Raw genomic sequence first — 112949 nt, forward strand, 5'->3', positions numbered from 1 at the left:
AGTCGGCGAGCGCCGCGTTGACCGCGCCCTGCTCGTTCTCCGCTTTCAACCCCAATCCCGGCCGCCCCTGCGTCCCGACCGCGACCGCGTTCCAGCCTGCCGTCGCATCGGCAAGCTTGCGCACCACATCGCCCCGCTCGCCCGGCGCGATCACCGAACTGTCCGCGGCCTTGAAGAAGCCGGCGACGCGCAACGTGGCCGGGATCGGCACCACGAAGACGTCGTCGACCGCGACGATCGTGCAGGGCACGCCCGCGACCGCGCCGCAGGCCTGCAGGTTGCGCCGCGCCGATTCCTCGAGCGAATCGATCCCCGCGTTGAAGAAGTAGTGACCGCCCGGACCGAGCGCGATGGTGCGCGTCTTGCGCCCCGGCACGAACAGGCTTTCAAGCCGTGCCCTGGCCGCCTCGCGCAGCAGCGGGACGTCCCTGGTGGCGTACGGCTTCTCGACCAGCACGTCGCGCTTGACCCACGGCAAGGGCGGCACCGGAGGCAGGCCATGGGCATACACGACGGCGTTGCCGACGGCGTAAAGTTCGCACTTGCGCGGCGAGCCGGCATTGTCGGCGCGCTTCTGGCACAGATCGAGTGCGGCGGTCTTCGCCGCGTCCTCACTCGGCTGCGCCACGCTCCATCCGACGAAGCCGTTGATGTTGAGGGCCACCGCCTTGGAATCGCCCGCGGGCAGATATTCGGTCGCGAGCACGCTGCGGGTGCGGTCGCTGACGAACGGAACGATATCGGCGGCAAGCCTGTCGCCTGGAGCGATCGACGGCGGCGACGGAGCTGCCGGCGTGGCCAGCTGCGGCGGCGGCACGGGCTTGGCTGCCGGCGCAGTCACCGCTGATGGCGACGGTGCGACCAATGGCGCCGGTGAAGCCGATACCAGCGGCGTGGATGCCGGAGCGGAGCTTGCCACGGCAGTGGGCTTCGTCGCCGAGGTTTCCAGCTTGGTGTAATAGAGGAAGCCGCCGACGCCGATCGCGGCCAGCAGCACCAAAGTGATGGCCGCGGGCCACATCCAGGCCGGCGCAGCCGCGACCTTTACCGGCTTCTTGAGCTGCGGCGTCGCGTAGCTGCCGTCCTCGCGCCGCATCGCCACCATGTAGGCGTGCACCGGGGTCGGGATGTTCTTCACTTCCTGCGCGCCGATGTCGGCGAACTGCACCGACAGCTTGTTGGCGACCTGTTCATGCACCGCGCGCGACACGCAGATGCCGCCGACCTCGGCGAGGCCTTCGAGCCTTGCTGCGATATTGACGCCGTCGCCGAGCAGATCGCCGTCGCGCTCGACCACGTCGCCGATGGTGATGCCGATGCGGAACGCCATCTGCCGGCTCGGCGGATAGGCCATGTTGCGGGTACGCAGGCTTTCCTGGATGTCGATCGCGCAACGCACCGCTTCGACGGCGCTGGGAAATTCCGCAAGCACCGCGTCACCCGCGGTGTTGAAGATGCGGCCCCCGCACTTTGCAATGAAATCGTCGGTGACCTGCCGGTAGGAAGCGAGCCGCCGCAGCGTCTCCTCCTCGTCCTCGGCAACCAATCGACTATAGCCTGCAATATCGGCCGCAAAGATCGCTGCGATCTTGCGCTTCATGAGCACCAGCCCCGGAACCCAAATATGCCGGGGAGAATGCCGCCAGACGGTTCCGGGCGCAACAAGCATTCAACGCCCGCCGCGGTCCGGCGAGCGTTGAATTGTTCAAGTCCTGGTAGCTGAAGCAGAGAGTGTGAGCGATTTCACAAAGCCGCGCCCGACTTGAGCGCCGTGGCGCGATCGCTGGTCGCAACCGCGCCTTAGTGCATGGCGGTCGCGTTGAGCTCGTGCTGGATGCCCTTGAAGTGGTCGAGCCGCTCGATCGCGTGGTCGAGCTCGGAGCCCTCCTTCTCGGCGAGCTTCTCCTGCATCTCGTTGATCGTCTCGGCGAACTTCGCACGATCGAGATCCGCAATCGCAGTCGCGACGTCGGCGAGCACGGTGAGGCCCTTGTCCGACACTTCGGCGAGACCGCCGAGCACGATCACCTTCTCGCGCTTGCCGGCGGCCGTGATGGTCAGGATGCCCGGACGAACCGTGGCGACGACCGGCGCGTGGCCGGCGAGCACACCGAAGTCACCCTCCACGCCGGGGACGTCGACCTGATCGACCTCGCCGGAGAAGGCGAGCTTTTCGGGAGAGACGAGATCGAAGTGGAAGGTGGCCATGGAAAACCTGCGACGACTAGTGAGTAGCGAATAGCTGATGGCGATGGAGGGAGGAGTGCGCGAATATCTATTCGCTACTCCCTATCGCCATTCGCTTGCTTAGGCCGCTTCGGCGGCGAGCTTCTTGCCCTTCTCGACGGCTTCTTCGATGGTGCCGACCATGTAGAACGCCGCTTCCGGCAGATGGTCGTACTTGCCCTGGCACAGATCGCGGAAGCCCTTCACGGTGTCGGCCAAGTCGACGAACTTGCCCGGCGAGCCGGTGAAGATTTCGGCCACGTGGAACGGCTGCGACAGGAACTTCTCGACCTTGCGGGCGCGAGCCACCGTCAGCTTGTCCTCTTCCGACAGTTCGTCCATGCCGAGAATGGCGATGATGTCCTGCAGCGACTTGTAGCGCTGGAGGATCTGCTGGACCATACGCGCGGTGTTGTAGTGCTCTTCACCGACCACCAGCGCGGACAGCATGCGCGAGGTCGAGTCGAGCGGGTCCACCGCCGGGTAGATGCCCTTTTCCGAGATCGCGCGCGACAGCACCGTGGTGGCGTCCAAGTGCGCGAACGAGGTGGCGGGCGCCGGGTCGGTCAAGTCGTCGGCCGGCACGTAGATCGCCTGCACCGAGGTGATCGAACCCTTCTGGGTGGTGGTGATGCGCTCCTGCAGCGCGCCCATGTCGGTCGCGAGCGTCGGCTGATAACCCACGGCCGAAGGAATACGGCCGAGCAGCGCCGACACTTCAGAACCCGCCTGGGTGAAGCGGAAGATGTTGTCGACGAAGAACAGCACGTCCTGGCCCTGGTCGCGGAAGTGCTCGGCAACCGTCAGACCGGTCAGACCGACGCGGGCGCGGGCGCCCGGCGGCTCGTTCATCTGGCCGAACACCAGCGCGCACTTCGACTTCACGCTCGGATCCGGATTGTGCGGATCGGCGTTGACCTTGGATTCGATGAACTCGTGATAGAGGTCGTTACCCTCGCGGGTGCGCTCGCCGACGCCTGCGAACACCGAGTAACCGCCATGCGCCTTCGCGACGTTGTTGATCAGCTCCTGGATCAGCACGGTCTTGCCGACGCCGGCGCCGCCGAACAGGCCGATCTTGCCGCCCTTCGCATACGGAGCGAGCAGGTCGACGACCTTGATGCCGGTGACGAGAATTTCCGCTTCCGTCGACTGGTCGGTATAGCTCGGCGCTTCCTGATGGATGGCGCGCAGGCCTTCGGACTTGATCGGGCCGGCTTCGTCGATCGGCTCGCCGATGACGTTGATGATGCGGCCGAGCGTGCCTTCGCCGACCGGCACCCGGATCGGTTCGCCGGTGTCGGTGACTTCCTGGCCGCGCACCAGGCCTTCGGTGATGTCCATCGCGATGGTACGGACGGTCGATTCACCGAGATGCTGGGCGACTTCGAGCACCAGGCGGTTGCCGCCGTTCTTGGTCTCGAGCGCGTTCAGAATCGCCGGAAGGTGGCCTTCGAACTGCACGTCGACCACGGCGCCCGTGACCTGGGTAACGCGACCGATCTGGTTGGCTGCTGTAGCCATGGACTGTTCTCCTTCGAAATCTGCCTTAGACCGCCTCAGCGCCGGAGATGATCTCGATCAGCTCCTTCGTGATCTGGGCCTGACGGGTTCTGTTGTAAATCAGGGTTTGCTTGCGAATCATCTCGCCGGCATTGCGGGTCGCGCTGTCCATCGCGCTCATCTGCGCGCCATAGAACGAGGCGTTGTTCTCGAGCAGCGCGCGGAAGATCTGCACCGCGAGGTTGCGCGGCAGCAGGCTGCCGAGGATCTGGTCCTCTTCCGGCTCGTATTCGTAGGAGGTCGCGGGCGCCGCGCTGGCGGCGGGCGCAGCCACTTCGAGTGGAATGATCTGCTGCGCGGTCGGGATCTGCGCGATCACCGACTGGAAGCGCGAATAGAACAGCGTGCAGACATCGAATTCGCCGGCCTCGAACCGCGCCAGCACCTTGTTGGCGATGTCCTCGGCATTGACGAAGCCGATCTGCCGCACCGAACGCAGGTCGAGGTGCTCGACGATCCGCTTCTCGAACGTCCGCCGCAGCTGCTCGTAGCCCTTGCGGCCGACGCAGAAGAACTTGACTTCCTTGCCCTGCGCCAGCAGCGCGGTCGCCCGCTCGCGCGCCAGGCGCACGATGGCGGAGTTGAAAGCGCCGGACAGGCCGCGCTCGCCGGTGCAGACCAGCAGCAGGTGCACCTGGTCGTTGCCGGTGCCCGCGAGCAGCGCCGGCGCGCCGGGCGTGCCATTGGCCGCGGCGGCGATGTTGGAAATCACCGCATCCATCTTGGTGGCATAGGGCCGCGCCGCTTCGGCGGCGTTCTGCGCACGGCGCAGCTTGGAAGCTGCGACCATCTGCATGGCCTTGGTGATCTTCTGCGTCGCCTTGGTCGAGGCGATGCGGACCCGCATGTCTTTTAGTGACGCCATTCTTCGTTCACCCCGGCGATCCGACCACAATGGTCAGATCGCAAGCCTCAGTTCGTCACGCCCGGCGGCGAGCCGGGCGGCGCCCCATTCGTTATGCAAACGTCTTGGCGAAGCCTTCGACCGCCGCCTTCAGCTTGGCGGCACTGTCGTCGGACAGGTCGCGGCTGTCGCGGATCGCGTTGAGGATGTCGACGTGCTTGCCGCGCAGCAGCGAGAGCAGACCGTCCTCGAACGCCTTCACCTTGTTGAGCGGCAGCGGATCGAGGTAGCCGTTGGTGCCGGCCCAGATCACGCAAACCTGCTCTTCCATCTTCAGCGGCGAGAACTGCGGCTGCTTCAGGAGCTCGGTCAGGCGCGAACCGCGGTTGAGCAGGCGCTGCGTCGACGCGTCGAGGTCGGAGCCGAACTGCGCGAACGCCGCCATTTCGCGGTACTGCGCCAGCTCGCCCTTGATCTTGCCCGCGACCTTCTTGGTGGCCTTGGTCTGCGCCGACGAACCGACGCGCGACACCGACAGACCGACGTTCACCGCCGGGCGGATGCCCTGGAAGAACAGATCGGTTTCCAGGAAGATCTGACCGTCGGTGATCGAAATCACGTTGGTCGGGATGTAGGCCGACACGTCGTTGGCCTGGGTTTCGATCACCGGCAGCGCCGTCAGCGAGCCCAATCCGTGGTCCTTGCCGAGCTTGGCGGCGCGCTCGAGCAGGCGGGAGTGCAGATAGAACACGTCGCCCGGATAGGCTTCGCGGCCCGGCGGGCGGCGCAGCAGCAGCGACATCTGGCGGTAGGCGACGGCCTGCTTGGACAGATCGTCATAGATGATCACGGCGTGCATGCCGTTGTCGCGGAAGTATTCGCCCATCGTGCAACCGGTGAACGGCGCGATGTACTGCATCGGAGCCGGGTCGGACGCGGTCGCCGCAACGACGATCGAGTATTCCAGCGCGCCCTGCTCTTCGAGCACCTTGACGAACTGCGCGACGGTGGAGCGCTTCTGGCCGACCGCGACGTAGACGCAGTACAGCTTCTGGCTCTCGTCCGGCTGGGCGTTGAGCGGCTTCTGGTTCAGGATGGTGTCGAGCGCGATCGCGGTCTTGCCGGTCTGACGGTCACCGATGATCAGCTCGCGCTGGCCGCGGCCGATCGGAATCAGCGCATCGATCGCCTTGAGGCCGGTGGCCATCGGCTCGTTGACCGACTTGCGCGGAATGATGCCGGGCGCCTTGACGTCGACGCGCTTGCGTTCGGTGGCCTGGATCGGGCCCTTGCCGTCGATCGGGTTGCCGAGCGCGTCGACGACGCGACCGAGCAGGCCCTTGCCGACCGGCGCGTCCACGATGGCGCGGGTACGCTTGACGGTCTGGCCTTCCTTGATCTCACGGTCGGCGCCGAAAATGACGATACCGACGTTGTCGGTTTCGAGGTTGAGCGCCATGCCGCGCGTGCCGTTCTCGAACTCGACCATTTCACCGGCCTGGACGTTGTCGAGACCGTAGACGCGGGCGATACCGTCACCGACCGACAGCACCTGGCCAACTTCGGTGACTTCGGCTTCCTGGCCGAAATTCTTGATCTGGTCCTTGAGGATCGCAGAAATTTCTGCGGCGCGGATGTCCATCAGCCTGCCTCTTTCATCGCGTTCTTGATCGAATTGAGTTTGGTGCGAAGCGAACTATCCACCATGCGGCTACCTAGCTTGACCACCAGGCCACCAATAATGGAGGGATCGACCTTCACGTTGAGCGCGACGTCCTTGCCCGTCACTGATTTCAGTGCGGCCTTCAGCGCGTCGAGATTCTTGTCATTGAGCTGCTCGGCGACGGTGACTTCCGCGGTCGCCTCGCCCTTGAACTTCGCCACCAGCGCGCGATAGGCGCGAATCACATCGGCGACCGCGAACAGCCGGCGATTGGCGGTGAGCACCTTGAGGAATTTGGCCGAGGTACCGGCGATGCCGGCCTTGTCGAGCACCGCGGTCAGCGCCTTGAGCTGGGCGTCGGCAGCAAACACCGGGCTGCGGACCAGCCGCTTGAGGTCGGCGCTGTCGTTGAGCATGGCATCGAACTTGTCGAGGTCGGCCTTCACTTGATCGACGGATTGCTCGTCGCGCGCCAACTCGAACAGGGCCGTTGCGTAACGACCGGACACTCCCGAAACGGACGGATCTTCAGCAGCCACGAGCTCGCTCTTTTTTGCTGTCAAATTCGCAAGGGAAAAACCGTCGCCACCAAAGCAGCGCCTAGCGATCCAAGCCCTTGGAATTCAAGCGGGACTTCGATTTTCGACCGGCACAGGACGTGCCGGGACCGTTAAAATCGCGGCTTTGCTAACATAGCAATCGCGCAGGTGCAACATGACGGCATCGTGAGAGCCGCCTTGTCGCATGCGGTTTTTTGCGACCGCAGCCGACGGTCGAATCGGGAAAATTCGGAGTGCGGAAATCCGGCGCGCCGGCGCCGATTCACACCGCCTCGGATTTGTTCCAATCGAAATTTGCATGGGCCTATGGCCGAGCGCGCAGGGAACCCGGAACGCGCCGCGGTTTCATTTGGCGATTACTTACTGAAAACTTACTGCAGGCCATTTAATCAGTATTCGTAAGTATATTGATCGTTAAAAATCAGTTAACGCACAAGATTACGGAACCTCGATTGATTACCCCAAGGCGGTAACAAGATATTTCAACGCGAGACAATCGGGATTTACTGCCCAATTCGTGCCTCATTGGGAAACCAAACGGCCTTGGTCAACGAAGGGACGGGGGTTCCACTTGCCGCGTTAGCGGCAATACTGTCTGAGGGTCTTATCAATGCTGAATATCAAGAAGGCGGCGGGCAATGTAACCCGCTCGCGTACGGCGCTTGCGTTTGTCGCCGCAACTATCCTGGTCGGGGGCAGCGTGACCGAGGCGTCCGCGAAGTCCAGGCACCACCATCAGCGCCACCACCATCATCACCACGCCCGCGCCGAAGGCTCGTCCTGGCGCGACGCCAATGCATCGATCCAGCCGTCCGGCGGCCACTCGTTCTCCGGGATGGCCTCGTTCTACGGCAACGAATCGGGCAGCCGCACCGCTTCCGGCCAGCGCTTCAACCAGAACGCCATGACCGCAGCCCACCGCTCGCTGCCGTTCGGCACCAAGCTCCGCGTCACCCATGGCGGCCGCAGCGTCGTCGTCACCATCAACGATCGTGGTCCGTTCATCCGCGGCCGCGTGCTCGACCTCTCCACGGGCGCTGCCCGCGCCATCGGCCTGACCGGTGCCGGCGTCGGCCGCGTCACCGCCGAGGTCATCTAAACGCGTTCAGTAAGCGTTGCGTTGCGTACCGGCCGCGAGGCCCGCTTCGCGCCAAGAATGGCCTGCCGTCGCAAATGACGGCAGGCTTTTTTCTTTTGCCTTTCGTCATTCCCCGATGCGCAATTGCGCATCTGAGGGCGGCGCCATCCAAGTCGGCGGTTGCCGACTTGGACACTTGAAATCTGGTGAACTCGGGTAGACCCGAGTTCGGGTGGCGCGTCCCGAAATGACGAGAGTGGAAATTACAGGAAGCTCTGCGGATCGACGTCGATCTCGAGCTTCAGATTGCCCGTGGTCTTCGGCGCCGCCGCCAGCCAGTCGCGCAGATATTGCGACAGATCGACATTGCGCAGCGACTTCACCAGCAGGCGGAAGCGGTAGCGGCCCTTGATGACCGCAAGCGGCGCCTCGGCGGGGCCGAGCACCTGGATCCGTTCGTCGAGCGGCGCCAGCGCCGCGAGCTTGCGGGCAAATCCTTCCGCCGTCGGACGGTCGCCGGCGGAGATGATCAGGCTCGCCAGCCGGCCGAACGGCGGATAGCCGGTGCGCTCTCGGATGTCGATCTCGCTGGCGTAGAATGCCTCGCGGTCATTGGCGATCAGGGCCTTGATGACCGGATGTTCCGGCTGATGGGTCTGCAGGTAGCCGACGCCACGGCCCTGCTCGCGGCCGGCGCGGCCGACCACCTGGTTCAGCAACTGGAACGTCCGCTCGGCGGCGCGCGGGTCGCCATTGCTCAGGCCGAGATCGGCATCGATGACGCCGACCAGATTGAGCCGCGGGAAATTATGCCCCTTGGCCACCAGCTGGGTGCCGATGATGATGTCGACGCGGCCCTCGGCGATTTCGTTGAGCTCGCTGCGCATGGTCTCGATCGAGGTGATGAGATCGCTCGACAGCACCATGGTGCGGGCCTCGGGAAAGATCTGAGCCGCCTCCTCCTGCAGGCGCTCGACGCCGGGGCCTATCGCAGCCAGCGATTCCTCGGCCGCGCAATGCGGACAAATGTTCGGGCGCGGCATCGAGAAGCCGCAGTGATGACAGACCAGCCGTTGGCGGAATCTGTGATCGACCAGCCATGCGTCGCAGATCGTGCAGGCGAAGCGGTGGCCGCAGGCGCGGCACAGCGTCAGCGGCGCATAGCCGCGGCGATTGAGGAACAACAGCGCCTGCTCGCGACGCTCGATGGCGTGGCGAATCTGTTCGGCCAGCACCGGCGAGATGAAGCGACCGCGCGGCGGCGGGGCGCGGCGCATGTCGATCGCCTCGATATGCGGCATGTGCTGGCCGCCGAACCGCGACGGCAGCACGACGCGCTGGTAGCGCCCCTTGCGCGCATTGACCTCGCTCTCGACCGAGGGCGTCGCCGACGCCAGCACGATCGGAATCTTGGCGATATGGGCGCGGACCACCGCCATGTCGCGGGCGTGATAATGCGCGCCGTCATCCTGCTTGTAGGCCTGGTCGTGCTCCTCATCGACGATGATGAGCCCGAGATCGGCATAGGGCAGGAACAGCGCCGAGCGGGCGCCGACCACGACCGGCGCCTTGCCCTCGGAAATCGCGGCCCAGTTGCGCGCCCGCGTGCGCGGCGTGAGCTCCGAATGCCATTCCAGCGGCCGTACGCCGAAGCGCTGCGCGAAACGGTCGAGGAACTGGCCGGTCAGCGCGATCTCCGGCATCAGGATCAGGGTCTGCTTGCCGCGCCGGATATTCTCGGCAATCGCCTCGAAATAGACCTCGGTCTTGCCGGAACCGGTGACGCCGTCGAGCAGCGCGACGTGAAAGCTGCCGCTCGCCGCCAGCGTCCGCATCACGTCGACCGCACTGCGCTGCTCGCGCGAGAAATCCGGCCGCGCATAGGAGGGATCGGGAATCGGTGGCGGTGCGGGCGGCGGCATCGCCTCGACCGTCAGCGTGCCCTCGTCGACCAGGCCGTCGACCACGCCGGAGCTGACGCCGGCCTCCCGCGCCGCCTCCGACTTGCCGTGCAGCAAGCCATCCGACAGCACCTCGATCAGCCGCCGGCGCGCCGGCGTCAGGCGCCGCGGCGGCTCCCCGACCAGGCGGACGCCGAGGCGGGTCCGCTCCGGCCCGAGGTTCTCGCCCATCCGCAGCGTCATCCGCAGCACCATGCCGCGCGCCGACAGCGTGTAAGTGGAGACCCAGTCGACGAGCTGGCGCAGCTCCGGCCGCAGCGGCGGAACATCGAGCTTCTCGCTGACGTCCTTGAGCCGGTTGTGCAGCCGCGGATCGGGCCTGGCATTCTCGGCCCACACCACCGCGACGACTTCGCGCGGCCCCAGCGGAACAGCGATCACGTCGCCGGGCGCAAGCTCCATGCCGCGCGGCACGCGATAGGAATAGGTCTGGTTCAGCGCGACGGGCACCAGCACATCGACTACGCGTGTCGTCGATGCGGGGGCCGGGCCGGGGCGCGTGGTGTGGTCCATTGAATCAGAAACCTTGAACCCGTTTGGGCTAGCACCGCCGCGCGGTCTTAGCGAACGGTAAACGAAGGCAATGCGATATAATCAGGAGAATCGCAGCGCCAATAGCCCTTAACAGATGGCCCGGACCGATCAGCCCAACCCACCGCTCGAACTCGACTGCGCCGACACTTCAGTCACGCAGGAGATGACGCGCTGGCTGTCGCATCTGCGCGCGGAACGGCGGCTGTCGCCGAAGACGCTCGAGGCCTATGCGCGTGATGTCCGCCAATGCCTGGCCTTCCTGGCCGAGCACTGGGGCGCGCGCGTCACGCTCAAGGCATTTTCCGCGCTAGAGGCGAGCGATGTCCGCGCCTTCATGGCGATGCGCCGCGCGGACGAGATCGGCGGCCGATCGCTGATGCGGGCCCTGGCGGGGCTGCGCTCGTTCGGGCGCTTCCTGGAACGCGAAGGCAAGGGCAAGGTCGGCGCGCTTTCGGCGATCCGTGCGCCCAAGGTGGCAAAGAGCCTGCCGAAGCCGATCCATATGGAAGCGGCGAAGCGCCTTGCCGACGCCGACGAGCGTGCCGATGAAAGCCGCGAAACCTGGATCCTGGTGCGTGACGCGGCCGTGATGGCGCTGCTCTATGGTTCGGGCCTGCGCATCTCCGAGGCGCTCGGGCTGAAGCGGCGCGACGTGCCGAAGCCGGGCGAAGGCGACGTCCTCGTCGTGACCGGCAAGGGCAACAAGACCCGCATGGTGCCGGTGCTGCACAACGTGCTGCAATTGATCGCGGACTATGCCGCGATCTGCCCGCATCAGCTCAGCCCGACCGGGCCGATGTTCGTCGGGGCGCGCGGCGGCCCGTTGAGCCCGCGGATCATCCAGCTCACCATGGAGCGGCTGCGCGGCGCGCTCGGCCTGCCCGACAGCGCCACGCCGCATGCGCTGCGGCACTCCTTTGCCACGCATCTCTTGAGCCGCGGCGGCGACTTGCGCGCGATCCAGGAATTGCTCGGCCACGCCTCGCTGTCGACGACGCAGATCTACACCGGCATCGACAGCGAGCGGCTGCTCGAAGTCTATCGCTCGGCGCATCCGCGCGGTTGAACGCTCGGCTCTGAAATAAGGCGCGGGCTTGGCCCCGCCGTCATGCTCCGTTCATCTTCATAGCGCTACTCCAAACTGCCCGCCCCTTGCCTTGCGCGCCGCATTCGGCAATCGTGGCGCGGTCTCGTCCGGAGGGGGAATCATGAGCGCACATGAAAGTATGGAGCACGCGGAGCATGCCGAGCATGCGTCGGGCGAGAACAAGAAGATCGCGCTCCTGATCGCCGTGATCGCGCTCTGCCTGGCGCTGTCGGAAACGCTCGGCAAGGGCGCGCAGACCGAATCGATCAGCAAGAACGTCGAGGCCTCCAACCTCTGGGCCTTCTTCCAGGCCAAGAGCATCCGCCGCACCGCGGTGCAGACCGCCGCCGAACAGGGCAAGCTGAACCTCGCAACCACCACCGACGAGGCGGCCAAGGCCGCCCTGCAGAAGCAGATCGACGACTGGCTGAAGACCGCGGCCCGCTACCGCTCGGAGCCGGAGACCGGCGAAGGTTCAGAGCAACTCGCCGAACGCGCCAAGCACGCCGAGCATGAACGCGACGAGGCGACCGCGAAATATCATCACTTCGAGCTCGCCTCCGCCGCCTTCCAGATCGCCATCGTGCTGGCGTCCGCGACCATCATCACCGGCATCGCCGCGCTGGTTTGGGTCTCCGGCCTGGTCACGCTCGCCGGCGTCGTGATGACGCTGCTCGGCCTGTTCCAGCCGCATCTGCTGCATCTGCATTGAGGCGAACGGCGACCGTCATTCTGAGGGCCGCGTAGCGCGTCTCGAAGGATGAACGGCCCGGCTGGTGGCCGTCGACCCTTCGAGACGCGCGCAAGAGCGCGCGCCTCAGGGTGACGGAGCCGGGGAGTCTTGCTTAGAGAACCTTGCTGGTCTGGTGCACGCTCTTGCGGAAGCGTGCGATCAGGCGCAGGGTGCGCGCGGTCCAGCCGTCGCCGTCGCCGCTGATCATCTCGAGGATGCGCCGCTTGACCGGCTCGACCAGCGCGGTCGCCTTGGCGCGCAGCGCCATCACGAAATTATAGAGCGCCTCGAACCAGGGCATCTCCAGCAATTTCGACCGCGTCACGTCGAACAGGAAGGCGGTGACGCCGACGCCGACGATCTTGGCGAACAGGATCAGCGAGACCGCGCTGAACCAGTATTGGTTCGCGAGCAGCCAGAGCCCGACCAGCTTGAGCGGAAACAGCGGGATCAGCGGCACGACGAAGACGATCAGCGTCATCGCCGGCGACAGCGAATCGACCCGGTCGGCCAGCCATTGCTTGAGCGCGCGCAGCGGGATCCAGGCGACCACCCGGGCCACGATCGGCTCGACGTGATCCCATAACCAGGCTTCGATCAGGAAAATGATCGCAAGCAGGACCCAGATCGGCTGAAGCAGGCGGCGCAACATCGCTATGATCTCATCCCCGCTCGCGCGGGACGTTCGATCACATATGGATGGCGCGCTTGCCGACCGCAAGCGCGGCTTCCTTGATGGCCTCGGAGCGGGTCGGATGGGCGTGGCAGGTGCGCGCGAGATCCTCGGCCGAGCCGCCGAATTCCATCAGGACGCAGGCTTCGTGGATCATTTCGCCGGCCTCAATGCCGACGATATGCACGCCGAGCACCCGATCCGTCTTCGCATCTGCGAGAACTTTCACGAAGCCGTCGGTGGTCTGGTTGACCTTGGAGCGGCCGTTCGCGGTGAAGGGGAATTTGCCGACGGTATAGGCGACGCCGGCCTGCTTGAGGTCTTCCTCGGTCTTGCCGACCGACGACACTTCCGGCGTGGTATACACAACACCTGGAATGACGTCGTAGTTCACATGGCCGGCCTGGCCCGCGATGATCTCCGCGCAGGCGACGCCCTCGTCTTCCGCCTTGTGCGCCAGCATCGGCCCGGCCACGACGTCGCCGATCGCGTAGATGCCCTTCACATTGGTCGAGAAGTGCGCATCGATCTCGACGCGGCCGCGATTGTCGAGCGCGACCCCGGCTTCCTTCAGCCCGAGCCCTTCGGTGTAGGGCACGCGGCCGATGCAGACGAGCACGACATCGGCTTCGATGGTCTCGGCGGCGCCGCCGGCGGCCGGCTCGACCTTGGCCTGCAGCGTCATGCCGGAGGTGTCGACCGAGGTGACCTTGGCGCCGAGCTTGAACGTAAAGCCCTGCTTTTCGAGGATGCGCTGGAATTGCTTGGCCACCTCGCCGTCCATGCCGGGCAGGATGCGGTCGAGGAACTCCACCACGGTGACCTTGGCACCGAGGCGATGCCAAACCGAGCCGAGCTCGAGCCCGATCACGCCGGCGCCGACGATCAGCAGGCTCCCGGGCACCTTGTCCAGCGACAGCGCACCGGTCGACGACACGATGCGCTTCTCGTCGATCTCGATGCCCTTCAACCGCGCGATGTCGGAGCCGGAGGCGATCACGATGTTCTTGGTCTCGACGACCTCGGACTTGCCGTCGCCGGAGACCTCGACCTTGCCGGCGCCGAGGATCTTGCCGGTGCCCTTGAGCACGTCGATCTTGTTCTTCTTCATCAGGAACTCGACGCCCTTGACGTTGCCGTCGATGCCCTGCTGCTTGAAGTTCATCATCGCCGGCAGATCGAGCTTCGGCGCCGGGACGCTGACGCCCATCTTGGCAAAGGAGTGCCCGGCTTCCTCGAACATCTCGGAGGCGTGCAGCAGCGCCTTCGACGGCATGCAGCCGACATTGAGGCAGGTGCCGCCCAGCGTCGCGTTCTTCTCGACGACGGCAACCTTCATGCCGAGCTGCGCCGCGCGGATCGCGCAGACGTAACCGCCGGGGCCAGTGCCGATGACGACGAGATCGTAAGAAGCCATGATTGAGGTCCTGTAGCTAAACTCTGTGACAATTGGGCGAGCGCAATCTGTCCGAAGACCGCTGCCCGCTTCGCGTATTTCTAGCGACCGCCCGACACGTCGAGGATCGCGCTGGTGACGTAAGACGCCTCGTCCGAGATCAGCCAGACGATGGCGTTGGCGATTTCATCGGCAGTGCCGACCCGCTTCATCGGCACCATGTGGGCGAGCCGGTGCGCGCGGTCGGGCTCACCGCCGGCGGCATGAATGTCGGTGTCGATCAGGCCGGGGCGGATGCCGGCGACGCGAATGCCTTCGTTCGCGACCTCGTAGCCGAGGCCGATCGTGAAGGAATCGATCGCGCCCTTGGAGGCCGCATAGTCGACATAGGTGTTGGGCGCGCCGAGCTTCGCCGCGACCGAGGACAGGTTGACGATGACGCCGCCCTGGCCGCCATGCCTGGTCGACATCCGCTTCACCGCCTCGCGCGCGCACAGGATGCTGCCGGTGACGTTGACGGCCATCATCTGCTGGATGCGCTCGGCCGACATCTCGTCGACCCGCACGCCACTCTTGCCGACGATGCCGGCGTTGTTGACCAGCGCGCCGAGCGTGCCGAAGCCGTCCGCCGCCTTGAACAGCGCCAGGATATCCTGCTCGCTGCCGACGTCGCATTTCACCGCGATCGCCTTGCCGTTCCTGGCTTCGATCGCGGCGACGACCTCCTTCGCGGCAGCCTGGTTGGACGCATAGCCGACCACGACGCGGTAGCCGCGCGCGGCGGCGGCAAGCGCGGTGGCGCGGCCGATGCCGCGGCTGCCGCCGGTAATGACAACGACCTTATCCGTCACATCGATCCCCAAACATGAGCACCCAACGAATCGCGACGCCCGAACAGACCCGGACGTCGCGTGCGAATGACCTCAGAGGTCCAGCACCAGGCGGGCCGGATCTTCCAGGCTCTCCTTGACGCGCACCAGGAAGGTGACCGCTTCCTTGCCGTCGATGACGCGGTGATCGTAGGACAGCGCCAGATACATCATCGGGCGGACCTCGATCTTGCCGCCGACCACCATCGGCCGCTCCTGGATCTTGTGCATGCCGAGGATGCCGGACTGCGGCGCGTTGAGGATCGGCGTCGACATCAGCGAGCCGTAGATGCCGCCATTGGTGATGGTGAAGGTGCCGCCCTGCATCTCGTCGATCTTGAGCTGGCCGTCGCGGGCGCGGCGGCCGTAATCGGCGATTCCCTTCTCGATCTCGGCGATCGACTTGTGGTCGCAGTCGCGCACCACGGGCACCACCAGGCCGCGGTCGGTGCCGACCGCAACGCCGATGTGGTAGTAGTTCTTGTAGATCAGGTCCGAGCCGTCGATCTCGGCGTTGACCGCCGGGATGTCCTTCAGTCCCTGCACCACCGCCTTGGTGAAGAAGCCCATGAAGCCGAGCTTCGAGCCGTGCTTCTTCTCGAACGTATCCTTGTAGAGCGCGCGCAGCTTCATCACCTCGGTCATGTCGACCTCGTTGAAGGTCGTCAGCATCGCGGCGGTGTTCTGCACGTCCTTGAGGCGGCGCGCGATGGTCTGGCGCAGCCGGGTCATCTTGACGCGTTCCTCGCGCGCGGCGTCGTCGGCCGGCGAGGGCGCACGGACCTGCACGGCGGCGGCCGGCTGATTGACCGGGGTCGGCGCCGAGGCCGCCTTCTCGATCGCGGCCAGCATGTCGCCCTTGGTCACCCGGCCGTCCTTGCCGGAGCCCGGAACGGTCGAGGCATCGACGCCGCTTTCGGCCGACAGCTTGCGCACCGACGGCGCCAGCGGCGCATCCGCCGGCGGCACTTTTGGCGCGGCAGGTGCGGGAGCGGCGGCAGGAGCCGCAGCGGCCGGGGCGGCAGCCTTGGCGGGCGCGGCGGCAGCAGCGGGCTTGGCCGCCGGGGCCGCGCCGTCATTGATCTGGCCGAGCAGCGCGCCGACGGCGACGGTCTCGCCGTCCTTGGCGATGATCTCGCCGAGCGTGCCGGCGACCGGCGCCGGCACCTCGATGGTGACCTTGTCGGTCTCCAGCTCCACCAACGGCTCGTCCACCGCGACGGCCTCACCGGCCTTCTTGAACCAGCGGCCGATCGTCGCCTCGGTGACGGATTCGCCGAGCGTTGGAACGCGAATTTCAGTCATGGTCTTTTCCTCGATAACCTTGCGGTCGCAAAATTGATCCGGTCACCGCCCGCCAAAGCGGACGACCCGGTACTCCGTGACGACAGCATCTGTGCTGGATGACGCGGGATACCGGATGCCCCGCACAAGGCGGGGCATGACTTCAGTGAAGGCCGTTAGTTCAGTGCGTCGTCGAGCAGCGCCTTGAGCTGCGCGAGATGTTTCGACATCAGGCCGGTGGCGGTCGCCGCCGACGCCGGACGGCCGGCGTAGCGCGGACGCTTGTTGGCGGCGTTGATCTGGTTCAGCACCCATTCGAGATAGGGCTCGATGAAGTGCCACGAACCCATGTTGCGCGGCTCCTCCTGGCACCAGACCACTTCGGCGTTCTTGAATCGGCCGAGCTCCTGCACCAGCGCCTTCAGCGGCACCGGATAGAGCTGCTCGACGCGCATCAGGTAGATGTCGTCGATGCCGCGCTTCTCGCGCTCCTCATACAGGTCGTAATAGACCTTGCCGGAGCACAGCACGACGCGGCGGATCTTGTCGTCCGGCACCAGCTTGATCTGCTCGTCCGGCAGCATCTGGGCGTCATCGTACAGGATGCGGTGGAACGTGGCGTTCTTGCCGAGCTCGTCGAGCCGCGACACCGCCCGCTTGTGACGCAGCAGCGATTTCGGCGTCATCAGGATCAGCGGCTTGCGGATTTCGCGATGCAGCTGGCGCCGCAGCACGTGGAAGTAGTTCGCCGGGGTGGTCGGATTGACCACCTGCATGTTGTCCTCGGCGCACATCTGCAGATAACGCTCGAGGCGCGCGGAGGAGTGCTCCGGCCCCTGCCCTTCATAGCCGTGCGGCAGCAGGCAGACGAGGCCCGACATGCGCAGCCATTTGCGTTCGCCCGACGAGATGAACTGGTCGAACACCACCTGCGCGCCGTTGGCGAAGTCGCCGAACTGCGCTTCCCAGAGCGCCAGCGCATTCGGCTCGGCCAGCGAGTAGCCGTATTCGAAGCCGAGCACCGCCTCTTCCGACAGCAGCGAGTTGATGACCTCGTAATGGCCGGTGTCTTCGCCGCCGAGATGGTTGAACGGCGTGTAGCGGCTCTCGTCCTCCTGATCGATCAAGACCGAATGGCGCTGCGAGAAGGTGCCGCGCTCGGAATCTTGGCCGGACAGGCGCACATGATGGCCCTCCTGCAGCAATGTGCAGAACGCCAAGGCCTCGCCGGTCGCCCAGTCGATCCCGATCCCGGTATCGATCGCCTTGGCGCGATTGTCGAGGAAACGCTGGATGGTGCGGTGGACGCGGAAGCCGTCCGGCACCTTGGTGATCTTGCGGCCGATGTCCTTGAGCACGGCGACATCGACGCCGGTGACGCCGCGGCGGGCGTCCTCTTCCTGGTCGGCCGACTTGAACCCGGCCCATTTGCCGTCGAGCCAGTCGGCCTTGTTCGGCTTGTAGCCAGAGCCGGCTTCGAGTTCGGCGTCGAGCCGCGCGCGCCAGTCGGCCTTGGCCTTCTCGACCTCGCCGTCGGTCAACACACCGTCGGCGACCAGCCGCTTGGCGTAGATCTCCAGCGTGGTCGGTTGCGAGGCGATGCGCTTGTACATCACCGGCTGGGTGAACGCCGGCTCGTCGCCCTCGTTATGGCCGTGGCGCCGGTAGCAGAACATGTCGATGACGACCGGCTTGTGGAATTTCTGCCGGAACTCGATCGCGACCTTGGCCGCGAACACCACGGCTTCAGGATCGTCGCCGTTGACGTGGAAGATCGGCGCATCGATCATCTTCGCGACGTCTGACGGATAGGGCGACGAGCGCGAGTAGCGCGGATAGGTGGTGAAGCCGATCTGGTTGTTGACGATGAAGTGCAGCGAGCCGCCGGTGCGGTAGCCCTTCAGGTCGGACAGGCTGAAGCATTCCGCCACCACGCCCTGGCCCGCGAACGCCGCGTCGCCATGCATCAGCAGCGGCAGCACCGAGATGCGCATATCCGGCGGATCGCCGTGCTGATCCTGCTTGGCGCGCACCTTGCCCATCACGACCGGATCGACGATCTCGAGATGCGACGGGTTGGCGGTCAGCGACAGATGGATGTTGTTGCCGTCGAACTCGCGGTCCGAGGAGGCGCCGAGGTGATACTTGACGTCGCCGGAGCCTTCGACCGAGTCCGGATTGGCCGAACCACCCTTGAATTCATGGAACAGCGCGCGGTGTGGCTTGCCCATCACCTGGGTCAGCACGTTGAGGCGGCCGCGATGCGGCATGCCGACGACGATCTCCTTCACGCCGAGATTGCCGCCGCGCTTGATGATCTGCTCGAGCGCCGGGATCAGCGATTCGCCGCCGTCGAGGCCGAAGCGCTTGGTGCCGGTGAACTTGGTGTCGCAGAACTTCTCGAAGCCATCGGCCTCGATCAGCTTGTTGAGGATCGCGCGGCGACCCTCGGGCGTGAAGCTGATCTCCTTGTCCGGACCTTCGATGCGTTCCTGGATCCATGCCTTCTGCGCGGCGTTCGAGATGTGCATGAACTCGACGCCGAGGGTCTGGCAGTAGGTGCGTTCGCAGATCTGCACGATCTCGCGCAGCGTGCCGTATTCGAGGCCGAGCACGTGGTCGAGGAAGATCTTGCGGTCGAAGTCGGCCTCGGTGAAGCCGTAGGAGCGCGGGTCGAGCTCCTCGCGATCGCGCGGCGCCTCGATGCCGAGCGGATCGAGTTTGGCATGGAAATGGCCGCGCATGCGGTAGGCGCGGATCAGCATCAGCGCGCGAACCGAATCGCGGGTGGCCTGATGCACGTCGGCGTCGGACAGCTCGGCGCCCTTGGCCTGGGCCTTGGCCGCGAGCTTGGTGCCGACCGCCTTCTCGACCTGGGCCCAGTTGCCGTCGAGCGCCGAGGTCAGCTCGTCGCGCGGCGTCACCGGCCAGTTGGCGCGGCCCCAGGAGGCGCCCTCGGCGTTCTTCTGGACGTCGGCGGGAGCGTCCTTCAGGCTCTTGAAGAAATCCTGCCATTCGGCGTCGACCGACGACGGATCCTGCTCGTAGCGGGCGTAGAGATCGTCGATATAGGCGGCGTTGGTGCCCTGCAGGAATGATGAGAGTGCAAAAGCGGCGTTCGCGTCTTGGCGAGACATGGGGCAGTCCTGGTGATTTTTTTCGGTTCGCGCGTAGGAGACGGCGCTGATGCCGGTCTGGAAGTGCGCCGGCTGGATGGATACCCTTTACCCTATCTAGGTCGGATATTCCTGCCTAAAAGAACTAAGAAATGAACTTATTTTCATATTTTATTGAACGGCATTCCGGCCGCAAAACGCAATAAAAGAGCGGGTTCCCCAAAGAGAACCCGCCCCAAATACGCCAAAACCTCGAAAGGGAACTTCGCCCGACGGGCGGTTACTTCAGCATCTCGGCGAGCGTGTGCCCGAGCCGCGCCGGCGACGGCGACACCCTGATGCCGGCGGCTTCCATCGCCGCGGTCTTGGAACCGGCGTCGCCCTTGCCGCCGGAGATGATGGCGCCGGCATGGCCCATGCGGCGGCCGGGAGGTGCGGTGACACCGGCGATGAAGCCGACCATCGGCTTCTTGCGGCCGCGCTTGGCCTCGTCCTTGAGGAACTGGGCGGCGTCTTCCTCGGCGGAGCCGCCGATCTCGCCGATCATGACGATCGACTTGGTCTTCTCGTCGGCCAGGAACATCTCCAGCACGTCGATGAACTCGGTGCCCTTGACCGGGTCGCCGCCGATGCCGACCGCGGTGGTCTGGCCGAGGCCTTCCTGGGTGGTCTGGAACACCGCTTCATAGGTCAGGGTGCCTGAGCGGGAGACGATGCCGACCGAGCCGGGCTTGAAGATGTTGGCCGGCATGATGCCGATCTTGCACTCGCCGGCAGTCATCACGCCGGGGCAGTTCGGTCCGATCAGGCGCGATTTCGAGCCGGACAGCGAGCGCTTCACGCGCACCATGTCGAGCACCGGGATGCCCTCGGTGATGCAGACGATCAGCGGGATCTCCGCATCGATCGCCTCGCAGATCGCGTCCGCCGCACCCGGCGGCGGGACGTAGACCACGCTGGCGTCGGCGCCGGTCTTGGCACGCGCGTCCGCGACGGTGTCGAACACCGGCAGATTGAGATGCGTCTGGCCGCCTTTGCCCGGCGCCACGCCGCCGACCATCTTGGTGCCGTAAGCGATCGCCGCTTCCGAGTGGAACGTACCGTTCTTGCCGGTGAAGCCCTGACAGATGACCTTGGTGTTCTTGTCGATCAGAATGGACATGGGATGCTTTCGCGAGACGGGAAGGGTTTAGTGGATACGCCGGTACACGCCGGTGAGCACATCGGCCCACCCTTCCGCGTCAGGCGAGAACTGGATTTTCATGTTGTAGGTATTGTCGTCGACGACCTCGTAGACGTGACGGGCATTGCCGCGCAGCGAGCCGCGCACCAGGATCAGCGACTTGCCTGCCCAGCCACCGGAGGCCGGCGACGGCGGGTAGTAGCCGAGCGAATCGTGCCAGAACAATCGGTAGGCCCGATCGTCGCGGTCGTAGGTGAAGACGCCGTGGGTGGCGAAGCTCTCCTTGCCGTCGCGCCTCTGCACGCTGTCCTGGATCAAATAGAAGCCGTTGAGCGCGATGCGCGCCGTGACGTGCGAGGTCGCCGGACCGCCGGCGGTCCAGCGCGACGGATAGACCGTCTCGTCGCCGTTCCACTCGCCCGCGAAAACCGCGAGCTTGCGGTGTTCCTCCAGCGGTGTCGGGGCGTCGAGATGATCGGCCATCGTTAGCCTCCCTTGACGGCTTTCACGATCTTCTGTGCGGCGTCATCGAGATTGTCGGCGGGCAGCACGTTGAGACCGCTCTCGCGGATGATCTTCTTGCCCAGTTCGACATTGGTGCCTTCGAGGCGCACCACCAGCGGCACCTTGAGACCGACCTGCTTCACCGCGGCGACCACGCCCTCGGCGATCACGTCGCACTTCATGATGCCGCCGAAGATGTTGACCAGGATGCCCTTCACGTTCGGATCGGCGGTGATGATCTTGAACGCGGCCGCGACTTTCTCCGCGCTGGCGCCGCCGCCGACGTCGAGGAAGTTCGCCGGCTCCATGCCGTAGAGCTTGATGATGTCCATGGTCGCCATGGCAAGGCCGGCGCCGTTGACCATGCAGCCGATCGTGCCGTCGAGCGCGACGTAGTTGAGGTCGTATTTCGACGCCTCGATCTCCTTGGCGTCTTCCTCGGTCTCGTCGCGCAGCACGACGACGTCGGGGTGCCGATAGAGCGCATTGCTGTCGAACGACACCTTGGCGTCGAGCACGCGGAGCTGGGCCTGCTTGGTGACGACAAGCGGATTGATCTCGAGCATCGCCATGTCCTTGGCGACGAAGGCGGCATAGAGCTGACCGGTCAGCTTCTCGGCCTGCTTGGCGAGATCGCCCTTCAGCTTCAGCGCCTCGGTGACGGTGCGGCCGTGGTGCGGCATGATGCCGGTGGCGGGATCGACCGAGAACGAGACGATCTTCTCCGGGGTCGAATGCGCGACTTCCTCGATGTTGACGCCGCCTTCGGTCGACACCACGAAGGACACTTCGGAGGTCTCGCGGTTGACCAGGATCGAGAGGTAGAACTCCTTGTCGATGTCGGAGCCTTCCTCGATGTAGAGGCGGTTGACCTGCTTGCCGTGCGGGCCGGTCTGCACCGTGACCAGCGTGGCGCCGAGCATCTGCTTGGCGAATTCGTCGACCTCGGCGACCGACTTGGCGATGCGGACGCCGCCCTTGTCGCCGGCTGATGCTTCCTTGAACTTGCCCTTGCCGCGGCCGCCAGCATGGATCTGGCTCTTCACCACCCAGATCGGGCCGGGCAGCTGCTTGGCCGCCGCGTCGGCCTCTTCCGGCTTCAGCACCGGAACGCCGCGCGAGATCGGCACGCCGAATTCATGCAGCAGAGCCTTGGCCTGGTATTCGTGGATATTCATGGAAAGACGCTCCCAAACCCTCGTGCGGCGAACTTCACGTCAGCCTTGACGTGGCATACCATATACCAGAGCCCGCGCAACTACAAAATCTGCTCGAATTTCATCATCTTGCACCCGACAGGCGATTGAAATCGCCTATCGGGTCATTGCCGAATGAGATTACTTGCCGAGCAGATCGGGCGCGATCTTCTTGCAGGCATCGACCAGGCCCTGCACCGCGCCGACCGACTTGTCGAAGGCCTCACGGTCCTTGCCGGCGAGCTCGATCTCGACGACGCGCTCGACGCCCTTGGAGCCGATCACGGTGGGCACGCCGACATACATGTCCTTCACACCGTACTCGCCGTTGAGATAGGCGGCGCAGGGCAGCACGCGCTTCTTGTCCTTCAGATAGCTCTCGGCCATCTGGATCGCCGAAGCCGCCGGCGCGTAGAAGGCCGAGCCGGTCTTCAGCAGGTTGACGATCTCGGCGCCGCCATTGCGGGTACGATCGACGATCTCGTCGATGCGCGCCTGCGAGGTCCAGCCCATCTTGACGAGGTCGGGCAGCGGAATGCCGGCAACGGTCGAGTAGCGGGTCAGCGGCACCATCGTGTCACCGTGGCCGCCGAGCACGAAGGCGGTGACGTCTTCGACCGAGACGTTGAATTCGTCGGCCAGGAAATAGCGGAAGCGCGCGGAGTCGAGCACGCCGGCCATGCCGACCACCTTCTTGTGCGGCAGGCCGGAGGCCTTCTGCAGCGCCCACACCATCGCATCCAGCGGGTTGGTGATGCAGATGACGAAGGCGTCGGGCGCGTACTTCTTGATGCCGGCGCCGACCTGCTCCATCACCTTGAGGTTGATCGACAGCAGATCGTCGCGGCTCATGCCGGGCTTGCGCGGCACGCCGGCGGTGACGATGCAGACCTTGGCGCCGTCGAGCGCTTCATAGGAGTTGGCGCCGACCAGGTTGGAGTCGAAGCCGTCGACCGGCGACGACTGCGCGATGTCGAGCGCCTTGCCCTGCGGCACGCCCTCGGCGATATCGAACAGCACGACGTCTCCGAGTTCCTTGAGGCCGACGAGGTGCGCCAGCGTTCCGCCGATCTGTCCGGAGCCAATCAGTGCAATCTTGTCGCGTGCCATGGGAAATCAGTCCTTTGAACTGGTGCAGGAGGGAGGGAAGTCGGTTGCAAGGGTGGTTATCCCTTTCGAATGATCCATTCAAGTCGCGGCCTGCCCGATCGCGGGCCCTGCCTGCAATTCGATCAGGCATGCCAGCGGCATCCGTCCCGGAGACACGAAAAGTTGCTCCGATCCGGATCGCGCGCAAGACCGAATTTCGAGACCGAATTTCACGGCTGGATTTCAGGTCTCGACCAGGCCGGTCGACGACCCGCTCGCCGACGAGTCCTTCCGGCCGTGCGGCAGAGCGAGGTAGGATTCCGAGCTCATCTCGATCAGGCGCGACGATGTGCGCTTGAACTCCATCGCCTCGACGCCGTCGTCCGCAAGGTACAGCGACACCGGATCGGCTTCGGCCGAAGCCATCAGCTTCACGGCATTGTCATAGAGCGTGTCGATCAGCGAGATGAAGCGCTTGGCGGCGTTACGCTCGGCGTAATCCATCACCGGAATGTGGTCGATCAGGATCGTGTGGTAGTCGTGCGCGAGCCTGAGGTAGTCGGACGCGGCAAGCGGCTTCTCGCAGATCTCGGCAAAGCTGAAGCGCGCGACGCCGTGCGCCGAGCACGGCACGTGCAGCACGCGCCCCTTGATCGCGATGTCGCGCGACTTGCACGGCGCGTTGCCGGTCATCTTGCGCCAGGCCGCATCGAGCTCGGCATCGGCGGCTGCATCCGCCGGCACCAGCCACATTTTGACACCAAACAGTTTTTCCAGCCGGAAGTCGGTGCGCGCATCGAGACGCAGCACGTCCATGTGGTCGGAGATCTGCGCGATGAACGGCAGGAACAGCGCGCGATTGAGGCCGCCCTTGTAGAGATCCTCAGGCGCGACGTTCGAGGTCGCGACCACCACGGTGCCGAGCTCGAACAGCTTTGCGAACAGCCGCCCGAGGATCATCGCGTCCGCGATATCGGTGACGTGGAATTCGTCGAAGCAGAGCAGCCAGGCTTCGTCGAAGATCGCCTGCGCGGTGAGCGCGATCACGTCGCCGTCTGATATCTCGCCGCGCGCGATCTGCTGGCGATAGCCGTAGATCCGCTCATGCGCCTCGGCCATGAATTCGTGGAAATGCGCGCGGCGCTTGTGCTCGACCGGGCTCTGCTGGAAGAACAGATCCATCAGCATGGTCTTGCCGCGGCCGACCTCGCCATGGACGTAGAGCCCGCGCGGCGGCTTGTCGTCCCCGTTGCCGCCGAACAGCCGGCCGAACAGGCCCTGCTTGCGCTGCGGCTTGTAGCTTGCGAGCCGCTCCTCCAGCGCGCCGAACGCCTCGGCGGCGTACGCCTGCGCAGGATCAGCCTCGATCGCGCCGGAGGCGACCAGGGACTTGTAGTGTTCGAGGAACGAATTGGCGGGCGAGGTGGACAACATGAGCCCACCTTACGGCCCTACTGCGCGGCAAATTGCAAGCCGTGAATTGTGCCAACGGGGTATGCAAGCGCGAACCCTTGCATACCACGGCCGGCCACACGGCCTTGCCAGGTGCCTAGCACTGCGATCTGCGATCCCTTACGCGCAGAGCGCGTAGGAATCCTCGACCACATAAGGGCCGCCGCCTGTCGACGCGCGCGACGAGAACAGCACGAAGCGGTCCGCCATGAAGCTGCGGCTCGGGAAGTAGCCGCGCACGGACAGATAATCCGCAACATCCTGGCTCGACGCGTCATGCAGACGCGCGAGCGTCACGTGTGGCGTGAATTTCCTGCCCTCCGGATTGAGCCCCATCCGCTGCATCATCCGTTCGAGCTCAGCCTGCAGCTCGATCAGCGGCCGGCTCGGCTCGACGGCGGCAACCACCGCGCGCGGCTTGCGTCCGCCGAAGCTCGACAGGCCCTGCAATTTGACCTCGAACGGCTTGCGGTTCACCCGAAACAACATCGTCGCGATCTCGTTGGCCCAGAGACCATCGATGTCGCCGATGAAGCGCAGGGTGACGTGATAATTTTCGGGATCGATCCAGCGTGCGCCTGGAAGGCCACCACGCAAATTGGAAAGTGTCTGGCCGATCTCGGCCGGAATTTCCAGTCCAGTGAACAGACGCGGCATCGCTATAGTCCTCGATGCTTGGCGCGGGTTTTGGGAGCCCGCACCCCTGTAACAGCCCGGCGACGAATCACCGATGCTTATTTGTACCCGAGATATGTGACTCTGCGAAGCATGACCGGTTAACAGCTCGTAAACCTACGGACACAACGCCGATCGCTGCCTGCGTTTCAACTGCGTTGCCCTGATAATGCGCCGAGAAATGCCTCCACCGTGGGCAGGATATTCTTCACAACGATGTCCACACCTTCTGCTGTCGGATGCATGCCGTCGGCCTGGTTGATCTTCGGATTAGCAGCAACACCGTCGAGAAAGAACGGGTACAGCGGCACGCCGAGGGACTTCGAGAGATCCGGATAGATCGCGTTGAACTTCGCTGCATACTCACTGCCGTAGTTCGGTGGCGCGAGCATGCCGCACAAGAGCACGGCGATCTTGCGCGCCTGCAACTTTGTGATGATGTCGGACAGCGCGGCACGCGTCACCGCGGGATCGATGCCGCGCAGGGCATCATTGGCGCCGAGCTCGACGATCACGGCATCGGTTCCCTCGGCCACCGACCAGTCGAGCCGCTCGCGGCCGCCCGAGGCGGTGTCGCCGGACACCCCGGCATTGGTCATCTCGACCTTTATCCCTTTGGCTTCCAAGGCTTTTTGCAGCCGAACCGGAAATGCCGCGTCGGCCGGAAGGCCGTAGCCGGCGCTCAGGGAATCGCCGAGAACCACCATCTTGATCGTCCTCGCCGGACCTTTTTGCGGTGCTGGCGTCTGCGCATTTGCCGCCGTCATCAAGCCCATAAGCAACACGAGTATGTGCACGAAGATTCTCAACCGGCCCTCGACCGCAGCCGCGGAAGTGCCATATGACCGAACCATGGACAGTCTCATCGCATCCTCTTCACTGACCGACGTCGAGCCGGACACCATTGCCGTCAGGAACGTCAATCTCTCGCTCGGCGCCGGCGCGGCACGGGTTCATATCCTCAAGGATATCAGCCTTCGTGTGGCAGCGGGTGAGGCCATCGGCCTGATCGGCCCGTCGGGCTCGGGCAAGTCGACCTTGCTGATGGTGATGGCGGGGCTCGAACGTCCTGACAGCGGAGAGGTGGTCGTCGACGGCACCTCGTTCAATGCCCTCGATGAAGATGCGCTGGCGCGCTTCCGCGGCCGTCAGGTCGGCATCGTCTTCCAGTCGTTCCATCTGATCCCGACCATGACGGCGCTGGAGAATGTCGCCGTGCCGCTCGAGCTCGCCGGCAATCCTGATGCGGCGGCGCGCGCCGCGCAGGAGCTGCAATCGGTCGGTCTCGGCGAACGCCTGCATCACTATCCGACGCAACTCTCCGGCGGCGAGCAGCAGCGCGTCGCGATCGCGCGTGCGCTGGCGCCCGATCCCGCGATTCTCGTCGCCGACGAGCCGACCGGAAATCTCGACGAGACCACCGGCAAGCAGATCGTCGACCTGCTGTTCACCAAGCACGCCGAGCGCGGCATGACGCTGGTGCTGGTGACGCACGACTTCGCGCTCGCGCAGCGCTGCGATCGTGTGGTGCGGCTGCGCTCCGGCCGCATCGACGGACAATCAACGACATGAGCTTTGCCACCCCATGAGCATTGCGTCTGAAGTCGCGCTGCAGAGCCGCGCGTCGTCGCTTGCCTTCCGTTACGCGCTGCGCGAACTGCGCGGCGGCCTCCGCGGTTTCTACGTGTTCATCGCCTGCATCGCGCTCGGCGTGATGGCGATCGCGGGCGTCGGCTCGGTCGCCGCGAGCCTCGGCGACGGCCTGTCGCGCGAAGGCCGCACGCTGCTCGGCGGCGACGTCGCCTTCTCGCTGATCTCGCGCGAGGCCAAGCCCGAGGAGGTCGCCTATCTGCGCACCCGCGGCGAGGTCTCGGTCGCGGCCACGCTGCGCGCGATGGCGCGCAGCGCTGACGGCAAGCTGGCGCTGGTCGAGCTCAAGGCGGTCGACGGCCAATATCCGATGCTCGGCGAGCTGACGCTCGAGCCGAACATGCCGATCGGCGACCTGCTCACTGAGCGCGACGGCGTTTTTGGCGCGGCTGCCGATTCCACGCTGCTGGCGCGGCTCGACCTCAAGCTCGGCGACCGCGTCACCATCGGCAGCGCGACCTACCAGATCCGCAGCGTGGTGGCGGCCGAGCCCGACAAGCTCGCCGGCGGCGTCGGCCTCGGTCCGCGCTTCCTGGTCAGCGAAGCCAGTTTGCGCGCCACCGACCTGCTGCAGCCCGGCAGCCTGGTGCGCTGGATCTACCGGGTGAAGCTGCCCGACGGCGCCAACGACGATCGCGCCACCACAGCCTTGATCGACGGCGCGCGCAGCGCCGCGCCGGAGGCCGGCTGGGAGGTCCGCAGCCGCAGCAACGCCTCGCCGCAGCTCGAGCGCACCATCAGCCGCTTCACCCAGTTCCTGACCCTGGTCGGCCTCGCCGCCCTGCTGGTCGGCGGCGTCGGCGTCGCCAATGCGGTGAAGAGCCATATCGACCGCCGCCGCGACGTCATCGCCTCGTTCAAGGCGCTCGGCGCCACCGGCCGCGACGTCTTCACGATCTACTGCACCCAGGTGGTGGTGCTGGCGGGGATCGGCTCGGTGATCGGGCTGGTGCTCGGCGCCGCGTTGCCCTTCGTCATCGTCGGGCTGTTCGGCAAGCTGCTGCCGCTGCCGGTGGTGCCGGCCCTGCATCCCGACGAGCTCGCGCTGTCCTTCCTCTACGGCCAGCTCACCGCGCTGACGTTCGGGCTGTGGCCGCTCGGCCGGGTCCATGACGTGCCGGTCGCCGCGCTGTTCCGCGAAACCGTTACCAGCGAGTGGCACCGCCCGCGCTGGAGCTATCTCGCGCTGATGACCGTGGTGATCGCGCTGCTGATCGGGGTTGCGATCGGGCTGGCCTATGACAAGCGGGTCGCCACCGTGTTCGTCGCCGCGTCGATCGCGGTGTTCCTGCTGCTGCGCGGGATCGCCGAAATCCTGATGGCGGTGGCGCGGCGGCTGCCGCGCAGCCGCCTGACCATGCTGCGGCTGGCGATCGCCAACATCCACCGGCCGGGCGCGCTGACGCCGTCGGTGGTGCTGTCGCTGGGGCTCGGGCTCGCGGTGCTCGTCACCATCACCCAGATCGACGGCAATCTGCGCCGGCAGTTTCTGGCGGCGCTGCCCGAGCGGGCGCCGTCGTTCTTCTTCATCGACATCCCCTCCCCCGAAGCCGACCGCTTCGCCGGCTTCCTGGCGCAGATCGCGCCCGGCTCGACCGTCGAGGACGTGCCGATGCTGCGCGGACGCATCGTCGCCGCGCGCGGCGTCAAGGCCGACCAGCTCAAGCCATCGGTCGATTCGGAATGGGTCCTGCAGAGCGACCGCGGCCTGACCTATACCGGCGAGATCCCCAAGGGATCGAAGATCGTCGAGGGCGAATGGTGGGGACCGGATTACAGCGGACCACCCCTGGTCTCGATGGAGAAGAAGATCGCCGACGGCCTGTCCTTGAAGATCGGCGACGAGATCGTGGTCAACGTGCTCGGCCGCGACGTGCCGGCCAAGATCGCCAATCTGCGCAGCATCGACTGGCAGGGTCTCGGCATCAATTTCGTGCTGGTGTTCTCGCCGAATGCCTTCAGGGGCGCGCCGCACAGCCATGTCGCGACGCTGACGGAACCGCATGCCGACAACACCGGCGACGCGCACATCATCAAGCAGGTCGCCGATGCGTTCCCGATGGTGACCAGCGTGCGGGTCCGCGAGGCGCTGGAGACGGTCGGCACCGTGGTCAGCAATCTGGTGCTGGCGATCCGCGGCGCCAGCGCCGTGACGCTGATCTCGGCGATCCTGGTGCTGGGCGGCGCGCTCGCCGCCGGGCACCGCCACCGCGTCTACGACGCCGTGATCCTGAAGACGCTCGGTGCCACCCGGGTGCGATTGCTCGGCGCCTACGCGCTGGAGTATCTGATGATCGGTTTTGCAACCGCCATATTCGGGGTGATCGCCGGTTCGATCGCGGCCTGGCTGATCGTGACGCGGCTGATGACGCTGAGTTTCATCTGGCAGGCCGGCAGCGCCGCGCTGGTCGTGGTCGCCGCGCTGGTCGTCACCGTCGGATTGGGGCTGGCGGGAACGCTGCTGGCGCTGAACCAGAAGCCGGCCTCGGTGCTGCGGAATTTGTGACAATTTGTAGCGGCGGCAGCGCCGTTTTGCCTATAAATGCTAGGCCAGAGCGACATTCGGCCGCGCGTGGAAGCTTGCGTCGGATGTGTTAATTTCCCACATACCACTCGGGTCGGATAGTCGGTTTGAATGACACTGAATTAATGTTCCGCAAACCGAGCCATCTGAGATAGATTTAGAACCGGCGCCGCAAATCCCTTGCGCTCCACCGGGACCAACCACGGGAATTCGACCATGTCGGACCTAGACCGCAACTACGCTTCTCCTTTCGGCCGGGCCGCCGGGCGCATTGACGCTGCGGCCGTCGACGCCGGTCTGCGCGCCTACATGCTGCGCATCTACAACTACATGAGCATCGGCCTGGCCATCACCGGCTTGGCCGCGCTCGGCGTCTACATGGGCGCGGTGACCACCGACCAGTCGGCCGCCGTCGCCAAGTTCGGCAATGCCTATCTGACGCAGTTTGGCTACGCGATGTTCGTGAGCCCGCTGAAGTGGCTGTTCATCCTCGCGCCCTTAGCGATGGTGTTCGTCATCTCGGCCGGCATCAACCGCCTGCAGCCTGCGACCGCCCAGCTGCTGTTCTGGGTGTTCTCGGCGCTGATGGGCCTGTCGCTGTCGTCGATCTTCCTGGTGTACACGCACACCTCGATCGTGCGCGTGTTCTTCATCACCGCGGCGACGTTCGGTGCGCTGAGCCTCTACGGCTACACCACCAAGCGTGACATGAGCGGCATGGGCTCGTTCCTGTTCATGGGCCTGATCGGCATCATCATCGCGAGCCTGGTCAACCTGTTCCTGGCGAGCTCGGCGCTGCAGTTCATCGTCTCGGTGGTCGGCGTGCTGGTGTTCGCGGGCCTCACCGCCTGGGACACCCAGCGGCTGAAGAACGACTACATCTACGGCTACGCCTCGCAGGGTGGCGTGGCGGCAGAGCGTGCGGCAATCACCGGTGCGCTGTCGCTCTACCTGAACTTCATCAACCTGTTCACGCTGCTGCTGCAGCTGCTCGGCCAGCGCGACTAAGCGCCTCGAGCGAACCGATCGATCCAAGCCCCGGCCCGAGCGGCCGGGGCTTTTCTTTGCGCGGAGCATAATGTGACGTAGCCCGGATGAAGCGCAGCGTAATCCGGGACAGGTTCATCCGCGGCTTCGATGGCCCCGGATTTAGCTTCGCTCCATCCGGGCTACGAGGCCGCGGCCACCGCCGCTACACCAGCGACAGCTTGCGGTCGATCACGAGCAGCACGCGCTCGAGTTCATGGCCGCGGCGCAGGATCAGGCCGGTCGGCGAAATCACGCTGTACATGCCCTGCTTGCGCGCCAGCCGGGGATCCTTCTCGATCCGGTAGATCGGCATTTCGGAGGCGCGGCGGAACACCGAGAACACGGCGCGGTCCTTCAGGAAGTCGATCGCATAGTCGCGCCATTCGCCGTCGGCGACCATGCGGCCATAGAGATTGAGAATGCGGTTGAGTTCGAGTCGATTGAACGTCACGCGGTTGGGCTGAGGGGTCGCAGCGGCGGCGGGTCGCGCCGCGGCGCGACTCCCGCTCGGATCAGTGTCCTCCGAGATCAAACTCATCGAGCGCCTCCTGTCATCTCCGCGACGATCGGATTCCGAAGGCCGGTGCCCCACTTCGGGATCGTCACGAGAGTGACATGATTGCGCTAAGCGACCGGGCCTGCAAGGGGCCATTCGCAACGCAACCAGCCCTTAACCACGCCCAGGCGCGACGGATTGTCCGGAAAACCGAAGAGTCACGGGAACGTTAGAGGAATCATATTGCTGCCCCACTTCCGCCCAGCGCCCGCCCCGCTGCCCTGCGAAAAGAAAATCCTGCGTTGGCCCGGTCCTTTCGGTTCCGGATTCCTCAGCCCCCAGCCCCCCGGGGCCGTCGGGATCGGGCCTGTTCGCAGGGGAGTTAAATCCCAACACTGGGCCAACGAAAGTTGGTCCTTTTTGTTTTTGGGGACCCGCTTCCTCACGCGCCGTCGAGATGCGCGCCACGACGCGCACCAGGGCTGGTCGGTCTTGTTTCAGCAAATGTCCGGATGCGAATGCGCGTCTCTCGCCTGAGCGCGCAGACGACGCGGCGCGAGCTCTACGACTCGATCGGCCGAAGCTCGCGCAGCCGCGCGCTAGTGAAGCGAGGTGAAGGCGGCGCCCAGCATCGGGCCCGGCTTGTCGCGATTGCCGTCCTGGACGTACACCGCCGCGGCATCGACGCCATCGCGCGTGATGTTCTCCAGCGGCACGGTCCAGCTCCCGGACGAGCCGTTCCAGTCGCCGACCTTGAGCAGATTGCGCACCACGTTGTGATACGTGATCTCATGGCCGCGATTCTCGCCGCGCGCGATCGAGATCGGCACCGACTTCGAGATCGAGCAGATCCAGACTTCGCCGCGCGACACCGCGGGCGACTTGGATGCCGCGACCGACACGTTGATCTGCTTGCCGGTCAGCGTCATCGTCACCGGCACCGACATCACGGTGCCGCTCTTCTCGGTGTCCTTGATCGCGCTCTCGATGCTGGCGCGGTCGCTGCCGATCACATGCGCGGAGCCGTTGATCACCGCCTGCGGCGTGTAGACGTCGCGATCGCCGCGCATATGCGAGTACGCTTTCTGGCGCGCGCTGAAACGGGAATCGGCCAGCGTATCCTTCCAGCCGAGATAGTCCCAATAGTCGATCGGCATGCTCAGCGCGATGACGTTGGGGTCCTTCGCGAGTTCACCGATGATCTTGTCCGCGGGCGGACAAGACGAGCATCCCTGCGAAGTGAAGAGTTCGACGACAGCACGCGGATCGGCGTGAGCGGGGCGGATGATCGCGACGATTGCGCAGATACCGAGGGCGCTGGACCATCGCGAGATAGAATTATAGGCCATCATCGCTGTCATACTGCGAACCAGTCGTGATGATTTCTATCCGTAATTGTACGGAGCATGAAGTCTGTCCCTGAACTTGCGTGCCCCAAAACGCGAGAAAGCGGCCTTTTCATAGGCCGCCTTCATTTTAGCCGCTACTCACTAAGCAGTGAGGCACCGATCACAAATCCGCGTGAGAGCATGGTCCTTCGCGACAAATGCAGGGCGTTTGCGCGGTGACCATGCTCAAACAAAGGCCTAGGCCGCGAGTTTGCGCAGCACGTAGTGCAGGATGCCGCCGTTGCGGTAGTAATCGAGCTCGTCCAGCGTGTCGATGCGGCAGAGCAGCGGGACATCCCGCTTGCCGCCGTCGGCGGAGACGATCTCGGCGGTCAGCGTCTGGCGCGGCTTCAGATCGCCCTGCAGGCCGCGGATCGTGACCTTCTCGTCGCCCTTGAGGCCGAGCGAGGACCACGACGTGCCGTCCTGGAAGGTGAGCGGAAGCACGCCCATGCCGACCAGGTTGGAGCGATGGATGCGCTCGAAGCTCTGGCAGATCACCGCGCGCACGCCGAGCAGGCGGGTGCCCTTTGCGGCCCAGTCGCGCGACGAGCCGTTGCCGTATTCGGCGCCGGCGAACACCACCAGCGGCACGCCTTCGGCCTGGTACTTCATCGCGGCGTCGTAGATCGACATCTGCGCGCCGTCGGGCCAGTGCTTGGTCAGACCGCCTTCCGGAATATTGCCGTCGGCGCCCTTCAGCATGAAGTTCTTGATGCGGATGTTGGCGAAGGTGCCGCGCATCATGACTTCATGGTTGCCGCGCCGCGTGCCGTACTGGTTGAAGTCGGCGGGGCGCACCTGGTGCTCGCTGAGGAACTTGCCGGCGGGCGAGGTCAGCTTGATCGAACCGGCCGGCGAGATGTGGTCGGTGGTGATCTTGTCGCCGAACATCGCGAGGATGCGGGCGTCGACCACGTCGACAACCGGGTCCGGCTGCTTCTTCATGCCTTCGAAATAGGGCGGGTTCTGCACATAGGTCGAGCTCATGTTCCAGCGATAGGTCTCGCTTTCCGTGGTCTTGATCTTGCGCCAGTTGGTGTCGCCCTTGAACACGTCGGCGTACTTCTTCTTGAAGATCGTCGCGGTGACGAACTTCTTCATGAAGGCGTTGATCTCCTTGGTGGTCGGCCAGATGTCCTTGAGGAACACCGGCTTGCCGTCCTTGCCGATGCCGATCGGCTCGACCGCGAGATCCTTGGTCACGGTGCCGGCGAGCGCATGGGCGACCACCAGCGGCGGCGAGGCGAGGTAGTTCGCCTGCACGTCGGGCGAGACGCGGCCTTCGAAGTTGCGGTTACCCGACAGCACCGCGGCGGCGACGATGCCGTTGTCGTTGATCGACTTCGAGATGTCTTCCGGCAGCGGGCCGGAATTGCCGATGCAGGTGGTGCAGCCGAAGCCGACCAGGTTGAAGCCGACCTTGTCGAGATCGGCCTGCAGGCCGGAATTGGCGAGATACTCCGCCACCACCTGGCTGCCCGGCGCGAGCGAGGTCTTCACCCACGGCTTGGCCTTCAGCCCCTTGGCGACCGCCTTGCGCGCCAGCAGGCCGGCGCCGATCAGCACGCTCGGGTTCGAGGTGTTGGTGCAGGAGGTGATCGCCGCGATCACGACGTCGCCATGGCCGAGATCGAAGTTGCGGCCCTCGACCGCGAAGCGCTTGGTCTCACCCTCGGGCTTCTTGTATTCGCCGACCAGGGCGGTCGCGAAACCGGTCGACACCGCCGGCAGCGCGATGCGGCCTTCGGGGCGCTTCGGTCCGGCCATCGACGGCACCACGTCGGCGAGGTCGAGCGTCAGCGTGGTGGTGAACACCGGGTCAGCCGACTTGGCGGTGCGGAACAGGCCCTGCGCCTTGGCGTAGGCCTGAACCAGCTTGACCCGATCGGCCTTGCGGCCCGAGGTCTTCAGATAATCGATGGTCGCGGCATCGACCGGGAAGAAACCGCAGGTTGCACCATATTCGGGCGCCATGTTGCCGATGGTCGCCTTGTCCGCGACCGACAGGAAATCGAGGCCGGGGCCGAAGAACTCGACGAACTTGCCGACCACGCCGAGCTTGCGCAGCATCTGGGTCACGGTCAGCACGAGGTCGGTCGCGGTGACGCCTTCCTTGAGCTGGCCCTTGAGCTTGAAGCCGACCACTTCCGGCAGCAGCATCGACAGCGGCTGGCCGAGCATGCAGGCTTCCGCCTCGATGCCGCCGACGCCCCAGCCGAGCACGGCGAGGCCGTTGACCATCGTGGTGTGCGAGTCGGTGCCGACCAGCGAGTCCGGATAGGCGACCTCGAAGGTGCCGGTCTTCTTGCCGACCGTCATCTTCTCCTTCTTGGTCCACACCGTCTGCGCGAGATATTCGAGATTGACCTGGTGGCAGATGCCGGTGCCGGGCGGCACCACCGAGAAGTTCGAGAACGCCTTCTGGCCCCACTTCAGGAACTCGTAGCGCTCCTGGTTCTGCTTGTATTCCTCGGTGACGTTCTTCGCGAATGCCTTGTTGTCACCGAAGAAGTTGACGATCACCGAGTGGTCGATGACGAGATCGACCGGCACCAGCGGGTTGATCTTCTCGGCATCGCCGCCGAGGTTCTGCATCGCGTTGCGCATCGCCGCGAGATCGACCACGGCCGGAACGCCGGTGAAATCCTGCATCAGCACGCGCGCCGGGCGGAATGCGATTTCGTGCTCGAGCTGGCGCTTCTTCAGCCACTTCGACACCGCAACGATGTCTTCCTTCTTGACGGTGCGGCCGTCCTCGTTGCGCAGCAGGTTCTCGAGCAGAACCTTCATCGAATACGGCAGCTTCGAAATACCCTTCAGTCCGTTCTTCTCTGCCTGGGGGAGGCTGTAATAGACGTAGGACTTGCCGCCGACCTTCATGGTCTTGCGGCATTTGAAGCTGTCGAGCGAGGTCATGCGAGGAATCCCAATTTTCAGTTATACCCGGCAAGGGTAACTAAACACCGGCGACCGACACTGGCCGAGGGATGGCCTGGGTGGGTTGCGGCCGCCGATTGTGTGTGCTGCATCAAGTTCCGGGCTTATAGAACCTTTCTAGAAGCACCGCCACACCGACAAGCGTGCGGCAGCGCTGCGCGACCCAAAAATTCTCACGCGGTAGCGAAAGATTTCAGAGGGCTGTGACACAACGAACCATGCGGCTCTCGGGACGAAATCTGAAATGCGTGCGCGGCGGACGCGAGGTGTTTTCCGGCCTCGATCTGTCGGCTGTGGCCGGCGAGGCGCTCGCGATCACCGGCCCCAATGGGTCGGGCAAGACCTCGCTGCTGCGCGTCCTCGCCGGGCTGCTGGTTCCGGCCGAGGGGTCGATCGCGCTCGAGGGCGGCGACGCCGAGCTCAGCCTGCCCGAACAGGCGCACTATCTCGGCCATCGCGACGCCCTGAAGCCGGCACTGAGTGTCGCGGAAAATCTTTCCTTCTGGCGGGATTTCCTCGGCGGCGAGACCCGCGACGCCGGCCAATGCCTCGTCGCCGTGGCGCTCGACCACGCCGCGCACCTGCCGGCGGCCTACCTCTCCGCCGGCCAGCGCCGCCGGCTGTCGATCGCCCGCCTGCTCTCGGTGCGGCGGCCGGTCTGGCTGCTGGACGAGCCGACATCGGCGCTCGATGCGGCCGGACAGGCGCTGTTCGTCGGCCTGATGCGCGACCATCTCGCCAGCGGCGGCCTGATCGTCGCCGCGACGCACCTGCCGCTCGGCATCGATGCGCGCGATTTGCGGATGGGAGGCGCGGCATGAGCGCGCTGGCTGCATTGATCCGCCGCGACATCCGGATCGCGTTGCGCGTCGGCGGCGGCGCGCTGATCGGGGTGCTGTTCTTCCTCACCGTCACGGTGCTGATGCCGTTCGCGGTCGGGCCGGATCTGGCGCTGCTGTCGCGGCTCGGCCCGGCGATCCTCTGGCTCGGCGCGTTGCTGGCGAGTTTGCTGACCCTCGATCGGCTGTTCACGGCCGATCACGAGGACGGCTCGCTCGATCTCATCGTGATGAGCCGGACACCGCTGGAACTCGCCTGCGCGGCCAAGGCGCTGGCGCACTGGATCGCCGCCGGCCTGCCGCTGATCATCGCCACACCCATCCTCGGCCTGCTGCTCAACCTCGACGGCACGGCGACGCTTGCGGTGGCCGCGACCTTGCTGGCCGGAACTCCGGCGCTGACCTTTACCGGCATGATCGGCGCGGCACTGGCGGTGACACTGCATCGCGGCGGGCTATTGCTGGCGGTGCTGGTGCTGCCGCTGTCGATCCCGGTGCTGATCTTCGGCGTTGCGGCCTCGCAGGCGGCGATATCGGGTCCACTGCCGTTTGGAACACCGTTCTCGATCCTCTGCGCGCTGTCGCTTGCCAGCCTCGTGATCGGCCCATTTGCCGCCGCCGCGAGCCTGCGGCACGGACTGGACTGAGATGGACCCGATCAAATCTCGCCGAGGGGGATTCGGCCAATTGCGTGCGACACATTGGACGACTATCAGGGTGCCATGACGCTGACCGCGACGCTGACCGACCTCGCCAATCCGACCAGGTTTCTGGCGCTGACCGCGCGCATCCTGCCGTGGCTCGCCGGCGTGACCGCGATCCTGCTTGCGATCGGGCTGTACCAGTCGGCGATGGCGCCCGACGATTATCAGCAGGGCGCCACGGTCAAGATCATGTTCATCCACGTCCCGAATGCGTGGCTTTCGATGTTCGTCTGGGGCGTCATGAGCGTCGCCGCGCTCGGCACGCTGGTATGGCGGCACCCGCTCGCCGACGTCGCGGCGAAAGCCGCCGCCCCGATCGGCGCCGCCTTCACCTTCCTTGCGCTCGTCACCGGCTCGCTGTGGGGCCGGCCGATGTGGGGCACCTATTGGGAGTGGGATGCGCGGCTGACCTCGGTCTTGATCCTGTTCCTGATGTATCTCGGCCTGATGGCGCTGTGGCGCGCGGTGGAGGATCCGTCGCGCGCGGCGCGGGCGGCAGCGGTGCTGACTCTCGTTGGCGCGATCAACATCCCGATCATCAAGTTCTCGGTCGACTGGTGGAACACGCTGCATCAGCCGGCCTCGGTGCTCCGGATGGGCGGATCGACGCTCGACAAGGCGTTCCTGTGGCCGCTGCTGGTGATGGCGATCGCGTTCTCGCTGCTGTTCGTCACGCTGCACCTGGCGGCGATGCGCAACGAGATCCTGCGCCGGCGCGTGCGCAGCCTGCAGATGATGCAGGCCAGCCGCGTCGCGTTCGCGAGCGAAGCGGGCGCCGGTGCAAAAGAAATCGGAGCGGCCTGACACGATGTCGCTCGGTCCCTACGCCTCCTTCATCGTGACGTCCTATGCCCTGGTCGCAGCCGTCGTGCTGCTGTTGATCGTGTGGATCGTCGCCGACTATCGCCGGCAGCAGGCGCGCCTCAAGGAGATCGAGGCCAGCGGCATTACGCGCCGCTCCGGCCGCAGCGCGGCGGATATCAGATGAGCGAGCAGGCGACCAACAGCCCGCCGCAAGCGCGCCGCCTGCTGGTGCTGCTGCCGCTGGTGGTTTTCCTCGCCCTCGCCGGGCTGTTCCTGCTGCGGCTCTATGGCGGCGATCCGTCGAAAATCCCGTCAGCGCTGATCGGCCGGCCGGCGCCACAGACCGCCCTGCCCGCGCTCGACGGCCTGGTGAAGGACGGCACGCCCGTCCCCGGCCTCGATCCTGCGGCCTTCAAGGGCAAGGTCTCAATCGTCAACGTCTGGGCATCCTGGTGCGTGCCCTGCCATGACGAAGCGCCGCTGCTGACCGAACTCGGTAAGGACAAGCGCTTCCAGATCATCGGCATCAACTACAAGGACTCGCCCGAGAACGCGCGGCGCTTCCTCGGCCGCTACGGCAATCCGTTCGGCATCGTCGGCGTCGACGGCAACGGCCGCGCCTCGATCGAATGGGGCGTCTACGGCGTGCCCGAGACCTTCCTGGTCGGGCGCGAGGGCACGATCGTCTACAAGCTGGTCGGCCCGGTGACGCCCGAGAACGTCAACACCGTGCTGAAGGCCGAGATCGAGAAGGCGCTGCGCGCGGGACAGTAAACCGCATCGGCGTGCCGTGACTCGCGAACCTGAATCGCGCATGAATGACGCGAGAAAACACCTGCGGCATAATACTTCGACAGGTTTATCTCAGGTTCATTTCGCGGCCACGGCAACGCCATGAACCCAACCCCAACTGAGCAGCGTTGACATCAACGTTCCTCTGGAGGGGACATATGCGCAAGACCACGCTCGCTTCACTTCTCGCCACCACGCTCGCACTCGGCATGATCACGGCGTCGCCGTCGATGGCCCAGACTCCGCAGCCGGCTGCACCCGCTGCGAAGTCCGAGAGCAAGATGGCTCCCGCCCCGAAGGCCGTCACACCTGAGTTGAAGACGACGGGAATGGCGAAGGACGACCTGCTCGACATCAACAGCGCCAGCACCGACCAGCTCGACGCGCTGCCGGGTGTCGGCAAGGCCTATTCGGCCGCGATCATCAAGGGCCGCCCCTACAAGGGCAAGGATGAACTGGTACAGAAGAACATCCTGCCGCAGGCGACCTACGACAAGATCAAGGACAAGATCGTCGCCAAGCAGAAGAGCTAGGCTCTGAAGACTTGATCTCTGAAGCCTCGAACGCAGCGCGGCGCAATCGCCCGCGCTGCGTTCCGAGCTACTTCCGCAGGTCGCCGGCTTCCGCTTCGCTGGTTTCCAGCGAGACCGGCTCCAGATGATAGCGCTTGGTCAGCGGCATCTGGGCGATGGCGAAGATCATGGTCAGCGGGGTGACCCCGAACACCTTGAAGTTCACCCAGAAATCGGTGGTCTGGGTGCGCCAGACGATCTCGTTGAGGATAGCCATACCGGCAAAGAACAGCGCCCAGCGCATGGTGAGGATGCGCCAACCCTGCGGCGTCAGGTTGAACATCTGGTCGAACATCACCGCGATGAAGGAGCGGCCGAACAACAGCCCGCCGCCGAGCACGGCCGCGAACAGGCCGTAGATGATGGTCGGCTTGACCTTGATGAAGGTCTCGTCGTGCAGCACCAGCGTCAGGGTGCCGAACACCAGCACGATCGCGCCGGTCACCAGCGCCATGATCGGCACGTGCCTGGTCACCACATAGGATGCGATCATGGCAGCTACGATCGCCACCATGAACGCAGCCGTGGCGACGAACAGATGGTACTTGGCATTGGCGACGAAGAACACGAGCAGCGGCCCGAGTTCGGTTGCGAGCTTGAACAGCGGATGCGGCTGGGTCTTGTCCATCAATTCAATCCATCGAACTCTTATCTTGGCCATCCTTCCAGACGGCGCCTCGCGCCTCCTCGGGATGACGACCTTCGTATCCAACCGTCATCCTGAGAAGCGCGCATTTGCGCGCGTCTCGAAGGATGAATTACTCGATCCCGGCAATCGCCTTGGCAAAGTCCTTCGCGGTGAAGGGCGCGAGATCCTCGACGCCTTCGCCGACGCCGATGAAATGCACCGGCAGCCGATGCTTCTCCGACAGCGCGACCAGGATGCCGCCGCGCGCGGTGCCGTCAAGCTTGGTCATCACCAGGCCGGTGACGCCTGCCGTACGATGAAACGCCTCGACCTGCGACAGCGCATTTTGTCCCACCGTGGCGTCGAGCACGAGCAGCACCGCATGCGGCGCCGTCGCATCGACCTTCTTGATCACGCGCACGACTTTTTCGAGCTCGTTCATCAGCTCGGACTTGTTCTGCAGCCGGCCGGCGGTGTCGATCAACAGCACGTCTCGCGCCTGCTCCCTGGCCGCGGTCAGCGCGCTGAAGGCGAGGCTTGCCGAATCCGAGCCCTGCGCGCCCGCGATCACCGGCGACTTGGTGCGCTCGCCCCAGATCTTGAGCTGCTCGATGGCCGCGGCGCGGAAGGTGTCCCCGGCGGCCAGCATGACCTTGCGGCCTTCGGCGGAGAACTTCGCGGCCAGCTTGCCGATCGTCGTGGTCTTGCCGGAGCCGTTGACGCCGACAACCAGGATCACGAACGGCTTCAGCGTCGCATCGATCTCGAGCGGCTTCGCCACCGGCGCCAGCACCTTCTCGACCTCGGTCGCAACGACGTCCTTGACCTCGTCGGCCGAGATCGCCTTGTCATAGCGGCCCTTGCCGACCGCCTCCGCGATGCGGACCGCCACGTCGGTACCGAGGTCGGCGCGCAGCAGCACATCCTCGATATCGTCGAGCATGGCCGAATCGAGCTTGCGCTTGGTGACGAGGTCGGCGACCGCGGTCCCGATCGAACTCGAGGTCCGCTTCAGGCCGCCTTTCAGCCGCTGCCACCAGCTCTGTTTGGGAGTTCCCGCAGTGGTATCGTTCATGGCGCGGCTGTGTTAGCCGTTTCGCCTCACAAACGAAAGTCTCGACGAATTGATCGATGTTCCCCAATTGACCGCGGAAGAAATCCTGGGCCGGGTGCTCCACCGCGACGGGCTGATGCTGGTCATAGACAAGCCGGCCGGCCTGCCGGTGCATCGCGGCCCCAAGGGCGGGCCCAATCTGGAGGCCTCGTTCGACGCGCTGCGATTCGGCCTGCCGCGACCGCCGGTGCTGGCGCATCGGCTCGACAAGGACACCTCCGGCTGCCTCGTCCTGGGACGCCACCGCAAGGCAACCGCCTCGCTCGGGCTGCTGTTCAAGCACAGCAAGATCGCAAAGACCTATTGGACCGTGGTCGAGGGCGGCCCCACGGAGGACGAAGGCACCATCGACATGCCGCTCGGCCGGCTCAACGCCGAGCGCGGCTGGTGGCAGAAGCCGGATCCGGACGGGCAGAAGGCGATCACCAACTGGAAGGTGCTGGGACGCGGCGACGGTCTCGCCTGGCTGGCGATGGAGCCGATCACCGGCCGCACCCATCAGCTGCGGGTGCATTCCTCGGCGATGGGCTGGCCGATCGTCGGCGACAACATCTATGGCAACGGCCCGCGCTTCGGCGAGCCGACCCTGCATCTGCATTCCCGCGCAATCGGCATCCCGATCTCCCGCAACAAGGACCCGGTGCATGTCGTAGCACCTGCGCCCGAGCACATGCAGGCGCGGCTCAAGGCCTGCGGCTGGAATGGCGAGTAACCTCCGTGATTTTACGGACAATTATCCTTTACGGAACATTCAGCCCGATCCGGTAGTCCTGCAGGCGGCTTAGAAAAGCGCGCCGCGACGGGCTCAGGACGAGCAATGCTGAATGATGGGCAAGCAATTGTCGACGAGGTCGAGGCTGCGATACGCGCCGGCTCCGCCGAGAAATGCATCACCACGGCAAAGCGCGTCACCAGCCTTTTCCTCGCATCGGCCGGCAGCTTCAACAACGAGCAGGTCGAGCTGTTCGACAACGTGCTCGAGCGTCTGGTGAAGACCATCGAGCTGCGCGCGCTTGCCGACATCAGCGCCCGGATGGCGCTCAGCGACATCAGCGAGCAGCTCGCGCCGGTCGCCCAGGCGCCGCCCGCGATCATTCGCCGTCTCGCCGGCAATGACGAGATCAGGATCGCGCGGCCGATCCTGCAGGAATCCTCGCGGCTCAGCGCGGACGATTTGGTCGAGCTCGCGCAAACCAAAAGCGAGCAGCACCTGCTCGCCGTCGCCGGCCGCTGGTGGCTGAAGGAAGTCGTCACCGACGCGCTGCTGGCTCGCCGCTTTGCCAGCGTCAGTCACCGTCTGGTCACCAATCCCGGCGCCAAGCTGTCGCCGGACGGCTTTGCCATCATCCTCGCGCAGGCCGAGCACGATCCGGTACTCGCGGTGCAGACCGGCATCCGCGCCGATCTGCCCTCGGAGCTGCGCCTTCAGCTGCTGCGCGATGCAACTGATGAGGTTCGCGGCCGCTTGCTGGAACGCGCCCCGCCCTATCTGTTCGAGGAGATCAGGAGCGCGATTGCCGCGGTCGCCGCCGGCGTCGAGCGCGACATGTCGCAGGTGCGCGATTTCACCGCGGCGCGGCGCCTCGTCGCCAAGCTGAAAGACAGCGGCGAGCTCAACGAGGCCGCCCTGCTCGGCTTCGCCAGGCAGCGAAAATATGAAGAGACCATCGTTGCGCTGGCGGACCTTGCGCAGTCGAGCATCGAGGTGATCCGCTCCCTGATGCAGAGCCTGCGCAGCGAGGGCCTGCTGGTGCCGTGCCGCGCCGCGGGCCTGAGCTGGGAGACCACCGCCGCGGTGATGGAATGCCGCTACACCACCGGCTCGATGGGACCGGTGGAGCTCGGCCAGGCGAAGAACCAGTTCACGAAATTGACCCGCGAAAACGCCGATCGCCTGCTGCGATTCTGGCAGGTGCGCGCTGCGCAGCCGGCAAGGCCGGGCGGACGCACGCACTGAGAGCGTCATGCGCGATGGCGCGACTGATCGCGATTTCAACCACCCGGCTCGGTGCCATCATCCGCGCATGCGGGTGATTTGACGCTTGCAAGCAGACAAGCAGAGGAAACGCCCCTCCACATCCTTTCGGGGTACGCATTTTTCTCTCGTGGCATTCCCCGGTGCGCCAACAATCTCGATGTCGTCCCTGCGAAGATGGAGACCCATAGCCACGAACGGTTGTTGATGGGCGAATGAAGCGACGCACCTTCATCGCAAGCTCAGTCGCACTGCTGGCCGCACCGGACATCGCGTGGGCGCAGGCCTATCCGGCACGACCGGTGCGCGTGATCGTTCCGTTCGGGCCAGGCGGGAACGCCGATGTTTTCGGCCGCATCATCGCGCAAGAATTATCGGAGCAGCTTGGAGAGCAGTTCTATGTCGAGAACGTGAGCGGCGCCGGCGGCAACATTGGCGTTGGCCGAGCGGCCACGACGGCGCCCGACGGTTACACTGTCCTCGTCACTCCGCCCAATTTCACGATCAATCCCGCATTGCACGACAAGGTGCCCTATGACGCCCGCACATCCTTTGATGCGGTAACACTCGCCGTCAGCACGAGTGTCGCGCTCGCGTTAAATCCCTCGGTGCCGGCGCAGACGCTCAAGGAGCTGGCTGCCCTGATTAAAAGCAATCCCGGCAAATTCAACTACGCAACAGCCGGGGCGGGGTCGCCCGGACATATCGTAGGCGAGATGCTGCGCCAGTCGCTTGGCGTCGACCTCGTGCATATCCCCTACAACAGCGCTGCCTTGGCAATCGGCTCGACGGTAGCGGGCCATACGACGATGTGCCTTGCCGCACCAGCGCCAGTTGTGCCGCAGCTCGAGGACGGCAAGCTGCGCGCGTTGGCGGTGGCGTACAGGAGACGGCTGCAGGCGCTCGCCGACGTGCCAACGACGGCGGAAGCGGGCTATCCGGACATCGAGTTCGACAATTGGTTCGGAGTCTTTGTCCCGGCCGGCACGCATCGGGATATCATTGCGCTCCTCAACCGAGAAATCGTCAAGAGCATGTCGCATCCGGACGTGAAGGCGCGGTTGCTAACGCTCGGCTTCGAGCCGGTTGGGAGCACCCCGGCGGAGTTCGGCGAACAAGTCGCGATCGAACTTGAAAAATGGGCCAGGGTGATCCAGGCAACCAACATCCGGACTGAGTGAGGGCGCAATCCGCGTCCGGCTCATGCTTTGCATGACCCGGAATGACGAGAGGGGAACGGGCGGAGAGCGTCGTCTCAACGAACGTCGCCGACCGATGCGGCAAGACGCGCACCGCCATGGCCGGTCACGACGAGCCGCCGCACCATGCCCGGCTCATCGCCCTCGATCGCAACCGGCAGGAAATGCTCGGTGCGGCCTTGCCGCTCGCTTTCGATCAGCACCTCGCGCGTGGCGCCGACTTCCGCCGCGAGTCGCCGCAGCAGCGCAGCCTCACCCGCCGACCGCAATCGCTTCGCGCGCTCCCTGATCGTTGCGCCTGCGACCTGCGGCATCCGTGCGGCCGGCGTGCCGGGACGCGGCGAATAGGGGAATACATGCAGGAAGGTGAGGTCGCATGCCTCGATCAGGTCGAGCGAGCGCGAAAACATCTCGTCAGTCTCGGTCGGGAAACCTGCGATGATGTCGGCGCCGAACGCGATGTCCGGCCGCAGCCGGCGGACCTGCGCGCAGAAGTCGATCGCGTGCTGGCGTGAATGCCGGCGCTTCATCCGCTTCAGGATCATGTCGTCGCCTGATTGCAGCGACAGATGCAGATGCGGCATCAAACGCGCGTCGTCGGCGATCACATCGAGCAAATCACGGTCGGCCTCGATCGAATCGATCGAGGAGATGCGCAGCCGCTTCAGCTCGGGCACGTGACGCAGGATCTGGCGGGTCAATTGTCCGAGCTTCGGCGCGCCGGGCAGGTCGGCGCCATAGCTCGTGAGATCGACGCCGGTCAGCACGATCTCGGCATGGCCGCGCTCGACCAGAGTACGGATCTGATCGACCACCGCGCCCATCGGCACCGAGCGCGAATTGCCGCGGCCATAGGGGATGATGCAGAAGGTGCAGCGATGGTCGCAGCCATTCTGCACCTGCACGAACACCCGCGGCAGGCCGCGCGCGTAGCCGTCGAGCAGATGCGGCGCCATCTCCGTCACCGCCATGATGTCGGCGACTGCGACCTTCTCGCTTGCAGCGGTGCCGAACGGCGCATCGAAGGCTGCACGTGCCGCCTGCCAGGCGGCACCGCGCATCTTCTCGTCATTGCCGACGACGCGATCGACCTCGGCCATCTCAGCGAACATCTGGCTTTGCGTCTGCGCCGCGCAGCCGGTGACGACGATGCGTGCGGCCGGGCGCTCGCGCTTCAGCTTGCGGATCGACTGCCGGGCCTGCGCCACCGCCTCGTTGGTGACGGCGCAGCTGTTGATGACGACGGTATCGGTGAGCCCAGCCTGCTCGGCCTCGCGCCTGATCACCTCGGATTCGAAGGCGTTGAGGCGGCAGCCAAAGGTGACGACATCGACGGCCATGACGGATTCCAAGCCTGATCAGGCGACGCTGGCGAACAGCGCCGGATCGAAGCGGCCCTCATATTCGAAATCGGCGGTGCCGGTCATCAGCACATGATCGTCGCGCTCGCGCCACTCGATGCCGAGCTTGCCGCCGGGCAGCGTGATCTCGACGCTGCGGTTGGCGCGCTTCAGCCGCGCCGCCGCCACCGCCGTCGCGCAGGCCGCCGAGCCGCAGGCCCTGGTGAGGCCGGCGCCGCGCTCCCAGGTGCGGATCGTGATGTGGTCGCGATCGACGATATGGGCGAGCGTGATGTTGGCGCGCTCCGGGAAGATCGGATGGTTTTCCAGCAGCGGCCCAAACCGCTCGAGGTCGTAGGCATTGACGTCATCGACCCAGAAGATCGCATGCGGATTGCCCATCGAGACCACCGAGGGCGAATGCAGCACCGGATTGTCGATCGGGCCGACCTGCAACTCGATGTAGCGGGTGTCGCGAAATTCCTCAGCCAGCGGAATGTCCTGCCAGCCGAACTTCGGCGCGCCCATGTCGACCGTGTAGAGGTCGGGCGCCGGCCCCTGCCAGCAATTGAGCAGCCCGGCCCGGGTCTGGAACGTCGCCGTGGTCTGGCCGGTCTTCTCGAAGATCCGCCGCACCACGCAACGCATGCCGTTGCCGCAGGCGCCGGCCTCCGAGCCGTCATTATTGTAGATCGTGATGTACGCTTCGGTGCCGTCGAGCCGCGGCGGCTGCAGCACCATCAGCTGGTCATAGGGCGCCCCAGCCGGCGACGCCACCGCGCGCGCCTCTTCGGCCGAAACCTGTGCCCGACCTGGTGCCGCAGAATCGCGCAGGTCGACGACGACGATCTCGTTGCCGATGCCGTTCATCTTGGCGAATGCGTGATTGGCGAGCGCGCTCATCGATTTTCCTAAATTCTGCCCGGTTATATGGCGAGTGGTGGCCCCTTAGCCAGTCTGAATAGCCCTATGACACATCTGTCATGGGACGAATGCAGAACTCGCGTGTTAGGAATATCGCACCTCGCGGACCGCACACCGGGACAGAGCGGCCGTCTGGGGAAGGGGATGGAGAATAACAAATGAACCGTATCAACACGCTCCGCGCCGCCCTGGTCGCGCTGCTCCCTTTGGCCGCGATCACACTGGCAGGCCCGGCACCTGCCCAGTCGCCATCCGCCTCGCCCGCTCCAGCGGCAAGCCCGAGCCCAATGCCCGCGCCGGCGCCATCGGCAACGCCGGTGCCCCCGCCGGCCGAGACCAAGTCGCCGGCCGACAGCCCGGCCGCGTCGCAGAGCCCGGCGCCGCCGCCGGCCGCCCCCGTGCAGACCGCCGACCCGTTCGGCGAGCCGTTCACGCTGGAGCCGAAAAAGGTCGTGATGCTGAAGGGCACGGCGAACTGGGATTCGGCGTTCGACGCGCTGATCGAGGCGTTCAAGCAGCTCACCGCCCTGCTCGACAAGGACGGCGTCAAGGCCGCGGGCAATCCGATGATCGTCTACACCTCGACCGACGACACCGGCTTCACCTTCATCGCCGAGATCCCGGTCGATCAGGACCTGAAGAATCTCGGCAAGAGCATCAGCATGGGCAATTCGCCCGACGGCAAGGCGCTGAAGTTCGTCCATCGCGGGTCCTACGACAACATGGACAACACCTATGAGGCGATCACCAATCACCTCGACGACAAGAAGCTCGAAGCCAAGGACACCTTCATCGAGGAATACATCACCGATCCCTTGAAGACCGCCGAAGACAAGCTTGTGATCAACGTCTACGTACCCCTGAAGTGAGCCAAATGACCAATCGCCTCCCCTTCGCCGCCACCCTGATCGCGACCACGCTGCTGGCTGCGCCCGCATTCGCCGACAGCGACTTTCCGCCGGCGATCTCGGTCACCGGCGAGGCCACCGTATCGGCAGCGCCCGACGAAGCGCAGCTCGACGCCGGCGTCACGACCGACGGCAAGACCGCGCGCGAGGCCACCGACGCCAACAATGTGACCATGGGCAAGGTGCTGGCCGCGCTGAAGGGCGCCGGCATCGCGGAGAAGGACTATCAGACCTCGCGGCTGTCGCTGCAGCCGCAATTCGCCAACCGTGGGCCGTCGTCGCCGAACGCCCCGCCCAGCATCGTCGGCTACCACGCCAGCAATCGGGTCACGATCAAGCTGCACGATGTGAGCAAGGTCGCCGGCGTGATCGACGTGCTGGTCGGCGCCGGCGCCAATGACATCGGCGGGCTGAATTTCTCGGTGTCGCAGGCCTCGAAGCTGCTCGACGAAGCGCGCGAAAAGGCTGTTGCCGATGCCCGCCGCAAGGCCGAGATCTACGCCAAGGCCGCCGGCGTCACGCTCGGCGCGCCTTTGAATATCGCGGAGGTCGGCTCGGCGCCGGTCCCGATGTTCCGCGCCAAGATGGCCACCGCAGCTTTCGCCGCGCCGACCCCGGTGGCGCAGGGCGAGGAAACGCTGACGGTCAATGTCAGCGTCTCCTGGGCGATCAAGGAGAAGTAGAGCCACAGGCGTAGCCCGGATGGAGCGCAGCGAAATCCGGGTCGGCTTCTCCGCGGATGGACTTCCCCGGATTTCGCTGCGCTCCATCCGGGCTACCCTTCCTTCTAAATCTCAAACACCTGTCCCGGCTTCAATGCCACAAACTTCTCGCGCGGCACTTTTGCCGCGTCGAGCGCTTCACCCAGCGCGATCGCGGGCGCGTCGATCGCTTCATCGGTCAATTGGAATGTGCCGTGGTGATGCGCCAGCGCCTGGCCCGCGCCGCAATCGGCCAGCGCCTTCACTGCGTCCTCCGGGTTCATGTGCTGGTCGCGCATGAACCAGCGCGGCTCGTAGGCGCCGATCGGCAGGATCGCGAGCCGCAATGGGCCGTGCACCTCGGCCACCCGGCGGAAATGCCGACCGTCGCCGTAACCGGAATCGCAGACGATGTAGAGCTTGCCGGCCGGCGTCTCCAGCACGAAGCTCGCCCACAGCGCCTTGTTGCGATCGAACAGGCCGCGCGCCGACCAGTGCCGCGTCGGCACCAGGGTCACGGCAACGCCGCCGCCGAGCTCGACGCGCTGATGCCAGTCGAATGCCTCGGCCTTGATCGCGGCGTCGGAGGCCCGCATCGTGACGTCGTTGCCGAGCGGCGTGATCACGCGGGGCGCGAACGTGGCGTTGAGCCTCGACAGCGTCGCTGTGTCGAGATGATCGTAATGGCCGTGCGACACCAGCACGACGTCGATCCTGGGCAACTTGTCAAAGGCGATGCCGGGATCGTTGTGCCGTTTCGGACCCGCGAAGCTGAACGGCGAGGCGCGCATCGACCACACCGGATCGACCAGGATGTTGAGGCCTGCGGTCTGGATCAGCCAGCTGGCATGGCCGACGAAACAGAGCCGCACCCTGTCGCCGTCGACGCGCGGCGGCGGCGTATCGGCATAGGGGCTCGGCACCCAGTCCGGCCAGACCGCGCGCTGGCGGCCGCCGCCGAACTGCCAGCGCAACACCTCGCCGAGCGATTTCGGCGGCGCGCCATCCGGATCGAAGAAGTGCAGGCCGTCGAAGTGATCCGAGACGGGGCCGTCATAGGTTTTCATGTAAGTCATCCAGATCGAGGGCACGCCGAGCGCTGCGGCGGCTCCGGTCAAGGTTGCAAGAACGCGGCGGCGGGTGATGGGCAAGCGGGTTCCCAAACAGGAGGCAGGCTCCGGTTATATGGGTGGCAGCGGCGAATCCGGAACCAGCACGCCAAATTGGCGTAATTTCAATGTCTTAGGCTTTGAATCGCGCGAGTTGTGGCGAAACTTTCCTTGACTTTGCCGCCCCGGCAGCGTTTAACGCGGCCACTTTCTCGGAAAGATCCGTCTTTTCGACCCGCCGACTGGTCCTGGAGGCCAGAGGCCAACGCCCGACAGCGCGATGCGCCCTCGGGCGCGAAAGTGTTTGGACCATCGTCTTGGCGACCCGTCTTGGCACGGTGCCGAGGCGAACTATCTGGTCATCACCCGCGAAGGCAGGTGATCCAGTATTCCAGAGGCAGCTCGGATCGAACCGGGAGGCCGCGGCGGACTGGATACCCCGCTTTTCGCGGGGCATGACGGGAAACGGGTGAAGCGCGCTCACGGGCGCAACGAAGGACAACGGCATTGTTCGACAATCTGTCGGAACGGCTTGGTGGCATTCTCGATCGTCTGACGGGGCGCGGTGCGCTGACCGAAAAGGACGTCGATGCCGCGATGCGCGAGGTGCGCCGCGCGCTGCTCGAAGCCGACGTCGCGCTCGAGGTGGTCCGCAGCTTCATCGACCGGGTCCGCGAGCAGGCGATCGGCGCCACCGTCGTCAAGTCGGTGACGCCGGGCCAGATGGTGGTGAAGATCGTCCATGACGAGCTGGTCGCCACGCTCGGCTCCGACGGCCAGACCATCGATATCAATTCCGTGCCGCCGGTGCCGATCATGATGGTCGGTCTGCAGGGCTCCGGCAAGACCACCACCACCGCAAAGCTCGCGCGCCGCATGGTCCAGCGCGACAAGCGCAAGGTGCTGATGGCTTCGCTCGACGTCTACCGCCCGGCGGCGATGGAGCAGCTCGCGGTGCTCGGCCGCGACCTCGACATTCCGACCTTGCCGATCGTCGCCGGCCAGATGCCGCCGCAGATCGCCAAGCGCGCGCTGGAAGCCGGCAAGCTCGGCGGCTACGACGTGGTGCTGCTCGACACCGCCGGCCGCACCACGCTCGACGAAGACATGATGAAGGAGGCGGCCGAGATCAAGGCCGCCGCCAACCCGCATGAAGTGCTGCTGGTCGCGGATAGCCTCACCGGCCAGGACGCGGTCAATCTCGCACGCTCGTTCGACGAGCGCGTCGGCCTCACCGGCATCGTGCTGACGCGCGTCGACGGCGATGGCCGCGGCGGCGCGGCGCTGTCGATGCGCGCGGTCACCGGCAAGCCGATCAAGCTGATCGGCACCGGCGAAAAGACCGACGCGCTGGAAGACTTCCACCCCAACCGCATCGCCGGCCGCATCCTCGGCATGGGCGACGTCGTCTCGCTGGTCGAGAAGGCGGCCGCGAACATCGACGCCGAGAAGGCCGCGCGCACCGCCGAGCGCATGCGCAAGGGTCAGTTCGACCTCAACGACATGCGCGAACAGCTGCAGCAGATGGCCAATATGGGCGGCATCGGCGGGTTGATGGGCATGATGCCCGGCATCGCCAAGATGAAGAACCAGATCGCGGCGGCCGGCATCGACGACAAGATCATCAAGCGCCAGGTCGCGGTGATCGATTCGATGACGCGGGCCGAGCGCAAGAGTCCGGACATCCTGAAGGCGAGCCGCAAGAAGCGGATCGCGGCCGGCGCCGGCCAGAGCGTCGAGCAGGTCAACAAGCTCCTGAAGATGCACCGGAACATGGCCGACATGATGAAGGCCATGGGAAGCGGCAAGCGCGGCCCGCTCGCCGGCATCGCGCAGGCGATGGGCTTTGGCGGCGGCATGAAACCGCCTTCGGCCGAAGAGATGAAGGCGATGGCCGAGAAGATGCAGGGCGGCGCCGGCGGCGGCCTGCCCAACCTGCCGAAGGATTTGCCGGCCGGGCTGCGCGGCGGCCTGCCGAACGTGCCGGGCCTGACCGGCCTTTCCGGCAAGCCGATGCTGCCGGGCCTCGGCGGCTTCCCGGGCAAGAAGAAATGAGGAATTCGTCGCGCCGGCTCACATGCAGCCGGCGCGACGCGGAATACCAATCAATCGAACACATCGACCTTTGAAGGAGAATTGAATGTCCGTTGTTATCCGCCTCGCTCGCGCAGGCACCAAGAAGCGTCCGGTCTATCACGTCGTCGTCGCCGACTCGCGCTTCCCGCGCGATGGCCGCTTCATCGAGCGTCTCGGCCACTTCAACCCGCTGCTGCCGAAGGACAACGAGGCCCGCCTGAAGCTCGACATGGACAAGGTGAAGGCCTGGCTCGCCAAGGGCGCGCAGCCGTCGGATCGCGTGACCCGCTTCCTCGACGCCGCCGGCGTCAAGAAGCGCGCGCCGCGCAACAACCCCGAGAAGGCCGTGCCGCGCAAGGAGCGCAAGGCGCAGGCCGAAGCCGCCGCCAAGGCGTAAGCTGAACGGCTGCTACGGTGACTGCACCGGTCTGTGTCGCCCGTATCGGCGCTGCGCATGGTGTGCGCGGCGCCGTCCGGCTGTGGACCTTCACCGAAGATCCGCTGGCCGTGAGGGACTACGGTCCGCTGATGACCAAGGATGGCACGCGCCAGTTCGAGGTCACGCATGCGCGTGAGGCCAAAGACCATCTGGTGGTGACGCTGAAGGGCGTCGCCAGCCGCGATGACGCCGAACGGCTCAACGGGCTCGAGCTTTACGTTCCGCGCGACCGGCTGCCGGACACCGACGACGGCGAATACTACCACACCGACCTGATCGGGCTCGCCGCGGTGACGACGGCGGAGCAGCCGCTCGGCAAGGTGATCGCGATCCATAATTTCGGCGCCGGCGATATCATCGAGATCGCCCCGCCGCAGGGCGCGACCATGCTGCTGCCCTTTACCAACGCCGTGGTGCCGACGGTCGATCTCGACGCCGGCCGCGTCGTGATCGAGCTGCCGCAGGAAATCGACGGCGACGATCCGTCAACCGCCTGATCGAGAAAATCTTCAACCCGTCATGCGGCCTTGCTGCTCGAGCCAGTCGCAGAACACCGCGCTGTGCGGATCGTTGCTGCGGCCTGCCGGGAAATAGGCGAAGTAGCTTCGCGCCGGCAGGCTGATGTCCGGAAACGGCGTCACCAGGCGCCCGGCCGCGAGATCGTCTGCGATCAGCGCCGTCGGGCCCATCGCGACGCCGAGCCCATCGAGCGCGGCCTGGATCGTCAGATAGAAATGATCGAAGGTCAGCGCGGCCTTGGGCTCCAGTGCGGAGTGCCCGGCCTCGGTCAGCCAGTCGCGCCAAAGCCGCGGCATTGAGGTGACATGCAGCAGCGTATGCCTTGAGAGATCCGCGATCCCATCGAGCGGCAATTGCGCGGATAGCGATGGACTGCACACCGGCAACCGCCGCTCGGACACCAGGAAGCGCGACGAGAAGCCGTGAAACGTATCCGGACCACCGCGGATCACGACGTCGAATGATTCAGGCAACGCATCCACCGGATCGTTCGACGTACTCAGGCGCACCTCGATATCAGGATGCTCGGCGCGAAACCGGCTCATCCGCGGCAACAGCCAGCGCAGGCTGAAGGTTGCGAGCGCATTGACGTGCAGCACGGCGACGGCGGCATCGTCGCGCCTCGCGCGATGCTGCTGCACGGCCGCCGAAATCCGGTCGAGCGCCGGCGCGAATTCGGCGAGCAGCGCCGCGCCGGCCGGCGTCAGCACGACGCGGCGCACCGAGCGCCGGAACAGCGCCGGCGCGCCCAGCCATTGCTCGAGCAGGCGAATCTGCTGGCTGACGGCGCCATGGGTCACGCTGAGCTCGGCGGCGGCTTCCTTGAAGCTGCCGAGCCGCGCGGCCGCCTCGAAGGCGCGTACCGCATTGAGCGGCGGCAGGCTGCGGCGTGGGACGAACATGATCCCCTCATACCAGATTTTCTAACACATCGTCCGATTATTACTGATTTGTGACAGCGGCCGATCAAGCGCATATTGCGCGGCAAGCCACTCACTTATCGTCTCTTTTCGAAGATCGCCTCCGATGCAGCATCAACCAATCTTTAGATTTTCTTGCCTGGGACGGCCGAGATGAGCGTATCCGTCGAAGCCGGCACATCCCGCCCCGACCAGGCCCGGGCAACCCGCACGCTGACGGTGACCGGGCTCAACCACGCCCTCCACGACGGCTACACCGACCTGATCTACGTGCTGCTGCCGGTCTGGCAGGCCGAATTCGCGCTGAGCTACGGGCTGCTGGCGCTGCTGCGCGGGCTCTATGCCGGCGCCATGGCGGGCTTGCAGATTCCGGTCGGACGCCTCGCTGAGCGGATCGACGGCAAGATCATCCTGATCGCGGGCACCGCGCTGTCGGCGTTGGGCTATGTGCTCGCCGGCTTCTCCGGCGGCGTCATCGGACTTGGCCTCGCGCTCGCGCTGTCCGGCGCGGGGTCGAGCACGCAGCATCCGATCGCCTCATCCGCGGTGTCGCGCGCCTATGGCGCGGCCGCGCGCGGGCCGCTCGGCATCTACAATTTCTCCGGCGATCTCGGCAAGGCCGCGATCCCGGCAGCGACCTCGATCCTGCTCGTGATCATGTCGTGGCGGCATACGCTGCTCGTGCTCGCGCTTGCAGGCCTGCTCGTCGCGGTCCGCATCGCGCTCTGGATGCCGTCGGTCGGCAAGGGCGCCGAGCGCAAGACGGCCGCCGCATCACACCACGCAAGCGCAGGCCGCGGCTTCTCCTGGCTGCTCGCGATCGGCATCCTCGACACTGCGGTCAGGATGGGCTTTCTCACCTTCCTGCCGTTCCTGTTGCGCGACAAGGGGGCCGCGCTACCGACCAACGGCCTCGCGCTGGCGATGGTGTTCATCGGCGGCGCCGCCGGGAAATTCACCTGCGGCTGGCTCGGCGCGCGCGTCGGCACGCTGCGCACCGTGCTGATCACCGAAGGCGGCACGGCGGTGCTGATTCTGGCGGTGCTGATGCTGCCGCTGGCGCCCGCCATCGTGCTGCTGCCGCTGCTCGGCCTGATGCTCAACGGCACCTCCTCGGTGCTCTATGGCACGGTGCCCGAACTCACGCCGGCGCATCAGACCGAACGCGCCTTCGCGCTGTTCTATACCGGGACGATCGGATCGGGCGCGATCGCGCCTGTCATCTACGGCCTGCTTGGCGACGCGCTCGGCCCGACGCTTGCGACCGCGGCGACCGCGCTCACGGCGCTGGCGATCTGCCCGCTTGCGGTGGCGCTCGCGCGGCATCTCGGCGACGACCGAGCAACGACGTGACGCATCGTTAGCCCAGGTCTGTAGCCAGGTCTGTAGCCCAGGTCCGTAGCCCGGATGGAGCGCAGCGCAATCCGGGGCCGCTCCTTGTTGCTTGCATGATTCCCGGATTGCGCTTCGCTCCATCCGGGCTACTTAAGCGATAGTGTCACGGAGCATCCCAATGACAAGCACGCACAAGGCCTGGCGGCTGCACGCCCATAATGATCTGCGCTTCGAGGAGGTCGCAACGCCGAGGCCAGCGCCCGACGGCGTCATCGTCAAGGTCGAGGCCGGCATGGTGCTGTCCTACACCAACAAGCTCCTGTCGGGCGCGCTGCCCTACAGCCTGCCGCCGATGCCGTTCGTGCCGGGCACCAACGCGATCGCCCGCGTCGTCGCCACCGGCGACAACGTCACGCATGTCAGGAGCGGCGACCGCGTATTCCTGAGCCCACATCTGCGCGGCGACGTGCCGGATCGCGATCCGCCGCAGATCCTGATCGGCCTCACCGCCACCGTGACGACGCCAGAAGCGTTCGCGTTACAGGCGCGCTGGCGCGACGGCGTGTTCGCCGAGATCGCGCACTGGCCGGCCGCCTGCGTCACGCCGCTTGCCAATCTCGACGACAGGCCGGCAACCGAGCTGATCGGGCTTGCCAAACTGATCGTGCCGTTCGGCGGCTTGCAGCGCACCGGCCTGCGCGGCGGGCAGACCATCATCGTCAACGGCGCGACCGGCTATTTCGGTTCGGGCGGCGTGATGCTCGCGGTCGCGATGGGCGCCGGTCGTGTCGTCGCCGTCGGGCGCAAAGAGGCCGCGCTCGAGCAGCTGCGCGATGCATTCGGCCCGCGCGTCATTCCCGCTGCCGTGACCGGCGATGCCGCCGCCGATCTTCAGATCATCCGCCGCGCTGCCGGCGGCAGCGCCGATGTCGCGCTCGATCTGCTCGGCGCCGCCAAGAGCACGTCAACGACACTGTCATGCCTGCGCGCGCTGCGGCGCGGCGGACGGATGGTGCTGATGGGCAGCGCCGAGGTGCCGCTCGAGCTCTCGTTCCGCGAGATGCTGGCCAACGACTGGGAAGTGGTCGGGCAGTTCATGTACGACCGCACCGCGCCCGGCCAACTCGCCGGCCTCGCCGCCGAAGGCCTGCTGGACCTGCGCAAGATCAATGTCGCGACCTTCACCCTCGCCGACTTCCGCCGCGCGGTGGACGCGGCTGCGATGATGCAGAGCCTCGACCTCACGGCCGTGGTGCCGTAACCAGAGGCCATGACATCGCAAGAGACCCCATCGCAAGCGGCTCCCTGGCGCGCCACCGTGCTGACGCTGTTCCCGGACATGTTTCCGGGGCCGCTTGGCGTCAGCCTGGCCGGCAAGGCGCTGGCCACCGGGCTCTGGGCGCTGGAGGCGCGCGACATCAGGGCATCGGCGACCGACAAGCACCGCAGCGTCGACGACACCCCGGCCGGCGGCGGCCCGGGCATGGTGCTGCGGGCCGACGTGCTGGCCGCGGCGATCGACGCCGCTTCGATTGCAGCTGACCGCCCACGCCTCCTGATGAGCCCGCGGGGTCGGCCATTGAGCCAGCCCCAAGTCGCCGAGCTCGCGGCCGGGGCCGGTCCCTTGGTCGTCTGCGGCCGCTTCGAGGGCATCGACCAGCGGGTGATCGAGGCCAGGGGCCTCGAGGAGGTCTCGATCGGCGATTATGTGCTGTCCGGGGGCGAAATCGCCGCGATGGCGCTGATCGACGCCTGCGTCCGGCTGTTGCCGGGGGTGATGGGGAAGCTGGCCTCGGGAACCGAAGAGAGTTTTTCGGAAGGACTACTGGAATACCCCCAGTACACCCGCCCGCAGGAGTTCGAGGGCCGCCAAATCCCGGAAATCCTGATTTCCGGCGACCACGCTAAGGTCGCGGCCTGGCGGCTGGCCCAGTCCGAAGCCCTGACGGCGGCCCGGCGGCCCGATCTCTGGGCCCGCAAGGCCGGCCAAAAAGCCGCCCGGCGAGGGACAAAAAACACGACAGACGGGTGACAAACCCTGCGCTTTGCCTTATAGGCACGGCCTAATCCGCACACGCGCAGGATAGATGGACGTTTGCGCAGCCCGCGAAAGGCTGGGCGCGCCGCCGATGGAGATTTCGATGAACCTGATTCAGCAGCTCGAAAAAGAGCAGTTCGACAAGCTCGCCGCCACCAAGGATATCCCGGAATTCGGACCCGGCGATACCGTCATCGTCAACGTGAAGGTGGTCGAAGGCGAGCGTACCCGCGTGCAGGCCTATGAAGGCGTCTGCATCGGCCGTTCCGGCCACGGCCTCAACGAGAGCTTCACCGTGCGCAAGATTTCGTACGGCGAGGGCGTCGAGCGCGTGTTCCCGGTGATGTCGCCGATGATCGACTCGATCAAGGTCGTGCGTCGCGGCAAGGTGCGTCGCGCCAAGCTCTATTACCTGCGCAGCCTGCGCGGCAAGTCGGCCCGCATCGTCGAGAAGCAGGACCGCCAGACCGCCGTCGGCGAGTAATCCATCCCGCAAGGGTTTTGACGAAAAGCGCGGGGCTGGCCCCGCGCTTTTTTGTTGCGGCATACCTATCTGATGGACAGGCCCGCGCATCGATCGATTGTCGCGGGCGCAAGCCCTGTGTTAGAAATTTAGAATGGTTCCGGATCAAGCAAGTCAGACCTGCCAGCGCGTCGTGATCGACGATCGCTCGCGGCTGCCCGGCCGCTTCTTCGGACGCTTTGCGACGTCGGCGACATCAGAGCTTAGGCGCGCAGCGTAACGCTGCCTGGACGCTCTCGCCTGCCGGCGCGGCCTGCCCGCGCTCACGCCATTCACCACCGAATTTCTTCTGGAGCTGAAGCTCATGTCCAAACCGACCACGCTGTACGACAAGATCTGGAACGACCATCTGGTCCACGAGGCCGAGGACGGCACCTGCCTGCTCTATATCGACCGCCATCTGGTGCACGAGGTGACCTCGCCGCAGGCGTTCGAAGGCCTGCGCGCTTCGGGGCGCAAGGTGCACGCGCCGGAGAAGACGCTCGCCGTCGTCGACCACAACATCCCGACCACCGACCGCTCGAAGCCGAACCCCGATCCCGAGAGCATCGAGCAGATGCGGGTGATGGCGGAGAACGCCAAGGAATTCGGCATCGAATATTACAACGAATTCGACAAGCGCCAGGGCATCGTCCACGTCATCGGCCCGGAGCAGGGTTTCACGCTGCCCGGCACCACCATCGTCTGCGGTGACAGCCACACCTCGACGCATGGCGCGTTCGGCGCGCTCGCGCACGGCATCGGCACTTCCGAGGTCGAGCACGTGCTGGCGACGCAGACGCTGATCCAGAAGAAGGCCAAGAACATGCGCGCGATCGTCGACGGCACATTGCCCGAAGGCGTGACCGGCAAGGACATCATCCTGGCGATCATCGGCGAGATCGGCACCGCCGGCGGCACCGGCTATGTGCTGGAATATGCCGGCGAGGCGATCCGTGCGCTCAGCATGGAAGGCCGCATGACGGTCTGCAACATGTCGATCGAAGGCGGCGCGCGCGCCGGCCTGGTTGCGCCCGACCAGAAGGCGTTCGACTTCCTGCGCGACCGCCCGAAAGCGCCGAAGGGCGCCGCCTGGGATGCCGCGATGCGCTACTGGGAGACGCTGCGCTCCGACGAGGGCGCGCATTTCGATCACGAGCTGCGGCTGGACGCGGCAAAACTGCCGCCGATCGTCACCTGGGGCACGAGCCCCGAGGACGTGATCTCGATCACCGGCTTCGTGCCGGATCCCGACAAGATCGCGGACGAGGCCAAGCGGCTCTCCAAGCACCGCGCGCTGAAATATATGGGCCTGACCGCCGGTACGAAAATCACCGACATCAAGCTCGACCGCGTCTTCATCGGCTCCTGCACCAACGGCCGTATCGAGGATCTGCGCGCCGCGGCGAAGATCGCCGAGGGCAAGACCGTCAACGCCAACGTCAACGCGATGATCGTGCCGGGCTCGGGCATCGTGAAGGAGCAGGCGGAAGCCGAAGGCCTCGACAAGATCTTCATCAAGGCCGGCTTCGAATGGCGTGAGCCGGGCTGCTCGATGTGCCTTGCGATGAACCCGGACAAGCTGAAGCCGGAAGAGCGCTGCGCTTCCACCTCGAACCGCAACTTCGAGGGCCGTCAGGGCTTCAAGGGCCGCACCCATCTGGTGTCGCCCGCGATGGCCGCGGCGGCCGCGATCGCCGGCCACTTCGTCGACGTCCGCGACTGGCGGTAACACGCAGTTTCGCATCAAGCTCGAGCCGTTGTGGAAACGGCTCGTTAACGGGGCGCACGCACACTGCCTCCTTGCGAAAACAAGTCTTCGCAAGGAGCGCGTGCCGTGGCGGATAAACCTGAATTCGTCGACATGATCAGCGAGGCGACGCGGCAGAAGCGCCGCCGCGCCGCGCCGCGCATCATCGATCCGCTTCCCGAGGTGAAGGAAACCTCGCGCCTCAGCCACTGGCCGCCGGAGCGCTGGACGCAATGGCGGATGGAAAACCTGACGCCGTGGAAGATCAAGTCCTGGAAGCTGAAGAACTGGGACTAGCGCTCTCGCGCGCAAGCAACCCAACAATCCCAGCAAAACGGGCGCCGTGAGCGCCCGCTATCGTTTCAGCAGTTACCAATAGACCCGGTACGGCCGCCAGTGATGCCGGTGGTGCCACCACGGCCGGCAGATCCGGCGCGGTCCGTCATAGGTCCAGACCACCCGGCAGCGGCGGTGGTGATAATAGGTCGGGTAATAGTAGGACGATCCGTAGAAGTAGCGCCGGTGATGGAAGTGCCGGCGGTAATAGGGCCGATAGCCATAGCGGTAACCGCCGCCATAGAAGCGATGGTGGTAACCGCCGTAGTGGCGATGGAAGCCGCCATGGAACGCCGGCGCGGCACGGAAACCGCCACCATGGAAGCCGCGGAAACCGCCGCCGTGGAAGCCGCCGCCGTGGAAGCCACCACCATGGAAACCACCGCCGTGGAAGCCGCCGCCATGAAAACCCCCGCCGTGGCCGCCACCGCCGCCGTGGCCACCGCCGCCATGCCGAACCTGGGTCGTCATTGCATCGGCCGCAGACTTTGCCGCGGGCGCAGTACCCGGGCTCGCCAGCGTCAGCGCTTCGGCGCGTTGCTGCGCAGCGATCGACAACGCGAAGACCGCGGCCGCCGCAACGCCGAGACGGCGCATCAGGCCGCGCCGCAAAGTGCTCTGCCTCATTTCCAGACCTCCCTGACAACAGCGTTGAGAACCGCGTGCTGATGGCAGGCGGTCTCATTGCGTTGATTGCAGTCGCTCCCGGCGTGACGCTAGAAATCCCCGAGTGAATGCGCCATGAACGCGCAAAAGGTGCGACGAAAAGTCCGGGAGGGAACGTCGGTGACCGTCTATGTGATCGTGCAACTCAAGATGACCGATCGCGCCGCCTATGATCGCTATCAGGCGCGCTTCTTCGACGTGTTCAGGAAATTCAACGGGCGGCTGCTGTCGGCCGACGAACAGCCCAAGGTGCTCGAAGGCAATTGGGATCGCGACAAGCTGGTGCTGATGTCGTTCCCCGACGAAGCCGCGTTCCGCGCCTGGTCGGAATCGCCGGAATACGTCGAGATCTCCCGAGATCGCAAAGCGGGTGCGCAAGGCGTCGTGCTGCTGGCGAAGGGCTTTGCGCCTTGAGGCCGTCCCCCGGTACCGGCGTGAACCCTTTGCTAAGGGTTGGTCCCTAGGGTTAACCGGCAATCAACCAGAAAATTCAGGACTATTTCGGTTTCCATGGCGCGGCCAGCCGGCCAAGCCGTGGCATCGCGTCCTCACGCATGGCTCGTCGGCCGGCTAGGCCGGTGAAATCAGCAGCATTATCGTGGGGCCAGAATGACCTTCAAGTTTCAGAATTTGCCCATCATCGCCAAGATCGCGGTACCCGCAGCCATCATCGCGCTGGTCGCGATCGGAATCGTCGTCGAGGCCTCGCTGGCCCTGAGCCATTTGTCGGCGACCGCGTCCGACCTCGTCGACGGCAACGCCCGCCGCGTGCAGTACAGCCTGGAGGCCGAGAGCAATTTCAACAGCGCCGCGGTCAGCGAGAAGAATGTCATCCTGAGCGCGTCCGACACCAAGGCGATCGCCTCCAACATCGAAGCCTACACCAAGGCGACCGATGCCACGCTTGCCGCCGTCGACCGCCTGGCCTCGGTCACGTCGGACGCCGGACAGCACCAACTGATCGACAAGCTGCGCGGCGCGGTCAAGGATCGCCGCGAGGCCAGCGCGAAGGTGTTCGAGCTGGTGACCGCGGGCCGACTGGAGGACGCGTTCGCCCATTCACGCAACGTCGCGGCCAAGCATCGCCAGACCGCGATGGAGGCGGTCGCCAGCTTGATATCAGCCAATGTGAGGGACATGCAGGCTGCCCGCGACCAGGGCATTGCGGCCGCCGACCAGACCCGGCTCCTGCTGCTGTTCGGCGCCGCCGCCGGGCTGCTCAGTGCATTCGCGATCCTGGCCTGGATTGCGTTCAGCCAGATCGCGCGACCGCTGTCGCGCATGACCGGAGAGATGGCGAGGCTCGCCGAGGGCCATCTCGACATCGCCGTTGTCGGCGACGACAGGAGCGACGAGGTCGGCGGCCTCGCCAAATCGCTGCGCGTGTTCAAGGAGAATGCGATCACGGCGCGCCGCCTCGAGGCCGAACAGCGCGAGGAGCAGCTGCACAAGGAGGCCCGGCAGCGCGCTGTCGAAGGCCACATCGCGACCTTCGACAATCAGATCTCGGAGGCACTGAACGCCCTGACCGCTGCCTCGACCGAGATGCACGCGACCGCCGGCAGCATGTCGGCAACCGCAGAGGAAACCAGCCGGCAGGCAACCTTCGTCGCCACCGCCTCCAACGAGGCGTCGGCGAATGTCCAGACCGTCGCGGTCGCGACCGAGGAACTGCACGCCTCGATCAGCGAGATTACCCGCCAGGTGACGCAGGCGGCACAGACGGCGAAAGCGGCGGTGGACGAGACCGATCGCACCAACGCGACCATCGAGAGCCTTGCCGGGGCTGCGCAGCGGATCGGCGAAGTCGTCTCACTGATCCAGAACATCGCGTCGCAGACCAATCTGCTGGCGCTGAACGCAACCATCGAAGCCGCCCGCGCCGGCGAGTCCGGCAAGGGTTTTGCCGTCGTCGCCAATGAAGTGAAGGCGCTCGCCACCCAGACCGCCAAGGCGACCGAGGATATCTCCTCGCAGATCGCGGCGATCCAGCAGGAGACCGGTCAAGCCGTCGACGCGATCAGGACGATCGGCGGCACCATCGGGCGCATGAGCGAAATCGCGGCGGCGATCTCCGCCGCCGTCGAGCAGCAGAGCGCCGCAACCCGCGATATCGCGAAGAACATCCAGGAAGTTTCGCGCGGCACCAGCGAGGTGTCGGCGAATGTCGGCAGCGTCAACGAGGCCGCCACGGAAACCGGATCGGCCGCCACGCAGGTGCTGACGGCCGCCGACGATCTCAGCCATCAGTCGGCGACGCTGCGCAGCAACGTCAACGCGTTCCTGGACAAGATCCGCGCGGCCTGACCGGATCAGGCCGCACCTGCTTGCGAAGGGCGGCAACCGCGGCCGCCTTTCTCGTTACTCTCGCGGCCGCGCGCACTACCAGTACGGGCCGAACCCGAAGCCGAAGGTGAACGGCGCCGGTGCGACATACGGATACGGCCGATAATAGTAAGGCCGCCCGTAATAATAGGAGCCGTACGGCCGATCATAGGAATGGGGCCGGTAGTACGGTCGGTAATAGGGCCGATAGCCGTGGTGATAGTGGTGACGATGGTAATGGTGATGATGGCGCTGCGCGCTGAAATCCGTCGCCTTGCCCACCTGCCGCTGCGGTGTCGCGGCCTGCGGCCTGGTTGAAGCCGCGGCGGTTGCCGATGCCGGCGCCGTCAATGCGAATGCGCAAGCGACAGCGGCAACACCGATCCATCTCATCATGATCAACTCCTGCAGATTGCGATCGATATCATTTCGCGCGCGCGAATCTGCCGGTTTGATGGCTGAGAACGACGACAGGCCCGCTGCTCACGGGCCTGTGTCTCAACTGCGCTGATACGCCGCGCGATCAGCGGCGCCAGTGGCGACGATGGCCCCAGCCACGGTGATGTCCGCGACCCCAGCCACGATGATGTCCACGGCCCCAGCCTACTTGCGTGGTCGCCTGGTTCGCGTTGTCCTGAACCGTTGCGGCGCTGCCTGGCGTCGCAAGCGACATCGCGCTCGCACGCTCGGCCGGTGCCGCCAAAACCAATACGGCACCGACGGCCGCAAGCCCCAGAACCTTCATCACCTTCATAAGTTGTCTCCTTGATCGCTGGATGTCACGCCTGGCAACGACGATTCGAGCCTCTTGCTTTGATGCGTTGTCTTCACGCGAAGCGGCATCCGCCTCGCTCGACAACGCTCTGGCATTCGAATCGACCCCCGTTGCCGCGACGCAGATCGCAAGCAGAATGCAGGCGACGTGAATGGGAAGTGAAAATCTGCGCCACGATCATGAATGCCGCTGGCGCGATCAGGTTCCGATTCAGCCGCGTGAATTTTCGTGTCTGCGTGTAAAACCGGCATAGACAATGGTCGTATGTTTTAGGGTGGCTCTCGCAGGAGATCGCCGATGACACGACAAGGCTCGCGCAAATGGTTCACGCCTGGCGCGGCTGCGCTCGCTGGTTCCATGATTTCAGTTGATGTCGCGCTCGCCTCGCAAGGCCCGGGCGGCGGCATGGGAACGGCAAGCCATCTCACGCAAATGCTGATGGCGCTCGCGGTCTATGGAACAACGTGCGTGATCGCAGCTGTTGCATTGATCAGCGCGACGCGCCGATCCGGGCGCAACTAGCCCGGCCGCCAGAAGCAGTTCATGCGCGGCGTGATCACGGTGCCGCTCGGCCGGTGCTCCTGGACATAGGTCGCGGTGCAGTCGCGCACCGCGTTCGGTCCGGGATTGTAGCGCGGGATGACATCCGGTTCCCAATGATCGGGCCGCGACCGGTAGATCGGCACCCGCCTCAAACGGCGGCGCTCGGCGATCCGCTGGCGCACGACCGGCGCCGGCTCACCGACGCGCGCTTCAACCGCCGCGCTCTGCGCCCGCGCCTCTCCCACCGGGAGCGAAAGCCCGACTGCTACCGCCAACAGCGTTGCCGCCACGATCCGCTTCATCACGCCACCCAAGCCCCATTCTTGAGCCGCACGGTCTCCCATTGTGCTGCCAAGGTCAACTGCGCTGGCGCCGTCAGTGGCACTCGCGCTAAAGGAGTGTCATGTGGACCACAGAAAAAGCTCCCTCGCTCGCCGAGATGGAGACCATGGCGCACGAGATCTTCGAGCGCCTGCCCGAGACGTTCCGGGCCCTCTGCGAGGGCCTGATCATCCGTGTCGACGACTTCCCGACCGACGAAGTGCTCGACGACATGCAGGCCGAAAGCGAGTTCGACCTGCTCGGCCTGTTCCACGGCATCGGCCTGCCGCAGCAGAGCCATGGCGACGTGGCCCGGCTGCCCAACCTGGTCTGGCTGTACCGGCGGCCGATCCTGGACTATTGGGCCGAGCACGACGAGACGCTCGGCCACATCGTCCGCCACGTGCTGATTCACGAAATTGGCCACCATTTCGGCCTTTCGGACGCCGATATGGAGGCGATTGAGGCCGATGCGGGCTAGCCCTGCAGAAATCGCCCTTTTACCGCTGTCACATTCGCGATAGATATCCGGCCCCTATCCCCTATTTGTATTGGCCCGGGAAGAGCACCGATGGACAAGTTCACCACGCTGGAAGGCGTCGCGGCACCGCTGAAGATCATCAATGTCGACACCGACATGATCATTCCGAAGCAGTACCTCAAGACCATCAAGCGCACCGGCCTTGGCAAGGGGCTGTTCTCCGAGCAGCGCTACAAGGATGACGGTAGCGAGAACCCGGATTTCGTGCTCAACCAGCCGGCCTATCGCAGCGCGAAGGTGCTGGTCGCCGGCGACAATTTCGGCTGCGGCTCGAGCCGCGAGCACGCGCCCTGGGCGCTGCTCGACTTCGGCATCCGCTGCGTGATCTCGACCTCGTTCGGCGACATCTTCTACAACAACTGCTTCAAGAACGGCATCCTGCCGATCCGCGTGTCGCAAGAGGACCTCGACAAGCTGTTCGACGACGCCGAGCGCGGCGCCAATGCGACGCTGACCATCGACCTCCTCAACCAGGAGATCCGCGGTCCCGACGGCGGCAAGCTGAAGTTCGAGATCGATCCGTTCCGCAAGCACTGCCTGATCAACGGCCTCGACGACATCGGCCTGACGATGGAGAAGAAGTCGTCGATCGACACCTATGAGGCCAAGCTCAAGGAACGTGCCTGGGCTTGAGGCCCGGCGTATCATCGCGCCCCGGTGCCCTTATTAGGCGCCGGGGCTTTTCTTTGCCTCCTCGCAAACCCAGTGACCGCTGACGCGCATGCTGCCTGACATCGTCACCTTCTGGCATGGCTCGATCGACGCGCTGCGCCAGACCTGCCTGCGCTCGCAGCTGGCGGCCGGGCACAAGGTCACCGTCTACAGCTTCGATCCGATTCCCGGGCTGCCCGATGGCGTCGGCAATGCCGAGGCCGAAGCGGTGCTGCCGCATTCGTTCTCCGAGAAACTGCGTCCGGCCGAGCGCGACGGTTCATGGCGCGACTGGACCATCCTGCAATTCAGCGACTTCTTCCGCATGCGGCTGATGACGCAGCGCGCCGGGCTGTGGCTCGACGCCGATGTGCTGCTGCTAAAGAGCGTCGAGATCGATCCGGCAAAACCCTATTTCGCCTGGGAGCGGCCGCGTCAGCTCGGCAACTCCGTGCTGTATCTGCCGCCAGACGATCCGATCGTGCGCGCCTTCGAGGCGCTGATGAAACAGGAAGAGCTCACGCCGGACTGGCTGGCGCTGCGTCATCGCCTGACCTTCGCGATGCGCAAGCTGCGCGGCAAGTCCAAACGCCTGTCCGACATCCGGATCGCGATCTATGGCCCCGCCGCGCTCACCGCGCTGGCGCGCCGCGAAGGCGAGTTGCAGCACGCGCTGCCGAAACGTTCGTTCTACGCGGTGCATGCAGAGCCGAGGCTGTTCTTCGAGCCGTCGGATTTTTCGACGTACCTGAACGATCCCGCCATCATCGGCCTGCACATCTCGCCGAAGGGACGCGGCAAGGACGCGCCGATCCCGGGCAGCCTGTATGCGTGGGCGGCGGAGAGGTTCGGGGCGTAGTCCCCCTCCCCGGAGGGCACACCGCCAAAATATCGAAAACAACCCCATGCAAAGTAGCCGGCGGCTGCCGGCGTGCGGCATGGCAGCTTGACTCGTCGGGCAACTCAGCGGTATTCTTCTATTATTCCGAAATCATGCGGGCGCCTGCGGCTGGGCGTCGGAGAGGTTTGGGGCGCGATAATCACCCTCCCCTGGAGGGGGAGGGTCGACGCGAATGAAATGAGCGGCGGGGTGGGGTGACGGTCTCTCCACGCATCCTCTGCCCGTGTTGAGAGATCACCCCACCCCGTCTCACATTTCGCTACGCTCAATGTTATCCGACCCTCCCCCTCCAGGGGAGGGTAAGATCAATGCCCCATCGCGGCGATGGCATCGGCGATCGCGATGGTGCGCTTGGCCATCTCGGCGTGCAGGCGCTCGACCATGCGGCCGTCGAGCTGGATCGCGCCGCGCGAGGCGTTCTCCGGCTGTTCGAACGCGGCGATGATCTTGCGCGCCTCGGCGACCTCTTCCGCGGGCGGCGTGAAGATCGCGTTGCAGGCATCGATGTGGCTCGGATGGATCAGCGTCTTGCCGTCGAAGCCGAGATCGCGCCCCTGCGCGCATTCCTCGGCAAAACCGTCGACGTTGCTGATGTCGCCATAGGGGCCATCGAGGATCTCGAGCCCGTGCGCGCGGGTCGCCAGGATGCAATGCGTGATCATCGGGATCATCGCGGCACGGCCGGGCTTCATCCGGATCCGGGTCTCGCGCGCAATGTCGTTCGGACCGAACACGAAGCCGGCGAGCCGGGTCTCGGAGTCCTTCGATGCCGCGGCAAGCTTGTCGGCGTCGAGCACCGCGCGCGCGGTCTCGATCATGGCCCAGACCCGGATCGAGGCCGGAGCATTGATGTCGCTGAGCCGATCGGCGACCGCATTGAGATCGTCGACGGTGGAGATCTTGGGAACCAGGATGCCGTCCGGATGCGCCTTGCCGGCCATGCCGATGTCGTCGACCCACCACGGCGTGTCGAGCGCGTTAATGCGGATCAGGACCTCGCGCTTGCCAAAGCCCTTGGCGGCGACCGCCTTGGCGATCTGGTCGCGGGCCACCGCCTTGGCGTCGGGAGCCACGGAATCCTCGAGGTCGAGGATAATGCCGTCCGCCGGCAAGGTGCGGGCCTTCTCCAGCGCCCGTGCATTCGATCCCGGCATGAACAGCAGGCTGCGGCGCGGACGGGTCATCGGCATTCTCCTGGGGGCCTGGTCGGGGGCTGGGCTCCACCGCTGTCCATTGTTTGGGCATTGCGGCAGGAACCATCCTTCAACGCTGCCGTATCATCTCAGGCTGCACGCCGAAAGTCTTGTTCCGGACATGCGCATGTGGTTAGCCAGAGGCCATGAAATTCTTTCCGAAGCAGTTGATCGACGGCTACCGGACGTTCGCGACCCAGCGGCTGCCGACCGAGCAGTCGCGCTACCGCGACCTGTCCGAGCGCGGCCAGTTTCCCGAGACCATGGTGATCGGCTGCTGCGATTCCCGCGTCTCGCCCGAGGTGATCTTCGATGCCGGCCCGGGCGAATTGTTCGTGGTCCGCAACATCGCCAATCTGGTTCCGGTCTATCAGCCCGACAGCAACGCCCACGGCGTCTCGGCGGCGCTGGAATATGCCGTGACCGTGCTGAAGGTGAAGAACATCGTGGTGCTGGGCCATGCCCAGTGCGGCGGCATCCGCGCCTTCGTCGACAAGATCAAGCCGCTGACGCCTGGCGACTTCATCGGCAAATGGATGCAGATGTTCATCAAGCCGGGCGAGGTGGTCGAGCAGCGCGAGCATGAGAGCATGCAGGACTTCGTCACCCGGATCGAGAAGGCCGCAGTGTTCCGCTCGCTGGAAAACCTGATGACCTTCCCGTTCGTGCGCGAGCGCGTCGAGAGCGGAGAGATGCAGCTGCACGGCGCCTATTTCGGCGTCGCCGAAGGCTCGCTGTTCGTGCTCGACCGGGCCGCGAAGGAATTCATCAGCGTCCGCGACGAACTGAAATCGGGCGAGTAGAGCGTTTTCGAGCGAAAGCCTGTCCCGGACTTGATCCGGGATGGACACCGGTTCGCGTGAAGAAAACGCGTCAAAGCAAGAATCCAGAGCTTCTGATTCTGATTCAATCAGAACCGAAAACGTTCCAGAAGCTACTCCCCGCCGTGATGGCCCCCGCTCCAGCGATCGGAGATCGCGAGCATGAAGGCCGAGACCACGAACACCAGGTGCACACCGACCAGCCAGGCGAGCTTGCTGGGATCGAAGACGGTATCGATGTTCATGAACGCCTTCAGCACCTGAATCGCCGAGATCGCGACGATCGACGCCAGCAGCTTTTGCTTCAGGCCGCCGAAATCGACCTTGGTCATCCAGTCCGGCCAATCCGGATGCCCTTCCGGATCGATCTTCGAGACGAAGTTCTCGTAGCCCGAGAACACCACGATCAGGATCAGGTTGCCGGTCAGCGAGATGTCGATCAGCGACAGCACGCCGAGGATGATGTCGGATTCCTTCGCGTCCGGCACATGCAGGATGAAATGCCACAGCTCCATGCAGAACTTGAGCAGCAACGCCGCGAGGCTGATGACGAGGCCGAAATAGAACGGCGCCATCAGCCAGCGGCTGTTGAACAGCAGGTTCTCGAAACGACGTTCAACGCGCTTCAGCGTCGGATTGGGCCGATAGGTCCCCGGTTGTTCCGCTTCCGCCATGCCACGCGCTTCCTGACGCTGCGAACCGCGCTCGCTGCTAAGCCGCCTTTTGCTTCGCGGTGATCAGCTTGCGGTTGATCAGGACCTCGGCGATCTGCACGGCATTGAGCGCTGCGCCCTTGCGCAGATTGTCCGACACGCACCAGAACGACAGGCCGTTCTCCACCGTCGCGTCCTCGCGGATACGGCTGATATAGGTGGCGTCCTCGCCGGCAGCCTCATAGGGCGTGACGTAGCCGCCCGGCTCGTGCTTGTCGATCACGAGGCAGCCCGGCGCATTGCGCAGGATGTTACGCGCCTCGTCCGCCGTGATCGGGTTCGCGAATTCGACGTTCACGGCTTCGGAGTGGCTGACGAACACCGGCACGCGCACGCAGGTCGCGGTCAGCTTGATCTTGGGATCAAGGATCTTCTTGGTCTCCGCCATCATCTTCCACTCTTCCTTGGTGAAGCCGTCTTCCATGAAGACGTCGATCTGCGGAATGATGTTGAAGGCGATGCGCTTCGGAAACTTCTTATTGACCAGCTCGTCATTGGTGTAGACGGCCTTGGTCTGCGAGAACAATTCGTCCATCGCGTCCTTGCCGGCGCCGGACACCGATTGATAGGTCGAGACCACGACGCGGGTGATCGTCGCCTTGTCGTGCAGCGGCTTCAGCGCGACCACGAGCTGCGCCGTCGAGCAGTTCGGGTTGGCGATGATGTTCTTCTTGGTGAAGCCGGCGACCGCGTCCGCGTTCACCTCCGGCACGATCAGCGGCACGTCCGGGTCCATGCGCCAGGCCGACGAATTGTCGATCACGACCGCGCCGGCCGCGCCGATCCTGGGCGACCATTCCTTGGAGACCGAGCCGCCGGCCGACATCAGGCAGATGTCGATGTCGGAGAAGTCATAGTGCTCCAGTGCCTTCACCTTCAGGGTGCGGTCGCCATAGGAGACCTCGATGCCGACGCTGCGGCGCGAGGCCAGCACGACGACCTCGTCTGCGGGGAATTTACGCTCGTCGAGAATGTTGAGCATTTCGCGCCCGACATTGCCGGTCGCTCCGACCACCGCGACTTTGTAACCCATCGTTCACTCTCCGACGAAAAATGCCCGTTCCCCCGCCACGTGCGGAAAGGGAAGAGGCAGCGCTTCTATGCGAGAAACCCCGTCAAGACAACGTTGCGTAGCTTTTGAGCGTTTTGATGCGTTTATTTCCGGCCGATCCGGCCGCGCCCCATCATACGAGAATTCCGTCAGCGCTGACGAGCTTCGTCGACGAGGTGTACGCCACGCTCTCCGGGCTGTTCGCCTATGCCGCGACGCTCGCGCTGTTCGTCGTCCTCGGCACTTATCTATGGAAGCAACTGCCGGATACAACGGCGATGGCCGCGCCCGCCGCCCCAGCAGGCTGGAGCACAGCTGCCCGCTCGGCGCCGGCCTTCGCCATCAGCAAGCCGGAACCACGAGATAAAACAGAGACTTACGAAGTCATCCGACATCCCGAAGGCGGCCGCAAGGACGTCTTCCGCTGGACCGATGCCAGCGGCGCGCCGGCCGCCGAGCTGGAAATCTACCGCCCCGGCGGCGAGGCCATGGGCCCCGCGGTCACCGAGATCGCCGGGCGGCTCGACCCCAGCGGCATCCGCGAGCTCGAGGCAGCCGGCATCGTCGACAGCAAGTTCGGCAGCGTCACCTTGCTGCGCCCGGCGCGACAGCAGGGCAGCCGTGCCTGCCTCGGCTTCCTCAAGCAGGCCGATGCGCCCGATCTCAGGATTTCCGGCTGGACCTGCCAGGGCACCAACCTGCCGGCCCAGCGCGCCGCGATCGTGTGCATGCTGAACCGCCTGACCCTGCTGGCGGCCGGCAACGACCCGAGGCTGGCGGCGCTGTTCGCGCATGCCGAGCTGCGGCGCACCGACTGCGTTACCTCCGGGCCGCCCGCTTTGTCGGCCGACTGGGTGATGGGCAGCGAGAACCCGCTTCTGCGCGGCGCCCTTTGATGGCGAGACCATGGCAACGTACTGGTTTTCATGAAACTTTTGCGCTCGGACACGCATTATCTCAGCCGGTGTGGCGCAATTGACCTAGTGACGACCCTGCCACCATGGCTACAATGTGTTCCGAGTGATTTTGGCTGATACGCCAGCCCCCGACGGGGCCGTAATGACGAGGATGCGATGACCTTGAAATTCCCTGCCGCGAACAAGCTCGTGGTGTTGCTTGCCGCGGCTGCCGTCACCGCAACCGCATTCGGCATGACCGCGGCCAGCGCGCAGCAGCCCCCGAGCAAGCGCAAGCAGCAAGAGCAGTATGACCGCGACGGCCGCCGCTATTACGGCTCGCAGGGTCCGAACCGGGTTTACCAGCAGGGTCCGCGCACCCGCGTTTACGTCACCACCCGCTCGTGGCTCGACGCCGGCACCGAAGTGCTGCCGGGCGACCGCAAGTTCAACGACTACGCCTATCCGCCGGATATCGGCTATCCCTCGTTCGCACGCGAGAACAACAACCGCCCGATCGATCGCCAGCCGCTCAGCCCGCCGGCCGATCTCGGCGGCTATCCGCGGAGCTTCCCGCTGTACTGAGAATTCCGGCCAACAGCCGATACGAAAATGCCCGGCTCCGGCCGGGCATTTTTTGTTTTGGGTTTCGTCATTCCGGGGCGATACGACGCATCCAGCCCCGGAATGACGGCTACGCCGTCACGCGTGCAGCTTCTGCAATTCCTGCAGGATCGCCTCGCCCATCTGCGCGGTGCTGACGGACGTGGTGCCGGCGGACTTGATGTCGGCGGTGCGCAGGCCACCGGCGAGCACGGCCGCGATCGCGGCATCGACCTTGTCGGCGAGTTCGCCCATGCCGAAGGAATAGCGCAGCGCCATGCCGAACGAGGCGATCATCGCGATCGGATTGGCAAGGCCCTTGCCCGCGATATCGGGCGCCGAGCCGTGCACCGGCTCGTACAATGCCTTGCGCTCCTTGGTCTTGGCGTCCTCCTTGCCGAGCGAAGCCGACGGCAGCAGGCCGAGCGAGCCGGTGAGCATCGCCGCGATGTCGGACAGCATGTCGCCGAACAGATTGTCGGTGACGATGACGTCGAACTGCTTCGGGGTCTTGACCAGGTTCATGCCGCCGGAATCGGCGAGCTGATGCTCCAGCGTGACGTCCTTGTATTCGCGCGCGTGAACCTGGGTCATGACCTCGTTCCAGAGCACGCCCGACTTCATGACGTTGCGCTTCTCCATCGAGGTCACCTTGTTCTTGCGCTTGCGCGCCAGCTCGAAGGCGACGCGGCCGATGCGCTCGATCTCGAAGGTGTCGTAGACCTGGGTGTCGATCGCGCGCTTCTGGCCGTTGCCGAGATCGGTGATGGTCTTCGGCTCGCCGAAATAGACGCCGCCGGTGAGCTCGCGCACGATCATGATGTCGAGACCCTCGACCACCTCGCGCTTGAGGCTCGAGGCGTCCGCCAGCGCCGGATAGCACACTGCGGGGCGGAGGTTGGCGAACAGGGCGAGGTCCTTGCGCAGCCGCAGCAGGCCGGCCTCGGGGCGCACCTCATAGGGCACGCTGTCCCACTTCGGGCCGCCGACCGCGCCGAAGATCACGGCATCGGCCGCGTTGGCCTTGGCCATGTCGGCCTCGGAGATCGACACCTTGTGGGCGTCATAGGCGGAGCCGCCGACCAGGCCGTGCTCGGTCTCGAACCTGGCGATGCCCTGAGCATTCAGCCAGTCGATCACGCGCTGCACCTCGGCCATCACCTCGGGGCCGATACCATCGCCGGGGAGAAGCAGCAGTTTATGGGTCGCCATGGTCGTTACCTCATTCAATCGGGCATGCCCGCCATCATTCGGCGGGAGTGCTAAAACGCCCCGGGCGGATTGGCAAGGCACCCCGAGCAAGGCCAAAATGGCCCGGAAAGAGCCCAACCGCGCCGCAAGAAGCCAACAAGACGGACCTCATGACCGCAGCCATCGTCTACGCCTTCGCCTCGGCGATTTTCCTCGGCGCCGGGGTGGTGCTGGCGCAACTTGGCCTGCGCACCGTCGAACCGCTGTCGGGCGCCGCGATCAGCGTGCCCTGCTTCACCCTGCTGTTCCTGGTGCTGTCGCCGCTGATCCTGCATGGCGAGCCGGTGGTCTGGCGCGCTCTGCCGATCTTCATGGCGATCGGGCTGTTCTTCCCGGCCTCGCTGACGCTGCTGACCTTCGCCTCGAACCGGGCGCTCGGGCCGGTCATCACCTCGACGCTCGGCAATCTGGCGCCGCTGTTCGCGGTCACCGCCGCCGTGGTGCTGCTGCACGAGCCCTTGTTGCCGCAGCAGCTGCTGGGCCTCGTCGTCGCGGTCGCCGGCGCCGCCGTCATCACGGTGACCCGGCCGCGCGACCTCGGTCACTGGCGCAGCTGGGCGCTGCTGCTGCCGCTTGCGAGTGCGCTGGTGCGCGGCATCGTGCCGCCGATCGCCAAGCTCGGGCTGGCGATCTGGCCGAGCCCGCTATGGGCCTGCCTGGTCGGCTATGTGATGTCCTCGCTGGTGGTGCTGACCGTGCAGCGGATCCGCAAGGGCAGCTTCGTGGTGCAGGCGCCGCGCGAGGGCCGGTTCTGGTTTGCTCTGACCGGGATCAGCAACGGGCTCAGCGCGCTCAGCCTGTTCGCCGCGGTCCGCAACGGCCCGATCACGCTGGTGGCGCCGCTCGCTGCGATCTACCCGCTGGTCACCGTGGCGTTGAGCGCTGTCATGCTCAAGCATGTCGAGATCACGGCGCGGATCATCGCCGGAACCCTGCTGACCGTTGCCGGCGTCGCGCTGGTCCTGATCGCCTGATTGCCCGATACGCAAGACTGTGTTGCGGGCTCCGGCGCTGGGCAGGACCGCCACGGCCTGCCACAATGGTTGTATTGCCGGAGTGAATTGTGAGAGCCCCTGCCCCGTCCTATCCGCATCCCGCGCGGCTGATCCTGATTCTTTCGCTCGCACCGACGGTCGGTCTCGGCATCGGCCGTTTCGCCTATTCGCTGGTGCTGCCTGACATGCGCGAGCAGCTGGCCTGGTCGTATTCGGCCGCCGGCTTCATGAACACGATCAATGCCGCCGGTTATCTGGTCGGCGCGCTGTTCGCCTCGCGCCTGATCCAGCGCTTCGGGCTCGCCGCATCGGTGCGCTGGTCGACGCTGGCCTGCGCGCTGTCGCTGGCGCTATGCGCCCTCTCCGGCAATTTCGCGGTGCTGAGCTTTGCCCGCCTGCTGGTCGGCTTCGCCGCAGCGATCGGCTTTGTCGGCGGCGGCGCGCTGGCGGCGACGATCGCGCAATCGCGGCCGGAACGCGCGAACTTCCTGCTCAGCCTGTTCTATGCCGGGCCGGGCGTCGGCATATTGGCGTCCGGCCTGATCGCGCCGTTCGTGCTGCAGGGCTTTGGCGCGGGGTCCTGGTGGATCGTGTGGTGGGCGATGACATTGCTCTCCGCGATCATGATCGTGCCGCTGATGCTGGCGCCACTGCACGCCAATGCGATCGCCGGCGGCATCGTGCGCACCAAATTCGCCATCGCGCCGGTCCTGATCTACCTCGCCGCCTATTTCCTGTTCGGTGCCGGCTACATCGCCTACATGACCTTCATGATCGCCTATGTCCGCGACGGCGGCGGTGGCGCGGTCGCGCAGAGCGCGTTCTGGAGCCTGATCGGGCTCAGCGCGTTCGTCACGCCCTGGGTCTGGCGGCGGGTGCTGGCGCTCGACCGCGGCGGGCTCGCCACCACCATCATCCTCGGCGTCAACGCGCTTGGCGCCAGCCTGCCGATCTTCGGGCATTCGCCGCTGCTGCTCGCGGTCTCGGCGCTGGTGTTCGGCGTCGCGTTCTTCGCGGTGGTGGGGTCGACGACGGCCTTCGTGCGCCTCAACTATCCGGCGGAAGCCTGGCCGACCGCGATCGCGGCGATGACCATCGCCTTCGGCATCGGCCAGACGCTCGGTCCGATCGTGGTCGGCGCCATCACCGACGCCGTCGGCAGCCTGTCATTCGCGCTGAATGTCTCGGCCGCGATGCTGGCGCTGGGGGCGGTGCTGTCGGCGTTTCAGAGGAAGGTCCCCTCCCAGCGTCGTCCCGGCGAAGGCCCGGACCCATAACCACAGGTGGGCGTTGTGGAGGGAAGTCTCTCCCCGCCTGCCCATTGCTTCGGCCGCGGAGTATGGGTCCCGGCCTTCGCCGGGACGACGGCTAGCTCCCACTGAACGAATTATACCCCTGGTCTTCCCAGTAGCCGCCCTTGTAGTCGTTGGTGACTTCCATCGAGAGCACGTATTTCGGGTTCTTGAAGCCGAGCTTGGTCGGCACCCTTATCTTCATCGGGAAGCCGTAAGCGCGCGGCAGGATCTGGTCGGCGAATTTGAACGTCATCTGGGTCTGCGGATGCAGCGCAGTGCGCATGTCCAGAGGTGAATTGTAGCCGTCCTTGTCGGCGCACTGGAACCAGACATATTTGGCGCGCATGTCGGCGCCGACCAGCTTGAGGAAATCGCGCAACGGCGTGCCGGTCCAGCTGCCGATCGCGCTCCAGCCCTCGACGCAGATATGGCGCGTCACCTGCTTGACCTGCGGCAGCTTGTACAATTCGTCGAGCGTCCAAGACTTCTTGTTCTCGACCAGCCCGCGCACCTCGAGCTTCCAGTCCGCGCCCGCGATCTCCGGCGCATCATCGAGATCGTAATAGGCGTTGAACGGAAACGGCTTGGTGATTGCGCTCTCGGGGAAGGTCGGCGCCAGCGCATCCGGATTGAAAATCCAGGCCTGCACCGCGTCGTTGAACTTCGAGACGTGCTTCAGCAATTCCTCGGCCGACGACGAATCGACCACGTCGCAGCCGGTCAGCAGCGTCAGCGCGCCGAGACTGGTGCCGGCGGTGATGAAGCGGCGGCGCGTCAGCTCCGGCATCGTCTTCACCGCATCGCGCACCAGCAGCTTCTTGTCGACACCCGGAATCAGGAGTTTTCTGAGACGACCCATCGCACCCTCCCTCAGCGTCCGATGATCATCGCGCGCAGGCTCTTCGGTACGAGCAGCGCGAGCGCGACGTGGATCACCAGGAAGGCGACGATCAGCGCCATGCAGGTGAAGTGGACATAGCGGGCGAAGTCGTAGCCGCCGAACAGCGAGACCAGCCAGTGCAATTGCACCGGCTTCCACATCGACAGGCCGGACAGCACGATGACGACGCCGACGGTGATGATGCCGGCATAGAGCAGCTTCTGCACCGAATTGTACTTGCTGAGGTCGTCATGCGACAGCTTGAAGGTCAGCGCCGCCCTGGTATCGGCAATCACGCCGCCGGGGGTGATCGGCAGCAGCTTCTTGCGGAAGCGGCCGGTGGCGAAACCGAGCGCCAGATAGACCAGGCCGTTGACCATCAGCAGCCACATCGCGGCGAAGTGCCAGAGCAGCGCGCCGCCGAGCCAGCCGCCGAGCGTGATGCTCCGGGAGAAGCTGAAACTGAACAGCGGCGAGGCGTTGTAGATCTGCCAGCCGGACATGATCATCAGGATCATCGCGAAGGCGTTGGTCCAGTGCACGATGCGCACCCAGACCGGCTGGATCGTCTTCGCGGGCGCCGCGGTCTCTGCCTGGTGGTCGCTGACGGCAAGGCTCGGCACAAGGCTCGTCATGGGAGTTCTCTGCTCGTGGTCGTTACCGGCTTATACGCCGGGAACCGGCGTTCCGTTACAGGGGCGCGCATCATCAATTCGATATACGCCACCTCATCTGGTCACAAAAATGCGAGCCGGGGCGAGGCGCCGGCTCGCGATTTCGTAAGGCGTTCAGGGACTAAATCGGCCCGTTGGGTGTTAGGTCGCCGGCATCAACACGGTGTCGACGACATGGATGACGCCGTTCGACTGGTTGACGTTGGAGATGGTCACCATCGAGGTGCCGCCCTTGGCATCGACGATCCAGACCTTGCCGTCCTGCTTCTTGACGGTCAGTTCCTCGCCCTCGGCGGTTTTCAGCTTCTTGCCGTCGGTGAGGTCGGAGGCCTCGAGCTTGCCGGGCACCACATGGTAGGTGAGGATCTTGGTCAGCGTCGCCTTGTTCTCGGGCTTGACCAGATTGTCGACGGTTCCGGCCGGCAGCTTGCCGAACGCGGCGTTGGTCGGCGCGAACACCGTGAACGGGCCCTTGCTCTCCAGCGTGCCGACCAGGCCGGCGGCCTTCACCGCAGCGACCAGCGTGGTGTGATCCTTCGAATTGACGGCGTTCTGGACGATGTTCTTCGACGGGAACATCGCGGCGCCGCCGACCATCACGGTCTTCTCCTCGGCGCGGACCGGCGCCACGACGGTGGCAGTGATCGCGATGGCGCTGAAGGCGGCGGCGAGAATGGCAATACGCTTCGACATGGTTTCGTCTCCCGATGAGATATCCGGCCGGCGAACGCATCGCCGGCGATGAAGGGCAACAACGGCGCGGGTTGGTTGCTAGATGCGGCGTCGTTGGCCTGAGCTACGGGAGGTTTTCGCGGCGGTTTCCGGAAATAATTCTTTGTGATTCCTGAAACCGGCTGGGACGCGCTGCGTACGCAGCGCGCCCAAGCATTTCATCCAAGCATTCCATCCCACGCATTCCATCGAGCGGAATGGACGCGTGCGCTGCCGCGAGCAATTTGCTTGCCGCCTTTGCTCGATTGGTTCAGCCTGAGATTGCGGCGCAGCTTCGCCAGCCATGCGGGGTGTGGGGAGACCAATCATGAGCAGCATCACGGCTGACGGCCAGGTCGCGCCTGCGGTGAACGATGTCACGGACGACGTCGGCCCGCTCGAACAGAAACACCTGCAATACGCCAACTACCGCGCAGTCGCCGGCAGCACCGAGCTCACCAAGACGCATTGGCACATCGCCACCGCCAACGCGCTCGGCTGGGGCTTCGACGGCATGGACGGCGTGATCTTCGCGCTGATCTCGCCGATGGTGATCAAGGAATTCCAGCTCAGCCTGCCGGAGTACCGCTCCGGCATGCAGATCGCGCTGTTTGTCGGCATCGCCGGGCTGTATTTCTGGCCGTGGCTCGCCGACCGCTACGGCCGCCGCACGCTGCTCGCGGTCAACATCGCGCTGTTCTCGCTGTTGATGCCGGTTGCGGCGATGTCGCCGACCTTTGCGGTCTTCGTGATCGCGCGCTCGCTGCTGTTCTTCGCGCTGAACGGCGAATGGTCGCTCGGCTCGATGCTGGTGGCGGAGACCTGGCCGGCCCGGCTGCGTGGCCGCGTCATCAGCACCACCCGCTCGGCCTGGTGCCTCGGCGCCACGCTCGCCGGCGCGATCACCGGCCTGGTCGCCGCCAATTACGGCTGGCGCATCGCCGTGATGGTGCCCGGCGTGATCGCGCTGCTCGCGATCTATATCCGCTCCACCTGCCCGGAATCGCCCTACTGGGTGCGCTCGCAGGACCGCAAGCGGCGCATCGCGGAAACGCTGGCGCGCGGCGGCACTGTCAGCGCCGAGGACAGCGCCTGGTTCGGCAAGGCCAAGTCGGTCGGCATCAGCCAGGTGTTCATGCCCGACGTGCTGCCGTCGACATTGATCGCGCTGTTCGTGGCCTGCGCCTCGACCTGCATCTACGGCACGGTCGGCGCCTGGATGCCGCTCTATCTCTCGACCGAAAAGCATTGGTCGACCACGGAATACAGCCTGTTCTACGTGTTCTACGGCCTGTGCGGCTTCGTCGGCCTGTGCCTGGTCGGCTGGCTGATCGACAAGATCGGCCGCCGCCGCACCTTCATCATCACCCTGATCGAGGGCGCGATCTTCATGACGCTCTGGGTCTATTCCGAGGACCGCGTGCTGTTGTGGACGTTTGGGCTGCTCTGGTGTCTCGGCTTCCTCGGCTTCTGGGGCCCGAGCACGACGCTGACGGCGGAGATCTTCCCGACCCGGATCCGCGGCGCCGCCAACGGCGTGGTCTGGGCGATCGCCTATTTCGTCGGCTTCGTGCTGTTTCCCTTCGTCTCGATCGCGCTCCAGCAGCACACCGGCTCGTTCGCGCTGGCGTTCCTCTGCATCCCCGTGCTGATGATTGCGATGGCGATCGGCGTGTTCTTTTGCGTGCCGGAGCATACCGGCAAGGAGCTGAACGAGATCAGCGAGTGATGCGCTGTTTGCAGCCCGGATGAAGCGCAGCGAAATCCGGAACAGCCTCTCCGCGGAAAGACCGCCCCGGATCGCGCTTCGCTCCATCCGGGCTACGAAGCGCTTTTTCGGCCTAATCCCGGTTCGCCGGGGTCTGGATGAAACCGCGGTTGTGGGTCGGGCTGATCAGGATCTCGTTCATGCAGACCCGCGCCGGCATGCTGGCGACGAAGGCAATGGTGCGGCCGCAATCCTCCGGCTGCAACATCTTGGCCTGCTCGGCTTCGCTCGGCACCACCGGCCGCTGCTTCAGGATCGGGGTCGCGACCTCGCCCGGCGACAGGCAGCAAGCGCGCAGGCCGTTGACGCATTCGTCCATGTTGAAGGAATGGGTCAGCGCCAGCACCGCGTGCTTGGTCGTGGTGTAGGCCGGGCCCGGCATCTTCGAGACATGACGGCCGGCCCAGGAGGCGACGTTGATGATGCAGCCGTCCTGCTGCTTGCGCATCGTCGGCAGCACGGCGCGCATGCAATAGAGCACGCCGTTGAGGTTGACCTCGACCAGCTTGTCCCAGCCTTCCAGTTCCATATCGGCCCAGCTGCGCTTCGGCACGTTGATGCCGGCGCTGTTGACCAGCAGGTCGATGCGGCCGTGCTTGCTAGCGATCGCCTCGGCCGCCTTGTTGACGTCGGCCTTGCTGCTGACATCGAGCGGGATCGCCTCGGCCTTGCCGCCCTTTTTGGTGATGTTGGCCACCACGCGGTCGAGCTCTTCCTTGCGGCGGCCGGAGATCACCACCGTCCAGCCGTCCGCTGCCAGGAATTCCGCCCCGGATTCACCGATTCCCGTCCCGCCGCCGGTGACCCAGGCCACGCGTTTCCCATGATTTGTCATGCAAACTGTCTCCGTTGCTTTCCGAAGGGCGTTTTTGCTAATCCAGCCGGACTCTTACCGGCGCTCTCGCCCCTCAGGGGATGTTGCATGAACACGACCACCAACGCCAACCTGTTTTCCCGCTTGTTCGACGGCCTCGACGACCCCAACCGGCTCGCGATCGAGCAGCTCGATGGCAGCCGCATCTCCTACGGAGATTTGATCGCGCGCGCCGGCCAGATGGCGAACGTGCTGGTGGAACGCGGCGTCAAGCCGGGCGACCGCGTCGCGGCGCAGACCGAGAAATCGGTCTCGGCGCTGGTGCTCTATCTCGCGACCGTGCGCGCCGGCGGTGTCTATCTGCCGCTCAACACCGCCTATACGCTGAACGAGCTCGAATACTTCATTACCGACGCCGAGCCGGCGCTGGTGGTCTGCGATCCCGCCAAGCTCGACGGCATCACGGCGATCGCCGCCAAGGTGGGGGCGAAGGTCGAGACGCTCGATCCGACCGGCAAGGGCTCACTGACCGAGGCCGCCGACAAGGCGCCGAAGGACTTCGCCACGGTGCCGCGCGGCAATGACGACCTCGCCGCGATCCTCTACACGTCGGGCACCACCGGCCGCTCCAAGGGCGCGATGCTGTCGCACGACAATCTGGCCTCGAACTCGTATTCGCTGGTCGACTACTGGCGCTTTACCGACAAGGACGTGCTGATCCACGCGCTGCCGATCTATCACACCCACGGCCTGTTCGTGGCGAGCAACGTGACGCTGTTCTCGCGCGCGTCGATGATCTTCCTGCCGAAGTTCGATCCGGACGCGATCATCAAGCTGATGGCGCGCGCCACCGTGATGATGGGCGTGCCGACCTTCTATACCCGCCTGTTGCAGAACCCCGGGCTGAACAAGGACGCCACCCGGCGCATGCGGCTGTTCATCTCGGGCTCGGCGCCGCTGCTCGCCGACACCCACCGCGAATGGTCGGCGCGAACCGGACATGCCGTGCTCGAACGCTACGGCATGACCGAGACCAACATGAACACGAGCAATCCCTATGACGGCGACCGCGTGCCCGGCGCGGTCGGCTTCCCACTGCCCGGCGTCTCGGTGCGGGTCACCGAGCCCGACACCGGCAAGGAGCTCGCCCGCGAGACCATCGGCATGATCGAGGTCAAGGGCCCGAACGTGTTCAGGGGATACTGGCGGATGCCGGAGAAGACCGAGGCCGAATTCCGCGGCGACGGCTTCTTCATCACCGGCGACCTCGGCAAGATCGACGACAAGGGCTACGTCCACATCCTCGGCCGCGGCAAGGATCTTGTGATCTCCGGTGGCTTCAACGTCTATCCGAAGGAGATCGAGAGCGAGATCGACGCCATGCCCGGCGTGGTCGAGTCGGCCGTGATCGGCGTGCCGCATGCCGATTTCGGCGAGGGCGTCACCGCCGTCCTCGTCTGCAGCAAGGGCGCCGATATCAGCGAGGCCTCGGTGCTGAAGGCGCTTGACGGGCGCCTCGCCAAATTCAAGATGCCCAAGCGCGTCTTCGTGGTCGACGAATTGCCGCGCAATGCGATGGGCAAGGTGCAGAAGAATATTTTGCGGGATACGTATAAGGATATCTACGCGAAGGCTTGAGGAGCGGATTTCGTGAGGGAACGATGAACCGCAAGTATGCCGAGAAGATTTGTCTACAAATCTTCGATGCTTTGGACGCGATGTACGAGGCTGAAATGGCCATTGCAGGGCTCGCCAAGCAGGAACGGACCCGATTCCATCAATCGGTTCAAGAGGTCATCGGCGACCTCGAGGACAAGCTTCTCCTTCCGATTTGCGAGCAATACCCGGACTTGCTGCCACCCACAGAGGAACAGAGGCCACGCATACTTTGCAGCGAATTGACATGGAGCGAGGTGAATCTTCCGTCGTCGGTGACCGAAGATCAGCTCGACGAGGTCATCATGTCGCTTTTGACGTCGCGGTGGCGGAAGGTCCTGTGGTTCGTGACCATTGCAGAAGAACGTTACAAGGAGCTTAGCTGGGCTGTCAGTCACGAGGCGACCGCGGCGCGATTGAAGGTGCTGTCCGATATGGATCGCATCGAGGGGATCGGCGATATGCGCTACTGGGGCAACAGCGAGGTCCGGTTGAAGGACTAGCCCCTGTAGACCAGCTGTCGTAGCGCGGATGGAGCGAAGCGAAATCCGGGAGCCGTCGATCGCCGGCAAGAACCCCGGATTGCGCTTCGCTCCGTCCGGGCTACGCGCTACGGCTAGTGCCCGCCCAACAGGCTGATCACGAACCGTCCGCCGACGATAAAGAGATAGGCCCCGAACGCCATCTCCAGAGCGCGCTTCGACAGTGCGTGCGCGACCTTGACGCCGAGCGGTGCGGTGACCAGCGTGGTCGGCATCACCAGCAGCGCGCCGATCAGCGAGACGTAGCCGAGCGCGAACGGCAATTGCAGCGCCGCGACGTCGGGAAAGCGCGCCGCGGCGGGCCAGCCGGCATAGACGTAACCCAGCGCGCCGGGGATCGAGATCAGCACCGCGAGCGCGGACGACGTCGCGACCGCCTGATGGATCGGCCGGCCATAGAAGGTCATCAGGAGGTTGGCGAACAGGCCGCCGCCGATCCCCATCAGCGTCGACAGCAGGCCGACGAAGAAGCCGTAGACGCGCATCAAAAAGCCCTTCGGCACGTCGTCGCCGAACTTCCAGGTCTCGCGTGCCAGGAGCAGCCGCGCCGCCGCCGACCAGGCCACCAGGACGAACACGATCTTGAACAGCCGCTCCGGCGCGAAGCGCGCGGTGACGCTGCCCGCGGCGACGCCGATCACGATCGGCAGCCACCAACGCTTCAGGATCGTCATGTCGACCGCGCCGCGGCGATAATGCGCGCGGAACGAGCTCAGCGAGGTCGGGATGATGATGGCGAGCGAGGTGCCGATGCACAGCGGCATCCGCACCTCCAGCGGCACGCCGGCGAGGCGAAAGCATTCGTAGAACACCGGCACCAGGATCGCGCCGCCGCCGATGCCGAACAGGCCGGCGAGAAAGCCGGACAGCGCCCCGACCGCGATCAGCAGCAGCGCAAGCTCGAGCAATTCCTTGGGATCGAGACCGGCCATCATGTCCTTCGCATCGTCAGGAGGCGCCCGCGTCGGTGCGGTCGGCGAGCCACAGCGTGACCAACGCGGCCAGCGGGGCAGCCGCCGCGATCAAGGCAAAGCGGAGCGGATTCGCGGGCGTCGCGCCCTGCATCAGCAACGCCACGACGTCGACTAGCAGTCCGGCGCAGGAGAAAACAAGCAGGGTGGCCGGATCGTCGGCGCTGCCGCGGCCGGCGCTTCGGCGCCGTTCGCACGACCTGGGCTGGATGGACGTTGAGGCCATATCGAACTCCTCAGATCATGGAGCCGGCAGGCTAGACCCTTCTGAATCATGGGAGTATTGCTCCAGATCGGCAGGCTCTCTTGCGAAATACGGAAGGATCTGGCTTGGATCAGCTTGCGGCGATGGCGGCCTTTGTCCGCGCGGTCGAGACCGGCAGCCTGTCGGCGGCGGCGCGTTCGCTGCCGAGCTCGCTGACCTCGGTGAGCCGCCAGATCAGCGCGCTTGAAGAGCATTTCGGCACCCGCCTGCTGCTGCGTACCACCCGCCAGCTCGTGCTGACCGACGACGGACGCATGCTCTACGAGCGCGCGAAATCGATCCTCGGCGAGGTCAGGGAGATCGAGGCCATGCTGGCGCGCGACCCGCACCAGCCATCGGGGCGGATTCGGTTGAGTTCGCCGAGCCTGATCGGGCGGCTCGTGATCGCGCCGTTGCTGGTGGAATTTCTGCGGCGCTATCCGGCGCTGTCGGTCGACCTGCTGCTGATCGATCGCGCCGTCGACATGGTCGAGGAAGACATCCATCTCGCCATTCGCATCGGGCGATTGCGCGACTCACAGCTCGTCACGCGCAAGCTCACCGATCTGCAGATGATCGTGTGCGCATCGCCGGACTACCTGGAGCGGCGTGGCGAGCCGCGGACACCGGACGAGCTTTCGTCGCACGACTGCCTGGTGTTTTCAGATTCACCTGGGAGCGCGGAGTGGCGCTTTGCCGACGGTTCGAAGACGGGACGCAAATTCCGCATATCCGGTCGGCTCTGGATGAATAGCCTCGACGCGCTCGTTGGTGCAGCGCGGGATGGCGCGGGCATCGTCCGCGCGCCGTCGTGGCAGGTGCAGGCCGATCTTGCGAGCGGCCGCCTGAAGCGCCTGCTGATCGACCATGAACCGGCGCCGACGCCGTTGCATTTGATGCTCCAGCCGTCCCGCCTCGCATCGCCTAAGATCAGGGCATTTGTCGATTATCTGGTGGAACGATGGGGCAAGATCGACGCCTTCCGGAGCCCCTCCGCCGAGCGCTGAGGAGGTCACTCGATCATCAGACATACGGATTCAATTCTTGGTTCGGCGAGCCTTGCATCTGGTATACCACACTGCGGATCAAACAGAATTCGGCAAGTCTAACAATGAACTTCGGTTCGACCGAAGGCTATTTGGCCGTTGCGCGGCGGGGTTCGACTCCGTAAATAGAACTCCTCTACCGCGTTCCCCGATGGGCCGGGCGCGGTCCCTCACAACATAAAGCCCGCCGATGACCGCCAGGATCGAACGACCGCTTTCACCCCATTTGCAGACCTACCGGTGGACGCTGACGATGGCGCTGTCCATCGTCCACCGTGCCACAGGTGTGGCACTCTACTTCGGCACCCTGCTGCTTGCCTGGTGGCTGATTGCAGCCGCCTCCGGCCCCACCGCCTATGCCAATGTCCAGGCCTTCACCGGCAGCGCGATCGGCAAGCTGATCGTGTTCGGCTACACGTGGGCGCTGATGCACCATCTGTGCAGCGGCATCCGGCATTTCGTCTGGGACCTCGGCTACGGCTTCAAGGCCAATGAGCGCGAAGCCCTGACCTGGGGCGCGCTGGTCGCCGGCATCGCGCTGACCGTGCTGGTCTGGATCATTGCCTATGCGGTTGGAGGTGGACGATGAGCGGCCGCTCTTCGATGCGCACGCCGCTGGAGCGCGTCCGCGGCCTCGGCTCCGCCCACACCGGCACCGGCGATTTCTGGCGCCAGCGCCTCACCGCGGTTGCGATGACGCTGCTGATCGTCCCCGTGATCGTCGTGGTGATCATGCTGATCGGCCGCAATCACGCCGGCGCGGCGCAGATCCTCGGCTCGATCCCGATCGCCATCATCCTGCTGCTCTTCATCGTCGCCAGCACCTGGCACATGAAGATCGGCATGCAGGTCGTGATCGAAGACTACATCCACAACGAGAAGCTGAAGATCGCCAGCGTAATGGCGAACAACTTCTTCTGCGTCGCGGTCGCATTGGCCTCGATCTACGCAATCCTCAAATTGTCGTCGGGAGTATAACCCATGCCTGCTCAAGGTTCGGCCGGTGAAGGAAACGGCAAGGCCAGCAACGGCAGTGGTCCGGCCACCAACGGCAAAGCCTATCCGATCCAGGACCACACCTACGACGTCGTCGTGGTCGGCGCCGGCGGCGCGGGCCTGCGCGCCGTGGTCGGCTGCTCGGAAGCGGGCCTGCGCACCGCCTGCATCACCAAGGTGTTCCCGACCCGCTCGCACACCGTTGCGGCGCAGGGCGGCATCTCGGCCTCGCTCGGCAACATGCACCCCGACGACTGGCGCTGGCACATGTACGACACCGTGAAGGGGTCGGACTGGCTCGGCGACCAGGACGCGATCGAATACATGGTGCGCAACGCGCCCGACGCGGTCTACGAGCTCGAGCATTGGGGCGTGCCGTTCTCGCGCACCGAGGACGGCAAGATCTATCAGCGTCCGTTCGGCGGCATGACCATGGACTACGGCAAGGGCCAGGCGCAGCGCACCTGCGCCGCCGCCGACCGCACCGGCCACGCCATGCTGCACACGATGTATGGCCAGTCGCTGCGCCACTCGGCCGAGTTCTTCATCGAGTTCTTCGCCATCGACCTGATCATGGACGACCAGGGCGTCTGCCGCGGCGTGATCGCGCTCAAGCTCGATGACGGCACGCTGCATCGCTTCCGCGCCCAGACCACGATTCTGGCGACCGGCGGCTATGGCCGCGCCTATGCCTCCTGCACCTCGGCGCACACCTGCACCGGCGACGGCGGCGGCATGGTGCTGCGCGCCGGCCTGCCGCTGCAGGACATGGAGTTCGTCCAGTTCCATCCGACCGGCATCTACGGCTCGGGCTGTCTCGTCACCGAGGGCGCCCGCGGCGAAGGCGGCTATCTCGTCAACTCCGAGGGCGAGCGCTTCATGGAGCGCTATGCGCCGTCGGCCAAGGACCTCGCCTCCCGCGACGTCGTCTCGCGCGCGATGACGATCGAGATCCGCGAAGGCCGCGGCGTCGGCAAGAAGAAGGATCACATCTTCCTGCACCTCGATCACCTCGATCCGAAGGTGCTGCACGAGCGGCTGCCGGGCATCTCCGAATCGGCGAAGATCTTCGCCAATGTCGACGTCACCCGCGAGCCGATCCCGATCGTGCCGACCGTGCACTACAACATGGGCGGCATCGCCACCAACTATCACGCCGAGGTGCTGACCAAGCGCAACGGCGATGACAATTCGGTGGTGCCGGGCCTGATGGCGATCGGCGAAGCGGCCTGCGTCTCGGTGCACGGCGCCAATCGCCTCGGCTCCAACTCGCTGATCGACCTCGTGGTGTTCGGCCGCGCCGCGGCGCTGCGGCTTGCCGACAAGCTGACCGCGAACGCCAAGCAGCCGGAGCTGCCGAAGGATTCCGCCGATCTCGCGCTCGGCCGACTCGATCACTTCCGCCACGCCTCCGGCGGCACGCCGACCGCGAAGCTCCGCGACAGCATGCAGCACGTGATGCAGAACAATTGCGCGGTGTTCCGCACCGGCGACGTGCTGCATGAGGGCCAGAACCTGATCCACAAGGTCTATGGCGGCGTCGGCGACATCTCGGTGTCGGACCGCTCGCTGGTGTGGAATTCCGATCTGGTCGAGACGCTGGAATTCGACAATCTGATCGTGCAGGCGATCGTGACGATGGATTCGGCAGCCAACCGCACCGAAAGCCGCGGCGCGCATGCCCGCGAGGACTTCTCTGCGCGCGACGACAAGAACTGGATGAAGCACACGCTGACCTGGATCGATCCGGCCGGCAAGACCGCGATCGATTATCGTCCCGTCCACGACTACACGATGACCAATGATGTGCAGTACATCCCGCCGAAGGCGCGGGTTTACTGAGAACGAAGGCGAGCAAGCATGGTTGAATTCGCACTTCCGAAGAATTCGAAGATTTCCGGCGGCAAGACCTGGCCAAAGCCGGCCGGCGCCACCGAGACCCGCGAATTCCGGGTGTATCGCTGGAACCCGGACGACGGCAAGAATCCGAGCGTCGACACTTACTACGTCGACACCCATGATTGCGGGCCGATGGTGCTGGACGGCCTGATCTGGATCAAGAACCACATCGATCCGACGCTGACCTTCCGCCGCTCCTGCCGCGAAGGCGTCTGCGGCTCCTGCGCGATGAACATCGACGGCCAGAACACGCTGGCCTGCACCAAGTCGATGCACGACGTCGGCGCCGGCGGCGCGGTGAAGGTCAATCCGCTGCCGCACCAGCCGGTGGTCAAGGACCTCGTCCCCGACCTGACCAATTTCTACGCCCAGTATGCCTCGATCGAGCCCTGGCTGAAGACCACGACGCCGACGCCGCAGAAGGAGTGGAGGCAGAGCCACGAGGACCGCGAGAAGCTCGATGGTCTCTACGAGTGCATCCTGTGCGCCTGCTGCTCGACCTCGTGCCCGAGCTACTGGTGGAACAGCGAACGCTTCCTCGGCCCCGCCGCGCTGCTGCAGGCGACGCGCTGGGTCACCGACTCCCGCGACGAAGCGACCGGCGAGCGGCTCGACAATCTCGAGGATCCGTTCCGCCTCTATCGCTGCCACACCATCATGAACTGCGCCAAGGCGTGCCCGAAGGGCCTCAATCCTTCCGAGGCGATCGCCGAGCTCAAGTTCAAGCTGGTCGAACGCCAGATCTGATCCGAGATAGCCGCGGCTGGCGCTGTTATCAGCGGCCAGCCGCTGAAGGCCGGATCAGGATATCCGCACCGACCGCATCGACAGCCGGGCGATCGAGATCGAGCACGACGTCGACGATGCTGTGATCCTCCGGATCCATCGTCACGGTGAAGCCGAGATCGCGGCACATCCCGATCATCGTGGTGTTCTCGGTCAGCACCTGGCCGGACAGCCGCTTCAATCCCTCCGACTTCGCGTAGTGGATCAGGAGCTGCATCAGCGCCCAGCCAAGGCCTTTGCCCTTGAGATCGGACTGCAGCAGGATCGCATATTCGGCATTCTCGTACAGCGAGTCCGAATGCAGTCGGACCGCGCCCATCATCTCGCCGGTCTCTGGATCGAGCGCCACGAAGGCCATCGCACGCGCATAGTCGAGCTGGGTGAGACGCGCGATGAAGACGTGCGAGAACTCCTTCATCGCGTGGAAGAAGCGCAGCCTGAGATCCTCGGCGGTCACGCGCTTGAAGAAATTTGCGACCATCGGTTCGTCCTCGGGCCGCATCGGGCGCACCGTGACGCGCGAGCCGTCGCGCAGCGCGAGCTCGCCCTCCCATTGCGACGGATAGGGCCGCACCGCGAGCCTTGTGTGCCCTGCGAACAGCCGGGAGGGCCTGCGGATCGCCACCCGCGCATCGAGCGCGAGCACACCGCTCTCGTCCGCCAGCATCGGATTGATGTCGAGCTCGGCGACCTCGGGAATATCGGCGGCCATCTGCGCCAGCTTGACCAGGGTCAGCGGCACCACATCGGCCGGGACGGCCGGCACATCGCCATAGCCGCCCAGCAGCCGCGAGACACGGGTGCGCCCGATCAGTTCGCGGGCGAGATTCATGTCGAGCGGCGGCAGCGCCAGCGCCTTGTCGTTGATCACCTCGACCGCGGGGCCGCCGCGGCCGAACACGATCACCGGGCCGAAGGTCGGATCGTCGGCGATGCCGAGGATCAATTCGCGCGCCGCGCGCCGCACGATCATCGGCTGGATGGTCACGCCCTGCAGCGTGGCATCGGGCCGCGCGCTGCGCGCCCGCTCCATCACCGTCGTGGCGGCCTCAGTGACGCTGTCCTTGGTGCGCAGGTCGAGAATAACGCCGCCGACATCCGACGCATGCCTGATGTCGCGCGAGAACACCCGGACCACGATCGCATGTCCCGCGGCGAGGAACGGCGCCGCCTTGTCGGCAGCGTCCTCGGCGCTGTCAGCGACGACGGTGGTGACGATCGGGATCCGATAGGCCTCGAACAGCGCGACGATCTCGGCCGGATCGAGCCAGGCGCGTCCCTCGGACAACGCTTTCACGACGACGTGCCGCGCCGCCGCCGTCTCCGGCGTGAACACCGACGCGACGCCGGGCGGGGTCGCGGCGAGCGCGGTGGAGGCCTCGCGATAGCGCACCAGGTACATGAAGGCGCGGACGGCATCGTCCTCGGTCGAGAAATGCGGAATCCGCGCCGCCTCGAAGATCGCGCCGGTGCGCTCGTCGGCGCCGACCCACGCCGCCAGCACCAGCGCGGCCACCGCGCTACGCCTGGTCCGGCGCTCACGCAGGCATTGCGCCACCGCCTCGGCAATCCCCTCGGCCGGCGCCACCGCCATCTCGACGTTCGCGACCAGCACCGCGTCGCTGTTGGCGTCATCGAGCAGCGCATTGAGCGCCACGACATAGCGGGCGGCATCGGCATCGCCCGCGATGTCGACGGGATTGGCGCACGACCAGCCCGGCGGCAGCACGTCGTTGAGCCGTGTGATCGTGTCCTCGGTCAATGTCGCGGGAATGCCGCCGAGCTCGGCCAGCCGGTCGGTCGCGAGGATGCCGAGCCCGCCGCCATTGGTCAGGATCGCCAGCCGGTTGCCGCGCGGCACGAAGCCGCGGCCGAGCAGCTCGGCGCAGTCGAACAGCTGGCGCAGGTCGTAGACCCGCAGCATGCCGGCGCGGCGGAAGGCCGCGTCGTAGACCGCATCGGAGCCGGCGAGCGCGCCGGTGTGGGTCGCAGCGGCCTTGGCGCCCTGCGCCATCCGTCCCGACTTGACGATGACGACCGGCTTCATGCGCGCCGCCGCGCGTGCCGCCGACATGAACTTGCGCGCGTCCTTGACCGCTTCGAGGTAGATCAGGATCGCATTGGTGTGATCGTCGAGCGCGAAATAATCCAAGAGGTCGGCGACGTCGACATCGAGCTGGTCGCCGATCGACGCGATGCCGGAGAAGCCCAGCCGCCGCTCCGCCGCCCATTCGATCATCGCCGATGCGACCGCGCCGGACTGCGAGATCAGCGCGACATGGCCGTCGGTCGGCTGATGCGAGGCGAAGCTCGCATTGAGCTTGGCGCGCGGCACCATGATTCCGAGGCAATTCGGCCCGATCAGGCGCATGCCGGCGCGCCGCGCCGTCTGTCCTGCGGTTTCCGCGAGCGAACCCGCGCCGTGGCCGAGACCGGCCGACAGGATCGCCGCACCGGCGACGCCGGCGTGACCGGCCTCCGCGACGATCTCCGGGACCGCTTCCGCGGGTGCGCTGATGACGACGAGATCGGGCGTGAACGGCAGCGACTTCAGGTCCGGGACGGTCGGCACGCCGTCGACTTCGGCATAGTGCCGGTTGACGACGCCTAGTCTGCCGGCGAAGCCGCTCGCCTTGATGTTTCGCAGCACCGCCGCGCCGAGCGACGACGGACGCGGGCTGCCGCCGACCACCGCAATGCTTCGAGGCGAAAAGAGCCGCTCCAGGCCGTAGGTCGACATTGCATGGTCTCGCGGGGAACCGATCGACGCGCGTTAGGCGTCCTCGCCTGCACTCTACTTGTTCGCTCGGCCGCTTGCACCCTTTGCCGCCGCGACACAACGCGACGGTCCAATCAATGCAGACCTAACGCCTGCGCCAGATTGAAGGTCAGGAAGCTCGCAGCATAGGCCAGCACGAGCATGTAGATGAACGTCACCACCATCCACTTCGCGCCGCCGGTCTCGCGGCGGATCACCGCGAGCGTCGAGGCACATTGCGGAGCGAAGATGTACCAGACCAGAAGTGACAGTGCGGTCGCCAGCGTCCATTTCTGCGCCAGCACCTGGCCGATCTGGTCCGCCGCCTCCTTGCCGCCCTCGATCGAATAGACGGTGCCGAGTGCCGCGACCGCGACCTCGCGCGCCGCCATGCCCGGGATCAGCGCCACCGCGATCTGCCAGTTGAAGCCGATCGGCCGCAGCAGCGGCTCCAGCGCATGGCCGATCATCGCCGCGAAGCTGTAATTGATCGCCGGCCCCTCGGCGCCGGCCGGCGCCTGCGGGAACGAGGCCAGGAACCAGATCAGCACCATCATCGAGAGGATCGTGGTGCCGGCGCGATACAGGAACATCTTGGCGCGGGTGAACACGCCGATCGCGATGCTGTTCAGCCGCGGGATCTTGTAGTCGGGCAATTCCAGCATGAACGGCGCCGGCGCATGATCGCGCCACAGGAAGAATTTGGCGATTGCCGAGACCGTCAGCGCGCTGGTGATTCCCGCCGCATACAGGCCGAACATCACGAGCCCCTGCAGATTGACGAAGCCCCACACCGTCGTCGCCGGAACGAACGCCGAGATGATCAGCGTGTAGACCGGAATCCGCGCCGAGCAGGTCATCAGCGGCGCGATCAGGATCGTGGTCAGGCGGTCACGCTTGTTGTCGATCACCCGCGTCGCCATGATGCCGGGAATCGCGCAGGCGAAGCTCGACAGCAGCGGAATGAAGGCACGGCCATGCAGCCCGGCGCCGCCCATGATGCGGTCCATCAGGAAAGCGGCGCGCGCCATGTAGCCGAAATCTTCTAGGAGCAGGATGAACAGGAAGATGATGATGATCTGCGGCAGGAACACGATGACGCTGCCGACGCCGGAGATCAGGCCGTTCTGCAGGAAGCTCTGCACCAGGCTCCAGCTTTCCGGCAGAATATCGTGAATCAGTTGCCCGAGCGCGGAGAAGCCGTCCGACAGCAATTCCATTGCCGGCTGCGCCCAGGTGAACACCGCCTGGAACATCACGAACAGGATCACGGCCAGGATCACGAGACCCCAGACCGGATGCAGCACGACCGAATCGATCCGGGTGGTCAGCGTGTCGGGCTTGGTCGGCAGCGTCACCGCCGTGGCGATGATGCGGTCGGCCTCGCGCTGCGCCGCCTTGAGATCGGCGATCGTCGGCGTGGTCCACTCGCTGGCTGAAGCCTCGTGCGACCTCGCCAGGAATTCGTCGGTCCGCTTCAGGAGCTCGTCGACGCCGCCCTTGCGGACCGCGACCGAGGTCACGATCGGCAGCCCCAGTTCCTGCGACATGCGCTCGAGATCGATCGTGACGCCGCGGCGCCGCGCGATGTCGATCATGTTGAGCACCAGCATCATCGGCCGGCCGACCCGCTTCAGCTCGAGCACCAGCCGCAAGGTCAGCCGCAGATTGGTGGCGTCGGCGACGCAGAGCACGAGATCAGGCACCGCTTCGCCGTCGAAGCGGCCGAGCACGATGTCGCGGGTGATCTCCTCGTCCGGGCTGCGGCCGCGCAGCGAATAGGTGCCCGGCAGGTCGAGCACGGTCACGCTACGGCCCTCCGGCGTGACGAAGCCGCCGGATTTGCGCTCGACGGTGACGCCCGGATAATTGGCGACCTTCTGGCGGCTGCCGGTCAGGCTGTTGAACAGCGACGTCTTGCCGGTGTTCGGGGCACCGACCAGCGCCAGGCGCAGAGATGCAGCGGTCATTCGACGATCACAGCCATTTCTACGATTACAGCCATGGCTTCGCTCCGGCGCAGCGCGATCGTGATGTTGTCGACGCGCACCGCGATCGGGTCCCGCCGGATCGTGCCTTCATGCAGGATTTCCACGCGCGCGCCTTCCACAAATCCCATCTCGACCAGGCGCTGCTCCAGCTCCTGCGGAGACAGCGATGAGCCCGTCACAAGCGCATCGAGCCTGATGATCTTGCCGACAAAACCGCGATCCGCATGCCCGAGCCGGATATCCCTTGGATTGTCCTGAATGGGGTTTGGATCGCCTGTCATGCGGCCTGTCTTTCAGCAGCTAGTCACAGGGTCAAGCATTTGCCCGTGAGAGGTTTTAGAACTCCTAAAAACAGCGTCCGGGTGCGTCATCCGGGCCGATTTTCCGCTTGACTGCCGGCGAGGTGCTAACGGGGTCGTGATGATGCCGGGCAGCATCCGCCCCGCGCGGCTCCGGACCAGCGCCGGCTCCCAATTGATCGATCCGGGTCGGCCTTCGGTAACCTTGACCGGCCGCGGAAGATCGAAGCAGCGGCTGTGCCGCACGCCAAAGCTGGGTTTCGCTTCCTCCGGCCGAGCGGTTTGCGTTAAGGTCGCGACGGAGCCGGAGCGCCCGTGCAGACCGCCGCACACCGCAATTCGCTGAGACTGCTGCAATGGATGATGGCCGCCTCGCTGGCCCTTCCGCTGGCGCTGTTCGCGTTCGCCTCCGCAATGTCCTGGATCTCGACCAGCGACGCCGCCGACCAGGAGATCCAGCGCACGCTCGACGTCGCCCATGAGCACGCGCTCAAGGTGTTCGAGACCATCGACCGCAGCCTCGCCGAGGTCACCGAGGTGGTCCGCGGCATGAGCGACGCCGAGATCGTCGCGCGCGAAACGGACCTGCACCAGCGGCTGCGCCAGGTCGCGGTGGCGCTGCCGCAGGTGAAATCGGTCTGGGTGTTCGATGCCAGCGGCCGCGCCCTGGTCAACAGCCTGGTGGAGCCGGCCCCCGACGTCGATTTCTCGGATCGGGAATACTTCCGCATCCACGCCGAGGGCGACATCGGCACCTATATCGGCGAGGTGCTGACGCCGCGGCGGCCTTATCTGGGCGCACGGTTCTTCAGCGTCGGCCGGCGCCGCAACAAGGAGGACGGCGGCTTTGCCGGCGTGATCCAGACCTCCGTGCTTCCGGAATATTTCGAGAATTTCTACGGCAAGATCGGCCGCGAGCCCGGCAGCTTCCTGGCACTGATCCGGGCCGATGGCGCGGTGCTGGCGCACTTCCCCGTCATCGACCACGAGGCCAGGTTCGAGCCGAGCGGGCCGCTCGGGCGCCAGATCGTCGCCAATCCGCTTAGCGGCGCCATGACGATCCAGTCCCCCGCCGACGGCATCGAACGGCGGATGCGCTATCAGCGGCTGGCCGAATACCCGATCTATGTCAGCGCCGGCCTCGAAACCTCGGCGATCCGCTCGCGCTGGATCTCGACCATGGCCCAGCACCTGATCTTCGGCGTACCGGCCACCGCACTGCTGTTCGGCCTGCTCGCGCTCGCCTTCCGGCGCACCCAGCGCCTGCAGGAGGAGGCCAACAGGCGCATCGAAGCCGAGGACGCGCTGCGGCACGGCCAGCGGCTGGAGGCGCTCGGGCAGCTTACCGGCGGCGTCGCGCACGACTTCAACAATCTGCTCACCGTGATCCGCGCCTCGGTCGACATGCTGCGGCGGACGGACCTGCCGGAGCCGCGGCGGCAGCGCTACATCGATGCGATCTCCAATACCGTGAACCGGGCCGCCAAGCTGACCAACCAGCTGCTCGCGTTCGCACGCCGGCAAACCCTCAAGCCCGAAGTGTTCGACGCCTGCCAGAACGTCCGCACCCTGAGCGAGATGATCACGACCCTGATCGGCTCACGGGTCGAGATCACCGCGCAGGTGCCGGACCAGACCTGTCTCGTCAACGCCGATGCCGGCCAGTTCGAAACCGCCATCATCAACATGGCGGTGAATGCGCGCGACGCCATGGACGGCGTCGGGCGGCTCACGATCGCGGTCCGCACCGTGGACAAGCTGCCGTCCACGACCGGCGCGCCGCCGAGCCCGCACGGCCATGTCGCCGTGTCGGTGACCGACACCGGCGTCGGCATCCCGCCGGAGCTGTTCGGCCGCATCTTCGAGCCGTTCTACACCACCAAGGAGGTCGGCCACGGCACCGGCCTCGGCCTGTCGCAGGTGTTCGGCTTCGCCAAGCAGTCCGGCGGCGAGGTCACCGTCACCAGTGAGGTCGGCCAGGGTGCGACCTTCACGCTGTATCTGCCGCGCGTCGTCGGTGGACACAACGCGCAATCGCGGCTCATCGAGGATGCGCCTCCGGCCGATCGGACCAGCGCGTCGGTGCTGATCGTCGAGGACAATGCCGAGGTCGGGAAGTTCGCCGCCGACACGCTGACCCAGCTCGGCTGCACCTGCGTGCTGGCCGAGAACGCCACCCATGCGCTGGAGGAGCTGGCCATCACCCCCGACAGGTTCGACCTGGTGTTCACCGATGTGGTGATGCCCGGCATGAGCGGCATCGAGCTGGCGGAGGAGATTCGGCGCCAGGGCCTCGATCTGCCGATCGTGCTCGCCTCCGGCTACAGCCAGGTGCTGTCGCAGCAGGGCAGCGGCGGCTTCGAGCTGCTGCAGAAGCCCTACTCGGCCGAGCAGCTCGCGCGCGTGCTGCACAAGGCGGTGCGCTCGCGCCGGCTGAAGCGGGATCAGGCGCCGGCGTCGTGAGGTGATGGCGCGGGCGTGCCTCATGCACACCGACAAGGTTTCGCGCGACACCCTCTCCGCGTCGTCCTGGCGAAAGCCAGGACGACGATGGGGGTGCCTCTCGATTCAAATTGCCACACCACGCGGAGGCGGCGAGCGGGGGCGCCGACGGTTGTCGTGAGGATGCCGCTTGATCGGCTCCGCCCTGAAATTGGCAATGGGCCTGGGACGAGTTGCTGGAACCGTTGTGGAACCGCCTGATTTGCCTGGCGTTGTCGTGACATGGGTAAAGCGGCGTCAAAATCAAGTCCTGCACGCAGGCAATCTTCGGCCAAGGCCGCGTCAGCTCGGCAAGCGAGCACGAAACGCGCCGGCGGCGACACCGCACCGGACGAAGCCGACGACAGAGCGGAATTCGTCGAGGTCGTCGCCGAGAGCGGCGACCATGTCGAACCGCCGCCGCCGGAAATTCTCGAGCCCGATCCCGAACTATCGCCCGAAGAAGCCGAGCAGGCGCGCAAGGACTATCTGCTGACGCGCTTCTGGATCACAGCGCGCGGCTACTGGGGCCAGAGCGGCGACCGGCTGGCGTGGGCGTTCACGATCGGGCTGCTGCTGCTGATCGTCGCCAACGTCGCCGTGCAGTACGGCATCAATGTCTGGAACCGCGCGATCTTCGATGCGATCGAAAAGCGCGACTCGGCCACTGTCTTTCACCTCACCGCCATCTTCTTCCCGCTCGCGATCGGCAGCGTGCTGCTGGGCGTCGCCCAGGTGTTCGGCCGCATGAGTATTCAGCGGCGCTGGCGCGCCTGGCTGACCAACGCCGTCGTGTCGCGCTGGCTGACCAATGGGCGCTACTACCAGCTCAACCTCGTCGAGGGCGACCACAAGAATCCGGAATACCGCATCGCGGAGGATCTGCGGATCGCAACCGACTCCCCGGTCGACTTCATCGCCGGCGTGACGTCGGCTCTGCTGTCCGCCGTCACCTTCATCGTCGTGCTCTGGACCATCGGCGGCGCACTGACGGTGACGCTGGGCGGCTCGTCCATCACCATACCGGGCTTCCTCGTGATTGCCGCCATCGGCTATGCCGCGATCGCGTCCGGCTCGATCATGGCGATCGGCCGCAGCTTCGTGCAGATCTCCGAGGACAAGAACCAGGCGGAAGCCGAATTTCGCTACACGCTGACGCGCGTGCGCGAAAACGGCGAAAGCATCGCGCTGCTCGGCGGCGAGGCCGAAGAGCGCGACGGCATCGACAGGACGTTCTCGAACGTGCTGCGGCAATGGGCGCGGCTCGCCGGACAGCACATGCGGACGACGCTGGTGTCGCAGGGATCGAATCTCATTGCGCCCGTGGTGCCCTTGCTGCTGTGCGCGCCAAAATTCCTCGACGGCAGCATGACGCTCGGCCAGGTGATGCAGGCAGCCTCCGCCTTCACCATCGTGCAGGCCGCGTTCGGCTGGCTGGTCGACAATTATCCGCGGCTCGCCGACTGGAACGCATGCGCACGCCGCATCGCATCGCTGATGATGTCGCTCGACGGGCTCGAACGCGCCGAGACCGGCGACGGCTTCGGCCGCATCAAGCGCGGCGAGACCACGGGCGAGGCCATGCTGAGCCTCAACGACCTCTCCGTCACGCTCGACGACGGCACCGCCGTGGTCGGCGAGACCGAGGTCGACATCGAGCCGGGCGAACGCCTGTTGGTCGCCGGCGAATCCGGCACCGGCAAGAGCACGCTGGTCCGCGCCATTGCCGGGCTGTGGCCGTGGGGCGGCGGCAGCATCGGCCTGCACGCCGACCGCCGCCTGTTCATGCTGCCGCAAAAGCCCTACGTGCCCACGGGCACGCTGCGGCGTGCGGTGGCCTACCCCGCTGCGGCGGAGGACTGGAGTGTCGAAGAGATCGGCGAGGCCCTGCACAAGGTCGGGCTCGACCATCTCAAGGACAAGATCGAGGAGGAGGCGCCGTGGGACCAGACGCTGTCCGGCGGCGAGAAGCAGCGGCTGGCCTTTGCGCGCCTGCTGCTGCACAACCCTGATATCGTCGTGCTCGACGAGGCGACCTCCGCGCTCGACGAGAAGAGCCAGGACAAGATGATGGAGACGATGACGACGGAATTGCCAAAAGCGACCATCGTCAGTGTCGCCCATCGCGTCGAGCTCGAGGCATTCCATAGCCGCAAGATCGTGCTGGAGCGCCGCAAGGGCGGCGCCAGGCTGGTCAGCGATGTCGACCTGATTCCGCGCAAGGGCAAGCGACGGCTGCTCGGCCGCTTCCTGCGGCAGCGGCGAGCGTCGGACAAGGCGGCATAACGGGCGTTGGCGCTTCCGGCAAAACCGGCTATGCATGCCGCGCTTTTGATGAGGCCAGTGTGATCCCAAGCAACGACATTTCGCCGGCGCCGTTCGGCGCCTTCGCGCCCAATGCGGCGCAGGCCGCCATCATCCGGCTCGCGCATGGCACAGGATTGAAGCGCGGCGCGTTCCGGCCCTGGCTGTCGCGGCTGGTCAATCTGTTCGGCTCGGGACCGCTTGATGTGACCTATCAGGGCGCCTCGTTCCGCTTCTATCACCAGGCGAGCGCGACCGAGCGCGGCGCGCTGTTCAATCCCGATTACAATCTCGAAGAGCTCGCCTTCCTGCGGGCGCATGTCGGCGCAGGCGGCACTTTCGTCGATCTCGGCGCCAATGTCGGCACCTATGCGCTGGCGCTGGCGCGCGATGTCGGACCTGATGGCAAGGTGATCGCGATCGAACCGCATCCGGTGACGCATGCGCGGCTCAAGTTCAACACGCAGGCCTCGGGCTATCCGCAGGTGCGCCTGGTCGCGGCTGCCGCTGGCCCCACCGATGGCGAGCTGATGATCGAGACCGACGGCGACAATCTCGGCGCCAGCCACATCGTCACCGGCACACCCACCGGCAAGGCCTACAAGGTGCCGTCGCTGCGGCTGCAACGCATTCTCGAGGAGGCCGGCGCAGCCAAGGTCGATGCGCTGAAGATCGACGTCGAGGGATTCGAGGACCGCGTGCTCACCGGCTTCTTCCGCGACGCGCCAGAACGCTTGTGGCCCGGCGCAGTCGTGATCGAGCACCTGTCGAAGGACGAATGGACCGACGACTGCATTGCGGACATGCACACGCGCGGTTACGCCGATCGGGGCCGGACCCGAAGCAACACGCTGCTGGTGCGGGAGTGACAAGCCGTAGCCCGGATGAAGCGCAGCGAAATCCGGGACCAAATCATCCGCGGCCAGCACTGCCCCGGATTGCGCTTCGCTTCATCCGGGCTACGTTTTACCTTCCTCTTTACAGCGGGCGGTGAAGCGAAACGCGAATACAGATGCATCACACCAAGGGAGGCGCGCGATGATCGACCATATCGGCTTTTCGGTCTCTGACTACGAACGCGCGAAGGCGTTCTACCAGACCGCGCTGGCGCCGCTCGGCTACGGCCTGATCATGGAGGTGCCTGCCGAAGTTACCGGGCACGCGCCGGCGGCGGGCTTCGGCGTCAACGGCAAGCCGGATTTCTGGATCGGCGGCGAGGGCGCGATGAACAAGCCGGTGCATATCGCAGTCACCGCCAAGGACCGCGCCACCGTCGACGCCTTCTACAAGGCCGCGATGGCAGCCGGCGGCCGCGACAACGGTGCGCCCGGCATTCGCGCGCATTATCACCCGAACTACTACGGCGCGTTCGTGCTCGATCCCGACGGCCACAATATCGAGGCGGTCTGCCATACGCCGGACTGAAACGCTGCAAGGAACGACGCCGCGCGCGATCCGTTATCGCAGCGAACTGCGATGGAGCGGTCTATGCGCGCGACGCGACCTGAGATCGGCATCGACCGCAAGGTCTCGATGTAATGCCGATCGAGCCCCCCGAGATTCCGCCAGCGACGCCGGGCAGTCCGAGCGAACCGCCGCCGGGAATTCCACCCGGCAATCCGGAGCCGGAGGTTCCGGCGCCGGTGCGCGAACCCGGCGAACCGCCGCGACCGGACGAGCTGCCGGGCAAGACACCCGACGAATCACCGGTGCGCGGGCCACCCGGACCATCCGGCCCGCCACCTGCGACAGATCGACCTGCGGGCGATTGAGGCATCATCGCGACGGGTTCCGCGACCGATTGCAATATGTCTGAGCGTTTCTTCTGAATGCGTCGTGAACAAACGCGCACGCAACCCGTTATGATGTCGAAATAAACTTCGACGATGATTCGTCACTCGCCACAATCCGGCCTAACGGCTGGCCGTTCATCGTCCTGCCGAATTGTTCGGTTCTCTCACGTTTCCTTCCTGCCCAGACTTTCCGCCGGGGACTTCAAGACATGACAAAGCTTCGTCTCGTGCTGCTTGCCACGACTGCGCTGACGGTGATGCAGTTCGCCACCTCAGCGTCGCACGCCCAAACTTCGCCGCTGGTCGTCGCACAGGCGCAGCAGAAGGAAGAAACCGGACCGGATGGAAAGCCGAAGCCGCGGCCCGCGCCAGGCGCTCCCGCGCATCCGGCTCCGCCCGCCGCCGCACCGCATCCGCAAGCACCGCCGCCGGCAGCCGCTCCGCATCCGGCACCGCCGCCAGCCGCGGCACCCGCGAAGCCGACTCCGCCTCCGGCTCCCGCGCGGCCCGAACCGCCGGCAGCCGCACCCGCAAAACCGACGCCGCCACCGGCCGCCGCGCCGCATCCGGCGCCGCCCGCGGCTCCCGCACGGCCTGAACCGCCGGCCGCGCGCCCGGCCACCCCGCCGCCTGCACCTGCACGGCCCGAGCCGCCGGCCGCGAAGCCGGCACCTGCACAGCCGCCCGCTGCCGCACCCGCCAAGCCTGCGACGCCACCGCCGCCGGCGGCTGCGCCCGCACATCCGACGCCGACCCCACCGCCTCCCGCGGCAGCACCGCAACGTCCGGCCACGCCGCCGCCCGGCGCAGGCCCCGCGCACACGCCGCCGACGCCCGCGCCGGGTGCCGCCGCTCCGGCCGCACGCCCCGGCACACCGCCCGCAGCAGCAACGCCAACACCCGCCGCACCTGCAGCGCCGGGAGCTGCAACGCCAACTCCGGGAGCTCCGACAACGGCACCGGCCGAACGCCGGCCCGGCGACCGTCCGGGCGGCGAACGCGGCGAACGTCCTGGCGGCGCCAAGCAGCCGCCGGGCACCCCGCCCGCCGCGACAACGCCGACGACGCCCGCGCCGGGCGCCGCAGCCCCGACCGCACCGGGTGCCGCCCCGGCACGCCCTGGCACGCCGCCGGCGGCCGCGACGCCAACGCCGGCCGCACCGGCAACGCCGGGAGCCGCAACCCCGACACCGGGTCAGCAGGGCCGTCCAGCCACCACGCCCGGAGCGGCCCCGACCCCGGGCGCGGCAATGGGCGCCCCCGGCGCGGCACCGGCTCCGGGTCAACCGGCACGCCCCGGCGTTGCGCCCGGCGTTTCGCCGGCACAGGGCGCCGCGATGGGCGCACCAGCGACACGTCCGGCCGGTCCCTCGGCGCCGGGTGTCGTCCCGGGCTCGGCGGCCGCAACGCCCCCGCCCGGCAAGGCGCAATACGCTCCACCGACGGTTTCGTCCGCGTTCCGGGCCGCGCCGACGGTCACGGCGCCGCTGCCGCCGCCTCCGCGCCATGACAACATCACGCCGCTCGCCATCGGCGCTGCGGTCGGTGCGGGCGTGGTGGCCGGCGCCATCATCGGCGGGACCATCGCCGACCTGCACGGCCAGCGGCAGGAGGTCGTCGAAGGCGGCCGCACCATCTACACCGAGCCGGACCGCGTCATCATCCGCGACCCGGGCGGGCAGGCCTATGTCCGTGGCGACGACGTCTATCGCTTCCGCTATGGCGCGCGTGACATCCGCACCGAAACGATCGGCGGCGAGACCCGCACCGTCGTGGTTCGTCCCGACGGCAGCGAGATCATCACCGTGGTCGGTCCCGACGGGCAGATGCTGCGCCGGATCCGCAGGGATCAGGGCGGCCGCGAGCTCGTCATCATCGACAACAGCTATCGTGATCCGGCCGCGGTCGGCGGTTTCTATGTCGACCTGCCGCCGCCGGTGGTCCGCATCCCCTATGATCGCTACATCGTCGAATCCGACAGTGCAGAGCCAGACGTGATCTACCAGACCATGGAGGCACCGCCGGTGGACCGGATCGCGCGGCGCTATTCGCTCGACGAAATCCGCTACAGTCCGAACGTGCGCATGTTGATGCCGTCGATCGACGTCAACAGCATCAACTTCGACTCCGGCTCATGGCAGATTCCGCCCGACCAGGCGGCGAAGCTGCAGGCGATCGCCGACGGCCTCAACCGGGCCATCCAGCGCAACCCGCGCGAGGTGTTCCTGATCGAAGGCCACACCGATGCGACCGGCAATGACACCGACAATCTGTCGCTGTCGGACCGCCGTGCGCAATCCGCCGCCGAGTTGCTGACCCAGCAGTTCGGCGTGCCGGCGGAAAACCTGACCTCGCAGGGCTACGGTTCGCAGTATCTGAAGGAGCAGACCGACGGACCGAGCCGCATCAACCGGCGCGTCACCGTCCGCCGCATCACCCCGCTGCTCAATGGCGGCACCGCCTCCGCCGCGCCGCCGCGCTGAGCCGGCACGACATCGCGATACGAAATGGCCGGGAGCGATCCCGGCCATTTTTGTTTTGGTGCGTTACTTGCCCGCACCCAGCCCCAGCGCGTCGACCATCACGCGAAACACCTCGGTGTTGTCCATCGATCCGTGGACGCGCTCGCTGCCCGGCCCGGTTGCGGTGAGGATGACATCCTCGCCGGAATGCACGCTGGCGCCGATCATCGCCGGCAGATTGCCAAAGCGCAGCACGACGCCGGGAACATCCTTGTATTTGTCGTTGGCCTTGAAGGTGTCGCCCTGGTCGCCCTTCACGGTCGGCTCGTTCGGATCGTCGAGCTTCGGGCGGAACGTCTCGTAATGGTCGGGCAGGCTGGCCGAGAAGATCGCAAGCCGCCTGGAGACATCGACGCGCGACGGATAGCCTTCGGCATCGGGCGCCGGGTAATTCGGAAAGCCGGCCTTCTCATAGACGCCGACCCGCTCGCGCAGCGGCAGGCTGGGCACGGCAGTCATGTCGTCATTGATGGTGCCGACCAGGCTGTTCGGATGATTGTGGTCGGCCACGACCAGGATCAGCGTGTCGTCACCACGCGCCTTCGCCCAGTCCTTCGTCAGCCGCACCGCATTGTCGAGCATGATGGTGTCGTAGACCGCGCGCTCCATGTCGAGGAGATGGGCGTATTTGTCGATCAGGCCGGACTCGACCATCAGGAAGAAGCCGGCCTCGTGCCTCGACAGCACGGTGAGCGCGGCCTGGACCTGCTCGGTCAGATCGGGCTGCTCGGGGAATTTCTTGACGCCGCCGCCCTTGAGGAATTTGCGGTCGAGCGCGCCGTCCATGTTGCCGTTGGCGAACAGACCGAGCAATTGCCGCGTTTCCGGCTTCGCGGCCAGCGCGTTCAACTCGGCCGCTGTGGTCGCGACCGGATAGCCGGCATCGCGGAAGCGCGCGAGATAATCGACATCGTCCTTGCGTTTCGAGCCCGCGGCCGACTGCGGCAGGAAGTTCGCGGCGCCGCCGCCCAGCAGCACGTCGGGCCTGGCGTCGAAATATTGCGCGACGATCGCATCATAGGCAGCACGGCGGCGGGTATGCGCAACCATCGCCGCGGGTGTCGCGTCCTCGACCTCGGTGTTGGTGACGATGCCGACGGCAAGGCCGGCGCGGCGCTTGGCGAGGCTCGCGATGGTCTCGACCCTGGGATCGTCGAGCGGATCGGGCGTGCGATCGGCGTAGACGCCGAGCGCATTGACCGCGGCCTTGTGGCCGGTGGCGTAGGCGCTCGCGGCATTCGCCGAGTCGGTGATGATCGAATCCGAGCCCGCGGTCGCGACCAGCGCCATCTGCGGCATGTCGTCGATGGCGAGCTTGCCGCGGCTCTTGCCTTCCGCGATCCCCTTGGACAGCAGGCGCGCGGCGACGCGGTGCGCCGGCGACATGCCGTCGCCGATGAACAGGATCACGTTCTTCGCCTTGCGCGGCCCGGTGTCGTAGACGCTCCAGGTCACCGTGCGGCTTTGCGTGCCGTCGCTGACTTCGACGATGACTGCGCCTGGCTTTGCAAAGGAGACGTCGCACAGCAACAAAGACGATTGGTCCCGACCGGCCTCGCGTTCGGTGAAGGCGCCGGATTGGCCGAACACCGCGGCATAATCGGCGCCGTTCAGCGTTACCTTCAGCCTGGCCTGATCGACCACGCCTGAAAGCTCGACCTTGAAGTCGAATTTGGCGCCGACGAGGATATCGGCGCGATCGATCGGATAGATGGTCTGGGCGCATGCCGGCGCTGCCCACAACAGCAGCGCGACGGCGACGCCGGCAACTCGCTTGATCATGATCGATGCTCCGCCCCTTGCGCTTGATGCGCGCGGGGGCGGAGGCTAGCCGTGGCGGATGACGCCGCAATGAGGCGGCGCCGGGACGTATTGCCGCAAGCGCTGTGTCAGCGCGCCATCTGCTGCGGATCGTAGAAGAAGCGTTCCTCGATCAGTTCCTCGCCGCGCCAGGTCTGCCAGGCGACCTCCTCCATGCTGCGGACCTTGCCGTCCTTACCGGTGAATTCGAACCGCCAGCAGATCGCGGAATGATCGCCGTCGAGCAGCAGCGGCCCGAGCCGTGTGGTCTTCACCCCGGAGACCGCGGCCAGCACCGCCGCCTCGCGTGCCGCCAGCGCCTCGCGGCCGACCCGCCATTCGCCGTCGTTCTCCTGGGTGCGGGCATCGGCCGTATAGAAGTTCCTGATGGCGCCGACATGGTCGTTCGATTCGACCGTATCCGCGAAGGCTTGCAGCGTCTTGAGCGAAGGCATGGGCACTCTCCATTTACCGACTGATGGTCGGTATTTATCGACTGATAGTCGGTAAGTCAACTGGCGCCAATCCGGAACCTGGGCTAGAGATGGATGATGGCAACCCAGGCCGAACGGCGCGAGAAGACCAGAGCCGCGATCGTCAAGGCGGCGCGGCGCACCTTTGGCGAGCGCGGCTTTGCGACGGCGACGATGGACGATATCGCGAGCGGCGCGCGGGTCGCCAAGGGCGCGGTCTATCATCACTTCGCGACCAAGGAGGCGGTGTTCGAGGCGGTGTTCGAGCAGGTCTCGATCGACCTCGTCGCCGATCTCGACCGCATCTCGCGCGCCGAGAACGATCCGCTCGCGGCGATGGCGGCGGGCACGCAGGGCTATTTCGCGGCATGCTCGAAGGGCCCGACCGGCCAGATCATTTTGCGCGATGGCCCCGCCGTGCTGGGCTGGGAGCGCTGGCGCGAGATCGACGCCAAGCATTTCGGCGGCAAGTTTCCGCGTGCGCTGGCGGCGGCGATGGATGCCGGCGTGATCGCCAAGCAGCCGATCGAGCCCTTGGCGCGGCTGCTGCTCGGCGCGGTGACGGAAGCCGCGGTCGCGGTCTCGGCCGGGCCCGATATCGGCAAGACGGGCACCGATTACGCGCGCGCGTTCCGCTCGCTGCTCGATGCGCTGAGGGTGAAGTAAGCCAACATCTTTCCCGCCGTCCCGGCGCAGACCGGGACCCATAACCACGACCGTGAATTGCTGCGCAACGCCGGGGCCACAGCTCGCTTCAACAACGCGATCCTGTGGTTATGGGTCCCGGCCTTCGCCGGGACGACACCGAGTTTGTGGTGGCGCCGCAGCTCAGTCCTTGTCGCTCTCGAGCTGGAAGAGCTGCGAGCCCTCGCCGCCCGAGAGCAGGCCGGTCTTGTTGTAGAGGCCGAGCTTGGCGCGGGTGTCCGAGATGTCGAGGTTGCGCATCGTCAGCTGGCCGATGCGGTCGGCCGGCGTGAAGGCGGCGTCCTCGACCTTCTCCATGCTGAGCCGCTCCGGCGCATAGGTCAGGTTCGGGCTCTCGGTGTTTGATATCGAGTAATCGTTGCCGCGGCGCAATTCGAGCGTCACCTCGCCGGTGACGGCGCGCGCCACCCAGCGCTGCGCGGTCTCGCGCAGCATCAAGGCCTGCGAATCGAACCAGCGGCCCTGATACAGCAGCCGGCCGAGCCGCATGCCGCTGATCCGGTACTGCTCGATCGTATCCTCGTTGTGGATGCCGGTGACGAGACGCTCATAGGCGATGTGCAGCAGCGCCATGCCCGGCGCCTCGTAGATGCCGCGGCTCTTGGCCTCGATGATGCGGTTCTCGATCTGGTCGCTCATGCCGAGGCCGTGGCGGCCGCCGATGACGTTGGCCTCGAGGAACAGCGCGACCGGATCGGCAAACGTCTTGCCGTTCAGCGCGACCGGCTGGCCTTCCTCGAAGCGCACCACGACCTTCTCTGGCCTGACGTCGCAATCGGCGCGCCAGAACGGCACGCCCATGATCGGATTGACGATGGTGATGCCGCTCGACAGGCTCTCGAGATCCTTGGCCTCATGGGTGGCGCCGAGCAGATTGCTGTCGGTGGAGTAAGCCTTCTCCGCGCTCATCTTGTAGGCAAAGCCCTGCGCAGTCATGAACGCCGACATCTCGGCGCGGCCGCCGAGCTCGTCGATGAACTGCTGGTCGAGCCAGGGCTTGTAGATCCGCAGGTTCGGATTGGTCAGCAGGCCGTAGCGGTAGAAGCGCTCGATGTCGTTGCCCTTGTAGGTCGAGCCGTCGCCCCAGATGTTGACGCCGTCCTCCTGCATCGCGGCGACCAGCATCGTGCCGGTCACCGCGCGGCCGAGCGGGGTGGTGTTGAAATAGGTGATGCCGCCGGTCGAGATGTGGAACGCGCCGGACTGGATCGCGGCGATCCCCTCATGCACCAGCTGGGTGCGGCAATCGACCAGGCGGGCCTTCTCGGCGCCGAAATCCATCGCCTTGCGCGGGATCGCGTCGTAGTCGGCCTCGTCGGGCTGGCCGAGATTGGCGGTGTAGGCGAAGACCTTGGCGCCCTTCAGCTTCATCCAGAGCAGCGCCGCCGAGGTGTCGAGCCCGCCGGAGAACGCGATGCCGACTTTCTCGCCGGTGGGCAGGCTTTTCAGAATCGTACTCATGGGACGGTCCAATCGGTCGAAATCGAAGAGGTTTCCGGGGTGGCGATATCAAATTTCGGAAGGCGGGGCACGCCTTTAATCAGGCTTCCGTGCCGCCAGGCTCGGCCTTGCCGCCCCGGCGCCAGCGCTGCATCCACCGGTAGCCGGGCATCGCCAGCCGGGTCAGCGCGGCATCGACGGCCTCGTCGGTCAGCCGGGTCGAGGCCCAGCGGTAGATCAGCGCGTAGAACAGCCAGACCGTGAGGAACGAGACGAGACCGGCGATCGCCACGTCGGTGAAGAAATGACCGCCAAAGGCCATCCGCAGCCCGCTGGTGACGATGCCGAACACGGTCGCCCCGGCGAAGGCCAGCGGCCGCCAGGCCGGCGGCGTCAACGCGGCCGGCGCATAGGTCCAGAACGCGGTGGCGCCCTCGCCGGAGAAGAACGAGCAATTGCGCGGGCAGCCGCCGCGCGGGTCCCACCACGGCATGAATTGCAGATCGCCGCCGAACTGCGTCACGAACACCGGCCGCGGCCGGCCCCAATAATTCTTGAAGGTGAAGTTGGTGAGCACGCCGGCCGAGAGCAGCATCGTGGTCAGCAGGAACACCGCGGCACGGCCGGACATCAGCATCGGCCGATCCGGCCGGATGAATTTCCAGACGATGGTCACGATCGCCGGCAGCACCAGCGCCCAGGCGATCCACATCGCCGCATCGCGCGCGAACTGCGCCACGGCGTCGAGCTTCACGGGGAAGGTTTTCTCCGCGACATCGTAGAACAACGCGGCAAGCTTCAGGTCGAGCTCGGGATAGAGCCCGAACAGGATGCCGATGACGAGCGCGAGCGCCAGCGCGATGAAAAGTCCGGTCCGGTTCATGGCGCGCGGTTTAGCCGAGGCGGATGAGCATGGGAAGCATGCGCACTCCCTTACCCTTCCCTGGAGGGGGAGGGTCGGCTCACGTTGAGCGGAGCGAAACGTGAGCCGGGGTGGGGTGAAGGTCTCACAACATCTGCACTGCCCGATTGGAGGGATCACCCCACCTCGGTTCGCATTTCGCTACGCTTCATGCGAACCGATCCTCCCCCTCCAGGGGAGGATGGGAATCGGGTCACGGCTGCCGCGATTGCGACGGCAATGGCGGGGGTGGTGGCATGGGGCGCGGCGGCTCGCGCCAGGCGCCGGCGCTGCGGCCGGCGATCAGCCAGTAGACCAGGCCCGCGACGATGCCGGCGCCGGTCATGATCTCCATGTGCCGGCGCACGATGCCGTGGAATTGCATCATATCGGGATCGAACGGAACCAGCCCGAGATAGCAGGCCGCGCCGACGATCGCGCCGCCGACGGCATAGGCCAGCACGCTCCGGATGAAGAACGCCTCGGTGATCAGCACCACGATCAGCGCGGGCAGCAGCGCAAAGCCCGAGATGAAGATGAAGCCGAAGCCGAGCACGACGTTGATTGCGCTCTGGTCGATCTGCCCGCCGAAATCGCTGATCTCGGGATACAGCACCGCGACGACCACGATGATCCCCGCCACGAAGCAGGCCATCAGGAAGCCGAAGCCGACGACGAACAGGCGGCCGATCAAGGCCATCTAACTAGTCCGTCATCGCCATCGCGCGCAGCGCCTGGCGCTCGCGGGCGGAGAGCTTTTCGGTCTCCGACTTGAGCTGGCCACAGGCGGCGAGGATGTCGCGGCCACGCGGCGTGCGCACCGGCGAGGAATAGCCGGCGTTGAAGATGTATTCGGAGAATTTCTCGATCTGCTCCCAGTCCGAGCATTCGTAGGCGGTGCCCGGCCACGGATTGAACGGGATCAGATTGATCTTGGCCGGAATGCCCTTGAGCAGCTTGACCAGCAGCTTGGCGTCATCGAGCGAATCGTTGACGCCCTTGAGCATCACATATTCGAAGGTGATGCGCCGCGCGTTGGAGGCGCCGGGATAGTCGCGGCAGGCCTGCAGCAATTCCTTGATCGGATATTTGCGGTTCAGCGGCACCAGCTCGTTGCGCAGCTCGTCGCGCACCGCATGCAGCGAGATCGCGAGCATCACGCCGATCTCCTCGCCGGTGCGCTTGATGTTCGGCACCACACCCGAGGTCGACAGCGTGATGCGGCGGCGGGAAATGCCGATGCCTTCATTGTCGCCGACAATCAACAGCGCATCGCGCACCGCGTCGAAATTATACAGCGGCTCGCCCATCCCCATCATCACGATGTTGGTGACGCGGCGCGTGCCGTCCTCGCGGTCGGCCCAATCGTTGAGCCGGTCGCGCGCCACCATCACCTGGCCGACGATCTCGCCGGCGGTGAGGTTGCGCACCAGCCGCTGCGTGCCGGTGTGGCAGAACGAGCAGTTCAGCGTGCAACCGACCTGCGAGGAAACGCACAGCGTGCCGCGATCGGTCTCGGGGATGTAGACGCACTCGACCTCGTGCGGCCGTTCGGCCTTGTCGCCGCTCGGCAGCCGCAGCAGCCATTTGCGGGTGCCGTCATTGGATATCTGCTCGGCGACCACCTCGGGGCGGTCGACGGTAAAATGCTTCTCGAGCTCGGCGCGCATGTCCTTCGAGACGTTGGTCATCTCGCCGAAGTTCTTGGCGCCGCGGAAATACATCCAGCTCCAGAGCTGCTGGGTGCGCATCTTGCGCTGCGCCGGCGCGACCCCGATTTCGCCGAGGCGATCGGCGATCTCGGCGCGCGACAGCCCGATCAGCGACGGCTTGGCCGGCGGCACATAGCTCTCGAGCGGAACCTTCTCGACCAGCGCGCTGGCGCCGGAGACGGCCTTGGTGGTCACGGTGTCGGTCATGAAACCTCAAATAGGCCTTCCAGCCGGTGCTGGAAAGCCTCCAAATACCTCGATTTTAGGGCCTTAGGTCGTCTCTCTAGCGCCGGCAGTCCTGCCCAAGCCGGTCGAGCGCCTGCGCCAGACCCTTCAGTGAGAACGTATCGATTGTCTCGGTGCCCTTGGCCGAGACGGCTTTTACCGTCAGCTCGGCCGATTTGCGCATGGATTCCACCATCCGCTCCTCTTCGGCCGCATTCTTGATCCAGAGGCCGTCGCCCTGCGTGTACATCGCATAGGTTCCGCCGCCGACCTGGAGCGTCGATTCCGAGCCCGGCTTCACGGAGTAGCCGATCATGATCGAGACTTCGTTGACGACCTTCTCGGCCGGACGGGTCGAGATGAAGGCATAGGCCGGATCGCGCGGCCGATTCGCCGGATTGGTCTTCGACGAGGACGGCTTGGCGAGCGCAAAGCACACCTTCTTGCCGTTGGGCGATGCCGTGTACGCGCCCCAGGTGCCGAATTGGCCGATCAGCGTCGGCTCCGCGCCGCCGGCCGCAGCCGCGGCGGCCGAAGGCGCCGGCTTGGCCGCTTCTTTCTTGGGTGCAGCCTGCGTCGGTGCGAGGGTGATGATCCCGCACAGGATGCAAGCCGCCAACGATGTCAGAATCTGCCGCACGGCCAACTGGTTCCCCCATCATTGTGACTGCAAGATGGCCCGGCGATTCCCCCTCCGCCGGCTCGGATGGATAACCGGGAAACGCTTGTTTGGGAAGGCAGTTAGGCCGAAAGACGAACGCCGGTCACCGTCGTGCGCGGATCGCTGTTCGCGATCCCTTGATCATCCCTCGATCATCCCTTGGCGCGCGCCGCGCGTTGCTTCTCCCACTGTTCGTCGGTCCATTGCAGCAGGTCCTCGGCGCCGGAACTGCGCAGATGCGCGCCGCCATCCTGCACCACCATCTCGCCATTGATGTAGCCGGCCTGATCGGAGATCAGGAAGCTCGCGAGATTGGCGAGCTCGGAATGCTCGCCGGCGCGGCCGAGCGGATTGCGCTGCGACCAGGTCTCGCCGCGCGCTTCGGGGCGCAACTGCCCGGTCGCACCTGGCGTGGGGAACGCGCCCGGCGCGATCGCCACGGTGCGGATGCCCTTCGGGCCCCATTCGACCGCGAGGCTCCTGGTCATCGCCAGCACCGCGGTCTTGGCCATCGACGACGGCACGGTGAAGGCGCGGCCGGTAATGGTGGAGGTCGAAAGGATCGAGAGCACCACGCCCTTGTGCTTGGCCTCGATCCAGCGGCGGCCGGCGGCGAGTGTGCAGTACATCGTGCCATGCAGTGTCGGCGCCAGGATCGCGTCCGCCGCGCGGAATGACAAATGTTCGCTCTGCGCAATAAAGGTTGCGGCAGCATTGTTGACGAGTACGTCGATCGGCGCGTCCTGCCAAATTTGATCCATCATCGCCTCGACCGCGGCGCCGTCGCGAATATCGCAGCGCGCGATCGAAACCTTGGCGCCGAGTTCGCTGCGGAATTTGCCTGCGGTTTCCTCCAGCAGCCCCTCGCGCCGCCCGCAGATGATCAGTTCGGCGCCGAGTTCGGCGAAGCGGCGGCCCATCGCCGCGCCAAGGCCGGAGCCGCCGCCGGTGATCAGGATGCGCTTTTTCGCTAGCAGGCCTTTTTCAAACATAGTTTGATCCCTCCGCACTGTATTGTCGCTCCGCTGCAAATCCGGCATGAAGCTTTCAGGTCTTTTGCGTCCGAAACTCAGGTGTGTCCATGAAAGCCATCCTCTGCTCGCAATACTGTCAACCCGACGATCTCGTGCTGGCTGACGTGCCCGATCCGGTGGCCGGTCCGGGCGAAGCCGTGATCGCGATCAAGGCGGCGGCGCTGAACTTCTTCGACATCCTGATGATCCAGGGCAAGTACCAGATCAAGCCGCCGTTCCCGTTCTCGCCGGCCGCCGAAGTCGCCGGCGTGATCGAGAGCGTCGGCGCCGGCGTCACCGATCTCAAAGTCGGCGACCGCGTCGTGGCCTCGTGCGGCCATAACGGTGCGCGCGACAAGATCGCATTGCCCGCGAATTCGATCGTGAAGATTCCCGACAATCTCGATTACGATCGCGCCGCCGGCATCATCATCATCTACGGCACCGCGCTGCATGCGCTGGAAGACCGCGCCAGCCCGAAGCCGGGCGAGACGCTCGCGGTGCTCGGCGCTGCCGGCGGCACCGGCCTTGCCGCGTGCGAACTCGGCAAACTGATGGGGCTGAAGGTGATCGCCTGCGCGTCGTCGGACGAGAAGCTCGCCTTCGCCAAGCAGCACGGCGCCGAGCTGACGCTGAACTACGCCAACGAAGATCTCAAGGAAGGCCTGCGCAAGCTGACCGACGGCAAGGGCGCCGACATCGTGTTCGATCCGGTCGGCGGCACCTATGCCGAGGCCGCGCTGCGCTCGACCGCATGGGAAGGCCGCTTCCTGGTGATCGGCTTTGCCGCCGGCGACATTCCGAAGATCCCGCTCAACCTCGCGCTGCTGAAGGGCTGCGACATCCGCGGCGTGTTCTGGGGCGCGTGGGCGCGGCAGAATCCGGAGAAGAACCGCAAGAACCTCGAGAAGCTCGTGCAGTGGACCGCGGAGGGCAAGATCTCCTCGCATGTCGACCGCACCTTCCCGCTGTCGCAGACCGCGGAAGCCTTGAAAGTGCTCGCCGGCCGCAAGGCGATGGGCAAGGTGATCCTGCATCCGGGCAGCTGAGGACAGACGACCGCGCACCTTACTAACACCGTCACCCCCGCGCAAAGGCTCCGCCTTTGTCGCTGGAGGAGCGCGTAGCGCGTCTCGAAGGGTCGACGGCCCGACTGGTGGCCGTGCATCCTTCGAGGCTCGCAAGAGCTCGCACCTCCAGCGACAAAGGCAAAGCCTTTGCGCGGGGATGACGGATCAAGAGTTTCGTAGCCCGGATGGAGCGCAGCGAAATCCGGGACCGAAAGATCCGCGGTTGAAGCAATCCCGGATTGCGCTTCGCTTCATCCGGGCTACGGCTGCCAGGCTCACGCCTCCTCCGGCACCCCGCGCTTCAGCGCGGCGCGCGCGGCTTCGCGGTGCTCCGGCGTGATGTGGCTTGCCACCATGCGGAGCGCGGTGGCGAGAACCGCGGCGTCGTCGGTGAAGCCGAGGATCGGCAGCATGTCCGGCACGAAATCGAACGGCAGGATGAAATAGGCGATCGCGCCGAGCAGCGCGGCCTGAACATGGCGCGGCGTCTGGCGGTCGAAGGCGCAGTAATAGGCGGCCAGCAGGTCCTCGGCGAAGGGCAGGCTCGCCACCACCTTCTTGAACTTGATCCAGAAACGGCGGCGCACGCTTTCCGGATCCTGCGCCAGCCGGTCGGCAGGCCCAAATCCCACGCCGTGTTCGCTCGATGTCATCGCAGGGTTCCTCGACGCCGCGACAATTCCGCGGCGGACGCTTCGAATCTGGGGATGTCGGCCAACCGGTGCAAGGTTGTGCGCGCCGGGGTCAATTGACCCCGAGCTGCCGTGCGATCGCGTTCATGGCCTTGGCCAGGTCGATATCGCGCTTGGTCACCCCGCCGACATCATGGGTCGCCAGCACGACCTCGACCGTCTTGTAGACGTTCTTCCATTCGGGGTGATGGTCGTTCTTTTCGGCAACCAGGGCGGCGCGCGCCATGAAGCCGAAAGCCTCGTTGAAGTCCTTGAACACGAAGGTCTTTGCGATCGCCTCGCGGCCCGGCGTCTCCGACCAGCCGGCCAGTTCCCAAAGGGCGGCTTTCCTTGCTTCCGCTGAC

Annotated in this window: 107 protein-coding genes (2 of these 107 running past the window's edge); 52 read left to right on the forward strand and 55 right to left on the reverse strand. The window is 65.6% G+C overall.

Going from position 1 to position 112949, the window contains the following annotated elements; genetic code table 11:
- From BRSPCE3_RS23700 to BRSPCE3_RS23725, 6 genes are all read right to left on the reverse strand, one after another.
- A protein-coding gene (locus BRSPCE3_RS23700) for an adenylate/guanylate cyclase domain-containing protein (RefSeq protein ID WP_244068709.1) crosses the window boundary here: on the reverse strand, positions 1-1600 show its 5' portion. Its footprint begins 65 nt before the window's first position; only the first 1600 of its 1665 coding nucleotides appear in the window; the start codon lies at positions 1598-1600; the stop codon falls past the left edge of the window.
- A gap of 200 nt (positions 1601-1800) precedes the next feature.
- A complete protein-coding gene (locus tag BRSPCE3_RS23705) occupies positions 1801-2208 on the reverse strand; it encodes a F0F1 ATP synthase subunit epsilon (protein WP_244068710.1) in 408 nt (135 codons plus the stop codon).
- Between the two features lie 99 nt (positions 2209-2307).
- Positions 2308-3750, reverse strand: a complete 1443-nt coding sequence (gene atpD / locus BRSPCE3_RS23710; RefSeq protein WP_244068711.1) for a F0F1 ATP synthase subunit beta — start codon at positions 3748-3750, stop codon at positions 2308-2310.
- Positions 3751-3775: 25 nt separating this feature from the next.
- Complete coding sequence (locus tag BRSPCE3_RS23715) at positions 3776-4654, reverse strand: F0F1 ATP synthase subunit gamma (protein ID WP_244068712.1); 879 nt, start codon at positions 4652-4654, stop codon at positions 3776-3778.
- Between the two features lie 91 nt (positions 4655-4745).
- On the reverse strand, positions 4746-6275 hold the full coding sequence (gene atpA, locus BRSPCE3_RS23720; RefSeq protein WP_244068713.1) for a F0F1 ATP synthase subunit alpha: 1530 nt from the start codon (positions 6273-6275) through the stop codon (positions 4746-4748).
- The gene (locus BRSPCE3_RS23725) at positions 6275-6835 is read right to left on the reverse strand and encodes a F0F1 ATP synthase subunit delta (protein WP_244068714.1); all 561 of its coding nucleotides are present in this window, start codon (positions 6833-6835) and stop codon (positions 6275-6277) included. The genes atpA and BRSPCE3_RS23725 overlap by 1 nt, the downstream gene beginning before the upstream one ends.
- Positions 6836-7466: 631 nt before the next feature.
- Here BRSPCE3_RS23725 and BRSPCE3_RS23730 point away from each other — a divergent pair.
- Complete coding sequence (locus BRSPCE3_RS23730) at positions 7467-7955, forward strand: septal ring lytic transglycosylase RlpA family protein (protein ID WP_244068715.1); 489 nt, start codon at positions 7467-7469, stop codon at positions 7953-7955.
- 242 nt (positions 7956-8197) lie between these two features.
- On the opposite strand, the gene BRSPCE3_RS23735 is transcribed toward BRSPCE3_RS23730, so the two are convergent.
- Positions 8198-10408, reverse strand: a complete 2211-nt coding sequence (locus BRSPCE3_RS23735; protein WP_244068716.1) for a primosomal protein N' — start codon at positions 10406-10408, stop codon at positions 8198-8200.
- A 115-nt stretch (positions 10409-10523) separates the two neighbouring features.
- Between BRSPCE3_RS23735 and BRSPCE3_RS23740 the strand changes: the two genes are divergently transcribed.
- Both BRSPCE3_RS23740 and BRSPCE3_RS23745 read left to right on the forward strand, forming a co-directional pair.
- Entirely contained in the window at positions 10524-11495 is a 972-nt protein-coding gene (locus tag BRSPCE3_RS23740; protein WP_244068717.1) for a tyrosine recombinase XerC, read from the forward strand.
- Between the two features lie 142 nt (positions 11496-11637).
- Positions 11638-12228: a DUF4337 domain-containing protein gene (locus BRSPCE3_RS23745; protein WP_244068718.1), complete on the forward strand. Its 591-nt coding sequence runs from the start codon at positions 11638-11640 to the stop codon at positions 12226-12228.
- Between the two features lie 133 nt (positions 12229-12361).
- Here BRSPCE3_RS23745 and BRSPCE3_RS23750 read toward each other — a convergent pair whose 3' ends face one another.
- The 12 genes from BRSPCE3_RS23750 to BRSPCE3_RS23805 all read right to left on the reverse strand — a co-directional run bounded on the left by BRSPCE3_RS23750 (position 12362) and on the right by BRSPCE3_RS23805 (position 26483).
- A complete protein-coding gene (locus tag BRSPCE3_RS23750) occupies positions 12362-12901 on the reverse strand; it encodes a hypothetical protein (RefSeq protein WP_244068719.1) in 540 nt (179 codons plus the stop codon).
- A 37-nt stretch (positions 12902-12938) separates the two neighbouring features.
- The gene (gene lpdA, locus BRSPCE3_RS23755) at positions 12939-14339 is read right to left on the reverse strand and encodes a dihydrolipoyl dehydrogenase (protein WP_244068720.1); all 1401 of its coding nucleotides are present in this window, start codon (positions 14337-14339) and stop codon (positions 12939-12941) included.
- Positions 14340-14419: 80 nt separating this feature from the next.
- Positions 14420-15169 carry an SDR family oxidoreductase gene (locus BRSPCE3_RS23760; RefSeq protein ID WP_244068721.1) on the reverse strand — a complete coding sequence of 250 codons (750 nt, stop codon included), beginning with the start codon at positions 15167-15169 and terminating at the stop codon, positions 14420-14422.
- A gap of 72 nt (positions 15170-15241) precedes the next feature.
- Positions 15242-16492 (reverse strand): 2-oxoglutarate dehydrogenase complex dihydrolipoyllysine-residue succinyltransferase, encoded by a 1251-nt coding sequence (gene odhB / locus BRSPCE3_RS23765; RefSeq protein WP_244068722.1) that lies wholly within the window; start codon positions 16490-16492, stop codon positions 15242-15244.
- Positions 16493-16647: 155 nt separating this feature from the next.
- A complete protein-coding gene (locus tag BRSPCE3_RS23770; RefSeq protein ID WP_244068723.1) occupies positions 16648-19608 on the reverse strand; it encodes a 2-oxoglutarate dehydrogenase E1 component in 2961 nt (986 codons plus the stop codon).
- A gap of 259 nt (positions 19609-19867) precedes the next feature.
- Positions 19868-20749, reverse strand: coding sequence for a succinate--CoA ligase subunit alpha (gene sucD / locus BRSPCE3_RS23775; RefSeq protein ID WP_223977729.1), 882 nt, complete (start codon positions 20747-20749; stop codon positions 19868-19870).
- Positions 20750-20776: 27 nt separating this feature from the next.
- Complete coding sequence (locus BRSPCE3_RS23780) at positions 20777-21253, reverse strand: DUF1579 family protein (RefSeq protein WP_244068724.1); 477 nt, start codon at positions 21251-21253, stop codon at positions 20777-20779.
- 2 nt (positions 21254-21255) lie between these two features.
- Positions 21256-22452, reverse strand: coding sequence for an ADP-forming succinate--CoA ligase subunit beta (gene sucC / locus BRSPCE3_RS23785; protein WP_244068725.1), 1197 nt, complete (start codon positions 22450-22452; stop codon positions 21256-21258).
- 159 nt (positions 22453-22611) lie between these two features.
- Positions 22612-23580, reverse strand: coding sequence for a malate dehydrogenase (mdh, locus tag BRSPCE3_RS23790; protein WP_212020021.1), 969 nt, complete (start codon positions 23578-23580; stop codon positions 22612-22614).
- Between the two features lie 222 nt (positions 23581-23802).
- Positions 23803-24993, reverse strand: a complete 1191-nt coding sequence (gene zapE / locus BRSPCE3_RS23795) for a cell division protein ZapE (RefSeq protein ID WP_244068726.1) — start codon at positions 24991-24993, stop codon at positions 23803-23805.
- Positions 24994-25131: 138 nt separating this feature from the next.
- A complete protein-coding gene (gene thpR / locus BRSPCE3_RS23800) occupies positions 25132-25668 on the reverse strand; it encodes an RNA 2',3'-cyclic phosphodiesterase (RefSeq protein WP_244068727.1) in 537 nt (178 codons plus the stop codon).
- Positions 25669-25835: 167 nt separating this feature from the next.
- Positions 25836-26483: an arylesterase gene (locus BRSPCE3_RS23805; protein WP_244069043.1), complete on the reverse strand. Its 648-nt coding sequence runs from the start codon at positions 26481-26483 to the stop codon at positions 25836-25838.
- A gap of 55 nt (positions 26484-26538) precedes the next feature.
- Between BRSPCE3_RS23805 and BRSPCE3_RS23810 the strand changes: the two genes are divergently transcribed.
- The 3 genes from BRSPCE3_RS23810 to BRSPCE3_RS23820 all read left to right on the forward strand — a co-directional run bounded on the left by BRSPCE3_RS23810 (position 26539) and on the right by BRSPCE3_RS23820 (position 30868).
- Positions 26539-27258 carry an ABC transporter ATP-binding protein gene (locus tag BRSPCE3_RS23810; RefSeq protein WP_244068728.1) on the forward strand — a complete coding sequence of 240 codons (720 nt, stop codon included), beginning with the start codon at positions 26539-26541 and terminating at the stop codon, positions 27256-27258.
- A 13-nt stretch (positions 27259-27271) separates the two neighbouring features.
- Positions 27272-29842: an ABC transporter permease gene (locus BRSPCE3_RS23815; protein WP_244068729.1), complete on the forward strand. Its 2571-nt coding sequence runs from the start codon at positions 27272-27274 to the stop codon at positions 29840-29842.
- Between the two features lie 234 nt (positions 29843-30076).
- Positions 30077-30868, forward strand: a complete 792-nt coding sequence (locus tag BRSPCE3_RS23820; protein ID WP_097675972.1) for a Bax inhibitor-1/YccA family protein — start codon at positions 30077-30079, stop codon at positions 30866-30868.
- Between the two features lie 184 nt (positions 30869-31052).
- Here BRSPCE3_RS23820 and BRSPCE3_RS23825 read toward each other — a convergent pair whose 3' ends face one another.
- The 3 genes from BRSPCE3_RS23825 to acnA form a co-directional block, all read right to left on the reverse strand.
- A complete protein-coding gene (locus tag BRSPCE3_RS23825) occupies positions 31053-31427 on the reverse strand; it encodes a DUF2794 domain-containing protein (protein WP_244068730.1) in 375 nt (124 codons plus the stop codon).
- Positions 31428-31984: 557 nt separating this feature from the next.
- Positions 31985-32746, reverse strand: a complete 762-nt coding sequence (locus tag BRSPCE3_RS23830; protein WP_244068731.1) for a thioredoxin family protein — start codon at positions 32744-32746, stop codon at positions 31985-31987.
- Positions 32747-32971: 225 nt separating this feature from the next.
- Entirely contained in the window at positions 32972-35692 is a 2721-nt protein-coding gene (gene acnA / locus BRSPCE3_RS23835) for an aconitate hydratase AcnA (protein ID WP_244068732.1), read from the reverse strand.
- A 239-nt stretch (positions 35693-35931) separates the two neighbouring features.
- Here acnA and ccmA point away from each other — a divergent pair, with 239 nt between their 5' ends.
- The 6 genes from ccmA to BRSPCE3_RS23865 all read left to right on the forward strand — a co-directional run bounded on the left by ccmA (position 35932) and on the right by BRSPCE3_RS23865 (position 39385).
- Complete coding sequence (gene ccmA / locus BRSPCE3_RS23840) at positions 35932-36534, forward strand: heme ABC exporter ATP-binding protein CcmA (RefSeq protein ID WP_244069044.1); 603 nt, start codon at positions 35932-35934, stop codon at positions 36532-36534.
- Entirely contained in the window at positions 36531-37199 is a 669-nt protein-coding gene (ccmB, locus tag BRSPCE3_RS23845) for a heme exporter protein CcmB (RefSeq protein WP_244068733.1), read from the forward strand. Before ccmA ends, ccmB begins: the two co-directional genes overlap by 4 nt.
- 75 nt (positions 37200-37274) lie before the next feature.
- Positions 37275-38060 carry a heme ABC transporter permease gene (locus BRSPCE3_RS23850; RefSeq protein WP_244069045.1) on the forward strand — a complete coding sequence of 262 codons (786 nt, stop codon included), beginning with the start codon at positions 37275-37277 and terminating at the stop codon, positions 38058-38060.
- A 4-nt stretch (positions 38061-38064) separates the two neighbouring features.
- A complete protein-coding gene (gene ccmD / locus BRSPCE3_RS23855) occupies positions 38065-38244 on the forward strand; it encodes a heme exporter protein CcmD (protein ID WP_244069046.1) in 180 nt (59 codons plus the stop codon).
- Positions 38241-38834, forward strand: coding sequence for a DsbE family thiol:disulfide interchange protein (locus BRSPCE3_RS23860; protein ID WP_244068734.1), 594 nt, complete (start codon positions 38241-38243; stop codon positions 38832-38834). The genes ccmD and BRSPCE3_RS23860 overlap by 4 nt, the downstream gene beginning before the upstream one ends.
- Positions 38835-39010: 176 nt before the next feature.
- The gene (locus BRSPCE3_RS23865; RefSeq protein WP_244068735.1) at positions 39011-39385 is read left to right on the forward strand and encodes a helix-hairpin-helix domain-containing protein; all 375 of its coding nucleotides are present in this window, start codon (positions 39011-39013) and stop codon (positions 39383-39385) included.
- 67 nt (positions 39386-39452) lie between these two features.
- On the opposite strand, the gene BRSPCE3_RS23870 is transcribed toward BRSPCE3_RS23865, so the two are convergent.
- A complete protein-coding gene (locus tag BRSPCE3_RS23870) occupies positions 39453-40052 on the reverse strand; it encodes a septation protein A (RefSeq protein ID WP_194457742.1) in 600 nt (199 codons plus the stop codon).
- Positions 40053-40182: 130 nt separating this feature from the next.
- A complete protein-coding gene (gene ftsY, locus BRSPCE3_RS23875; protein WP_244068736.1) occupies positions 40183-41127 on the reverse strand; it encodes a signal recognition particle-docking protein FtsY in 945 nt (314 codons plus the stop codon).
- Positions 41128-41176: 49 nt separating this feature from the next.
- On the opposite strand from ftsY, the gene BRSPCE3_RS23880 reads away from it, so the two are divergent.
- The 3 genes from BRSPCE3_RS23880 (at position 41177) to BRSPCE3_RS23890 (ending at position 44322) form a co-directional block, all read left to right on the forward strand.
- Positions 41177-41878: an RluA family pseudouridine synthase gene (locus BRSPCE3_RS23880; RefSeq protein ID WP_244068737.1), complete on the forward strand. Its 702-nt coding sequence runs from the start codon at positions 41177-41179 to the stop codon at positions 41876-41878.
- A 105-nt stretch (positions 41879-41983) separates the two neighbouring features.
- Positions 41984-43123, forward strand: a complete 1140-nt coding sequence (locus BRSPCE3_RS23885) for a DUF2336 domain-containing protein (protein ID WP_244068738.1) — start codon at positions 41984-41986, stop codon at positions 43121-43123.
- 233 nt (positions 43124-43356) lie between these two features.
- The gene (locus tag BRSPCE3_RS23890) at positions 43357-44322 is read left to right on the forward strand and encodes a tripartite tricarboxylate transporter substrate binding protein (protein WP_244068739.1); all 966 of its coding nucleotides are present in this window, start codon (positions 43357-43359) and stop codon (positions 44320-44322) included.
- Between the two features lie 74 nt (positions 44323-44396).
- On the opposite strand, the gene mtaB is transcribed toward BRSPCE3_RS23890, so the two are convergent.
- Together mtaB and dapF are read right to left on the reverse strand one after the other, a co-directional pair.
- Positions 44397-45680: a tRNA (N(6)-L-threonylcarbamoyladenosine(37)-C(2))-methylthiotransferase MtaB gene (gene mtaB / locus BRSPCE3_RS23895; RefSeq protein WP_244068740.1), complete on the reverse strand. Its 1284-nt coding sequence runs from the start codon at positions 45678-45680 to the stop codon at positions 44397-44399.
- Between the two features lie 18 nt (positions 45681-45698).
- Positions 45699-46583: a diaminopimelate epimerase gene (gene dapF / locus BRSPCE3_RS23900; protein ID WP_244068741.1), complete on the reverse strand. Its 885-nt coding sequence runs from the start codon at positions 46581-46583 to the stop codon at positions 45699-45701.
- Positions 46584-46762: 179 nt separating this feature from the next.
- On the opposite strand from dapF, the gene BRSPCE3_RS23905 reads away from it, so the two are divergent.
- Both BRSPCE3_RS23905 and BRSPCE3_RS23910 read left to right on the forward strand, forming a co-directional pair.
- A complete protein-coding gene (locus BRSPCE3_RS23905; protein ID WP_244068742.1) occupies positions 46763-47473 on the forward strand; it encodes a GyrI-like domain-containing protein in 711 nt (236 codons plus the stop codon).
- A 5-nt stretch (positions 47474-47478) separates the two neighbouring features.
- The gene (locus BRSPCE3_RS23910) at positions 47479-48195 is read left to right on the forward strand and encodes an SIMPL domain-containing protein (RefSeq protein WP_244068743.1); all 717 of its coding nucleotides are present in this window, start codon (positions 47479-47481) and stop codon (positions 48193-48195) included.
- 104 nt (positions 48196-48299) lie between these two features.
- Here BRSPCE3_RS23910 and BRSPCE3_RS23915 read toward each other — a convergent pair whose 3' ends face one another.
- On the reverse strand, positions 48300-49364 hold the full coding sequence (locus tag BRSPCE3_RS23915) for an MBL fold metallo-hydrolase (protein ID WP_244068744.1): 1065 nt from the start codon (positions 49362-49364) through the stop codon (positions 48300-48302).
- Positions 49365-49829: 465 nt separating this feature from the next.
- On the opposite strand from BRSPCE3_RS23915, the gene ffh reads away from it, so the two are divergent.
- From ffh to rimM, 3 genes are all read left to right on the forward strand, one after another.
- Positions 49830-51377, forward strand: a complete 1548-nt coding sequence (gene ffh, locus BRSPCE3_RS23920) for a signal recognition particle protein (RefSeq protein ID WP_244068745.1) — start codon at positions 49830-49832, stop codon at positions 51375-51377.
- An 85-nt stretch (positions 51378-51462) separates the two neighbouring features.
- Positions 51463-51795, forward strand: coding sequence for a 30S ribosomal protein S16 (gene rpsP / locus BRSPCE3_RS23925; protein WP_050424979.1), 333 nt, complete (start codon positions 51463-51465; stop codon positions 51793-51795).
- A gap of 17 nt (positions 51796-51812) precedes the next feature.
- Positions 51813-52334, forward strand: a complete 522-nt coding sequence (rimM, locus tag BRSPCE3_RS23930) for a ribosome maturation factor RimM (protein ID WP_244068746.1) — start codon at positions 51813-51815, stop codon at positions 52332-52334.
- Between the two features lie 12 nt (positions 52335-52346).
- On the opposite strand, the gene gcvA is transcribed toward rimM, so the two are convergent.
- The gene (gene gcvA / locus BRSPCE3_RS23935; protein WP_244068747.1) at positions 52347-53258 is read right to left on the reverse strand and encodes a transcriptional regulator GcvA; all 912 of its coding nucleotides are present in this window, start codon (positions 53256-53258) and stop codon (positions 52347-52349) included.
- A 171-nt stretch (positions 53259-53429) separates the two neighbouring features.
- Between gcvA and BRSPCE3_RS23940 the strand changes: the two genes are divergently transcribed.
- From BRSPCE3_RS23940 to BRSPCE3_RS23965, 6 genes are all read left to right on the forward strand, one after another.
- Positions 53430-54629, forward strand: coding sequence for an MFS transporter (locus BRSPCE3_RS23940; RefSeq protein ID WP_244068748.1), 1200 nt, complete (start codon positions 53430-53432; stop codon positions 54627-54629).
- Positions 54630-54789: 160 nt separating this feature from the next.
- On the forward strand, positions 54790-55872 hold the full coding sequence (locus BRSPCE3_RS23945; RefSeq protein WP_244068749.1) for a zinc-binding alcohol dehydrogenase family protein: 1083 nt from the start codon (positions 54790-54792) through the stop codon (positions 55870-55872).
- A gap of 9 nt (positions 55873-55881) precedes the next feature.
- The gene (gene trmD / locus BRSPCE3_RS23950) at positions 55882-56643 is read left to right on the forward strand and encodes a tRNA (guanosine(37)-N1)-methyltransferase TrmD (protein WP_244068750.1); all 762 of its coding nucleotides are present in this window, start codon (positions 55882-55884) and stop codon (positions 56641-56643) included.
- A gap of 109 nt (positions 56644-56752) precedes the next feature.
- A complete protein-coding gene (gene rplS, locus BRSPCE3_RS23955; protein ID WP_244068751.1) occupies positions 56753-57133 on the forward strand; it encodes a 50S ribosomal protein L19 in 381 nt (126 codons plus the stop codon).
- Between the two features lie 343 nt (positions 57134-57476).
- Positions 57477-58883, forward strand: coding sequence for a 3-isopropylmalate dehydratase large subunit (gene leuC, locus BRSPCE3_RS23960; RefSeq protein ID WP_244068752.1), 1407 nt, complete (start codon positions 57477-57479; stop codon positions 58881-58883).
- Between the two features lie 105 nt (positions 58884-58988).
- Positions 58989-59198 (forward strand): hypothetical protein, encoded by a 210-nt coding sequence (locus tag BRSPCE3_RS23965; protein WP_244068753.1) that lies wholly within the window; start codon positions 58989-58991, stop codon positions 59196-59198.
- Between the two features lie 72 nt (positions 59199-59270).
- On the opposite strand, the gene BRSPCE3_RS23970 is transcribed toward BRSPCE3_RS23965, so the two are convergent.
- Positions 59271-59864 (reverse strand): hypothetical protein, encoded by a 594-nt coding sequence (locus tag BRSPCE3_RS23970; RefSeq protein WP_244068754.1) that lies wholly within the window; start codon positions 59862-59864, stop codon positions 59271-59273.
- Between the two features lie 159 nt (positions 59865-60023).
- Here BRSPCE3_RS23970 and BRSPCE3_RS23975 point away from each other — a divergent pair, with 159 nt between their 5' ends.
- Positions 60024-60317, forward strand: coding sequence for a DUF1330 domain-containing protein (locus tag BRSPCE3_RS23975; RefSeq protein ID WP_244068755.1), 294 nt, complete (start codon positions 60024-60026; stop codon positions 60315-60317).
- Between the two features lie 195 nt (positions 60318-60512).
- A complete protein-coding gene (locus tag BRSPCE3_RS23980) occupies positions 60513-62210 on the forward strand; it encodes a methyl-accepting chemotaxis protein (protein WP_244068756.1) in 1698 nt (565 codons plus the stop codon).
- A 75-nt stretch (positions 62211-62285) separates the two neighbouring features.
- On the opposite strand, the gene BRSPCE3_RS23985 is transcribed toward BRSPCE3_RS23980, so the two are convergent.
- The 3 genes from BRSPCE3_RS23985 to BRSPCE3_RS23995 all read right to left on the reverse strand — a co-directional run bounded on the left by BRSPCE3_RS23985 (position 62286) and on the right by BRSPCE3_RS23995 (position 63848).
- Positions 62286-62624 (reverse strand): hypothetical protein, encoded by a 339-nt coding sequence (locus BRSPCE3_RS23985; RefSeq protein ID WP_244068757.1) that lies wholly within the window; start codon positions 62622-62624, stop codon positions 62286-62288.
- A gap of 127 nt (positions 62625-62751) precedes the next feature.
- Positions 62752-62982, reverse strand: coding sequence for a hypothetical protein (locus BRSPCE3_RS23990; protein WP_244068758.1), 231 nt, complete (start codon positions 62980-62982; stop codon positions 62752-62754).
- 539 nt (positions 62983-63521) lie between these two features.
- The gene (locus BRSPCE3_RS23995; protein ID WP_244068759.1) at positions 63522-63848 is read right to left on the reverse strand and encodes a hypothetical protein; all 327 of its coding nucleotides are present in this window, start codon (positions 63846-63848) and stop codon (positions 63522-63524) included.
- A 101-nt stretch (positions 63849-63949) separates the two neighbouring features.
- Here BRSPCE3_RS23995 and BRSPCE3_RS24000 point away from each other — a divergent pair, with 101 nt between their 5' ends.
- The 3 genes from BRSPCE3_RS24000 to BRSPCE3_RS24010 all read left to right on the forward strand — a co-directional run bounded on the left by BRSPCE3_RS24000 (position 63950) and on the right by BRSPCE3_RS24010 (position 65918).
- Entirely contained in the window at positions 63950-64348 is a 399-nt protein-coding gene (locus BRSPCE3_RS24000; protein ID WP_244068760.1) for a metallopeptidase family protein, read from the forward strand.
- A 90-nt stretch (positions 64349-64438) separates the two neighbouring features.
- Positions 64439-65041, forward strand: coding sequence for a 3-isopropylmalate dehydratase small subunit (leuD, locus tag BRSPCE3_RS24005; protein WP_244068761.1), 603 nt, complete (start codon positions 64439-64441; stop codon positions 65039-65041).
- Between the two features lie 88 nt (positions 65042-65129).
- Entirely contained in the window at positions 65130-65918 is a 789-nt protein-coding gene (locus BRSPCE3_RS24010; protein ID WP_244068762.1) for a hypothetical protein, read from the forward strand.
- Between the two features lie 347 nt (positions 65919-66265).
- Here the strand turns inward: BRSPCE3_RS24010 and BRSPCE3_RS24015 are convergent, their stop codons facing one another.
- The gene (locus BRSPCE3_RS24015) at positions 66266-67144 is read right to left on the reverse strand and encodes a CoA ester lyase (protein WP_244068763.1); all 879 of its coding nucleotides are present in this window, start codon (positions 67142-67144) and stop codon (positions 66266-66268) included.
- A gap of 155 nt (positions 67145-67299) precedes the next feature.
- Here BRSPCE3_RS24015 and BRSPCE3_RS24020 point away from each other — a divergent pair, with 155 nt between their 5' ends.
- On the forward strand, positions 67300-67956 hold the full coding sequence (locus tag BRSPCE3_RS24020) for a carbonic anhydrase (protein ID WP_244068764.1): 657 nt from the start codon (positions 67300-67302) through the stop codon (positions 67954-67956).
- A 131-nt stretch (positions 67957-68087) separates the two neighbouring features.
- Here BRSPCE3_RS24020 and BRSPCE3_RS24025 read toward each other — a convergent pair whose 3' ends face one another.
- Both BRSPCE3_RS24025 and BRSPCE3_RS24030 read right to left on the reverse strand, forming a co-directional pair.
- Positions 68088-68648, reverse strand: a complete 561-nt coding sequence (locus tag BRSPCE3_RS24025; RefSeq protein ID WP_244068765.1) for a TIGR00645 family protein — start codon at positions 68646-68648, stop codon at positions 68088-68090.
- 37 nt (positions 68649-68685) lie between these two features.
- Complete coding sequence (locus BRSPCE3_RS24030; RefSeq protein WP_244068766.1) at positions 68686-69720, reverse strand: aspartate-semialdehyde dehydrogenase; 1035 nt, start codon at positions 69718-69720, stop codon at positions 68686-68688.
- A 116-nt stretch (positions 69721-69836) separates the two neighbouring features.
- Here BRSPCE3_RS24030 and BRSPCE3_RS24035 point away from each other — a divergent pair, with 116 nt between their 5' ends.
- Together BRSPCE3_RS24035 and BRSPCE3_RS24040 are read left to right on the forward strand one after the other, a co-directional pair.
- Positions 69837-70634, forward strand: coding sequence for a hypothetical protein (locus BRSPCE3_RS24035; protein ID WP_244069047.1), 798 nt, complete (start codon positions 69837-69839; stop codon positions 70632-70634).
- A 177-nt stretch (positions 70635-70811) separates the two neighbouring features.
- Positions 70812-71219, forward strand: coding sequence for a hypothetical protein (locus BRSPCE3_RS24040; protein WP_244068767.1), 408 nt, complete (start codon positions 70812-70814; stop codon positions 71217-71219).
- A 117-nt stretch (positions 71220-71336) separates the two neighbouring features.
- Here the strand turns inward: BRSPCE3_RS24040 and leuB are convergent, their stop codons facing one another.
- On the reverse strand, positions 71337-72449 hold the full coding sequence (gene leuB, locus BRSPCE3_RS24045; RefSeq protein WP_244068768.1) for a 3-isopropylmalate dehydrogenase: 1113 nt from the start codon (positions 72447-72449) through the stop codon (positions 71337-71339).
- A 149-nt stretch (positions 72450-72598) separates the two neighbouring features.
- Here leuB and BRSPCE3_RS24050 point away from each other — a divergent pair, with 149 nt between their 5' ends.
- Both BRSPCE3_RS24050 and BRSPCE3_RS24055 read left to right on the forward strand, forming a co-directional pair.
- On the forward strand, positions 72599-73462 hold the full coding sequence (locus BRSPCE3_RS24050) for an EamA family transporter (RefSeq protein WP_244068769.1): 864 nt from the start codon (positions 72599-72601) through the stop codon (positions 73460-73462).
- 89 nt (positions 73463-73551) lie between these two features.
- On the forward strand, positions 73552-74760 hold the full coding sequence (locus BRSPCE3_RS24055) for a YbfB/YjiJ family MFS transporter (protein WP_244068770.1): 1209 nt from the start codon (positions 73552-73554) through the stop codon (positions 74758-74760).
- Between the two features lie 91 nt (positions 74761-74851).
- On the opposite strand, the gene BRSPCE3_RS24060 is transcribed toward BRSPCE3_RS24055, so the two are convergent.
- The 3 genes from BRSPCE3_RS24060 to BRSPCE3_RS24070 form a co-directional block, all read right to left on the reverse strand.
- Positions 74852-75637 carry a molybdopterin-binding protein gene (locus tag BRSPCE3_RS24060; RefSeq protein WP_244068771.1) on the reverse strand — a complete coding sequence of 262 codons (786 nt, stop codon included), beginning with the start codon at positions 75635-75637 and terminating at the stop codon, positions 74852-74854.
- A gap of 11 nt (positions 75638-75648) precedes the next feature.
- A complete protein-coding gene (locus BRSPCE3_RS24065; protein ID WP_244069048.1) occupies positions 75649-76281 on the reverse strand; it encodes a cytochrome b/b6 domain-containing protein in 633 nt (210 codons plus the stop codon).
- Positions 76282-76473: 192 nt separating this feature from the next.
- Positions 76474-77025 carry a fasciclin domain-containing protein gene (locus tag BRSPCE3_RS24070; protein WP_244068772.1) on the reverse strand — a complete coding sequence of 184 codons (552 nt, stop codon included), beginning with the start codon at positions 77023-77025 and terminating at the stop codon, positions 76474-76476.
- 346 nt (positions 77026-77371) lie between these two features.
- Here BRSPCE3_RS24070 and BRSPCE3_RS24075 point away from each other — a divergent pair, with 346 nt between their 5' ends.
- Positions 77372-78772, forward strand: coding sequence for an MFS transporter (locus tag BRSPCE3_RS24075; protein WP_244068773.1), 1401 nt, complete (start codon positions 77372-77374; stop codon positions 78770-78772).
- Between the two features lie 112 nt (positions 78773-78884).
- On the opposite strand, the gene BRSPCE3_RS24080 is transcribed toward BRSPCE3_RS24075, so the two are convergent.
- Positions 78885-79646, reverse strand: coding sequence for an SDR family oxidoreductase (locus BRSPCE3_RS24080; protein ID WP_244068774.1), 762 nt, complete (start codon positions 79644-79646; stop codon positions 78885-78887).
- Positions 79647-79733: 87 nt separating this feature from the next.
- On the opposite strand from BRSPCE3_RS24080, the gene BRSPCE3_RS24085 reads away from it, so the two are divergent.
- Together BRSPCE3_RS24085 and BRSPCE3_RS24090 are read left to right on the forward strand one after the other, a co-directional pair.
- Positions 79734-81263, forward strand: coding sequence for a malonyl-CoA synthase (locus BRSPCE3_RS24085; RefSeq protein WP_244068775.1), 1530 nt, complete (start codon positions 79734-79736; stop codon positions 81261-81263).
- A gap of 23 nt (positions 81264-81286) precedes the next feature.
- Entirely contained in the window at positions 81287-81784 is a 498-nt protein-coding gene (locus BRSPCE3_RS24090) for a hypothetical protein (RefSeq protein WP_244068776.1), read from the forward strand.
- A gap of 113 nt (positions 81785-81897) precedes the next feature.
- Here BRSPCE3_RS24090 and BRSPCE3_RS24095 read toward each other — a convergent pair whose 3' ends face one another.
- Together BRSPCE3_RS24095 and BRSPCE3_RS24100 are read right to left on the reverse strand one after the other, a co-directional pair.
- Entirely contained in the window at positions 81898-82758 is an 861-nt protein-coding gene (locus tag BRSPCE3_RS24095; RefSeq protein ID WP_244068777.1) for a sulfite exporter TauE/SafE family protein, read from the reverse strand.
- A 13-nt stretch (positions 82759-82771) separates the two neighbouring features.
- On the reverse strand, positions 82772-83020 hold the full coding sequence (locus BRSPCE3_RS24100) for a hypothetical protein (RefSeq protein WP_244068778.1): 249 nt from the start codon (positions 83018-83020) through the stop codon (positions 82772-82774).
- A 122-nt stretch (positions 83021-83142) separates the two neighbouring features.
- Between BRSPCE3_RS24100 and BRSPCE3_RS24105 the strand changes: the two genes are divergently transcribed.
- The 5 genes from BRSPCE3_RS24105 to BRSPCE3_RS24125 all read left to right on the forward strand — a co-directional run bounded on the left by BRSPCE3_RS24105 (position 83143) and on the right by BRSPCE3_RS24125 (position 87726).
- A complete protein-coding gene (locus BRSPCE3_RS24105) occupies positions 83143-84045 on the forward strand; it encodes a LysR family transcriptional regulator (protein WP_244069049.1) in 903 nt (300 codons plus the stop codon).
- Between the two features lie 229 nt (positions 84046-84274).
- Entirely contained in the window at positions 84275-84673 is a 399-nt protein-coding gene (gene sdhC, locus BRSPCE3_RS24110) for a succinate dehydrogenase, cytochrome b556 subunit (protein ID WP_050402512.1), read from the forward strand.
- Positions 84674-84687: 14 nt separating this feature from the next.
- The gene (gene sdhD / locus BRSPCE3_RS24115) at positions 84688-85062 is read left to right on the forward strand and encodes a succinate dehydrogenase, hydrophobic membrane anchor protein (protein ID WP_083992366.1); all 375 of its coding nucleotides are present in this window, start codon (positions 84688-84690) and stop codon (positions 85060-85062) included.
- A 3-nt stretch (positions 85063-85065) separates the two neighbouring features.
- The gene (gene sdhA, locus BRSPCE3_RS24120; RefSeq protein ID WP_244068779.1) at positions 85066-86922 is read left to right on the forward strand and encodes a succinate dehydrogenase flavoprotein subunit; all 1857 of its coding nucleotides are present in this window, start codon (positions 85066-85068) and stop codon (positions 86920-86922) included.
- A gap of 18 nt (positions 86923-86940) precedes the next feature.
- Positions 86941-87726, forward strand: coding sequence for a succinate dehydrogenase iron-sulfur subunit (locus BRSPCE3_RS24125; protein WP_166300497.1), 786 nt, complete (start codon positions 86941-86943; stop codon positions 87724-87726).
- A 28-nt stretch (positions 87727-87754) separates the two neighbouring features.
- On the opposite strand, the gene BRSPCE3_RS24130 is transcribed toward BRSPCE3_RS24125, so the two are convergent.
- From BRSPCE3_RS24130 to BRSPCE3_RS24140, 3 genes are all read right to left on the reverse strand, one after another.
- Complete coding sequence (locus BRSPCE3_RS24130) at positions 87755-90505, reverse strand: bifunctional acetate--CoA ligase family protein/GNAT family N-acetyltransferase (protein WP_244068780.1); 2751 nt, start codon at positions 90503-90505, stop codon at positions 87755-87757.
- A 113-nt stretch (positions 90506-90618) separates the two neighbouring features.
- The gene (locus BRSPCE3_RS24135; protein ID WP_244068781.1) at positions 90619-92493 is read right to left on the reverse strand and encodes a ferrous iron transporter B; all 1875 of its coding nucleotides are present in this window, start codon (positions 92491-92493) and stop codon (positions 90619-90621) included.
- Positions 92490-92795: a FeoA family protein gene (locus BRSPCE3_RS24140; protein WP_244068782.1), complete on the reverse strand. Its 306-nt coding sequence runs from the start codon at positions 92793-92795 to the stop codon at positions 92490-92492. Before BRSPCE3_RS24140 ends, BRSPCE3_RS24135 begins: the two co-directional genes overlap by 4 nt.
- 378 nt (positions 92796-93173) lie before the next feature.
- Between BRSPCE3_RS24140 and BRSPCE3_RS24145 the strand changes: the two genes are divergently transcribed.
- The 6 genes from BRSPCE3_RS24145 (at position 93174) to BRSPCE3_RS24170 (ending at position 101874) form a co-directional block, all read left to right on the forward strand.
- Positions 93174-95276, forward strand: coding sequence for an ATP-binding protein (locus tag BRSPCE3_RS24145; protein WP_375709960.1), 2103 nt, complete (start codon positions 93174-93176; stop codon positions 95274-95276).
- 261 nt (positions 95277-95537) lie between these two features.
- Positions 95538-97580, forward strand: coding sequence for an ABC transporter ATP-binding protein/permease (locus tag BRSPCE3_RS24150; protein WP_244068784.1), 2043 nt, complete (start codon positions 95538-95540; stop codon positions 97578-97580).
- Between the two features lie 59 nt (positions 97581-97639).
- A complete protein-coding gene (locus BRSPCE3_RS24155) occupies positions 97640-98467 on the forward strand; it encodes an FkbM family methyltransferase (protein ID WP_244068785.1) in 828 nt (275 codons plus the stop codon).
- Between the two features lie 169 nt (positions 98468-98636).
- A complete protein-coding gene (locus BRSPCE3_RS24160; RefSeq protein ID WP_244068786.1) occupies positions 98637-99023 on the forward strand; it encodes a VOC family protein in 387 nt (128 codons plus the stop codon).
- Positions 99024-99136: 113 nt separating this feature from the next.
- Positions 99137-99370, forward strand: coding sequence for a hypothetical protein (locus BRSPCE3_RS24165; protein WP_244068787.1), 234 nt, complete (start codon positions 99137-99139; stop codon positions 99368-99370).
- A 230-nt stretch (positions 99371-99600) separates the two neighbouring features.
- The gene (locus BRSPCE3_RS24170) at positions 99601-101874 is read left to right on the forward strand and encodes an OmpA family protein (protein ID WP_244068788.1); all 2274 of its coding nucleotides are present in this window, start codon (positions 99601-99603) and stop codon (positions 101872-101874) included.
- A gap of 63 nt (positions 101875-101937) precedes the next feature.
- Here the strand turns inward: BRSPCE3_RS24170 and BRSPCE3_RS24175 are convergent, their stop codons facing one another.
- Both BRSPCE3_RS24175 and BRSPCE3_RS24180 read right to left on the reverse strand, forming a co-directional pair.
- The gene (locus tag BRSPCE3_RS24175; RefSeq protein ID WP_244068789.1) at positions 101938-103695 is read right to left on the reverse strand and encodes an alkaline phosphatase; all 1758 of its coding nucleotides are present in this window, start codon (positions 103693-103695) and stop codon (positions 101938-101940) included.
- 107 nt (positions 103696-103802) lie between these two features.
- Positions 103803-104168 carry a nuclear transport factor 2 family protein gene (locus tag BRSPCE3_RS24180; RefSeq protein ID WP_244068790.1) on the reverse strand — a complete coding sequence of 122 codons (366 nt, stop codon included), beginning with the start codon at positions 104166-104168 and terminating at the stop codon, positions 103803-103805.
- Between the two features lie 96 nt (positions 104169-104264).
- Here BRSPCE3_RS24180 and BRSPCE3_RS24185 point away from each other — a divergent pair, with 96 nt between their 5' ends.
- On the forward strand, positions 104265-104852 hold the full coding sequence (locus BRSPCE3_RS24185; protein WP_244068791.1) for a TetR/AcrR family transcriptional regulator: 588 nt from the start codon (positions 104265-104267) through the stop codon (positions 104850-104852).
- Positions 104853-105014: 162 nt separating this feature from the next.
- Here BRSPCE3_RS24185 and argG read toward each other — a convergent pair whose 3' ends face one another.
- The 6 genes from argG to BRSPCE3_RS24215 form a co-directional block, all read right to left on the reverse strand.
- Complete coding sequence (gene argG, locus BRSPCE3_RS24190; RefSeq protein WP_244068792.1) at positions 105015-106352, reverse strand: argininosuccinate synthase; 1338 nt, start codon at positions 106350-106352, stop codon at positions 105015-105017.
- 79 nt (positions 106353-106431) lie between these two features.
- A complete protein-coding gene (locus BRSPCE3_RS24195; protein ID WP_244068793.1) occupies positions 106432-107214 on the reverse strand; it encodes a phosphatase PAP2 family protein in 783 nt (260 codons plus the stop codon).
- 232 nt (positions 107215-107446) lie between these two features.
- Complete coding sequence (locus BRSPCE3_RS24200) at positions 107447-107932, reverse strand: hypothetical protein (RefSeq protein ID WP_244068794.1); 486 nt, start codon at positions 107930-107932, stop codon at positions 107447-107449.
- Positions 107933-107936: 4 nt separating this feature from the next.
- Complete coding sequence (gene rlmN / locus BRSPCE3_RS24205; RefSeq protein WP_244068795.1) at positions 107937-109151, reverse strand: 23S rRNA (adenine(2503)-C(2))-methyltransferase RlmN; 1215 nt, start codon at positions 109149-109151, stop codon at positions 107937-107939.
- 76 nt (positions 109152-109227) lie between these two features.
- Positions 109228-109815, reverse strand: a complete 588-nt coding sequence (locus BRSPCE3_RS24210; protein ID WP_244068796.1) for an invasion associated locus B family protein — start codon at positions 109813-109815, stop codon at positions 109228-109230.
- A gap of 167 nt (positions 109816-109982) precedes the next feature.
- Positions 109983-110822, reverse strand: a complete 840-nt coding sequence (locus BRSPCE3_RS24215; protein ID WP_244068797.1) for an SDR family oxidoreductase — start codon at positions 110820-110822, stop codon at positions 109983-109985.
- Positions 110823-110911: 89 nt separating this feature from the next.
- Here BRSPCE3_RS24215 and BRSPCE3_RS24220 point away from each other — a divergent pair, with 89 nt between their 5' ends.
- Complete coding sequence (locus BRSPCE3_RS24220; RefSeq protein ID WP_244068798.1) at positions 110912-111892, forward strand: NADPH:quinone oxidoreductase family protein; 981 nt, start codon at positions 110912-110914, stop codon at positions 111890-111892.
- Between the two features lie 296 nt (positions 111893-112188).
- On the opposite strand, the gene BRSPCE3_RS24225 is transcribed toward BRSPCE3_RS24220, so the two are convergent.
- A complete protein-coding gene (locus tag BRSPCE3_RS24225; RefSeq protein WP_244068799.1) occupies positions 112189-112566 on the reverse strand; it encodes a YkvA family protein in 378 nt (125 codons plus the stop codon).
- A 91-nt stretch (positions 112567-112657) separates the two neighbouring features.
- A protein-coding gene (locus BRSPCE3_RS24230) for a 4a-hydroxytetrahydrobiopterin dehydratase (protein ID WP_244068800.1) crosses the window boundary here: on the reverse strand, positions 112658-112949 show its 3' portion. 14 nt of this gene lie beyond the right edge of the window; only the last 292 of its 306 coding nucleotides appear in the window; the start codon falls outside the window, past its right edge; its stop codon occupies positions 112658-112660.

Origin of the sequence: Bradyrhizobium sp. Ce-3 (assembly GCF_022835695.1) — a bacterium.
Lineage (GTDB): Bacteria > Pseudomonadota > Alphaproteobacteria > Rhizobiales > Xanthobacteraceae > Bradyrhizobium.

Excerpts from the sequence above, each read along its gene's own strand:
- BRSPCE3_RS23705 (WP_244068710.1), bottom strand. The coding sequence starts at position 2,208 with ATGGCCACCTTCCACTTCGATCTCGTCTCTCCCGAAAAGCTCGCCTTC.
- atpD (WP_244068711.1), bottom strand. The coding sequence starts at position 3,750 with ATGGCTACAGCAGCCAACCAGATCGGTCGCGTTACCCAGGTCACGGGC.
- BRSPCE3_RS23715 (WP_244068712.1), bottom strand. The coding sequence starts at position 4,654 with ATGGCGTCACTAAAAGACATGCGGGTCCGCATCGCCTCGACCAAGGCG.
- atpA (WP_244068713.1), bottom strand. The coding sequence starts at position 6,275 with ATGGACATCCGCGCCGCAGAAATTTCTGCGATCCTCAAGGACCAGATC.
- BRSPCE3_RS23730 (WP_244068715.1), top strand. The coding sequence starts at position 7,467 with ATGCTGAATATCAAGAAGGCGGCGGGCAATGTAACCCGCTCGCGTACG.
- BRSPCE3_RS23735 (WP_244068716.1), bottom strand. The coding sequence starts at position 10,408 with ATGGACCACACCACGCGCCCCGGCCCGGCCCCCGCATCGACGACACGC.
- BRSPCE3_RS23740 (WP_244068717.1), top strand. The coding sequence starts at position 10,524 with ATGGCCCGGACCGATCAGCCCAACCCACCGCTCGAACTCGACTGCGCC.
- BRSPCE3_RS23745 (WP_244068718.1), top strand. The coding sequence starts at position 11,638 with ATGAGCGCACATGAAAGTATGGAGCACGCGGAGCATGCCGAGCATGCG.
- BRSPCE3_RS23750 (WP_244068719.1), bottom strand. The coding sequence starts at position 12,901 with ATGTTGCGCCGCCTGCTTCAGCCGATCTGGGTCCTGCTTGCGATCATT.
- lpdA (WP_244068720.1), bottom strand. The coding sequence starts at position 14,339 with ATGGCTTCTTACGATCTCGTCGTCATCGGCACTGGCCCCGGCGGTTAC.
- odhB (WP_244068722.1), bottom strand. The coding sequence starts at position 16,492 with ATGACTGAAATTCGCGTTCCAACGCTCGGCGAATCCGTCACCGAGGCG.
- BRSPCE3_RS23770 (WP_244068723.1), bottom strand. The coding sequence starts at position 19,608 with ATGTCTCGCCAAGACGCGAACGCCGCTTTTGCACTCTCATCATTCCTG.
- sucD (WP_223977729.1), bottom strand. The coding sequence starts at position 20,749 with ATGTCCATTCTGATCGACAAGAACACCAAGGTCATCTGTCAGGGCTTC.
- BRSPCE3_RS23780 (WP_244068724.1), bottom strand. The coding sequence starts at position 21,253 with ATGGCCGATCATCTCGACGCCCCGACACCGCTGGAGGAACACCGCAAG.
- sucC (WP_244068725.1), bottom strand. The coding sequence starts at position 22,452 with ATGAATATCCACGAATACCAGGCCAAGGCTCTGCTGCATGAATTCGGC.
- mdh (WP_212020021.1), bottom strand. The coding sequence starts at position 23,580 with ATGGCACGCGACAAGATTGCACTGATTGGCTCCGGACAGATCGGCGGA.
- zapE (WP_244068726.1), bottom strand. The coding sequence starts at position 24,993 with ATGTTGTCCACCTCGCCCGCCAATTCGTTCCTCGAACACTACAAGTCC.
- thpR (WP_244068727.1), bottom strand. The coding sequence starts at position 25,668 with ATGCCGCGTCTGTTCACTGGACTGGAAATTCCGGCCGAGATCGGCCAG.
- BRSPCE3_RS23810 (WP_244068728.1), top strand. The coding sequence starts at position 26,539 with ATGGACAGTCTCATCGCATCCTCTTCACTGACCGACGTCGAGCCGGAC.
- BRSPCE3_RS23815 (WP_244068729.1), top strand. The coding sequence starts at position 27,272 with ATGAGCATTGCGTCTGAAGTCGCGCTGCAGAGCCGCGCGTCGTCGCTT.
- BRSPCE3_RS23820 (WP_097675972.1), top strand. The coding sequence starts at position 30,077 with ATGTCGGACCTAGACCGCAACTACGCTTCTCCTTTCGGCCGGGCCGCC.
- BRSPCE3_RS23825 (WP_244068730.1), bottom strand. The coding sequence starts at position 31,427 with ATGAGTTTGATCTCGGAGGACACTGATCCGAGCGGGAGTCGCGCCGCG.
- BRSPCE3_RS23830 (WP_244068731.1), bottom strand. The coding sequence starts at position 32,746 with ATGACAGCGATGATGGCCTATAATTCTATCTCGCGATGGTCCAGCGCC.
- acnA (WP_244068732.1), bottom strand. The coding sequence starts at position 35,692 with ATGACCTCGCTCGACAGCTTCAAATGCCGCAAGACCATGAAGGTCGGC.
- ccmA (WP_244069044.1), top strand. The coding sequence starts at position 35,932 with ATGCGGCTCTCGGGACGAAATCTGAAATGCGTGCGCGGCGGACGCGAG.
- ccmB (WP_244068733.1), top strand. The coding sequence starts at position 36,531 with ATGAGCGCGCTGGCTGCATTGATCCGCCGCGACATCCGGATCGCGTTG.
- BRSPCE3_RS23850 (WP_244069045.1), top strand. The coding sequence starts at position 37,275 with ATGACGCTGACCGCGACGCTGACCGACCTCGCCAATCCGACCAGGTTT.
- ccmD (WP_244069046.1), top strand. The coding sequence starts at position 38,065 with ATGTCGCTCGGTCCCTACGCCTCCTTCATCGTGACGTCCTATGCCCTG.
- BRSPCE3_RS23860 (WP_244068734.1), top strand. The coding sequence starts at position 38,241 with ATGAGCGAGCAGGCGACCAACAGCCCGCCGCAAGCGCGCCGCCTGCTG.
- BRSPCE3_RS23865 (WP_244068735.1), top strand. The coding sequence starts at position 39,011 with ATGCGCAAGACCACGCTCGCTTCACTTCTCGCCACCACGCTCGCACTC.
- BRSPCE3_RS23870 (WP_194457742.1), bottom strand. The coding sequence starts at position 40,052 with ATGGACAAGACCCAGCCGCATCCGCTGTTCAAGCTCGCAACCGAACTC.
- ftsY (WP_244068736.1), bottom strand. The coding sequence starts at position 41,127 with ATGAACGATACCACTGCGGGAACTCCCAAACAGAGCTGGTGGCAGCGG.
- BRSPCE3_RS23885 (WP_244068738.1), top strand. The coding sequence starts at position 41,984 with ATGCTGAATGATGGGCAAGCAATTGTCGACGAGGTCGAGGCTGCGATA.
- BRSPCE3_RS23890 (WP_244068739.1), top strand. The coding sequence starts at position 43,357 with ATGAAGCGACGCACCTTCATCGCAAGCTCAGTCGCACTGCTGGCCGCA.
- mtaB (WP_244068740.1), bottom strand. The coding sequence starts at position 45,680 with ATGGCCGTCGATGTCGTCACCTTTGGCTGCCGCCTCAACGCCTTCGAA.
- dapF (WP_244068741.1), bottom strand. The coding sequence starts at position 46,583 with ATGAGCGCGCTCGCCAATCACGCATTCGCCAAGATGAACGGCATCGGC.
- BRSPCE3_RS23905 (WP_244068742.1), top strand. The coding sequence starts at position 46,763 with ATGAACCGTATCAACACGCTCCGCGCCGCCCTGGTCGCGCTGCTCCCT.
- BRSPCE3_RS23910 (WP_244068743.1), top strand. The coding sequence starts at position 47,479 with ATGACCAATCGCCTCCCCTTCGCCGCCACCCTGATCGCGACCACGCTG.
- rpsP (WP_050424979.1), top strand. The coding sequence starts at position 51,463 with ATGTCCGTTGTTATCCGCCTCGCTCGCGCAGGCACCAAGAAGCGTCCG.
- gcvA (WP_244068747.1), bottom strand. The coding sequence starts at position 53,258 with ATGTTCGTCCCACGCCGCAGCCTGCCGCCGCTCAATGCGGTACGCGCC.
- BRSPCE3_RS23940 (WP_244068748.1), top strand. The coding sequence starts at position 53,430 with ATGAGCGTATCCGTCGAAGCCGGCACATCCCGCCCCGACCAGGCCCGG.
- BRSPCE3_RS23945 (WP_244068749.1), top strand. The coding sequence starts at position 54,790 with ATGACAAGCACGCACAAGGCCTGGCGGCTGCACGCCCATAATGATCTG.
- trmD (WP_244068750.1), top strand. The coding sequence starts at position 55,882 with ATGACATCGCAAGAGACCCCATCGCAAGCGGCTCCCTGGCGCGCCACC.
- rplS (WP_244068751.1), top strand. The coding sequence starts at position 56,753 with ATGAACCTGATTCAGCAGCTCGAAAAAGAGCAGTTCGACAAGCTCGCC.
- leuC (WP_244068752.1), top strand. The coding sequence starts at position 57,477 with ATGTCCAAACCGACCACGCTGTACGACAAGATCTGGAACGACCATCTG.
- BRSPCE3_RS23970 (WP_244068754.1), bottom strand. The coding sequence starts at position 59,864 with ATGAGGCAGAGCACTTTGCGGCGCGGCCTGATGCGCCGTCTCGGCGTT.
- BRSPCE3_RS23980 (WP_244068756.1), top strand. The coding sequence starts at position 60,513 with ATGACCTTCAAGTTTCAGAATTTGCCCATCATCGCCAAGATCGCGGTA.
- BRSPCE3_RS23985 (WP_244068757.1), bottom strand. The coding sequence starts at position 62,624 with ATGATGAGATGGATCGGTGTTGCCGCTGTCGCTTGCGCATTCGCATTG.
- BRSPCE3_RS23990 (WP_244068758.1), bottom strand. The coding sequence starts at position 62,982 with ATGAAGGTGATGAAGGTTCTGGGGCTTGCGGCCGTCGGTGCCGTATTG.
- BRSPCE3_RS23995 (WP_244068759.1), bottom strand. The coding sequence starts at position 63,848 with ATGAAGCGGATCGTGGCGGCAACGCTGTTGGCGGTAGCAGTCGGGCTT.
- BRSPCE3_RS24000 (WP_244068760.1), top strand. The coding sequence starts at position 63,950 with ATGTGGACCACAGAAAAAGCTCCCTCGCTCGCCGAGATGGAGACCATG.
- leuD (WP_244068761.1), top strand. The coding sequence starts at position 64,439 with ATGGACAAGTTCACCACGCTGGAAGGCGTCGCGGCACCGCTGAAGATC.
- BRSPCE3_RS24010 (WP_244068762.1), top strand. The coding sequence starts at position 65,130 with ATGCTGCCTGACATCGTCACCTTCTGGCATGGCTCGATCGACGCGCTG.
- BRSPCE3_RS24015 (WP_244068763.1), bottom strand. The coding sequence starts at position 67,144 with ATGACCCGTCCGCGCCGCAGCCTGCTGTTCATGCCGGGATCGAATGCA.
- BRSPCE3_RS24020 (WP_244068764.1), top strand. The coding sequence starts at position 67,300 with ATGAAATTCTTTCCGAAGCAGTTGATCGACGGCTACCGGACGTTCGCG.
- BRSPCE3_RS24025 (WP_244068765.1), bottom strand. The coding sequence starts at position 68,648 with ATGGCGGAAGCGGAACAACCGGGGACCTATCGGCCCAATCCGACGCTG.
- BRSPCE3_RS24030 (WP_244068766.1), bottom strand. The coding sequence starts at position 69,720 with ATGGGTTACAAAGTCGCGGTGGTCGGAGCGACCGGCAATGTCGGGCGC.
- BRSPCE3_RS24035 (WP_244069047.1), top strand. The coding sequence starts at position 69,837 with ATGCGTTTATTTCCGGCCGATCCGGCCGCGCCCCATCATACGAGAATT.
- BRSPCE3_RS24040 (WP_244068767.1), top strand. The coding sequence starts at position 70,812 with ATGACCTTGAAATTCCCTGCCGCGAACAAGCTCGTGGTGTTGCTTGCC.
- leuB (WP_244068768.1), bottom strand. The coding sequence starts at position 72,449 with ATGGCGACCCATAAACTGCTGCTTCTCCCCGGCGATGGTATCGGCCCC.
- BRSPCE3_RS24050 (WP_244068769.1), top strand. The coding sequence starts at position 72,599 with ATGACCGCAGCCATCGTCTACGCCTTCGCCTCGGCGATTTTCCTCGGC.
- BRSPCE3_RS24060 (WP_244068771.1), bottom strand. The coding sequence starts at position 75,637 with ATGGGTCGTCTCAGAAAACTCCTGATTCCGGGTGTCGACAAGAAGCTG.
- BRSPCE3_RS24070 (WP_244068772.1), bottom strand. The coding sequence starts at position 77,025 with ATGTCGAAGCGTATTGCCATTCTCGCCGCCGCCTTCAGCGCCATCGCG.
- BRSPCE3_RS24075 (WP_244068773.1), top strand. The coding sequence starts at position 77,372 with ATGAGCAGCATCACGGCTGACGGCCAGGTCGCGCCTGCGGTGAACGAT.
- BRSPCE3_RS24080 (WP_244068774.1), bottom strand. The coding sequence starts at position 79,646 with ATGACAAATCATGGGAAACGCGTGGCCTGGGTCACCGGCGGCGGGACG.
- BRSPCE3_RS24085 (WP_244068775.1), top strand. The coding sequence starts at position 79,734 with ATGAACACGACCACCAACGCCAACCTGTTTTCCCGCTTGTTCGACGGC.
- BRSPCE3_RS24090 (WP_244068776.1), top strand. The coding sequence starts at position 81,287 with ATGAACCGCAAGTATGCCGAGAAGATTTGTCTACAAATCTTCGATGCT.
- BRSPCE3_RS24095 (WP_244068777.1), bottom strand. The coding sequence starts at position 82,758 with ATGATGGCCGGTCTCGATCCCAAGGAATTGCTCGAGCTTGCGCTGCTG.
- BRSPCE3_RS24100 (WP_244068778.1), bottom strand. The coding sequence starts at position 83,020 with ATGGCCTCAACGTCCATCCAGCCCAGGTCGTGCGAACGGCGCCGAAGC.
- BRSPCE3_RS24105 (WP_244069049.1), top strand. The coding sequence starts at position 83,143 with ATGGCGGCCTTTGTCCGCGCGGTCGAGACCGGCAGCCTGTCGGCGGCG.
- sdhC (WP_050402512.1), top strand. The coding sequence starts at position 84,275 with ATGACCGCCAGGATCGAACGACCGCTTTCACCCCATTTGCAGACCTAC.
- sdhD (WP_083992366.1), top strand. The coding sequence starts at position 84,688 with ATGCGCACGCCGCTGGAGCGCGTCCGCGGCCTCGGCTCCGCCCACACC.
- sdhA (WP_244068779.1), top strand. The coding sequence starts at position 85,066 with ATGCCTGCTCAAGGTTCGGCCGGTGAAGGAAACGGCAAGGCCAGCAAC.
- BRSPCE3_RS24125 (WP_166300497.1), top strand. The coding sequence starts at position 86,941 with ATGGTTGAATTCGCACTTCCGAAGAATTCGAAGATTTCCGGCGGCAAG.
- BRSPCE3_RS24130 (WP_244068780.1), bottom strand. The coding sequence starts at position 90,505 with ATGTCGACCTACGGCCTGGAGCGGCTCTTTTCGCCTCGAAGCATTGCG.
- BRSPCE3_RS24135 (WP_244068781.1), bottom strand. The coding sequence starts at position 92,493 with ATGACCGCTGCATCTCTGCGCCTGGCGCTGGTCGGTGCCCCGAACACC.
- BRSPCE3_RS24140 (WP_244068782.1), bottom strand. The coding sequence starts at position 92,795 with ATGACAGGCGATCCAAACCCCATTCAGGACAATCCAAGGGATATCCGG.
- BRSPCE3_RS24145 (WP_375709960.1), top strand. The coding sequence starts at position 93,174 with ATGATGGCCGCCTCGCTGGCCCTTCCGCTGGCGCTGTTCGCGTTCGCC.
- BRSPCE3_RS24150 (WP_244068784.1), top strand. The coding sequence starts at position 95,538 with ATGGGTAAAGCGGCGTCAAAATCAAGTCCTGCACGCAGGCAATCTTCG.
- BRSPCE3_RS24160 (WP_244068786.1), top strand. The coding sequence starts at position 98,637 with ATGATCGACCATATCGGCTTTTCGGTCTCTGACTACGAACGCGCGAAG.
- BRSPCE3_RS24165 (WP_244068787.1), top strand. The coding sequence starts at position 99,137 with ATGCCGATCGAGCCCCCCGAGATTCCGCCAGCGACGCCGGGCAGTCCG.
- BRSPCE3_RS24170 (WP_244068788.1), top strand. The coding sequence starts at position 99,601 with ATGACAAAGCTTCGTCTCGTGCTGCTTGCCACGACTGCGCTGACGGTG.
- BRSPCE3_RS24175 (WP_244068789.1), bottom strand. The coding sequence starts at position 103,695 with ATGATCAAGCGAGTTGCCGGCGTCGCCGTCGCGCTGCTGTTGTGGGCA.
- BRSPCE3_RS24180 (WP_244068790.1), bottom strand. The coding sequence starts at position 104,168 with ATGCCTTCGCTCAAGACGCTGCAAGCCTTCGCGGATACGGTCGAATCG.
- BRSPCE3_RS24185 (WP_244068791.1), top strand. The coding sequence starts at position 104,265 with ATGGCAACCCAGGCCGAACGGCGCGAGAAGACCAGAGCCGCGATCGTC.
- argG (WP_244068792.1), bottom strand. The coding sequence starts at position 106,352 with ATGAGTACGATTCTGAAAAGCCTGCCCACCGGCGAGAAAGTCGGCATC.
- BRSPCE3_RS24195 (WP_244068793.1), bottom strand. The coding sequence starts at position 107,214 with ATGAACCGGACCGGACTTTTCATCGCGCTGGCGCTCGCGCTCGTCATC.
- BRSPCE3_RS24200 (WP_244068794.1), bottom strand. The coding sequence starts at position 107,932 with ATGGCCTTGATCGGCCGCCTGTTCGTCGTCGGCTTCGGCTTCCTGATG.
- rlmN (WP_244068795.1), bottom strand. The coding sequence starts at position 109,151 with ATGACCGACACCGTGACCACCAAGGCCGTCTCCGGCGCCAGCGCGCTG.
- BRSPCE3_RS24215 (WP_244068797.1), bottom strand. The coding sequence starts at position 110,822 with ATGTTTGAAAAAGGCCTGCTAGCGAAAAAGCGCATCCTGATCACCGGC.
- BRSPCE3_RS24220 (WP_244068798.1), top strand. The coding sequence starts at position 110,912 with ATGAAAGCCATCCTCTGCTCGCAATACTGTCAACCCGACGATCTCGTG.
- BRSPCE3_RS24225 (WP_244068799.1), bottom strand. The coding sequence starts at position 112,566 with ATGACATCGAGCGAACACGGCGTGGGATTTGGGCCTGCCGACCGGCTG.